Origin of the sequence: Streptomyces sp. NBC_00328 (assembly GCF_036139655.1) — a bacterium.
Taxonomy (GTDB): Bacteria; Actinomycetota; Actinomycetes; order Streptomycetales; family Streptomycetaceae; genus Streptomyces.
In genome coordinates this window covers 4,766,879-4,882,221 of sequence record NZ_CP108013.1, presented here as the reverse complement: position 1 = coordinate 4,882,221, position 115,343 = coordinate 4,766,879, and the positions used below count along the sequence as shown (strand labels likewise).

General features: G+C 69.7%; 95 protein-coding genes, 2 tRNA genes, 6 rRNA genes, 1 pseudogene and 1 riboswitch (1 of these 105 cut by a window edge). Of the genes and pseudogenes, 58 read left to right on the top strand and 46 right to left on the bottom strand.

Translation table 11 applies throughout. The annotated features are described in order from the left end of the window. The 3 genes from OG485_RS21315 to OG485_RS21305 form a co-directional block, all read left to right on the top strand. A protein-coding gene (locus OG485_RS21315; RefSeq protein WP_328669962.1) for an FG-GAP repeat domain-containing protein crosses the window boundary here: on the top strand, positions 1–1,764 show its 3' portion. Its footprint begins 1,365 nt before the window's first position; the window shows 1,764 of its 3,129 coding nt (coding positions 1,366–3,129); its start codon lies off the left edge, out of view; its stop codon occupies positions 1,762–1,764. A gap of 58 nt (positions 1,765–1,822) precedes the next feature. Next, positions 1,823–3,358, top strand: a complete 1,536-nt coding sequence (locus OG485_RS21310) for an amino acid permease (RefSeq protein ID WP_328669960.1) — start codon at positions 1,823–1,825, stop codon at positions 3,356–3,358. 122 nt (positions 3,359–3,480) lie between these two features. Beyond that, positions 3,481–3,553 (top strand) — tRNA-Lys (locus OG485_RS21305). A 58-nt stretch (positions 3,554–3,611) separates the two neighbouring features. Here the strand turns inward: OG485_RS21305 and OG485_RS21300 are convergent. Both OG485_RS21300 and OG485_RS21295 read right to left on the bottom strand, forming a co-directional pair. Beyond that, positions 3,612–4,265, bottom strand: a complete 654-nt coding sequence (locus OG485_RS21300; protein ID WP_328669958.1) for a GTP cyclohydrolase II — start codon at positions 4,263–4,265, stop codon at positions 3,612–3,614. Positions 4,266–4,397: 132 nt separating this feature from the next. After that, entirely contained in the window at positions 4,398–4,907 is a 510-nt protein-coding gene (locus OG485_RS21295; protein WP_328669956.1) for a MarR family winged helix-turn-helix transcriptional regulator, read from the bottom strand. Between the two features lie 81 nt (positions 4,908–4,988). Here OG485_RS21295 and OG485_RS21290 point away from each other — a divergent pair, with 81 nt between their 5' ends. The 5 genes from OG485_RS21290 to OG485_RS21270 all read left to right on the top strand — a co-directional run bounded on the left by OG485_RS21290 (position 4,989) and on the right by OG485_RS21270 (position 10,386). After that, positions 4,989–6,131: a dihydrofolate reductase family protein gene (locus OG485_RS21290; RefSeq protein WP_328669955.1), complete on the top strand. Its 1,143-nt coding sequence runs from the start codon at positions 4,989–4,991 to the stop codon at positions 6,129–6,131. A 106-nt stretch (positions 6,132–6,237) separates the two neighbouring features. Further along, positions 6,238–6,311: transfer RNA gene (locus OG485_RS21285), tRNA-Met, on the top strand. Positions 6,312–6,733: 422 nt separating this feature from the next. Then, positions 6,734–7,795 carry a PP2C family protein-serine/threonine phosphatase gene (locus OG485_RS21280; protein ID WP_328669952.1) on the top strand — a complete coding sequence of 354 codons (1,062 nt, stop codon included), beginning with the start codon at positions 6,734–6,736 and terminating at the stop codon, positions 7,793–7,795. A 306-nt stretch (positions 7,796–8,101) separates the two neighbouring features. Next, positions 8,102–8,258: riboswitch (cyclic di-AMP (ydaO/yuaA leader) on the top strand. Between the two features lie 10 nt (positions 8,259–8,268). After that, positions 8,269–9,303: a M23 family metallopeptidase gene (locus tag OG485_RS21275; protein WP_328669950.1), complete on the top strand. Its 1,035-nt coding sequence runs from the start codon at positions 8,269–8,271 to the stop codon at positions 9,301–9,303. A gap of 138 nt (positions 9,304–9,441) precedes the next feature. After that, entirely contained in the window at positions 9,442–10,386 is a 945-nt protein-coding gene (locus tag OG485_RS21270) for an aldo/keto reductase (protein ID WP_328669947.1), read from the top strand. Between the two features lie 108 nt (positions 10,387–10,494). Here the strand turns inward: OG485_RS21270 and OG485_RS21265 are convergent, their stop codons facing one another. The 4 genes from OG485_RS21265 to OG485_RS21250 all read right to left on the bottom strand — a co-directional run bounded on the left by OG485_RS21265 (position 10,495) and on the right by OG485_RS21250 (position 15,755). Next, on the bottom strand, positions 10,495–11,841 hold the full coding sequence (locus OG485_RS21265; protein WP_328669945.1) for a PrsW family intramembrane metalloprotease: 1,347 nt from the start codon (positions 11,839–11,841) through the stop codon (positions 10,495–10,497). Positions 11,842–11,928: 87 nt separating this feature from the next. Then, positions 11,929–12,765 carry a tRNA (guanosine(46)-N7)-methyltransferase TrmB gene (trmB, locus tag OG485_RS21260; protein ID WP_328669943.1) on the bottom strand — a complete coding sequence of 279 codons (837 nt, stop codon included), beginning with the start codon at positions 12,763–12,765 and terminating at the stop codon, positions 11,929–11,931. A gap of 201 nt (positions 12,766–12,966) precedes the next feature. Then, positions 12,967–14,172, bottom strand: coding sequence for an L-2-hydroxyglutarate oxidase (gene lhgO / locus OG485_RS21255; protein WP_328669941.1), 1,206 nt, complete (start codon positions 14,170–14,172; stop codon positions 12,967–12,969). Between the two features lie 161 nt (positions 14,173–14,333). After that, on the bottom strand, positions 14,334–15,755 hold the full coding sequence (locus tag OG485_RS21250) for an MFS transporter (RefSeq protein ID WP_328669939.1): 1,422 nt from the start codon (positions 15,753–15,755) through the stop codon (positions 14,334–14,336). A gap of 845 nt (positions 15,756–16,600) precedes the next feature. On the opposite strand from OG485_RS21250, the gene OG485_RS21245 reads away from it, so the two are divergent. After that, positions 16,601–18,694 (top strand): asparagine synthase-related protein, encoded by a 2,094-nt coding sequence (locus OG485_RS21245; RefSeq protein ID WP_328669937.1) that lies wholly within the window; start codon positions 16,601–16,603, stop codon positions 18,692–18,694. A gap of 474 nt (positions 18,695–19,168) precedes the next feature. Beyond that, the gene (locus OG485_RS21240) at positions 19,169–22,660 is read left to right on the top strand and encodes a BTAD domain-containing putative transcriptional regulator (protein WP_328669936.1); all 3,492 of its coding nucleotides are present in this window, start codon (positions 19,169–19,171) and stop codon (positions 22,658–22,660) included. A gap of 24 nt (positions 22,661–22,684) precedes the next feature. Here OG485_RS21240 and OG485_RS21235 read toward each other — a convergent pair whose 3' ends face one another. Both OG485_RS21235 and OG485_RS21230 read right to left on the bottom strand, forming a co-directional pair. Beyond that, a complete protein-coding gene (locus OG485_RS21235; protein WP_328669934.1) occupies positions 22,685–24,739 on the bottom strand; it encodes a sigma-70 family RNA polymerase sigma factor in 2,055 nt (684 codons plus the stop codon). Between the two features lie 425 nt (positions 24,740–25,164). Beyond that, the gene (locus OG485_RS21230) at positions 25,165–25,944 is read right to left on the bottom strand and encodes a TetR/AcrR family transcriptional regulator (RefSeq protein WP_328669933.1); all 780 of its coding nucleotides are present in this window, start codon (positions 25,942–25,944) and stop codon (positions 25,165–25,167) included. A 374-nt stretch (positions 25,945–26,318) separates the two neighbouring features. Between OG485_RS21230 and OG485_RS21225 the strand changes: the two genes are divergently transcribed. From OG485_RS21225 to OG485_RS21215, 3 genes are all read left to right on the top strand, one after another. Next, a complete protein-coding gene (locus tag OG485_RS21225) occupies positions 26,319–27,683 on the top strand; it encodes an NAD(P)/FAD-dependent oxidoreductase (RefSeq protein ID WP_328669931.1) in 1,365 nt (454 codons plus the stop codon). A gap of 130 nt (positions 27,684–27,813) precedes the next feature. Beyond that, complete coding sequence (locus tag OG485_RS21220) at positions 27,814–29,505, top strand: ATP-binding SpoIIE family protein phosphatase (protein ID WP_328669929.1); 1,692 nt, start codon at positions 27,814–27,816, stop codon at positions 29,503–29,505. 151 nt (positions 29,506–29,656) lie between these two features. Then, a complete protein-coding gene (locus tag OG485_RS21215; RefSeq protein WP_328669927.1) occupies positions 29,657–30,472 on the top strand; it encodes a class I SAM-dependent methyltransferase in 816 nt (271 codons plus the stop codon). Positions 30,473–30,561: 89 nt separating this feature from the next. On the opposite strand, the gene OG485_RS21210 is transcribed toward OG485_RS21215, so the two are convergent. Further along, positions 30,562–31,836: an MFS transporter gene (locus OG485_RS21210; RefSeq protein ID WP_328669925.1), complete on the bottom strand. Its 1,275-nt coding sequence runs from the start codon at positions 31,834–31,836 to the stop codon at positions 30,562–30,564. A gap of 183 nt (positions 31,837–32,019) precedes the next feature. Between OG485_RS21210 and OG485_RS21205 the strand changes: the two genes are divergently transcribed. The 7 genes from OG485_RS21205 to OG485_RS21175 all read left to right on the top strand — a co-directional run bounded on the left by OG485_RS21205 (position 32,020) and on the right by OG485_RS21175 (position 40,958). Further along, on the top strand, positions 32,020–32,568 hold the full coding sequence (locus OG485_RS21205; protein WP_328669924.1) for a MarR family winged helix-turn-helix transcriptional regulator: 549 nt from the start codon (positions 32,020–32,022) through the stop codon (positions 32,566–32,568). Between the two features lie 574 nt (positions 32,569–33,142). Then, positions 33,143–34,668 (top strand): 16S ribosomal RNA (locus OG485_RS21200). A gap of 313 nt (positions 34,669–34,981) precedes the next feature. Further along, positions 34,982–38,104 (top strand): 23S ribosomal RNA (locus OG485_RS21195). Positions 38,105–38,193: 89 nt separating this feature from the next. Then, positions 38,194–38,310: ribosomal RNA gene (gene rrf, locus OG485_RS21190) — 5S ribosomal RNA — on the top strand. Together the 16S, 23S and 5S rRNA genes form the textbook arrangement of a ribosomal RNA operon. A gap of 349 nt (positions 38,311–38,659) precedes the next feature. Next, entirely contained in the window at positions 38,660–39,013 is a 354-nt protein-coding gene (locus OG485_RS21185; protein ID WP_328669922.1) for a hypothetical protein, read from the top strand. Between the two features lie 267 nt (positions 39,014–39,280). After that, positions 39,281–40,147 (top strand): helix-turn-helix domain-containing protein, encoded by an 867-nt coding sequence (locus OG485_RS21180; protein WP_328669920.1) that lies wholly within the window; start codon positions 39,281–39,283, stop codon positions 40,145–40,147. Between the two features lie 274 nt (positions 40,148–40,421). Then, entirely contained in the window at positions 40,422–40,958 is a 537-nt protein-coding gene (locus OG485_RS21175) for a tetratricopeptide repeat protein (RefSeq protein WP_328669918.1), read from the top strand. An 85-nt stretch (positions 40,959–41,043) separates the two neighbouring features. Here OG485_RS21175 and OG485_RS21170 read toward each other — a convergent pair. Together OG485_RS21170 and OG485_RS21160 are read right to left on the bottom strand one after the other, a co-directional pair. Next, a pseudogene (locus OG485_RS21170) lies at positions 41,044–41,211 on the bottom strand (IS5/IS1182 family transposase); the annotation flags it as partial. Positions 41,212–41,347: 136 nt separating this feature from the next. Beyond that, positions 41,348–41,884 carry a GNAT family N-acetyltransferase gene (locus OG485_RS21160; RefSeq protein ID WP_328669917.1) on the bottom strand — a complete coding sequence of 179 codons (537 nt, stop codon included), beginning with the start codon at positions 41,882–41,884 and terminating at the stop codon, positions 41,348–41,350. A gap of 395 nt (positions 41,885–42,279) precedes the next feature. Here OG485_RS21160 and OG485_RS21155 point away from each other — a divergent pair, with 395 nt between their 5' ends. The 4 genes from OG485_RS21155 to rrf (OG485_RS21140) all read left to right on the top strand — a co-directional run bounded on the left by OG485_RS21155 (position 42,280) and on the right by rrf (OG485_RS21140) (position 48,486). Beyond that, entirely contained in the window at positions 42,280–42,525 is a 246-nt protein-coding gene (locus OG485_RS21155; protein ID WP_328669916.1) for a hypothetical protein, read from the top strand. Positions 42,526–43,323: 798 nt separating this feature from the next. After that, positions 43,324–44,849: ribosomal RNA gene (locus OG485_RS21150) — 16S ribosomal RNA — on the top strand. Positions 44,850–45,157: 308 nt separating this feature from the next. Further along, a 23S ribosomal RNA gene (locus OG485_RS21145) occupies positions 45,158–48,280 on the top strand. 89 nt (positions 48,281–48,369) lie between these two features. Continuing rightward, a 5S ribosomal RNA gene (gene rrf, locus OG485_RS21140) occupies positions 48,370–48,486 on the top strand. A gap of 205 nt (positions 48,487–48,691) precedes the next feature. Here the strand turns inward: rrf (OG485_RS21140) and OG485_RS21135 are convergent. Next, entirely contained in the window at positions 48,692–49,453 is a 762-nt protein-coding gene (locus OG485_RS21135; RefSeq protein ID WP_328669915.1) for a CDP-alcohol phosphatidyltransferase family protein, read from the bottom strand. A gap of 149 nt (positions 49,454–49,602) precedes the next feature. Here OG485_RS21135 and OG485_RS21130 point away from each other — a divergent pair, with 149 nt between their 5' ends. Then, a complete protein-coding gene (locus OG485_RS21130; RefSeq protein WP_328669914.1) occupies positions 49,603–50,163 on the top strand; it encodes a GNAT family N-acetyltransferase in 561 nt (186 codons plus the stop codon). Between the two features lie 48 nt (positions 50,164–50,211). Here the strand turns inward: OG485_RS21130 and OG485_RS21125 are convergent, their stop codons facing one another. The 10 genes from OG485_RS21125 to OG485_RS21080 form a co-directional block, all read right to left on the bottom strand. Continuing rightward, on the bottom strand, positions 50,212–51,930 hold the full coding sequence (locus OG485_RS21125; RefSeq protein WP_328669913.1) for a type IV secretory system conjugative DNA transfer family protein: 1,719 nt from the start codon (positions 51,928–51,930) through the stop codon (positions 50,212–50,214). A gap of 1 nt (position 51,931) precedes the next feature. Then, positions 51,932–53,356 (bottom strand): ATP-binding protein, encoded by a 1,425-nt coding sequence (locus OG485_RS21120; RefSeq protein WP_328669911.1) that lies wholly within the window; start codon positions 53,354–53,356, stop codon positions 51,932–51,934. A 14-nt stretch (positions 53,357–53,370) separates the two neighbouring features. After that, the gene (locus OG485_RS21115; protein WP_328669910.1) at positions 53,371–54,930 is read right to left on the bottom strand and encodes an SCO6880 family protein; all 1,560 of its coding nucleotides are present in this window, start codon (positions 54,928–54,930) and stop codon (positions 53,371–53,373) included. Continuing rightward, positions 54,927–56,246 carry a hypothetical protein gene (locus OG485_RS21110; protein ID WP_328669908.1) on the bottom strand — a complete coding sequence of 440 codons (1,320 nt, stop codon included), beginning with the start codon at positions 56,244–56,246 and terminating at the stop codon, positions 54,927–54,929. The genes OG485_RS21115 and OG485_RS21110 overlap by 4 nt, the downstream gene beginning before the upstream one ends. Further along, on the bottom strand, positions 56,236–57,090 hold the full coding sequence (locus OG485_RS21105) for a hypothetical protein (protein WP_328669906.1): 855 nt from the start codon (positions 57,088–57,090) through the stop codon (positions 56,236–56,238). Before OG485_RS21105 ends, OG485_RS21110 begins: the two co-directional genes overlap by 11 nt. Positions 57,091–57,303: 213 nt before the next feature. After that, positions 57,304–57,612 (bottom strand): hypothetical protein, encoded by a 309-nt coding sequence (locus OG485_RS21100; protein WP_037622434.1) that lies wholly within the window; start codon positions 57,610–57,612, stop codon positions 57,304–57,306. Between the two features lie 478 nt (positions 57,613–58,090). Next, positions 58,091–59,410, bottom strand: coding sequence for a S53 family peptidase (locus OG485_RS21095; protein WP_328669904.1), 1,320 nt, complete (start codon positions 59,408–59,410; stop codon positions 58,091–58,093). A 312-nt stretch (positions 59,411–59,722) separates the two neighbouring features. Then, positions 59,723–59,983, bottom strand: a complete 261-nt coding sequence (locus OG485_RS21090; protein ID WP_328669903.1) for a DUF397 domain-containing protein — start codon at positions 59,981–59,983, stop codon at positions 59,723–59,725. Further along, positions 59,976–60,170, bottom strand: coding sequence for a DUF397 domain-containing protein (locus OG485_RS21085; RefSeq protein ID WP_328669901.1), 195 nt, complete (start codon positions 60,168–60,170; stop codon positions 59,976–59,978). Before OG485_RS21085 ends, OG485_RS21090 begins: the two co-directional genes overlap by 8 nt. Before the next feature lie 11 nt (positions 60,171–60,181). After that, positions 60,182–61,027 (bottom strand): helix-turn-helix domain-containing protein, encoded by an 846-nt coding sequence (locus OG485_RS21080; protein WP_328669900.1) that lies wholly within the window; start codon positions 61,025–61,027, stop codon positions 60,182–60,184. Between the two features lie 208 nt (positions 61,028–61,235). Here OG485_RS21080 and OG485_RS21075 point away from each other — a divergent pair, with 208 nt between their 5' ends. From OG485_RS21075 to OG485_RS21060, 4 genes are all read left to right on the top strand, one after another. Continuing rightward, positions 61,236–61,682 carry an ATP-binding protein gene (locus OG485_RS21075; protein WP_328669898.1) on the top strand — a complete coding sequence of 149 codons (447 nt, stop codon included), beginning with the start codon at positions 61,236–61,238 and terminating at the stop codon, positions 61,680–61,682. 139 nt (positions 61,683–61,821) lie between these two features. Further along, the gene (locus OG485_RS21070) at positions 61,822–62,601 is read left to right on the top strand and encodes a trypsin-like serine peptidase (protein WP_328669896.1); all 780 of its coding nucleotides are present in this window, start codon (positions 61,822–61,824) and stop codon (positions 62,599–62,601) included. Positions 62,602–62,712: 111 nt separating this feature from the next. Next, positions 62,713–63,714 (top strand): C40 family peptidase, encoded by a 1,002-nt coding sequence (locus OG485_RS21065; protein WP_328669894.1) that lies wholly within the window; start codon positions 62,713–62,715, stop codon positions 63,712–63,714. Between the two features lie 192 nt (positions 63,715–63,906). Next, positions 63,907–64,608, top strand: a complete 702-nt coding sequence (locus OG485_RS21060; RefSeq protein ID WP_328669893.1) for a phosphatase PAP2 family protein — start codon at positions 63,907–63,909, stop codon at positions 64,606–64,608. 45 nt (positions 64,609–64,653) lie between these two features. On the opposite strand, the gene OG485_RS21055 is transcribed toward OG485_RS21060, so the two are convergent. The 3 genes from OG485_RS21055 to OG485_RS21045 all read right to left on the bottom strand — a co-directional run bounded on the left by OG485_RS21055 (position 64,654) and on the right by OG485_RS21045 (position 67,218). Next, on the bottom strand, positions 64,654–66,240 hold the full coding sequence (locus OG485_RS21055; protein WP_328669891.1) for an FAD-binding oxidoreductase: 1,587 nt from the start codon (positions 66,238–66,240) through the stop codon (positions 64,654–64,656). A gap of 206 nt (positions 66,241–66,446) precedes the next feature. Next, the gene (locus OG485_RS21050; RefSeq protein WP_328669890.1) at positions 66,447–66,821 is read right to left on the bottom strand and encodes a hypothetical protein; all 375 of its coding nucleotides are present in this window, start codon (positions 66,819–66,821) and stop codon (positions 66,447–66,449) included. 235 nt (positions 66,822–67,056) lie between these two features. Further along, entirely contained in the window at positions 67,057–67,218 is a 162-nt protein-coding gene (locus OG485_RS21045) for a hypothetical protein (protein ID WP_328669888.1), read from the bottom strand. Positions 67,219–67,336: 118 nt separating this feature from the next. Between OG485_RS21045 and OG485_RS21040 the strand changes: the two genes are divergently transcribed. Both OG485_RS21040 and OG485_RS21035 read left to right on the top strand, forming a co-directional pair. After that, positions 67,337–68,167: a hypothetical protein gene (locus OG485_RS21040; protein WP_328669886.1), complete on the top strand. Its 831-nt coding sequence runs from the start codon at positions 67,337–67,339 to the stop codon at positions 68,165–68,167. Positions 68,168–68,300: 133 nt separating this feature from the next. Next, the gene (locus tag OG485_RS21035) at positions 68,301–68,489 is read left to right on the top strand and encodes a hypothetical protein (protein WP_328669884.1); all 189 of its coding nucleotides are present in this window, start codon (positions 68,301–68,303) and stop codon (positions 68,487–68,489) included. A gap of 120 nt (positions 68,490–68,609) precedes the next feature. Here OG485_RS21035 and OG485_RS21030 read toward each other — a convergent pair whose 3' ends face one another. Then, a complete protein-coding gene (locus OG485_RS21030; protein ID WP_326786949.1) occupies positions 68,610–68,966 on the bottom strand; it encodes a metal-sensitive transcriptional regulator in 357 nt (118 codons plus the stop codon). A gap of 236 nt (positions 68,967–69,202) precedes the next feature. Here OG485_RS21030 and OG485_RS21025 point away from each other — a divergent pair, with 236 nt between their 5' ends. Both OG485_RS21025 and OG485_RS21020 read left to right on the top strand, forming a co-directional pair. After that, a complete protein-coding gene (locus OG485_RS21025; protein WP_326786950.1) occupies positions 69,203–69,823 on the top strand; it encodes a DUF47 domain-containing protein in 621 nt (206 codons plus the stop codon). Positions 69,824–69,830: 7 nt separating this feature from the next. Next, positions 69,831–70,829 (top strand): inorganic phosphate transporter, encoded by a 999-nt coding sequence (locus tag OG485_RS21020; protein WP_328669880.1) that lies wholly within the window; start codon positions 69,831–69,833, stop codon positions 70,827–70,829. A gap of 436 nt (positions 70,830–71,265) precedes the next feature. On the opposite strand, the gene pstB is transcribed toward OG485_RS21020, so the two are convergent. The 11 genes from pstB to OG485_RS20965 form a co-directional block, all read right to left on the bottom strand. Next, a complete protein-coding gene (gene pstB, locus OG485_RS21015) occupies positions 71,266–72,042 on the bottom strand; it encodes a phosphate ABC transporter ATP-binding protein PstB (protein WP_328669878.1) in 777 nt (258 codons plus the stop codon). A 47-nt stretch (positions 72,043–72,089) separates the two neighbouring features. Beyond that, a complete protein-coding gene (pstA, locus tag OG485_RS21010; RefSeq protein WP_328669876.1) occupies positions 72,090–73,148 on the bottom strand; it encodes a phosphate ABC transporter permease PstA in 1,059 nt (352 codons plus the stop codon). Further along, positions 73,145–74,152, bottom strand: coding sequence for a phosphate ABC transporter permease subunit PstC (pstC, locus tag OG485_RS21005; RefSeq protein WP_328674577.1), 1,008 nt, complete (start codon positions 74,150–74,152; stop codon positions 73,145–73,147). The genes pstA and pstC overlap by 4 nt, the downstream gene beginning before the upstream one ends. A 100-nt stretch (positions 74,153–74,252) precedes the next feature. Beyond that, entirely contained in the window at positions 74,253–75,383 is a 1,131-nt protein-coding gene (gene pstS / locus OG485_RS21000) for a phosphate ABC transporter substrate-binding protein PstS (protein WP_328669874.1), read from the bottom strand. A 457-nt stretch (positions 75,384–75,840) separates the two neighbouring features. Continuing rightward, the gene (locus OG485_RS20995; RefSeq protein ID WP_328669872.1) at positions 75,841–76,254 is read right to left on the bottom strand and encodes an NUDIX hydrolase; all 414 of its coding nucleotides are present in this window, start codon (positions 76,252–76,254) and stop codon (positions 75,841–75,843) included. A 10-nt stretch (positions 76,255–76,264) separates the two neighbouring features. Beyond that, positions 76,265–77,323 (bottom strand): CHAD domain-containing protein, encoded by a 1,059-nt coding sequence (locus tag OG485_RS20990; protein ID WP_328669870.1) that lies wholly within the window; start codon positions 77,321–77,323, stop codon positions 76,265–76,267. Next, complete coding sequence (locus OG485_RS20985; protein WP_328669869.1) at positions 77,304–79,535, bottom strand: RNA degradosome polyphosphate kinase; 2,232 nt, start codon at positions 79,533–79,535, stop codon at positions 77,304–77,306. Before OG485_RS20985 ends, OG485_RS20990 begins: the two co-directional genes overlap by 20 nt. Positions 79,536–79,872: 337 nt before the next feature. Further along, positions 79,873–80,895, bottom strand: coding sequence for a hypothetical protein (locus tag OG485_RS20980; RefSeq protein WP_328669868.1), 1,023 nt, complete (start codon positions 80,893–80,895; stop codon positions 79,873–79,875). Beyond that, on the bottom strand, positions 80,892–81,845 hold the full coding sequence (locus OG485_RS20975; RefSeq protein ID WP_328669866.1) for a hypothetical protein: 954 nt from the start codon (positions 81,843–81,845) through the stop codon (positions 80,892–80,894). Before OG485_RS20975 ends, OG485_RS20980 begins: the two co-directional genes overlap by 4 nt. Next, positions 81,842–82,765, bottom strand: coding sequence for an ABC transporter ATP-binding protein (locus OG485_RS20970; RefSeq protein ID WP_328669864.1), 924 nt, complete (start codon positions 82,763–82,765; stop codon positions 81,842–81,844). The genes OG485_RS20975 and OG485_RS20970 overlap by 4 nt, the downstream gene beginning before the upstream one ends. Continuing rightward, the gene (locus OG485_RS20965) at positions 82,762–83,148 is read right to left on the bottom strand and encodes a GntR family transcriptional regulator (RefSeq protein WP_328669863.1); all 387 of its coding nucleotides are present in this window, start codon (positions 83,146–83,148) and stop codon (positions 82,762–82,764) included. The genes OG485_RS20970 and OG485_RS20965 overlap by 4 nt, the downstream gene beginning before the upstream one ends. Positions 83,149–83,405: 257 nt before the next feature. On the opposite strand from OG485_RS20965, the gene OG485_RS20960 reads away from it, so the two are divergent. The 5 genes from OG485_RS20960 to OG485_RS20940 are packed head-to-tail and all read left to right on the top strand — an operon-like array spanning position 83,406 to position 87,988. Then, positions 83,406–83,948, top strand: a complete 543-nt coding sequence (locus OG485_RS20960; protein WP_326786961.1) for an RNA polymerase sigma factor — start codon at positions 83,406–83,408, stop codon at positions 83,946–83,948. Beyond that, positions 83,945–84,856, top strand: coding sequence for a zf-HC2 domain-containing protein (locus tag OG485_RS20955; protein ID WP_443048735.1), 912 nt, complete (start codon positions 83,945–83,947; stop codon positions 84,854–84,856). Before OG485_RS20960 ends, OG485_RS20955 begins: the two co-directional genes overlap by 4 nt. After that, complete coding sequence (locus OG485_RS20950) at positions 84,853–85,713, top strand: ABC transporter ATP-binding protein (RefSeq protein WP_328669861.1); 861 nt, start codon at positions 84,853–84,855, stop codon at positions 85,711–85,713. The genes OG485_RS20955 and OG485_RS20950 overlap by 4 nt, the downstream gene beginning before the upstream one ends. Beyond that, positions 85,710–87,281 carry an ABC transporter permease gene (locus OG485_RS20945; protein ID WP_328669859.1) on the top strand — a complete coding sequence of 524 codons (1,572 nt, stop codon included), beginning with the start codon at positions 85,710–85,712 and terminating at the stop codon, positions 87,279–87,281. The genes OG485_RS20950 and OG485_RS20945 overlap by 4 nt, the downstream gene beginning before the upstream one ends. 5 nt (positions 87,282–87,286) lie before the next feature. After that, entirely contained in the window at positions 87,287–87,988 is a 702-nt protein-coding gene (locus OG485_RS20940; RefSeq protein ID WP_328669857.1) for an ABC transporter, read from the top strand. A 35-nt stretch (positions 87,989–88,023) separates the two neighbouring features. Here OG485_RS20940 and mshD read toward each other — a convergent pair whose 3' ends face one another. Then, the gene (gene mshD, locus OG485_RS20935; protein WP_328669855.1) at positions 88,024–88,950 is read right to left on the bottom strand and encodes a mycothiol synthase; all 927 of its coding nucleotides are present in this window, start codon (positions 88,948–88,950) and stop codon (positions 88,024–88,026) included. A 395-nt stretch (positions 88,951–89,345) separates the two neighbouring features. Here mshD and OG485_RS20930 point away from each other — a divergent pair, with 395 nt between their 5' ends. Then, positions 89,346–91,142, top strand: a complete 1,797-nt coding sequence (locus tag OG485_RS20930) for a bifunctional metallophosphatase/5'-nucleotidase (RefSeq protein ID WP_328669853.1) — start codon at positions 89,346–89,348, stop codon at positions 91,140–91,142. Between the two features lie 124 nt (positions 91,143–91,266). Here the strand turns inward: OG485_RS20930 and OG485_RS20925 are convergent, their stop codons facing one another. The 4 genes from OG485_RS20925 to OG485_RS20910 form a co-directional block, all read right to left on the bottom strand. Next, a complete protein-coding gene (locus OG485_RS20925; RefSeq protein ID WP_328669851.1) occupies positions 91,267–92,736 on the bottom strand; it encodes a HAMP domain-containing sensor histidine kinase in 1,470 nt (489 codons plus the stop codon). Beyond that, complete coding sequence (locus OG485_RS20920) at positions 92,736–93,467, bottom strand: response regulator transcription factor (RefSeq protein ID WP_328669849.1); 732 nt, start codon at positions 93,465–93,467, stop codon at positions 92,736–92,738. The genes OG485_RS20925 and OG485_RS20920 overlap by 1 nt, the downstream gene beginning before the upstream one ends. 79 nt (positions 93,468–93,546) lie before the next feature. Next, entirely contained in the window at positions 93,547–93,726 is a 180-nt protein-coding gene (locus tag OG485_RS20915) for a hypothetical protein (protein ID WP_328674863.1), read from the bottom strand. A gap of 13 nt (positions 93,727–93,739) precedes the next feature. Next, positions 93,740–94,951 (bottom strand): S1C family serine protease, encoded by a 1,212-nt coding sequence (locus OG485_RS20910; protein ID WP_328669846.1) that lies wholly within the window; start codon positions 94,949–94,951, stop codon positions 93,740–93,742. Positions 94,952–95,430: 479 nt separating this feature from the next. Here OG485_RS20910 and OG485_RS20905 point away from each other — a divergent pair, with 479 nt between their 5' ends. Next, positions 95,431–97,188, top strand: a complete 1,758-nt coding sequence (locus OG485_RS20905) for a trypsin-like serine protease (RefSeq protein ID WP_328669844.1) — start codon at positions 95,431–95,433, stop codon at positions 97,186–97,188. Positions 97,189–97,342: 154 nt separating this feature from the next. Here OG485_RS20905 and OG485_RS20900 read toward each other — a convergent pair whose 3' ends face one another. Together OG485_RS20900 and OG485_RS20895 are read right to left on the bottom strand one after the other, a co-directional pair. Beyond that, complete coding sequence (locus tag OG485_RS20900) at positions 97,343–98,365, bottom strand: LacI family DNA-binding transcriptional regulator (RefSeq protein WP_328669842.1); 1,023 nt, start codon at positions 98,363–98,365, stop codon at positions 97,343–97,345. 23 nt (positions 98,366–98,388) lie between these two features. Then, positions 98,389–99,207, bottom strand: coding sequence for a winged helix-turn-helix transcriptional regulator (locus tag OG485_RS20895; RefSeq protein ID WP_326786971.1), 819 nt, complete (start codon positions 99,205–99,207; stop codon positions 98,389–98,391). A gap of 252 nt (positions 99,208–99,459) precedes the next feature. Between OG485_RS20895 and OG485_RS20890 the strand changes: the two genes are divergently transcribed. The 9 genes from OG485_RS20890 (at position 99,460) to OG485_RS20855 (ending at position 105,537) form a co-directional block, all read left to right on the top strand. Beyond that, positions 99,460–100,338 (top strand): alpha/beta hydrolase family protein, encoded by an 879-nt coding sequence (locus OG485_RS20890; RefSeq protein WP_328669839.1) that lies wholly within the window; start codon positions 99,460–99,462, stop codon positions 100,336–100,338. An 88-nt stretch (positions 100,339–100,426) separates the two neighbouring features. Then, the gene (locus tag OG485_RS20885; RefSeq protein ID WP_037622382.1) at positions 100,427–100,681 is read left to right on the top strand and encodes a MoaD/ThiS family protein; all 255 of its coding nucleotides are present in this window, start codon (positions 100,427–100,429) and stop codon (positions 100,679–100,681) included. Positions 100,682–100,689: 8 nt separating this feature from the next. Further along, positions 100,690–101,865 (top strand): hypothetical protein, encoded by a 1,176-nt coding sequence (locus tag OG485_RS20880; RefSeq protein ID WP_328669837.1) that lies wholly within the window; start codon positions 100,690–100,692, stop codon positions 101,863–101,865. A gap of 170 nt (positions 101,866–102,035) precedes the next feature. Then, positions 102,036–102,779, top strand: a complete 744-nt coding sequence (locus OG485_RS20875) for an LmeA family phospholipid-binding protein (RefSeq protein WP_328669835.1) — start codon at positions 102,036–102,038, stop codon at positions 102,777–102,779. 436 nt (positions 102,780–103,215) lie between these two features. Beyond that, entirely contained in the window at positions 103,216–103,296 is an 81-nt protein-coding gene (locus OG485_RS44040; protein ID WP_350310325.1) for a putative leader peptide, read from the top strand. 154 nt (positions 103,297–103,450) lie between these two features. Next, positions 103,451–104,296 carry a sulfurtransferase gene (locus OG485_RS20870; RefSeq protein ID WP_328669834.1) on the top strand — a complete coding sequence of 282 codons (846 nt, stop codon included), beginning with the start codon at positions 103,451–103,453 and terminating at the stop codon, positions 104,294–104,296. Positions 104,297–104,326: 30 nt separating this feature from the next. After that, positions 104,327–104,614, top strand: a complete 288-nt coding sequence (locus OG485_RS20865) for a DUF1416 domain-containing protein (RefSeq protein WP_054232391.1) — start codon at positions 104,327–104,329, stop codon at positions 104,612–104,614. Positions 104,615–104,862: 248 nt separating this feature from the next. Beyond that, on the top strand, positions 104,863–105,126 hold the full coding sequence (locus OG485_RS20860; RefSeq protein WP_328450930.1) for a DUF3099 domain-containing protein: 264 nt from the start codon (positions 104,863–104,865) through the stop codon (positions 105,124–105,126). A gap of 15 nt (positions 105,127–105,141) precedes the next feature. Continuing rightward, positions 105,142–105,537, top strand: coding sequence for a VOC family protein (locus OG485_RS20855; RefSeq protein WP_328669833.1), 396 nt, complete (start codon positions 105,142–105,144; stop codon positions 105,535–105,537). Positions 105,538–105,590: 53 nt separating this feature from the next. On the opposite strand, the gene OG485_RS20850 is transcribed toward OG485_RS20855, so the two are convergent. Next, on the bottom strand, positions 105,591–105,953 hold the full coding sequence (locus tag OG485_RS20850) for a DsrE family protein (RefSeq protein ID WP_328669832.1): 363 nt from the start codon (positions 105,951–105,953) through the stop codon (positions 105,591–105,593). Positions 105,954–106,078: 125 nt separating this feature from the next. On the opposite strand from OG485_RS20850, the gene OG485_RS20845 reads away from it, so the two are divergent. The 6 genes from OG485_RS20845 (at position 106,079) to ygfZ (ending at position 111,210) form a co-directional block, all read left to right on the top strand. Continuing rightward, positions 106,079–106,888 carry a hypothetical protein gene (locus OG485_RS20845; protein ID WP_328669831.1) on the top strand — a complete coding sequence of 270 codons (810 nt, stop codon included), beginning with the start codon at positions 106,079–106,081 and terminating at the stop codon, positions 106,886–106,888. Next, entirely contained in the window at positions 106,885–107,835 is a 951-nt protein-coding gene (locus OG485_RS20840) for a hypothetical protein (protein ID WP_328669830.1), read from the top strand. The genes OG485_RS20845 and OG485_RS20840 overlap by 4 nt, the downstream gene beginning before the upstream one ends. Positions 107,836–107,933: 98 nt before the next feature. Beyond that, complete coding sequence (locus tag OG485_RS20835; protein ID WP_443048930.1) at positions 107,934–108,815, top strand: hypothetical protein; 882 nt, start codon at positions 107,934–107,936, stop codon at positions 108,813–108,815. A 263-nt stretch (positions 108,816–109,078) separates the two neighbouring features. After that, on the top strand, positions 109,079–109,654 hold the full coding sequence (locus OG485_RS20830) for an FABP family protein (protein WP_328669828.1): 576 nt from the start codon (positions 109,079–109,081) through the stop codon (positions 109,652–109,654). A 76-nt stretch (positions 109,655–109,730) separates the two neighbouring features. Then, complete coding sequence (locus tag OG485_RS20825; RefSeq protein WP_328669827.1) at positions 109,731–110,183, top strand: Fur family transcriptional regulator; 453 nt, start codon at positions 109,731–109,733, stop codon at positions 110,181–110,183. Between the two features lie 61 nt (positions 110,184–110,244). Further along, entirely contained in the window at positions 110,245–111,210 is a 966-nt protein-coding gene (gene ygfZ, locus OG485_RS20820; RefSeq protein WP_328669826.1) for a CAF17-like 4Fe-4S cluster assembly/insertion protein YgfZ, read from the top strand. Between the two features lie 3 nt (positions 111,211–111,213). On the opposite strand, the gene dtd is transcribed toward ygfZ, so the two are convergent. Next, positions 111,214–111,639, bottom strand: a complete 426-nt coding sequence (gene dtd, locus OG485_RS20815; protein ID WP_328669825.1) for a D-aminoacyl-tRNA deacylase — start codon at positions 111,637–111,639, stop codon at positions 111,214–111,216. 194 nt (positions 111,640–111,833) lie between these two features. On the opposite strand from dtd, the gene OG485_RS20810 reads away from it, so the two are divergent. From OG485_RS20810 to OG485_RS20800, 3 genes are all read left to right on the top strand, one after another. Then, the gene (locus tag OG485_RS20810; RefSeq protein WP_328669824.1) at positions 111,834–112,490 is read left to right on the top strand and encodes an RsiG family protein; all 657 of its coding nucleotides are present in this window, start codon (positions 111,834–111,836) and stop codon (positions 112,488–112,490) included. A gap of 274 nt (positions 112,491–112,764) precedes the next feature. Continuing rightward, positions 112,765–113,739 carry an asparaginase gene (locus tag OG485_RS20805; RefSeq protein WP_328669823.1) on the top strand — a complete coding sequence of 325 codons (975 nt, stop codon included), beginning with the start codon at positions 112,765–112,767 and terminating at the stop codon, positions 113,737–113,739. A 308-nt stretch (positions 113,740–114,047) separates the two neighbouring features. Then, complete coding sequence (locus OG485_RS20800; RefSeq protein WP_328669822.1) at positions 114,048–115,334, top strand: GNAT family N-acetyltransferase; 1,287 nt, start codon at positions 114,048–114,050, stop codon at positions 115,332–115,334. The last annotated feature ends 9 nt before the right edge of the window (positions 115,335–115,343 follow it).

Below are 115,343 nucleotides of genomic sequence, written 5' to 3'. Positions count from 1 at the left end.
GCGGCGAACGACCTGATCCGGGTCAACGGGCCGCAGAACAACGACCTCTGGGAGCGGAGTGTGCCCGCCGGCGGGCACATCACCGACGTCTCGGGCCGGTACGTCCTCTACACCGCCGCCGACAAGCAGTACGTGTACGCGATCGGCAACGACGGCGCCCCTGCCCTCACCCGTACCCCCGGCGCGGCCGCCCTCTCCGGTGACGTGCTCTGGACGGCGGGACCGACGCCGGGCACTCTCACGGCGTACGACCTCACCGCGAAGAAGACCACCGAGACCCTCACCATCGACGCCGGCTGCACGCCCACCGAGCTGCAGGCCCTCGGCCGCTGGATCTACTGGACCTGCGACGGCAGGGCCGGTGTCTTCGACCGTACGGCGAAGAAGTCCGTGACCGTGCCCGCCGACGAGGCGAAGCTCGGCGACGGATACGTCGTCACCCACGACAAGGCGGCCGGGAAGCTGACGCTCACGGTGGTGGCGGGCGGCAGCCCCGAGAGCCGGGTCATCGGCGACCTGCCCGACACCGGGACCTCGCAGCGGGACGTGCGCTGGACGGTCGACGAGTCCGGCGCGAACGCCGCCTACGTGGACGGTCAGGAGCGCGTGCACCTCGTACCGTCCGGAGTGGACCAGCAGCCGCTGCGGCTGCTGGCTCCCGCCGAGAACGTGCCGTCCGTCCGTCCACACGCGATCGACACCACCCCGGACACCCTGGCCACCCTGCTGCTGTCGAAGCCGGCCGCGAACTGGACGGTGACCGCGCGCAACCGCGCCACCGGCAAGACCTACAGCGACGGCCGCGACAGCGGTCCCGAGCGCGGTGAGCTGAACGTCGGCTGGTTCGGCCTCGATCGGGCGCTCCCCGGCGACGCCTTCGCGCCGGACGGCTCCTACGACTGGACCGTGTCCGTCACCCCCGCGGACGGTGTCGGCGCGCCGCTCCAGGTGCGCGGCACGGTCCGGCTGAAGGGCGGCAGCCCGGTGCGCCACGACCACGTGGGATCCGAGGGGGACCCGGACGGCACCGGCGACCTGCTCACCCTCAACTCCTCGGGCGGGCTGACCTTCCAGCAGGGCGACGGGAAGGGCGCGTTCGCCGGAAAGGTCACCGGCAGCGGCTGGTCGACCAAGGCGGTCGCGGTGCCGTTCGGCGATCTGAACGGCGACCGCTGCAACGACGTCCTGGTGCGGATGAGCGACGGGTCCCTGCGCGGCTACAAGCCCGCGTGCGGCACGGCGCCGACCCCCTCGACCTCGTACAAGGCGCTCGGCACCGGCTGGAACGCGTACGACGTCCTGACCTCGCCCGGCGACCTGACCGGTGACCGGCGGCCGGATCTGCTCGCGCGGAAGGCCTCGACCGGCGACCTCTACCTGTTCGCCGCGAAGAGCGACGGAACGCTCGCCGCGGGCAAGAAGATCCGTACGGCGTGGACGGGCTACACGAAGATCGTCGGTGCCGGGGACCTGAACGGTGACGGGATCGGGGACGTGCTCGCGCGGGACAAGGCGGGAACGCTGTACCGCTACAACGGCACCGGGACAGGCCTGTTGAAGGACCGGGTCAAGGTGTTCTCCGCCTGGGGCGCGTCGTACAACGCGATCGTCGGGGTCGGCGACATCACCGGCGACGGCAAGAACGACCTGGTCGAGCGCGACACCTCGGGGAACGTCTACCGCAGCGCCGGCACGGGGACGGGCTCGTTCGGCTCCCGGGTGAAGATCACCGGCGGCTGGCAGAGCTACAAGGGCCTTTTCTAGCCAACTTGCCCTCCCCTGCAGCGCATGTCATGCCCCCGGCGAGGGAATCGCTGGGGGCATGACAGATGACGCCAGAGCGACTGGGCTGTCGGACGAAGAGCGGCTTGCCCAGCTCGGCTACACACAGGTACTCGCCCGCCGCATGTCGGCGTTCTCCAACTACGCGGTCTCCTTCACGATCATCTCGGTCCTGTCGGGCTGCCTGACGCTGTATCTGTTCGGCATGAACACCGGCGGTCCCGCCGTGATCACCTGGGGCTGGGTCGCGGTCGGACTGATGACGCTGTTCGTCGGGCTCGCGATGGCCGAGATCTGTTCGGCCTACCCGACCTCCGCCGGGCTGTACTTCTGGGCGCACCGGCTCGCCCCGGAGCGCAGCGCCGCCGCCTGGGCGTGGTTCACCGGCTGGTTCAACGTCCTCGGCCAGGTCGCCGTGACCGCGGGCATCGACTTCGGCGCCGCGTCCTTCCTCGGCGCCTATCTGAACCTCCAGTTCGACTTCGAGGTGACACCGGGCCGCACGGTCCTGCTGTTCGCCGGAATCCTGGTCCTGCACGGCCTCCTCAACACCTTCGGCGTGGGGATCGTCGCCCTCCTGAACAGCATCAGCGTCTGGTGGCACGTCATCGGCGTCGCCGTCATCGTCGGCGCGCTGACCTTCGTGCCGGACCACCACCAGTCGGCCGGCTTCGTGTTCACGGAGTTCGTGAACAACACGGGCTGGGGCAGCGGGGTCTACGTCGTCCTCATAGGACTCCTCATGGCCCAGTACACGTTCACCGGGTACGACGCCTCCGCCCATATGACGGAGGAGACCCACGACGCCTCCACGGCCGGCCCGAAGGGCATCGTGCGGTCCATCTGGACCTCGTGGATCGCCGGGTTCGTCCTGCTCCTCGGCTTCACCTTCGCCATCCAGTCGTACGACAAGGAGCTGGGCTCGGCGACCGGCGCGCCCCCGGCGCAGATCCTGCTGGACGCGCTCGGCGCGACCTCCGGGAAGCTCCTGCTGCTCGTCGTGATCGGCGCGCAGCTGTTCTGCGGCATGGCGTCGGTGACGGCCAACAGCCGCATGATCTACGCCTTTTCGCGGGACGGCGCCCTGCCGTTCTCCTCGGTGTGGCACACGGTGCATCCGCGCACCCGGACCCCCGTGGCGGCGGTCTGGCTGGCCGCGCTGGGCGCTCTGGTGCTCGGCCTGCCGTACCTCATCAACTACGCGGCCTACGCCGCCGTGACGTCGATCGCGGTGATCGGCCTCTACGTCGCGTACGTCATCCCGACGCTGCTGCGGGTGCGCAAGGGCGACGCCTTCGAGCGCGGGCCCTGGCACCTGGGCCGCTGGTCCCGACCCGTGGGGGTGATCGCGGTCGGCTGGGTGGCCGTCATCACGGTCCTGTTCATGCTGCCCCAGGTCTCCCCGGTCACCTGGGAGACGTTCAACTACGCCCCGATCGCCGTCCTGGCCGTCCTCGGCTTCGCCGCGGCCTGGTGGCTGGCCTCGGCCCGTCACTGGTTCCTCAACCCCGAGCATCACCGCACGATCGCCCGTGAGGCCGCCCGCAAGGGTGCACCCGAACCGGTCGATCCCTGACCTTGTGGGCCTTCGGCGTGGCCGGGGCACCGATACCCGATCGGAGTCCCGGCCGCGTCCCGCTATGCTCGGGGATGCGTCGGCGCGAGCCGGTGCGCCGTGTCGGTGTTTTCCCGGTGCGGGGACCCTTAGCTCAATTGGCAGAGCAGTGGACTTTTAATCCATTGGTTGTGGGTTCGAGTCCCACAGGGTCTACGGAAGAGCCCCCGGCTCAGAGCGATCTGAGCCGGGGGCTTGTTTCGTTCGAGGGCTGTCAGCCGGCCGTGAGTCCCGTGAGTTCCGTGCGCTCCGTGAGTTCCTGCAGCGGCAGCGTGTGCTGGGTCTGGAGGACCTTGGCGCGCAGGTAGCGGACGTTGTGGGCGGTGGTGAAGACGCCCGTCGGGACACGGTGGGAGACCGTGATGCCGAGCTCGCGGAGCTGTTCGGCCTTGTCCGGGTTGTTGGAGAGCAGGTCCAGGGAGTCGATGCCGAGGGCCCGGAGCATCTGGGCGGCCGCCGTGTAGTCGCGGTCGTCCTCGGGCAGACCGAGGGCCGCGTTGGCGGCGTAGGTGTCCAGGCCCTGGTCCTGGAGGGCGTACGCGTCGAGCTTGTTGTAGAGGCCGATGCCGCGGCCCTCCTGGCGCAGGTACAGCAGGACGCCGCCGCGGTCCGCGATCTGTTCCACCGCCTCGCGCAGCTGGGGTCCGCAGTCGCAGCGGGCCGAGCCGAACACGTCGCCGGTCAGGCACTCGGAGTGCAGTCGCACCAGCGGGTTCGGGCCGGGCTCGCCGAGGACGACGGCCAGGTGTTCCTTGCCGTCGAGGAGGCCGTGGAAGGTCACGAGCTGGGCGTCGACGGAGTAGCCGTCGCCGAAGCGCAGGGGTACGCGGACGCGGGTGCGCACGGTGGCGGTGGGGTGGTCGCGCATGGGGTCTCTCCGTCCGGCGGGTTCGTACGGGACTGTGCTTCAGATTTGAAGCACAGCCACGGAACGAGACACTACATCTGCTTCAAACTTCAAGCAATGGGGTTCACGCCCCCCTCGACTGCATCGAGCGCCTCACGAGGAGCAGGAACGCCGCCGCCAGGGCAGATCTTCCCCGGACGAACCGGAGTTCCCGCCCTGGATCGCCCGGGTGATGGTTCCGCAGATCTCGTCCAGCTGCCGCACCTGCTCGGGGGTCAGATGGTCGAAGATCGCCGTCCGCACCGTCTCGACGTGCCCCGGTGCGACCCGCTCCAGGAGGGCCGTGCCCTCGTCGGTGAGGACGGCCATGTGCCCGCGCCTGTCGGTGGGGCAGCCCTCCCGGCGTACGGTGCCGTCCTTCTCCAGCCGGGTCACGGCGTATGTCAGACGGCTGCGGGTGATCTTCTGGGCCTCGGCGAGGTCGGTCATCCGCAGCCTCCGCTCCGGCGCCTCGGACAACTTGGCCAGGATGGAGTAGTAAAGGTGGGGCATCCCCGCCTCCGCCTGGAGCCGGCGGTCGATGGCGTCCTCCAGGAGGGAGCTCGCGGAGAGGTACGAGCGCCAGGCGTGCTGTTCGGCGGCGGTCAGCCAGCGGGTCGTCATGAGACCAGTCTAGGTATTGTTTAAAACTTGAACCACTGCGCTCGAACTCACCGCGCGCGTGCGACCGGAGGAAGCGTTCCGATGCCCCGTCCCTACGTCCTGCTGTCCGCCGCCGTCTCCCTCGACGGCTTCCTGGACGACACCGGCCCCGAGCGGCTGCTGCTCTCGGGCCCGGCCGACTTCGACCGGGTCGACGAGGTGCGGGCCTCCAGCGACGCGATCCTGGTGGGCGCCGGCACCCTGCGCACGGACAATCCGCGGCTCCTGGTCAACTCCGCCGAACGGCGTGCGGCCCGTGTCGCCGGCGGCCGTCCCGAATACCCCCTGAAGGTCACCGTCAGCGGTTCCGGTGAGCTCGACCCGGGGGCCCAGTTCTGGCACACGGGCGGCGAGAAGATCGTCTACACGACGGACGAGGGCGCGCTGCGGGCGTCCGCCCTGCTGAAGGGGATCGTCGGCGTGGACGTCGTCCCGACCGGACCCGCACTCGACTGGCGTGTGCTCCTGGAACACCTTCACGACGTACGGGGGGTGCGCCGCCTCATGGTCGAAGGGGGCGGCAAGGTCCACACCCAGCTCGTGCGCGAGGAACTCGCCGACGAGCTCCAGCTCGCCGTCGCCCCGCTCTTCGTCGGGCAGCCGGACGCGCCGCGGCTGTTCGGGACCGGGGAGTACCCCGTGGGCCGGATGCGGCTGGTGGAGACGCGGCCCGTCGGCGACGTCGTGCTCATCCGCTACGTCCCCACCGCGCCCGGCACCGGCTCGCTCGCCTCCGCCGCGGACCGGCGGTGGCTGGAGCTCGCCTGTGAGCTGGCGGAGCTGTGCCCGCCCTCGAAGACCGCCTTCAGCGTGGGCGCCGTCGTGGTCGCGGCCGACGGGACCGAGCTGGCCCGGGGCCACTCCCGCGAGGGCGGCGATCCCGTCGTGCACGCCGAGGAGGCCGCCCTCGCCAAGATCGACCCGGCCGATCCCCGGCTGGCCGCCGCCACCGTCTACAGCAGCCTGGAACCGTGCGCCCACCGTGCCTCCCGGCCCGCTCCGTGCGCCCGGCTCATCCTGGACGCCGGTGTGCGACGGGTCGTCACCGCCTGGCGCGAGCCCGACACGTTCGTCAGGGACGCCGACGGGAACGGGCTCCTCGCCGCCGCGGGCGCCCAGGTCGCCGTCCTGCCCGAGTACGCGGACCGCGCCAAGGCCCCCAACCGGCATCTGGCGGCCGGGTAGAAGCCGGAGAGGAGCCGGGGAGAAGCCGGGTGCCGGCGCCGCTGGAGGGGCGCGTTTAAACGGGTGTGCTTCGGGTCCCGCGGATGGCGTACACTGGTTTCAACGACGCGGGGTGGAGCAGCTCGGTAGCTCGCTGGGCTCATAACCCAGAGGTCGCAGGTTCAAATCCTGTCCCCGCTACTGAAGGCCAAGGGCCGGAACTCGGATTCACGAGTTCCGGCCCTTGGTGTTTGCCCCCACCGGTTCCGCCGGCCGCTCCGGGCTCCTTTCCGGCCTTCTTCCGGCTTCTTCCGCCTCCTTCCGCTGCCTTTCGGCCGCTTTCGCCTTCTTCCGGCCGTGGTTCCCCGGAGCCGGTCCCGGTTCGCGCGGTGCTTCGGGCCGGTCCAGGTCCGCTCCGGCAGGCGGTGTCCTCCCCCGGTCGGGCCACACCGGTCGCCCGCCGCCCCCGTACCGGGTCTTCTGGACGGGTGGCGGGGCAGCCGGCAGGTGAGTGGCGGACCGGACGGCCCCGTGACCGGGCCGACCGGCTGTCCCGCGGTGTCCGCGGGTCCGGGAGCGTCCCACCGCCCGGTCCGGCGGCGGGAGCGCAGCCGCGCGGGATCGTGTACGCACGCGCCTTCGTCCGGATCCTGCCCGTGCTGTTCGTCGCCGCCGGGGTCGTCTACGACTACCTCACCCCGTCGGAATTCACCGCGACCCCCCTGTTCGCGGCCGCGCCCCTGGTCGCCGCACCTCTCCATTCGCTGCGCGGAACCGTTCTCACCGGCGTCCTCGCCGTCGGCGCCGTGCTCATCACCCACTTTGTCCTCGGCATCGTCCTTCAGGTCGACGCGGTCACCGAGGTGGTCACCGTGGCGATGGCCGCGGTACTCGCCGTCCTCATCAACACGGTCGTCCGGCGCGGCGACGAACGGCTCGCCTCCGTCCGGGAGATCGCCGAGTTCGCGCAGCGTGCCGTGCTGCCCGAGCCCGAGGCGCGGATCGCCGGACTGGAGGTCGCGGCCCGGTACGAGGCAGCGCAGGAGGACGCGTTCATCGGCGGGGATCTGTACGCCGTGCAGGACTCCCCGCACGGTGTACGGCTGGTCGTCGGGGACGTACGGGGGAAGGGGATGACCGCGGTGGCCACCGTCGCGACGGTGGTCGGGGCGTTCCGGGAGGCGGCCGAGCAGGAGGCGACCCTGGAGGGCGTCGCGGAGCGCCTGGAGCGGGCGCTGACGCGCGCGGGCACCCGGCGCGACAGCGTCGACGCGGCCGAGGGGTTCACGACCGCGGTCCTCGCCGAGATCCCGCACGGCGAGGACGTCGTACGCGTCGTCAACCGCGGCCACCCGCCGCCCCTGTTGCTGCATCCCGACGGCACGCTCCGCACCCTCACCGCCGAGTCCTTCGCGCTGCCGCTCGGGATGAGTGAACTGGGAAGCCTGCCCGCCCCGACGGTGCGGGAGGGATTTCCGCGCGGGACGACGCTGCTGCTGCACACCGACGGACTGTCCGAGGCCCGTGACGCGCGGGGGGAGTTCTTCGACCCGGCCGCCTGGCTGGCCGGACGGGTCTTTCCCTGCCCCGACACGCTGCTGACCGCCCTCTTCGAGGCGGCCCGCCTGCACACGGGCGGCGCGCTGACGGACGACATGGCGCTGCTCGCCGTCCGGCGCCCGTGACGGGTGCTCGCCGAGGGGAGCCGCGCGTTGTCCGGGAGGTCTTTCACCCCCTGGGCGACGGCTTTTCCGGGCTCGGTCACGAGCGGTGACCGGGCGGTGCCCCTCCGCGTAGCATCTGACTTACCGTCAGGAAAACCCGTGTCGACACCATGCGGTCAACTCGCCCGTTTTTCATCGCTCATGACCCCAAAGTCCTGGCCAAGAGCCGTTAATGATCAGTCGGAACGGCTTGGAATTCGGTGCCTGGGTCTATTAACGTTCGATAACGCAGCGCGGTCGTCACAACCGTCACAAGAGGCGGCTCCGTGCGCGCACGCGCCGAATCCCGTAAGGGAACCGGGGAACCAACTCGTGGGGTGAATCGAGCGTATTCCGCCGTGGAAGCACGGTGGCCGTACGCGCGTAGGAGACCTTCCTGCTCCGAACCCGTCAGCTAACCCGGTAGGCGGCAAGGAAGGAAAGGAGTGCGCCAGGTGGCGTCCAACCGGCCCGCTCAGCCAACCTCGTTCGCGCCGAACGAAACACACACCTTCGGCTACGGCAAGGACGAGGGACCCTGGGAGGAGTGGAATCCCACCGCGGATTCCGTCGCTCCCGTCCGCGGCCGGCACCGCACGGGCAAGCAGCGCGGCGGAGGACTCGCCCGCAGCTCCACGGTTCTCGGCGTCGGCGTCATAGCCGCCGTCGGCGCGGGTGGTATCGCCAGCGCCGCTCCGGGCAAGCCGCCCGTCTCGATCTCGCTGCCCGACCTGTCGTCGGTCACCGATTCGGCCAAGGCCCTGATCTCGGACGGCGGATCCAGCACTCCCAAGGGCTCCACGACCCCGCTCACCAGCGCCGGTCTGACCACCGCCGACGAGGCCCAGGGCACCACCGACGCCGGTGAGGCACTGCGCGACCGCATCATGCAGCAGGCCCAGTCGCAGCAGAACCAGGCCGACACCGCCACGCAGCAGGCCGCCCAGACGGCCGCCGCGAAGAAGGCCGTCGACCTCGCCGCCAAGCAGCAGAACGAAGCCGAGGCCAAGGCCGACGCCGTGAAGGAGAAGGCGGAGGAGGCGGCCAAGGCGAAGGCCGAGCAGGAGCGCCTCGCCGAGCTCGCCAAGAGCTACTCGCTGCCGACGTCCTCGTACACGCTGACCTCGACCTTCGGCGAGGCCGGTGCCCTGTGGTCCTCCGGCTACCACACCGGACTCGACTTCGCGGCGCCCACCGGCACGCTCATCAAGGCGGTCCACAGCGGCACCATCACGGAGGCCGGCTGGGCCGGAGCGTACGGCTACCGCACGATCCTCACCCTCGACGACGGTACGGAGCTGTGGTTCTGCCACCAGTCGTCCATCAGCGTCAGCGTGGGCCAGAAGGTCGCCACCGGTGATGTCATCGGGCGCGTGGGTGCGACGGGCAATGTCACCGGGGCGCACCTGCACCTCGAAGTGCACCCCGGCGGCGCCGCCACCGGCATCGACCCGATGGCGTGGCTCCAGAGCAAGGGCCTCAACCCCTAACCCCTGATTTCCGATCTCCGGCAGCCCTGACGTCAACCCCCCCGACGTCAGGGCTGTCGGTCGTCCGGGCGCGGACGACGGCCCCCGGCCCAGGTGATTGCGGAATACATCCGTCCGGGACGGGTGTTGAGCCCGTACATGACTTCTCTTCGCAAGCTCGGTTCGTCCGACCTCGAGGTCTTCCCGCTCTCCCTCGGGGGCAACGTCTTCGGCTGGACGGCCGACGAGACCCGGTCCTTCGCCGTGCTCGACGCCTACGCGGCAGCCGGCGGCAACTTCCTCGACACGGCCGACTCCTACTCCGCCTGGATCGAGGGCAACGAGGGCGGCGAGTCCGAGACCATCATCGGCAAGTGGCTGAGGACCCGCGGCAACCGCGAGGACATCGTGGTCGCCACCAAGGTCAGCCAGCACCCCGCGTACCAGGGTCTGTCCGGTGCCAACATCAAGGCCGCGGCCGACGCGTCGCTGCGCCGCCTGGGCACCGACCACATCGACCTCTACTACACGCACTTCGACAAGCCGGACGTGCCGGTCGAAGAGATCATCGGTGCCCTCGACGAGCTGGTGACGGCCGGCAAGGTGCGGCACATAGCCGCCTCCAATATCTCTCCGGAGCGGCTGCGGGAGTCCCTGGAGTTCTCCGACCGCGAGGGCCTCGCGCGGTATGTCGCGCTCCAGCCGCACTACAACCTCGTCTCGCGCGACACCTACGAGGGCTCCCTGCTGGAGGTCGCCTCCCAGGCAGGTCTGGCCGCCGTCCCGTACTTCGCGCTCGCCTCCGGTTTCCTCACCGGCAAGTACCGCCCCGGCACGACGGTCGACTCGGCCCGGGCCGCGGGCGCGGCCAAGCACCTCGACACGGAACGCGGGCCGCTGGTCCTCGCCGCCCTCGACGAGATCGCCGCGGCCCACGGCGTCGCCGTCCCGACGGTCGCCCTCGCCTGGCTGGCCGCACAGCCGACGGTCGCCGCGCCCATCGCCTCCGCCCGCACCGTGGAGCAGCTCCCGGCCCTGCTGGGGGTCGCGGACCTGGTGCTGACGGACGAGGAACTCACGCGCTTGACGCAGGCGTCGGCGTAACGGCCGTAGCGCGGGCGCGCGGACCCGGGTACCCACCGGCCCGTGGCCCAGGTGCGGGGGACCGGACCGGTGGTGTCCACCGGCCGGTCCCGGGCCGGGCGTCGGGCCCTAGGAGCGGTACGGGTTGTACGCGGGATACGGGGCCGGCGCGGATGCCTGTGCCGGTGGGCCGTAGGGCCGGGCCGGCGGGGCGATGTAGCCGTACCCGGGGGCCGGCCAGGGCGGCGGCGCGGGCAGCGGTGCCGTGGCGCGGGCCGCGTAGGCGAGGGCCGGACGGGCGATCTCCCGGCGGCGCCACAGCTGGTCGAGCAACTCGCGCTCCCGCACGACGAAGTCGGCGCCCGCACGGCCCCGGCGCCCCCGGTGGCGCAGGAACGCCAGCGAGGTCGCGTACGCCTCGTACTCCGCCACCGAACGTGCCGCGCTCTTCCCGAAGTGGTGGCCGGCCCACTCGCGCGCGAGCTGCCGCGCCCGCATCGAGCCGAGGACCCACGGTTCGGCCGCGCCCAGCCAGCCGGCGGCGGTGTACACGGGCAGTTCGGCGCGCACGGTCCGCAGCTCGCGCTGCCGGGTCCAGACGACCAGCCAGGTCAGCAGCCCGAACGCGGGCACCATGAACGCCGCGTACACACCGAAGAACCCGAACCGGCCGAAGCCCGCCGAGCTGTTCCAGATCGCGTGCATGCCCATCGCGAGCAGCAGTCCGGTGAGGGGCAGCAGCACCCGGCGCGCGTGCTGGCGTTCGGCGGACAGCGCCGCGACGCCGAAGCCGAGGCCCGTCAGCACGGTGAACAGCGGATGCGCGAAGGGCGACATGACCACGCGGACGAAGAACGTCGCCGCGGTGACCGAGGCGAGCCCGCTCTCCCCGCTGAGCTGGTCGGTGCCGAACGCGGTGCCGAGATAGAGGATGTTCTCGGTGAAGGCGAAGCCGGTGGCGGTGACCCCGGCGATGACGACACCGTCGACGATCCCCGTGAAGTCCCGTCTGCGGAAGAGGAAGACGAGCAGGACGGCCGCCGCCTTCGCCGACTCCTCGACCACGGGCGCTATGACGGTCGCGCCGAGCGTGTCGGCGCCGGAGGGATCCGCGGTCGTCATGGCTATCCAGCGGGTCGCGAAGCTGTTGGCGACGATCGCGATGAGCGCGGCCGCGCAGGCGCCCCAGGCGAAGGAGAAGAACAGGTTGCGCCAGGGGCCCGGCTCGACCCGGTCCAGCCACCGGAAGGCGGCTATGAGCAGCGGCACGGGGAACACGGCCAGTCCGAGGCCGACCAGGAAGCCCTCGGTCCCGGTCTGTTCGCGGACGAGGGCGAGGATCACCAGACCCGACATCGCGAGCAGCGTGATCAGTGCTCCGTACCGCACCCAACCGCGCTGCCACCAATGTGGATGTCGCAGCGCGGGTCCGGCGGGGGCGCCGGGCCGGTTCGGGTACGACGGATGGATGGCCACGGCATTGACCCTAACGAGGGAGGGCGCGGCCCGCGACGGTAACCGGCGTCCCCGGGATCTCCCGGCGGACGCTGGCGGGTGTGCGGGTCAGTCGCCCGGGGTGTGCTGGTCTCGATGCTGTACGCGCCGGAAGAGGAGGTCGTTCACCACATGACCCTTGTCCAGTCCCTGGCCCTCGAAACGGGTCAGCGGCCGGAACTCGGGACGAGGCGCGAAACCGCCGTCCGGCCGGGTGTTCTCGAAGGCGGGGTGCGCGCTCAGCACTTCGAGCATCTGCTCGGCGTACGGCTCCCAGTCCGTCGCGCAGTGCACGAGCGCGCCCGGCGCGAGGCGGGTCGCGGCGAGATCCAGGAACTCGGGCTGGATCAGCCGCCGCTTGTGGTGCCGCTTCTTGGGCCAGGGGTCGGGGAAATAGACGCGCAGGCCGTTGAGGGAGGCGGGCGGCAGCATCTCGCGCAGCAGGATGATCGCGTCCCCGTTGGCGACGCGGATGTTGGTCAGGCTGTTCCGCTCGGCGAGATTGAGCAGGTTGCCCTGCCCCGGTGTGTGCACGTCCACGGCGAGGATCCCGGTCCCCTGGTCCTCGGCCGCCATCTGCGCGGTGGCCTCGCCCATGCCGAAGCCGATCTCCAGCACGACGGGCAGGTCCGCCCCGAACAGCTCCGCGAGGTCGAGCGTCCGCCGTCCGTCGATGTCCAGACCCCACTTGGGCCACAGCCGCTGCAACGCGTCGGCCTGTCCGGTCGTCACCCGGCTCCGGCGCGGCTGGAAACTCCGGATCCGCCGCTCGAAGTGCGAGCCGGCGGGATCCGCCTGCGGACCGTCGGGGAAGCGGGGTCCGCCCTTGGCGCGGTGGTGACGCGGCGAGCCGTCCTCGGCGGAGGCGGGCCGGGTCTCTTCGGTGGAGTCGAGGAATTCAGACACAGTGGGGTCGATTTTACGGGCGTCGTGCTGCGGGGCGGTCCGTCCGGCGGCGGGCGTCGTGCTGTGGGGCGGTCCGTCCGGCGGCGGGCGTCGTGCTGTGGGGCGGTCCGTCCGGCGGCGGGCGTCGTGCTGTGGGGCGGTCCGTTCCGGTGGCGGGTGCCGTGCAGTGGGGTGGTCCCGTCCCGGTGGCGGGTGGAGCGCTCAGACCGCCGCCAGCGCCGCCAGTGCCCGGCGGGCGACCTCGCGGCCGATCGGGAGGGAGGCGGTGGCCGCCGGGGACGGCGCGTTCAGTACGTGCACGGTCCTCGGGCCCTCCTTGATCAGGAAGTCGTCCACCAGGGTGCCGTCCCGCAGGACCGCCTGGGCGCGGACACCGGCGGGGGCGGGGACCAGATCCTCCGGGGTCACCGCGGGCAGCAGCCTCCGCACGGCCTCCGTGAACGCCGACTTCGACACCGAGCGGCGCAGCTCCCCGGCTCCGTAGCGCCAGTGCCGCCGCGCTATCCGCCAGGAACCCGGCCAGGACAGGGTCCCGCCCAGTTCACGGGGGCGGACCACCTTCCATCCGTATCCCTCACGGGCGAGCGCGGGCACCGCGTTGGGGCCGATGTGGACACCGCCGTCGATGCCCCGGGTGAGATGGACACCGAGGAACGGGAACGCGGGGTCCGGAACCGGGTACACCAGGCCCCGCACCAGCTCCGGCCGCGCCAGCGTGTAGTACTCGCCGCGGAAGGGGACGATCCGCATCCCGGGGTCGTCGCCCGTGAGCCGGGCCGTCTCGTCGCAGTGCAGCCCCGCGCAGTTGACCAGCACGCGGCCGCGGACGATCGTCCCGTCGGCCGTGCCCACGGCGACGCCGAGGTGGGGCCGGCGGTCGGCGCGCACGACCTGCGCCCCGTACCGGATCTCCGCCCCGGAGGCCTCCGCGAGCCGGCGGGCCACGGCCACGTAGTCGCAGATGCCCGTGGTGCCGACGTGGATGGCGGCGAGGCCACGGACCTCGGGTTCGTAGTCGGTGAGCTGGGTCGGGCCCAGTTCCTTGACCGGGATGCCGTTCTCCCGGCCGCGCTGCACCAGACCGTGCAGGCGGGGGAGCTCCGACTTCTCCGTCGCGACGATCAGCTTGCCGGTGACGGCGTGCGCGATGTCGTACTCCGCGCAGAACTTGACCATCTCGGCGGCACCCTGGACCGCGTACCGCGCCTTCAGGGAGCCGGGGCGGTAGTAGATCCCGCTGTGGATCACCCCGCTGTTGCGCCCGGTCTGGTGCCGGGCGGGTCCCTGCTCCTTCTCCAGCACCGTCACACGGGTGCCCGGTGCCGCCCGTGTGACGGCATACGCCGTCGACAGACCGACGATCCCCCCGCCGATCACCAGAACATCGCAGTCGTAGGCGCTCCGCATCCGCACCACCTCCCGGCCTCGATAGTGCACTGCGCCACTGACAATGCCCTCAAACCCGAGGACCGCGCCCCGCGTTTCCTTCCCGCCGCGGGACCGCGGGACCGCGGGACCGCGGCGCCCTGTCCGTCCCGAGTCGTCGGGCGTCCCCTCCGGAACCGGCCCTACGCCGGAGCCATCAGCAGAGGACGGGCCCGCTCCCGCAGCTCCACCACGCGCGGTTCGTCGCCGTAGGGCTCCAGCCGGTGCAGCAGGTCCTTCACGTACTCGGTGGTGCGAGCGGAGGAGATGCGCCCCGCGACCTCCACCGCTCGCACGCCCTGCTCGCACGCCGCGTCCAGGTTGCCGGACTCCAGTTCGGCGACCGCCGACACGACCAGGCGCAGTCCGTGCGAACGCACGAACTCCTCCGTCGGCTTCGACAGCGCCTGTTCGGTGAACCGGCGTACCTGGCGCGGTGCCTTCAGGTCGCGGTAGCACTCGGCGGCGTCGGCCGCGAAGCGGTCGTACCCGTAGAAGCCGAGCCAGGACGGGTCGTTGTCGCCGTCACGGGCCCGTTCCAGCCAGCCCTCGGCCGCCTTCAGCGCCGCGCCGGCCGCCTGGGCGTCACTCGCGCGCGCGTGGGCACGTGCCTCGACGAGCCGGAAGAAGCTCATGGTGCGGGCGGTGGCGAGACCGCGGTTGCGTTCCAGGGCGGCCTGGGCGAGGTCGACGCCCTCGTCGCCGAAGCCGCGGTAGGTCGCCTGGAGGGACATGGACGCCAGGACGTAGCCCCCGAGGGGTACGTCGGCGGCCGCGCGGGCCAGCCGCAGCGCCTGGATGTAGTAGCGCTGCGCGGCCTCCTGCTGGCCCGTGTCGAAGGCCATCCAGCCCGCGAGACGGGTGAGCTCCGCCGACGCGCCGAACAGCGCTCTGCCGACCTCGTCGGAGTACGAGCCGAGCAGCAGGGGTGCCGCCTCGACCCGCAGGCACTCCGGCACCATGGACGAACGCCAGTCACCGCCCCCGTACTTGGAGTCCCAGCGCCTGGCGTCCTCGGCCGCCTCGCGGAGCTTCAGCACATCGCTGTGGCCGACCTTCAGCGGCGCCCCGGAGCTGTCGCCCGGATTCACCTCGCGCGCCACCGAACTGTCGGCCGGGGTTATCAGCCAGCGTGAGGCGGGCGTCGCGTAGGCGCTCACGGCGAAGGAGCCCGCCAGCGACTGCCAGATGCCGCCGCCGGCCCGGCGCCCGGCGAGGTCGAGGCGGTACAGCTCCGTGGCCGACCGCACCGCCTGCCCGACGTCACGGGGGAAGGCGAGGCCCACCTCCGGCGCCGGATCCGCGTCCGCCAGGCCGATCTCGTGGAGCGGCACCGGACGGCCGAGCTTCTGGCCGATGGCGGCCGCGATGAGGTGCGGCGCGGCGCCCTGCGGCACCATGCCCTTCGACACCCAGCGCGCCACCGACGTCTTGTCGTAGCGAAGAGTCAACCCGCGTTGAGCGCCAAGATCGTTGACGCGACGCGCGAGTCCTGCGTTGCTGATTCCCGCGAGGGCGAGAACGGCGCCGAGTTTTTCGTTCGGCCCGCGTTGCTCCCTGGACATGCGCCACCCCTCGACACAGACGGCTGCCGCACTGGCATAACCACGCGGCATTCGTAAACCCAGCGTAGTTCGCCCGATCCCCAGCGTTAAGGGGCGTACGTCCGGTTGGCGGGATTGTGGTCCGTACGACTGTACGGACTGTCGCGGCGTGCTCCTGTTGTGTGGCTGTGCGCCCGTCCGTGCGCTCTTCTCCGGCCACGGTGGGGAGCGCTTCCATGGAACATGCGTGGGTCGGCCCGCTGTACTGGATCCAGTGGGCTGGGGGACACCGCCGCCTACATCCCCGCGGGCGGCGGACCGGTCCGGGGGGCGAACTCCGCCTCCCGGACTGTGCGTTGCCGAACCGCTGCGCAAGGCCTGTACGGAGCGTGTCCGCGACCGTCCGCCTCTCACCGATTTGGCCGAAAACCGATGACCTCCCCTGAGGGCAATCAGGGCTCCCACCACGTGAGTTGAGGGCGCGAAGGGCGTCCTGAGGGAGCGTATCGGGGGCGCATTCACGTCGACCCTTCGGGGGTGGGGTCCGGGCGACTGCCGGACGGGGGCGCCTCGTTGGCCGGGGTCGTGACCGGGGCTGTTGGCCGGGGTCGTTCGGTGGCGGTCCCGTGGCGATCCGGAGCGGGTTTTCCCGCGGTGCGGGGTGGCGACTGCCGATGACCTCAACAGGCTTTGTGTAAAGGGTATTTGCCGGTAGCGCGCCCCTGCGTGACGGCGCGGACGTTCGGGTGGGGGCGCACTTCGGGGAGTGCAAGCCGCCGCAGGGGCCCTCCCGTACGCCTCCTTCGTGGCAGCATGGTGCCGAGTTCGTACGGTGCACTGGTTGTCCACAGCCTGTGGAGGCGGCGATGCGATGGTTGGTGGGGTGGAGCAGCACCGTCGCCAGAGCGTCCGCGATCGGCTCGGCGGGCGCCACGGGCAACGACGGCGAGACCGTGCACCCCGTCGGTTCCCAGCTCCTCTGGGGCGACCCGGATCCGCTGTGGGCCGTCGGCGACTGGCGCCCCGACGAGGTGCGCGTCGTCAAGGCCGACGCGGCGAACCGCATCGCCGTCCTCGGCACCTGCGGGGCGACCGACGACGAGCTGCGGGTCGGACTGTTCGCCGCGCGCGGCGGAGCACTGCGCCACCTCACCAACTGGTCCGGCAGCTACACCGCAGTCGTCCAGGTCGGCCGCCGCGTGACCGTCTGCGGCGACCTCGCCGGCGCCCGGCCCGTGTTCTACACCCCGTGGGCCGGCGGCACGGCCTACGCCACCGCCGCGCTGCCGCTCGCCGACCTCATCGAGGCCAACCTCGACTTCGGACACCTGGCCGCGATGCTCGCCGCCCCCGACGTACCGGCCGCGGTGCACGACTCCACCCCGTACGAAGGCGTGCGCCGCATCCCGCCGGGGCACACACTCATCCTGCGGGCCGGAGCACGCGAGATCGCCGGGTACGAACCCGTCGCCTCCCTCGCCGTCGCCGCGCCCATCGCCGATCCCGCGATCGCCGTGGACGCCGTACGGGACGCCCTCGTGGAAGCCGTCCGCGCCCGCCTCTCCGCTCCCCGCCATGTGCCCGGCGCCGACGTGGACCCCGGGCCCGTGCCCGGCATGGGGCCCGCCGAACGGCGCGCCGCGCGCGGGACACCCGTACCGGGCATCGGGGCCGACCTCTCCGGAGGGCCCGCCTCGGGAACCCTCGCGCTGCTCGCCGCCGGCCTTCCCGGGGCGCCCGGCACGGTCCTCGGACACGGCACCGGTGCCGGGGAACGGCTCCTCGCCGTCACCTTCAACGACCTCGCCGTACGGGGGCGCGAGGCCGAGCTGGAGCGGGCCGGGACGCTGGCCGCGAACCCCAGGCTGCACCACGTGGTCGTCGCCGGGGGCGAGGAGACGCTCCCCTACGCGGACCTGGAGGGCCCGCTGACCGACGAGCCGGGACCCTCCCTGGTGACCGCGGCACGCCACCGCGCGCGGCTCGCCTCCGGCAGCGCGGACCACTTCACCGGCTACGGCGCGCGGCAGGTGCTCGACGCGCATCCGGCCCGGCTCGCCGACCTGCTCATGGACCGCAAACGACGCCATCTGGTGCGACCCGTCGCCGCGCTGACGAAGGCCGACGGTTCGGTGATGGTCCCCGCGCGCGTGTACGGCGCGGCGCGCAAGCTCGCCCGCACCCCGTACCGCACCGGGGTCGACGTCCTCGCCGAGCAGTTGCTGCACCGGCGGTTCGAGGAACCCGGAGGCGCGGTGGGCGCGTCGCTCGCCGCGCTCAGCTGGGCGAGACCCGGGCCGGCGGCGCGCTGGCTGACCGGGGAGGCACTGGCTGAAGTATCGGTTCGCCTCCAAGCCGGCGGGGGGCGGCCGAACGTCGGTCCCGGACAGCGGCCGGGGGATTTCCGCGCCCGGGCCGCGCTGGCCCGCCACGCGGCCGACGTCCGCGTATTGGAGCAGGCCGCCGAGATCCGCTTCCAGCGGCTGCACACGCCGTTCCTGGACAACCAGGTCGTCCGGGCGTGCCGTGAACTGCCGGAGGCGCTGCGGGTGCAGCCGGGAGCGCGGGCGGCGATCCTGCGTACGGTGCTGGAGGGGGCCGGCGTGGCCGATCTGCCCCCCGGGTGGGGTGCTCCGTCTCACGCGTCCTCCACGGCGGCGGCCCGTACGGGGGTGCGGGTGGCGGCGGATTCCCTGGTCTCCCTGTTCGACACGCCGTTGCTCGCGCAGGCCGGGCTGGTCGAGGCCCGCGTCGTCCGCAAGGCGCTGCGCTCGGCCGCGGAGGGGGCGCCGCTGCCCCTCGACGGGCTGGCCGACCTCGTCTCGCTCGAACTGTGGCTGCGGCGGTTGCTGGCCCGGCGCGGAACGTGCTGGACGGGGACGCCGGCGCGCCAGCGTGCCGTTCCCGCGGGGATCGTTCCGCAGGGGCGGGCGCTGGGGGCGGGGGCGCGGCGCGGCTGAACCTGCCGGTGCCGGTGCCGGTGCCGGTGCCGGTGCGGGTGCCGGTGCCGGTTCCGGTGCGTTGTGGGTCGGGGCCGTGCCGGTACATCCGCCCGTCGCCGTTGGATCAGACGTGAGTTCCCTGGGGAGCCGCTGCTCGATCCGGGCGTAAGCGACGGGCATGTGATGTACCGGCACGGCCCCTTCCGCCGAATTCCGGCTGCGGGTGCGTCGTGCTTCCGGCCATTCACTGCGGGTGCGGGTGCGAGATCCAGTCCGTCCGGGCCGCTTTTTTTGGCTGCGGGGGCAACTTTCAGCCTCTCCGGCGTTTGAGGAGCGGGGTCCGGGGCGGAGCCCCGGGTACGGGTTGGGTAGGGGCGGAGGGGGCGAAAGAAGGTTTTCGTCGTGCCGGGGACCTGGTGAGTGAGGGGTAATGGGGGCGGCTCGTCGGGGTCAGGCGGTGACCCCGGGCGGGCGGGCGGTGAGAATGGGGGCGTGCGGTACAGGATTCTGGGGGTTGCCCAGGCGGAGGACGACCGGGGGACCCTCGTCGCGGTGGGCGGCCCCCGGGTACGCGCGCTCCTCACAGCCCTGGCCTGCCACCCCGCCCGAACGCTCTCCCCGGACACCCTCATCGACGAGGTATGGGCGGACGACCCGCCCCAGGACGCCCCCGCGGCCCTCCAGGCACTGGTGGGCCGCCTCCGCCGCGCCATCGGAAAGGACGCGGTCACCTCCGAGACCGGCGGCTACCGCCTCCGCGCCGCCCGCGACGACGTGGACCTGTTCGTGTTCGAGCGGCTCGTCACGGAGGGCAGGACCGCGCTCGACACGGGCGACGCCCGTACCGCCGCCGCCCGGCTGGGCGAAGCCCTCGCCCTGTGGCGCGGCCCCGCCCTCGCGGACCTCCCCGACCGCACCGCGGCGACCCGCCCGGAGGCCCTGCGCCTGGAGGCGACGCGCAGCCGCGTCGAGGCGGACCTGAGGCTCGGCCGCGCCGCCGACGTCGTACCGGAGCTGAAGGGGCTGACGACGGCTCACCCGTACGACGAGGCGCTGCACGTCCTGCTCATCCGCGCCCTGCGCGAGACCGGCCGGGGTGCCGACGCGCTGGCCGCGTACGAGGACGTGCGCCGAGCGCTGATGGACGGTCTCGGCGCCGACCCCGGGCCGGAGCTCCGGGACCTGCACGCCGCACTGCTCGACCCGCGGGACGCCCGCGGAGCGCGGGAACCCGGATCCGCGGCGGGTGGTGCCGCACCGGACGCCGGACCGCGCTCCGGGGACCCCTCCCGTGCCCAGCGGACCGGGAACATACGTCCTCGTCTGAACTCGTTCGTCGGGCGGGAACGCGAGGTCGGGGCCATCCGTTCGGATGTGCGGAGGGCACGACTGGTCACGCTGACCGGACCGGGCGGTTCGGGCAAGACCCGCCTCGCCGAGGAGGCCGCCGCCGGGCTCCCGCAGGCGTGGCTGGCCGAACTGGCCCCGCTCGACCGGCCCGAGGCGGTCCCGGGTGCCGTGGTCAGCGCCCTCGGTCTGCGCGAGACAGCACTGATCACCAGCGAGATGGCGGTCGCGCAGGACGACCCGGTCGCCCTGCTCGTCGAGTACTGCGCCCGGCGCAGCCAGCTCCTGATCCTCGACAACTGCGAGCACGTGATCGACGCGGCGGCCGAGCTCGCCGAGACACTGCTGACCCGCTGCCCGGGGCTCACGATCCTCGCCACCAGCCGCGAACCCCTGGGAGTTCCCGGTGAGTTGGTGCGCCCGGTCGAGCCGCTCCCGCCCGATCCCGCGCGCCGCCTCTTCATGGAGCGGGCCTCCGTGGTGCGCCCCGAAGCGGCCACCGCCCTCCACGACTCCGCCGCCGTGGACGAGATCTGCCGGCGGCTCGACGGCCTGCCCCTGGCCATCGAACTGGCCGCGGCCCGTCTGCGGCTGCTCACCCCGCGGCAGATCGCCGACCGGCTCGACGACCGCTTCCGGCTGCTCACCTCCGGCAGCCGTACGGTGCTGCCCCGCCAGCAGACCCTGCGCGCCGTCGTCGACTGGTCCTGGGATCTGCTCGACGAACGGGAGCGGACCGTGCTGCGCGAGGCCTCCGTGTTCGCGGGCGGCTGGGACCTGGCCGCCGCGGAAGCCGTCTGCACCGGCCCCGCCGCCGACCTCATCGGGGCGCTCGTCGACAAGTCCCTCCTCGTCGCCACCCCGGACCCCACGGGCGGCGACGGCCATCCGTACGGACCGGGTGACCACGGCGGACCCGGCGGACAGGGCTACGGGCCCCGGGACGCCGGGGGCGATGCGGGTGGCGGGATGCGCTACCGCATGCTGGAGACCATCCACGAGTACGCCACCGAGCGCGCCGCCGAGGTTCCCGAGCTGCGTGCCGCCGCCGAGCGGCGCCACCGTGCGTGGGCGCGCGCCCTGGCCGCGGAGGCCGAGCCCCAGCTGCGCTCGGCCGGCCAACTCCCCTGGATCCGGCGTCTGGAGACCGAGCTCGACAACATCCGGGCCGCTCTCCAGCGCGCGCTCGCCGCCCATGACGAGGAAGAGGCGGGCGCTCTCGTCCTCGACATGGGCTGGTTCTGGTGGCTGCGCAACTTCCGGTACGAGGGCATCACGTGGACGGAACTCGTCCTGAAACTGGGCGCGTTGCTCGACATGCCGGCCGGTGACCGTCCGGCGGCGGCCGTCGGTGCCGTGTGCGCCGCCGGTGACGGCCTCCTCTCCGAGCTCGAGGACGTCGATCCGGTGGACGCCTTTCTCGACCATCCGGAGCGTGACGGGCGCCACCCGCTGCACGCCATGCGGATGCGGGTGCGCATGCTCCACCTGTTCATGAAGGTGGACGTCGTCCCGCTGGACGACTGGGGCGACAAGCGGCTGCGGGAGTACGTGGGGCGGGTGCGGGGCGCCTTCGAGCGGGGCGGCCCGGACGCGGCGCGCATGCCGGGGATCGTCTGGCCGATGGCCGCGCACTTCCTGGACGATCCGGACGACGTGGGGCCCGCGATGAACTCGGCGGTCGCCAACTGCCGTGAGTTCGGCGGTGAATGGGAGATCGGCGTCGCCCTGATGTTCCGTACGCACATGGTCGTCGACGCTCCGGGCGGCATGCCGGGAGTGGACGAGGACCTGGTGGAACTGCGCGGACTCAGCCGACGGGTCGGGGACCGCTGGATGCGCGCCCAGGTGTGCAGCGCGGCCGGTGAGGCGGCCATGGCGCGCAGCCGGTTCGACGAGGCGAAGGGCGAGTACGCGGAGGCGCTGCGGCTCGCCTACGAGGTGGGGGCGTACGCGGAGGTGCCGTTCCTCATGGCACGGCTGGCCGAGATCGCCCTCCGCGCCGGCGAGCGTTCGCTGGCCCTGGCGACGCTGGACGAGGCGAGCGTCGCCGCCGACCAGTACGGGGTGACGGACTCCCGGGCGTTCGTCCATCTGCTGCGCGCCCAGGTGGTCCTGGACGACGGGGAGGTCGCCCTCGCACGCGAACTGTGCGAGAAGTCCCGAGAGGAGAGCCTCCGGGGCACCCCGCCGCCCCAGTTCTCGGCGGGTCTGAACTGGATGGACGCCCTGGTCACGGCCGCCGAGTCCGGCCCTGTTCCGGGACTGCGGAAGCTGAGCGCCGCACTGCGGCAAGCGATGGACGCGCGGTGCGCCGACGTGGTGGCCTCGGGCTTCGTCGAGAGCGCCGCGCGTCTGCTCACCGAGCTGGGGGAACACCCGGTGGCGGCGCGGCTGCTGGCCGCGGGCACCGGTTGGCGCGGCGGGGATCTGCCGCCCGCCCGTGAGAGCGCCGACGTGCGGCGCACCGCAGCCGCGGCTCTCGCCGCACTCGGCCCGGAGCACTACGAGTCCGAGCGCGTCCGAGGCTCCGGCTACACCCAGGAAGAAGCCCTCGGCGACCTGGTCGAAGCGCTTGAGGCGTACCCCGGTGCGTACCCCGGGGTGCATCCAGGGGAGGCGTACTCCGCGGACTAGGTCGGACTAGGTCGGACTAGGTGTTCACCGGCACAGGAACTTCGATTCCGCCCAGTCGCCCAGTGATGTCGAGTCGAACGGGCCCCGGGGTTCGACGACGAGCCGGACCGTCCGGTGTCCGGTGAGGTTCACATGGACCGGGACCGCCGGGTCGCCGCCCTCGATCAGCGGTGACCGCCACAGCCGCGACCCGTCCGCGTAGACGGAGAAGCGCAGACTGCCCAGGCCCGGCATCAGATCGTCCACACCGGCCATGGCGTCGTACGAGCCGCAGTCGCGGTTCAGGTCGATCGTGACCGAGGAGCGGCCGTGGACGGTCACACCGTGCGCGTACCGGGTGTTCGCGATGCTCATCGAGTGGCGCTGCCACACCCAGTTGCTCGCACCGATCCGCATCTCCGGCCCGGTGTGGTCGCCGATGACGTCGTAGTCCAGGTCGCTCCACCGGTAGACGGTGGAGGCGGGCGGGGGAGGCGTCGGCGTGGGCTCCGGGGCGGGTTCCGGCGGGGGTGGCGTCGGCAGCGGGGCCGGAGTGGGGGCCGGGGCCGGCGAGGGGAGCGGACTCGGGGTCGCCTTCGGCGCCGGCTTCGGGGCGGGCTTCGGCTCCGGCGAGGGGGGCGGGGCGGGGGCCGGCCCGCGTACCACCGGCGCAGGCTTCGGCGCGGGGGACTTCCTGGGCGGTGCCGACGACGGGACCGGCGCCTCGACGGCGGGAGAGGCGGCCGGTTCCGCCTCGGGCCGCCGGGCGGGGCTGCCGTTGCCGACCAGGGACAGCGCCACCGCCGCCGCGGCCGCCGCGACGACACCCGCGGCGATACCGGCCTTGACCGACGCGCCCAGCCCCTCGGAGACCGCGGCGCCGCCCCCGGCGCCTCCCGAGCCGCCGCCCGCCACGGCTGCCGCGCCCGCGGCTCCGGCCGCACCCGCACCGGCGCCACCGGCGATGAGCGCCACGGCCTTCGCGTACCCGGCGGCACCGAACCAGCCGATGACCGCGACCGGCACGACCGCGGGGATCCCGCCGGCCACTTCCTTGATCTGGCCCGCGGCCAGCCGGCACCTGACGCACTCCTCCAGGTGCTTGCGCAGGCCCCGTTCGGCACGGGTGCGCAGGCCCCCGCGGGCATAGGCGCCGAGCCGGTCGGCGTAGCGCGCGCACTCCTCGTCCATGGTGAGCGTGGTGCTCACGTGCGCCTGGAGGTAGGCCTGCCGGAGTCCCTCGCGGGCGCGGCTGGCGAGCACACGGGTGCCGTTCGCGTCGAGACCGAAGAGCGTGGCGACCTCGCTCGGGGACTCGTCCTCGACCTCGGTGTGCCACAGCACGGCCTGCCAGCGCTCCGGCAGCGAGCGGAAGGCCCGCATGGCCATGGACTGTTCGGCCTCGTGCATCGCGCGTACGTCCGCGCCGAGGTCGAGCGTGTCGTCGTTGGAGACCTCGGATCCGCGGGCGGCCTGCGCGGCGAACACGGCGAAATCGTCGACCAGTTGCTCGCGTCTGGCCGTCTTCGTCCAGTTCGCGGCGACCCGGCGGACGGTGGTCAGGAGATACGGGCGCACGGCGTGCTCGGGGCCGCTGCCGCCGCGTACGGCCTGGAGCATGCGGGCGAACACCTCGGCCGTGAGGTCGTCGGCGGTGTGCGTGTCGCGACAGCAGGTGCGGGCGTAGCGACGGACGGCTTCGGCGTGCCGGCGGTACAGCTCCTCGTACGCCGTGTCGTCGCCGCCGCGCATCCGCTCGATCAGACCGGCGTCCGGGGGCGGCGCGTCCACCGGGGTCCCGGGTTCGCGCAGGGGCGGCAGAACGCCGTCGTCGCGCGCGTCCCAGCGGTCGCGCTGCGAAGGCATGCCGAGGTCGGCCGTTCCGGTGTCCGGGCCGGCATGGTGCCGGCCGTCGCTGTCCAGGCTTCGGCCGTCCGAGTCGTCGCCTTCCTGGCTTCCGCGGTCCGAGTTGCCGCTGTCCCGGTTCCCGCTGTGCGGGCCGCCCTGGCTCGGTACCCGCCGTGACGGTGAGCCGCCGGTTTCCGTGCCGCCGTCGGCGCCACCGTCACCGAGTGACTCGTCCCGCCCGTCAACGCTCATCGCGGAAAGCCCCCGCCTGCACACTCTCGGACCGAATACCGGGCCAGAGTGCCACAGGCTCCCCGTGCGGAACGTGCTCGTACGGCCCAACCACTCGTCCGGGGGGACTTGTCGCTCTGGAGTACTAACTGTCACCCGTTCGGGGAATGTTCAACAGCCGTCATGCGCGCGGAAGCGGTCGTTCCGGACCGGCAGTGCGGCCGGGAGGCGCGGCGGGGAAGCGCGATGCTCCCGGGGCGAGTGACGTCACTCGCCCCGGGAGCATCGGGGTGTCCAGGCGCGACCGTGTGCTCGGCGCCCGCCGCGTACGACGGCGCCCGCGCACGCGCTTGCCTTCGTGCCCCGCGGTGTCCACGTGCTTCGGTGTGCTCCGGTACGCCTCCGCGTCCGGAACCCGCCCACACCGCGGGTGCCTTCGGTCCTGCTCACGCGGGACGCGAGCGCAGGCCCTCCAGCAGGATGTCCAGGAGCCGGGTCGAGGCCGCCGCCTGCTGGGCCGCGTCCGGCAGCGAGGGTGCCGCCGTCGCGATGACCAGCAGGACGTCCGCCACGGTGACGTCGGCGCGCAACTCGCCCGCCGCACGCGCCCGGTCGACGAGCCGCCCGACCACCTCGAGGAGCGCCGCCGCCCCGGCGTCGTCCACCGCGGCGATCACCTGCTCGTCCTCGGGGGCGGTCCGCTGCTCGACGAGCCGCAACTCGGGCGCGGGCTGCGACCGCTGCTGCGGCACCCGTGCCTCGTCGTGCTCGGGACCGTCCTCGGCCACGCCGACCCGCAGCACCTGCGGCGGCAGCAGCCGTCCGGCGCCCGAGGCCACCGACGTCCGCAGGAAGCGCGAGAGCGCCGACCACGGCTCGTCCTCCTGGCCGAGCGCGGAACGGGCCTGGTCCGTCAGCCGGGAGGTCTCCTCCTCGGCTATCCGGCGCACCAGGACGTCCTTGCTCGGGAAGCGCCGGTACACCGTGCCGACACCGACCCTCGCCCGTCGGGCGACATCCTCCATCGGCGCGCCGTACCCCAGCTCGCCGAAGACCTCGCGCGCCGCCCGCAGTACATGTTCCAGATTGCGCTGTGCGTCCACCCGCAGCGGCGTCGTGCGCGGTCCGTCCGTCGGACCGCGGCCGTTGCCGCTCGTCGTCGCGCCCATCGCACCACCAGGTGCGATGGCTGACGCGGAAGACCAATGAGAGTCCTGAATATGCATAAGCGTTCCCCCGGTAATGACGTCTCCCCCCGGAGACTCTCCCCGCCATCGACAGACCGGAGCGTGTGGAACAAGCCGGTGCGCGAGTCCGTCGTGCGGAATCGCCGAGCGCATCCCCCTACACTCCGTCGACACACGAACATAGTTGAGAGGGGGTCAATTCAGAAGGGGCAGGTTCCGCACGGAGCGCCCCCCGATCGGAGTACGGACCCCGTACGTCCCGATTACACCCCGTCCGAATACCCCCCTCACCCACCTTGAGCTGCGGGTTTTCCCTAGACTCCGACAAATCGGCCAACTCCGCACGTTGTCGGCGACCGGTCACACAAATTGTCGGGGCTGTGGACAAACTCCGAAGAGGGGTGCGTCATGGGATGGTGAAGGAACGTGCGCGCATTCTCATCGTCGGCGGCGGCTACGTCGGGATGTACACCGCCCTGCGCCTCCAGCGGCAGCTCAAGCCCGAACTGAAGCGGGGCGAGGTCGAGATCACGGTCGTGTCGCCCGACCCGTACATGACCTATCAGCCGTTCCTTCCCGAAGCCGCCGCGGGTTCCATCTCGCCGCGTCACGTGGTCGTTCCGCTGCGCCGGGTCCTTCACCGGTGCCGGATCGTCATCGGTGAGGTCCGGTCGGTCGACCACGCCAAACGCACCGTCACGCTCACCACGCTCGCCACCGAGGAGGAGGGCGCGGGCGCCGAGCAGATCGCGTACGACGAACTCGTGCTCGCCCCGGGCTCGGTCTCGCGCACCCTGCCGATCCCCGGACTCGCCGACTACGCCATCGGCTTCAAGACGGTCGAAGAGGCCATCGGCCTGCGTAACCACGTCATCGAACAGATGGACATCGCCTCCTCCACCCGCGACCCCGCGATCCGCGACGCGGCCCTGACCTTCGTCTTCGTAGGGGGCGGTTACGCCGGAGTCGAGGCGCTCGGCGAACTGGAGGACATGGCCCGCTACACCGCGCGGTACTACCACAACCTCAAGCCCGAGGACATGAAGTGGATCCTCGTCGAGGCCTCCGACCGCATCCTGCCCGAGGTCGGCGAGGAGATGGGCAGGTACACGGTCAGCCAGCTGCGGCGGCGCAACATCGAGGTACGCCTGGAGACCCGCCTCAACAGCTGTGCGGACCGGGTCGCCGTCCTCAGTGACGGCGCGCGCTTCCCGACGCGCACCGTCGTGTGGACGGCCGGCGTGAAACCGCACCCCGTCCTCGCCGCGACCGACCTCCCCCTGAACGAGCGCGGCCGGCTCAGGTGCACCCCCCAGCTCACCGTCGACGGCGCCTCGCACGCCTGGGCCGCCGGAGACGCCGCCGCCGTCCCCGACGTGACCGCCGAGCCCGGCAAGGAGACCGCGCCCAACGCCCAGCACGCCGTGCGCCAGGCGAAGGTCCTCGGCGACAACCTCGCGCACACCCTGCGCGGCGAACCCCTGGAGACGTACTCCCACAAGTACGTCGGCTCGGTCGCGTCCCTCGGACTGCACAAGGGGGTCGCGTACGTCTACGGGCGCAAGCTGAGGGGCTATCCTGCCTGGTTCATGCACCGCGTCTACCACCTCAGCAGGGTGCCCACCTTCAACCGCAAGGCCCGTGTACTCGCCGAATGGACCCTGGCGGGTCTTTTCAAGCGGGAGATCGTGTCCCTCGGTTCGCTCGAACACCCCCGTGCGGAGTTCGAACTGGCGGCCGGGGGAAAGCCTCCGACCGACCCGAAGGGGTCGTCCTGACCGGACCGAGGAACTCCACCGGCGGGGACGGCGTCTGACGGATGGAGACCCGGTCGGTCAGACTGCCAGACAGGTCCACGACTTTGGGCGGGTGAACCGCTCGCCCTTCTAACACGAGGCTTTCCCCACTGTGAACTTCACGCGCTGGAGCGCCCGGCTCCCCGGAACGCAGCGCCGCGCCGCAGCGCGGACCGAGCACACGGCCGCGCACACGACTGCGCATACGACTGCGCATACGGCCGCCCCGGACCGGTGCGGGGAAGGCTCCGTGCCGGCGGCCCGCGTCGAGCAGCTGACCGATGACGCCCCTCCCGGGCTCGCCGTCGACGAACTCCCGGTGCGCGCGGTCCTCGACCGTGTTCCCGCCCTCGTCGCCCTCGTGCACGGCCCCGAACACCGCGTCTCGTACGTCAACGACGCCTACACGGCGGCCTTCGGCACCCGCCCCGCCGGCGCACCCGCGCGCGAGGCCCTGCCCGAGCTGGACGAACTCGGGCTGCTGCCACTCCTGGACCAGGTCCTGCGCAGCGCCAAACCCCGTACGGTCAAGTCCCGCAAGGTGTCGACCGGCCGCTCCTACACGTTCACCTGCACCCCCGTCGACACCTCCCCGGAGGCCGACGGCCGCGGCGTCCTCGTCTTCGCCACCGACGTCACCGATCACGCCGAGGCGGCCGAGCGGCTGCGCGCCAGCGAGCGCCGTCAGCGCGAGACCGCCGTCACCCTCCAGCGTTCCCTGCTCCCGCAGGAACTGGAGGAGCCCGACGACCTGCGCATCGCCGCCACCTACCTGCCCGGCGGCACGGAGGCGGCGGTCGGCGGGGACTGGTACGACGTCATCACCCTCGGCGGCGGGCGCACCGCGCTCGTCATCGGCGACGTCATGGGCCGCGGTGTCCGCGCGGCCGCCGTCATGGGCCAGCTCCGCACGGCCGTGCGCGCGTACGCCCGTCTCGACCTGCCGCCGCACGAGGTCCTGCAACTCCTCGACGGCCTCGCCACCGAGATCGACGCCAACCAGATCGCCACCTGCGTGTACGCCATCCACGACCCGAACGAGGGCCGCCTGGTGTACGCCTCCGCCGGCCACCTGCCCATCCTGGTCCGCGACGAGAACGGCACCATCCACCGCGCCGACGAGCCGACCGGACCGCCGCTCGGCACCGGCGGCTGGCTGCACGCCTCGGGCTCGGTGCCCCTGGGCCCCGGCTCGACCGCCGTCCTGTACACGGACGGCCTGGTCGAGCGCCGCGACGAGGACCTCGACGAGGGCATCGCCTCCCTGGAACGCGCCCTGGCCGGTGCCACCGGCAGCCCCCAGGTGGTCTGCGACCGCCTGGTCCGCGCGGCCGGCGTCACCGCCGACCACGACGACGACGTCGCCGTCATGGTCATCCAGCACCCTTCCCGTACGGGCTCCGACGGCGAGCTCTTCCGCAACGCCGCCCTGGAACTGCTCGGCGGCATGGAAGCGGCCCCACGCGCGCGTGCCTTCGCCTCCGGCGTGCTGGCCAGCTGGCGCTTCCCCGGCGATCTGCACGACCTCGGCGTCCTGGCCGCCAGCGAACTCGTCGCCAACTCGCTCCAGCACGGCACCCCGCCGATGCGGCTGCGGCTGCGCCGTACCGACCGTCGCCTGATCATCGAGGTCACCGACGGAGACGACCACCTCCCGCGCCGCCGCCGCGCGGAGCCCGGCGACGAAGCGGGCCGCGGCATCGCGATCGTGGCCACGATCGCCTCGAACTGGGGCTCCCGCCGCACACCGGGCGGCGGCAAGGCGGTGTGGTGCGAGTTCGCACTCCCGCGCGCCGCAAAGTGAAACCGCGCGCCGGAAACTGAAATCGCGCCCGGGAGCTGAAACAGCCCGCCGGGCCGGCCCCGTGCGTCCTCCCGGACACCCAGGGGCGGCCACCCGGACACGTTCCGCGCGTCCCCTGGCCGAGAGGGACGCCCGGTGCTAAGAGCTCCCCATGGCAGACGAATCGGGCTTTCAGCTCAGAGGAAGTGGCCCCGAGCGCTACGAGCGGTACGCGGCGCCGTTCATGGCGCCCTTCGTGGAAGCGATCCTGGACGCGGTCGACCTGTACCCCGGAGCCAAGGTGCTCGACCTCGCCTGCGGCACCGGCTTCGCGGCCCGCGCGGCGGCGGCCCGGGTCGGCCCCGCCGGCCGGGTCTCGGGGTCGGACATCAACACGGGCATGATCGGCGTGGCCGTGGAGCACGCGCCCCGCATGTACCCGGACATCGAGTTCACCGTCGCCCCCGCCGAAAGGCTCCCCTATGAGGACGCGGCCTTCGACGCGGTCGTGTGCCAGCAGGGCGTCCAGTTCTTCCCCGACCTGGACGCGGCCTTCGCGGAGACGGCCCGCGTGACGCGCCCCGACGGCCGCTTCGCCGCCACCGCGTGGGTCGCCAGAGAACTCATCCCGTACTTCGTCGCCCAGTACGAGGCGGTCGAGGAACACGGCGGCAAGGAACTCGCGGCGGACTACGAGGGCGCGTTCTCCGGCACCCCCGAACGGCTCTCCGCCGCCCTGCGAGGCGCCGGCTTCCACGACGTCGCCGTCCGCCAGGTCACCTTCGGCATCCCGTTCCCGCCCCTCGACGCGTACGCCCCCGGCCAGCTCTCGTCCACATCCTGGGGACAGGCGATCGTCGACACCGCGGGCGAGGACGCACTCCTGCGCGCGGGGCGGGCCGTCCACACCCGGCTCGCCGGCCACACCGCCCCCGACGGCACCGCCACCCTCCCCTTCACCGCCAACCTGCTGACCGGCATCCGCTGAGACCCGCCCCGCGCACACGAAACGGCCGCCATCACGTCCCTTCGTGATGGCGGCCGTCGTGGTCCGCGCCCGTCCCGCAGCCCCGGTGGTCAGGCGCTCGCGGGCACCGGCTCGGCCGGAACCCCGCCCTGCGCGACCACCCGGCTCCGCGCGAGCGACGGCTGATTCTGTACGGGCGTGAGCTGCCTCCCGAGCCGTACGGCCAGGAAGGTGATCCCGAGCGAGAAGAGCAGGAACGTCACGACGTACGGGCCGTGCAGCGAGGCCCCCATCGGGCCGCCCACCGCGGGGCCGATCGCCAGCGCGAGCTGCTTCACCAGGGCGAAGGCGGAGTTGTACTGACCCGCCATGCCCGCCGGCGCCAGATCGGCGACCAGCGGAGCGACCGTCGGCGACAGCATCGCCTCACCGAGCCCGAAGAGCGCGTACGTCGAGACGAAGGCCGCCGTCGCCATGGTCCGGCTGCCGTGCCCGAGGCCCGCGTATCCGGCCGCCAGCCAGGCGACGGCCCAGATGAGCCCGACCGCGGCGATCACCCGGGACCGCTTGCGGCGCTCGACGAACTTCAGCACCGCGAACTGCGCGACCACGATCATCGCCGTGTTCGCCGCCATCGCCGTACCGAGCGCGGACGTGGAGATCCCGGCCGCCTCCACGCCGTACGCCGAAAGCCCCGACTCGAACTGTCCGTAGCAGGCGAAGAACAGCACGAAGCCCAGCACGGACAGCTGCACCATGGCCCGGTTGCCGAGCAGCTGCTTCCAGCTGCCGCCCCTGGCCTGCGGCCTGTCCCCCTCGATGTGCGGCGCGTGCGGCATCCGCACGGTCGCCATCAGCACGACCAGCACCAGGAACATCGCCGCCTCGATCGCGAACAGCAGCGTGAACGAGCTTGCGCGGTCAGGATCGACGATGTGCCCGCCGATGAGACCGCCGACACCGAGGCCCAGGTTCTGCAGGAAGAACTGCTTCGCGAAGGCGCGCGACCGGGTGTCCGCCGTGGAACAGTCCACGATCATCGTCGCGAGCGACGGCTGCATCACGGCCTGCCCGGCACCGAGCGCCGCGGCCGACAGCACCACGGTCGTCGCGCCGTTCGCCAGTCCGAGGCTCAGCGCACCCAGGGCGGCGGTGACCAGGGCCACGAGGAGCACCGGCAGCGGACCGCGCCGGACGATCGCCCGCCCGGCGAACGGCAGCACGACGAGAGCGGCCACGGCGAAGACGGCGAGCACGACGCCCGCCGTCATGGAGCCGAGTCCCCGCACCTGCGCCACATAGACGTAGAGGAAGGGGACGGTAAAGCCGAGCCCGAACGCGCTGAGCGCGTTGCCCACGTGGATCCGGCGCATCGCTGCGCCCATCGCCCTGGTCACTTTCACCTGCCTTGGTCGTGAAGTCGTACCGGCCCCCTGCCGGGGCACCGTGTCGGTGACACGTTCCCTACGCATGGATGCAAGCCTGAAGACTTCAAAGCTAAAGTTTGAGCTTGAACTCTACACGTTGAAGGACTTCGACACCAAGCAGCATCGTGCGATACTCGGGCCATGGGTGACACCCCCGGCGTCAGCGAGCCGACACTCGAAGAACAGATCGCCGCCTACCAGCGCGAGTTCCAGGACCTCGACCCCCAGGTCGAGAAGATCGTCTCGGCGCTGTCCCGCCTCAACCGGCGGATGAACGTCGCCTACGGCCGCCAGACCGCAGCGCTCGGCATCAGCAACGCCGAGTGGGAGGTCCTGAAGGCGCTCGTCCTCGCCGGCGCCCCGTACCGCCTGGGCCCGAGCGAGCTCGCCAAGCGTCTCGGACTCACTCCGGCCGCCATGACCCACCGCATCGACCGCATGGTCGCGGAGGGGCTGGTCACCCGGGAGCGCGACGAGTCGAACCGTGTGCGGGTCATCGTCGAGCTGACCGACGAGGGCCGCGAGAAGTGGCTGGAGGCCATGCGCCTCGCCACGGTCTTCGAGGAGGACCTGCTCCAGGACCTCTCCACCCAGGACAGAGGCGTCCTGGGCGAGGTCCTGACGCGTCTGTTGCGACGGGTGGAGGACGCCCAGCCGGACGCGGGCGGCCGGCTCAGCGACCTCGATTAAAAGATCTTGACAGGGGAGGTTGACACCGTCCCGGCGGATCCGTAAAGTTCTTCGAGTTGTCACGGAGCCGGAACGGTTCCGCGACGGCGCCTCCGCCGCTGATGCGGCAATCAAACCACCAGCACGATCTCCCAGCCGGGGTGAATTCGGCGTGTCCGAATTCAATTCGATTGGGGCCCGGCGGCCCGATTAGGAACTGCCGGGAAGATCCGCTAAAGTTTGAGACGTCGGAACGGCCCAACGGCCGGGAAGACAAACCCCGCTGACTGGGAATCAGGCCCGAAAGGATCTGATAGAGTCGGAAACGCAAGACCGAAGGGAAGCGCCCGGAGGAAAGCCCGAGAGGGTGAGTACAAAGGAAGCGTCCGTTCCTTGAGAACTCAACAGCGTGCCAAAAATCAACGCCAGATTTGTTGATACCCCGTCTCCGGCCGTTCGGTCGGGACGAGGTTCCTTTGAAAAAGTCCTGCCGGGCATTGTTCCGGCAGGCGCATCAGCGAGGACGCTGTGAACGCCGGTCCTATTCCGACCGGTTGTTCCGCTCTCGTGATGTAAACCGGATTACCGGTAAACATTCACGGAGAGTTTGATCCTGGCTCAGGACGAACGCTGGCGGCGTGCTTAACACATGCAAGTCGAACGATGAAGCCCTTCGGGGTGGATTAGTGGCGAACGGGTGAGTAACACGTGGGCAATCTGCCCTTCACTCTGGGACAAGCCCTGGAAACGGGGTCTAATACCGGATAACACTCCTGCCCGCATGGGTGGGGGTTAAAAGCTCCGGCGGTGAAGGATGAGCCCGCGGCCTATCAGCTTGTTGGTGAGGTAGTGGCTCACCAAGGCGACGACGGGTAGCCGGCCTGAGAGGGCGACCGGCCACACTGGGACTGAGACACGGCCCAGACTCCTACGGGAGGCAGCAGTGGGGAATATTGCACAATGGGCGAAAGCCTGATGCAGCGACGCCGCGTGAGGGATGACGGCCTTCGGGTTGTAAACCTCTTTCAGCAGGGAAGAAGCGAGAGTGACGGTACCTGCAGAAGAAGCGCCGGCTAACTACGTGCCAGCAGCCGCGGTAATACGTAGGGCGCAAGCGTTGTCCGGAATTATTGGGCGTAAAGAGCTCGTAGGCGGCTTGTCACGTCGGGTGTGAAAGCCCGGGGCTTAACCCCGGGTCTGCATTCGATACGGGCTAGCTAGAGTGTGGTAGGGGAGATCGGAATTCCTGGTGTAGCGGTGAAATGCGCAGATATCAGGAGGAACACCGGTGGCGAAGGCGGATCTCTGGGCCATTACTGACGCTGAGGAGCGAAAGCGTGGGGAGCGAACAGGATTAGATACCCTGGTAGTCCACGCCGTAAACGGTGGGAACTAGGTGTTGGCGACATTCCACGTCGTCGGTGCCGCAGCTAACGCATTAAGTTCCCCGCCTGGGGAGTACGGCCGCAAGGCTAAAACTCAAAGGAATTGACGGGGGCCCGCACAAGCAGCGGAGCATGTGGCTTAATTCGACGCAACGCGAAGAACCTTACCAAGGCTTGACATACACCGGAAAGCATTAGAGATAGTGCCCCCCTTGTGGTCGGTGTACAGGTGGTGCATGGCTGTCGTCAGCTCGTGTCGTGAGATGTTGGGTTAAGTCCCGCAACGAGCGCAACCCTTGTTCTGTGTTGCCAGCATGCCCTTCGGGGTGATGGGGACTCACAGGAGACTGCCGGGGTCAACTCGGAGGAAGGTGGGGACGACGTCAAGTCATCATGCCCCTTATGTCTTGGGCTGCACACGTGCTACAATGGCAGGTACAAAGAGCTGCGAAGCCGTGAGGCGGAGCGAATCTCAAAAAGCCTGTCTCAGTTCGGATTGGGGTCTGCAACTCGACCCCATGAAGTCGGAGTTGCTAGTAATCGCAGATCAGCATTGCTGCGGTGAATACGTTCCCGGGCCTTGTACACACCGCCCGTCACGTCACGAAAGTCGGTAACACCCGAAGCCGGTGGCCCAACCCCTTGTGGGAGGGAGCTGTCGAAGGTGGGACTGGCGATTGGGACGAAGTCGTAACAAGGTAGCCGTACCGGAAGGTGCGGCTGGATCACCTCCTTTCTAAGGAGCATCTAGGCCGCCGGGCTTGCCCGGTGGTCCAGGGCCATTACGTCGGCAAATGTTCGACGGTGGTTGCTCATGGGTGGAACGTTGATTATTCGGCACTCTTGACTGTCTTCTCCTTCCGGTACTGCCCTTCGGGGCGTGGAAAGAATGAGGGAAGCGGTAAGAGTGTCGGGCACGCTGTTGGGTGTCTGAAGGTACGGCCCGTGTGGCTGCCTTCAGTGCCGGCCCCAGTGCACTCCGGTGGAAACCGGGGGTGATGGGTGGTTGGTCGTTGTTTGAGAACTGCACAGTGGACGCGAGCATCTGTGGCCAAGTTTTTAAGGGCGCACGGTGGATGCCTTGGCACCAGGAACCGATGAAGGACGTGGGAGGCCACGATAGTCCCCGGGGAGCCGTCAACCAGGCTTTGATCCGGGGGTTTCCGAATGGGGAAACCCGGCAGTCGTCATGGGCTGTCACCCATACCTGAACACATAGGGTATGTGGAGGGAACGCGGGGAAGTGAAACATCTCAGTACCCGCAGGAAGAGAAAACAACCGTGATTCCGGGAGTAGTGGCGAGCGAAACCGGATGAGGCCAAACCTCAAGCGTGTGAGACCCGGCAGGGGTTGCGCTTGGGGGGTTGTGGGATCTCTCTTTCACAGTCTGCCGGCTGTGAGACGAGTCAGAAACCGTTGATGTAGGCGAAGGACATGCGAAAGGTCCGGCGTAGAGGGTAAGACCCCCGTAGTCGAAACATCAACGGCTCGTTTGAGAGACACCCAAGTAGCACGGGGCCCGAGAAATCCCGTGTGAATCTGGCGGGACCACCCGCTAAGCCTAAATATTCCCTGGTGACCGATAGCGGATAGTACCGTGAGGGAATGGTGAAAAGTACCGCGGGAGCGGAGTGAAATAGTACCTGAAACCGTGTGCCTACAAGCCGTGGGAGCGTCGCGCATTGAGTTTACTCAATGCGTCGTGACTGCGTGCCTTTTGAAGAATGAGCCTGCGAGTTTGCGGTGCGTTGCGAGGTTAACCCGTGTGGGGAAGCCGTAGCGAAAGCGAGTCCGAATAGGGCGATTCAGTAGCGCGCTCAAGACCCGAAGCGGAGTGATCTAGCCATGGGCAGGTTGAAGCGGCTGTAAGAGGTCGTGGAGGACCGAACCCACCAGGGTTGAAAACCTGGGGGATGACCTGTGGTTAGGGGTGAAAGGCCAATCAAACTCCGTGATAGCTGGTTCTCCCCGAAATGCATTTAGGTGCAGCGTCGTGTGTTTCTTGCCGGAGGTAGAGCACTGGATAGGCGATGGGCCCTACCGGGTTACTGACCTTAGCCAAACTCCGAATGCCGGTAAGTGAGAGCGCGGCAGTGAGACTGTGGGGGATAAGCTCCATGGTCGAGAGGGAAACAGCCCAGAGCATCGACTAAGGCCCCTAAGCGTACGCTAAGTGGGAAAGGATGTGGAGTCGCACAGACAACCAGGAGGTTGGCTTAGAAGCAGCCACCCTTGAAAGAGTGCGTAATAGCTCACTGGTCTAGTGATTCCGCGCCGACAATGTAGCGGGGCTCAAGCGTACCGCCGAAGTCGTGTCATTGCAGCAATAGGGCCAACGCCCGCTGTGATGGGTAGGGGAGCGTCGTGTGCCGGGTGAAGCCGCGCCGGAAGGCAGTGGTGGACGGTTCACGAGTGAGAATGCAGGCATGAGTAGCGATACACACGTGAGAAACGTGTGCGCCGATTGACTAAGGGTTCCTGGGTCAAGCTGATCTGCCCAGGGTAAGTCGGGACCTAAGGCGAGGCCGACAGGCGTAGTCGATGGATAACCGGTTGATATTCCGGTACCCGCTGTGAAGCGTCAAACATCGAACCAGGCGATGCTAAGTCCGTGAAGCCGCCCCGGAGCCTTCGGGCAAAGGGGAGTGGTGGAGCCGACGGACCAGACCTGTAGTAGGTGAGTGATGGGGTGACGCAGGAAGGTAGTCCATCCCGGGCGGTGGTTGTCCCGGGGTAAGGGTGTAGGCCGTGTGATAGGCAAATCCGTCACACATTAAGGCTGAGACCTGATGCCGAGCCGATTGTGGTGAAGTGGATGATCCTATGCTGTCGAGAAAAGCCTCTAGCGAGTTTCATGGCGGCCCGTACCCTAAACCGACTCAGGTGGTCAGGTAGAGAATACCGAGGCGTTCGGGTGAACTATGGTTAAGGAACTCGGCAAAATGCCCCCGTAACTTCGGGAGAAGGGGGGCCATCACTGGTGATCCGATTTACTCGGTGAGCTGGGGGTGGCCGCAGAGACCAGCGAGAAGCGACTGTTTACTAAAAACACAGGTCCGTGCGAAGCCGTAAGGCGATGTATACGGACTGACGCCTGCCCGGTGCTGGAACGTTAAGGGGACCGGTTAGTCACAATTCGTTGTGGCGAAGCTGAGAACTTAAGCGCCAGTAAACGGCGGTGGTAACTATAACCATCCTAAGGTAGCGAAATTCCTTGTCGGGTAAGTTCCGACCTGCACGAATGGCGTAACGACTTCTCGACTGTCTCAACCATAGGCCCGGTGAAATTGCACTACGAGTAAAGATGCTCGTTTCGCGCAGCAGGACGGAAAGACCCCGGGACCTTTACTACAGTTTGATATTGGTGTTCGGTTCGGCTTGTGTAGGATAGCTGGGAGACTGTGAAGCTTGGACGCCAGTTCAGGTGGAGTCGTCGTTGAAATACCAGTCTGGTCGTGCTGGATGTCTAACCTGGGTCCGTGATCCGGATCAGGGACAGTGTCTGATGGGTAGTTTAACTGGGGCGGTTGCCTCCTAAAGAGTAACGGAGGCGCCCAAAGGTTCCCTCAGCCTGGTTGGCAATCAGGTGTTGAGTGTAAGTGCACAAGGGAGCTTGACTGTGAGACCGACGGGTCGAGCAGGGACGAAAGTCGGGACTAGTGATCCGGCGGTGGCTTGTGGAAGCGCCGTCGCTCAACGGATAAAAGGTACCCCGGGGATAACAGGCTGATCTTCCCCAAGAGTCCATATCGACGGGATGGTTTGGCACCTCGATGTCGGCTCGTCGCATCCTGGGGCTGGAGTCGGTCCCAAGGGTTGGGCTGTTCGCCCATTAAAGCGGTACGCGAGCTGGGTTTAGAACGTCGTGAGACAGTTCGGTCCCTATCCGCTGTGCGCGTAGGAATATTGAGAAGGGCTGTCCCTAGTACGAGAGGACCGGGACGGACGAACCTCTGGTGTGCCAGTTGTCCTGCCAAGGGCATGGCTGGTTGGCTACGTTCGGGAGGGATAACCGCTGAAAGCATCTAAGCGGGAAGCCTGCTTCGAGATGAGTATTCCCACCCCCTCGAGGGGTTAAGGCTCCCAGTAGACGACTGGGTTGATAGGCCAGATCTGGAAGCCCGGCAACGGGTGGAGGTGACTGGTACTAATAGGCCGAGGGCTTGTCCTCAGTTGCTCGCGTCCACTGTGTTGGTTCTGAAACCACGAACAACCCCACGTTTGTCACAGAGCGTGGTGCGGTTGACAGTTTCATAGTGTTTCGGTGGTCATAGCGTGAGGGAAACGCCCGGTTACATTCCGAACCCGGAAGCTAAGCCTCACAGCGCCGATGGTACTGCAGGGGGGACCCTGTGGGAGAGTAGGACGCCGCCGAACAAATTTTGAAGAAAACCCCCGGACCGGGGATACCGGTCCGGGGGTTTTCTGCGTTCAGGACCTATCCGAAGAACGGCGGGACCGACGCCGCTTACGACGAGCCGGCCCTGCTTCTGGAAGCCCCGAACTTGTTTCTTCAGAGAGCTGTCACGGTCCACGAGCCGAGTCATCGGCCGATCGTCCCACGCCGCAGATCTCAGCCGCGGTCAAGCCAAAGGGGTATCCCGTAAGTGCTGGTCACGAAGCTGACCAGGGCGCGGGAAATGCGTAGCTGCTGAGGTGCTGGTGTCGGTATCGTCCGGTCTCCCGGCCCGCTGTACCGGCGGCCTACGTCCAGAGAGTGATGCAGATGACCAGCCGGCAATCCACGACGACCCTGTGGCGCCCCACCGGCCCCAAGGAGCTGGATCTGGTCCGGGAGCTGAACTGGCGCGCCTGGCCGCCGCGACTGCCCGAGCAGCCGATCTTCTACCCGGTCCTCAACGAGGACTACGCGGTAAGGATCGCGCGAGACTGGAACGTGAAGCACGATGGCGCCGGCTTCGTCACTCGTTTCGAGGTCGAGTCGGAGTTCTTGAGCCGGTATCCCATCCAGCAGGCCGGCGGGCAGACGATCCTCGAGCTCTGGGTTCCGGCCGAGGAACTGGACGACTTCAACGCCCACATTGTCGGCGAGATCCAGGTGGTCCATGAGTTCCGCTGAGGCGGGGAGGCCTGCTGTCGGTGGGTCGTACACGCGGTCTGGGGACTCGAGCCGTATCCAGAGCGGTGGTGCCCGAGGCTCGCCCTGGTCGAAGACAGCGGCCAGTTACTGGCCAAGCGGCACACCGCGGCCATCTGGCGCTGCGTGATCAGGACACGCGGGATGAGCAGGCGGCGAGCTGACCCGACCGGACCGGGCACAGGATGTCGGGTCCGGCCCAGTGGGACTTCCCTAGCGTGGGGATCAGTAAGGGAAGGACGGCCAGGAGTGCTGGAGCGGCTGAATGAGGCCATGGACTACATCGAGGACCACCTCGATGAGCCCATCGACGCGGCCGAGCTGGCCCGTATCGCCATGACGTCGGAGTACCACTTCCGGCGGATGTTCTCCGCGCTGGCGGGCATCCCGCTCTCCGAGTACGTCCGCCGCAGGCGGCTGACGCTCTCCGGGGCCGAAGTGCTCGCCGGGGAGCGGACGTTGCTCGATGTCGCGGTGCGGTACGGGTACAGCTCGGGCGAGGCGTTCGCGCGTGCCTTTCGCGCCGTGCACGGGGTCGGTCCCGGCGAGGCGCGGCGGACAGGAGCGGCGCTGCAGTCCCAGCCGCGGATGTCCTTCCGGCTGATCGTGGAAGGGAGCACCAGCATGCGGTACCGGGTAGTGGAGAAGGACGGGTTCAGGCTCGTGGGCAGGGGGACACAGGTCCCGCTGGTCTACGAGGGGATGAACCCGGCCATCGTGGAGTTCGTCAAGAGCATCGGCAGGGAGACGCTGGGGCGCTGGGAGGAGTGCGCGGACGGGGAGCCCGGCGGTGTCGTGGCCGCTGTCAGCAACCACTCCGCGGACGACGCGGAGGGCACCGAAATCGGCTACTTCCAAGGGGTGGTGAGCGATGCGGAAGTGCCCGGCGCTTCGGACAGCCTCGACGTCGAACCGGGGACGTGGGCGGTGTTCGAGTCCTCGGGCCAGTTCCCGCTGGCGGTGCAGTACCTCTGGCGAGACGTGTACACGCAGTGGTTCCCGTCGAACCCGTACCGGAGCCGGCCAGGTCCGTCGCTCTCGCGCACGCGGGTGTCCGAGGACGGTACGCACGCGGACGCGGAGGTATGGATTCCGGTGGAGCGGGTCGGCGGCTGAACCCCGACGCCGACTACGGCTTGCAGAGCAGCCCGCCATATGCGTACAGCTGCTTGCTCTGCTTACGGCTTCGCGATTGATCGCGGTTCGGCTGTGACAGGAGGCGGCCGGACCGGACCATCAGAACGAGTCCTACGAGGAGCAGTTGATCCAGCTGATCTGTGACCACCTGGGGTTGCCCCCGCTGGGATCGCGACACCATGACGGTGGACCGCGACCTGGTGGCCTCCTGTTTCCAGGAGATCTTTAACGGACGGTGTCAGCGTGGGGTGCCATGAGCGGTGATCACGAGAGGGATGCGGCGCTGGCGCGAGCCGTGCAGCTGCGGGAGCAGGGCCGGATTGGGCAGGCCCGGGAACAATTGATGGAGCTGGCCGAGCGGTATCCGAAGGATGCCGAAATCGCCTATCAGACCGCCTGGGCGCACGATGTCCTCGGCCTGGAGACCGAGGCCGTTCCGTTCTACGAGCGGGCCCTGGGTGGTGCGGGACTGTCTCCAGAAGATCGGCACGGGGCTTTCCTCGGGCTGGGAAGCACTCATCGGGTCCTGGGCTCCTACGGGGCGGCCGTGCAGACCCTGCGGCATGCACTTGAGGAGTTCCCGGATGATCCGGCGCTGCAGGCTTTCCTGGCCATGGCGCTGTACAACGACGGTGAACACCGCGAGGCGGTGCGGCTACTGCTGAAGACGGTGGCCGCCACCAGTAGCGACCGCCGGGTGCAGGACTACCGGCGCGCGATCGAGCACTACGCCGACGATCTGGACGCCGGGCAGCAGACAGACGAAGGGCCGCGGGAAGGGGAGCGATGAGTCATCGGCGGTGGCGTGGGCGGTCGTCCCAGCGGTGAGTGGTCCAGTTCTGCACGGGTGCCGGCGGAGTCGTAGCCGGCATCGAGAGACCGACGATGCGGGCGTAGGCCTCCAGCGCGATCTGCTTCAGCCGGGCGAAAAAGCCCAGGCGTATCCACTCGTCGCGGCGCCTTCGGACCGTGTGGCCGGAACAGGTCGTGTCCGCGATCGCCCCGTAGGAGCAGCCGAAGCGCAGGATCTGCAGCAGCTTGTCGCTGCTATTCCGTCGGCGACGACCGATTGTGGGGCGTCAACCGTCGGCGCAAGGGCACCGCCAACAGCTTGGCCGCGCTGAAGTCGATCTGCGCCGCCCGACCGGACGGCGCACCGACCTGCATCATCCTGGACCATCAGCTCGTTGCACTACGGGCGATGCGGTAGAGCACGTTCGGACGCAGTGGTCCGGACGCGGTCGGGTCGTCGAAGTCGTCGGCCGGGTCCCGGGTCATGCCGATCCGGTGCATCACCGCTTGTGAACGGACGTTGGTGGCTGTTGTGACCGCGAGGATCTCGGGAAGCTCAAGAGTGTCGAAGCCGTGGGCCAGGACTGTCAGCGCAGCCTCGGTAGCGTAGCCCCGGCCCCAGGCCGAGCGGGTGAGCCGCCAGCCGATCTCCACTCCCGTGAAGGGCACGTCGTCGTCCACTTCGTCCAAGCCTGCGAAGCCGATGAACTCGCCCGTGACCTGCACCTCAACCGCCCACCACCCGAAGCCCCGCTGGTCGAACTCGGCCTGGAACTGTGCCACGGACGCATCGCTCTGTTCGCGGGTAAGCAGGTCGCCCAAGTGCTCCCGAACCTCGGGATCGGCATTCATCGCCGCCCACGGGGCAAGGTCGGAGTCACGCCATCGGCGCAGGACAAGGCGATCGGTACGCAGTTCAGCCATACTGCCCAGCCAACGTGAGCTCTGGCCCCGAGGCAATCTCATTTCTTCTGGGTGGCACCGCCACCCAGAAGCACGGATCGCTCCCAGGGCGAACAAACGACCACCGACCCGGCGAACCCATGCGGTCACAGCACTAGCGGGTTTGCGGACCGGTAAGCGGCAGGCCCGCAGCCTCTGCCGAGGCCTATCTCGGTCGCCCGGACGGATTCGGCATGAGAGCCTCGCGCCCGTGGCTACTGACACCCAGGTGGGAGAGCTGTTGCACCAGCGCGGCTGGCGAACGGCTTTCACGGTCGCTGAACGGGTGAACGCGTGGGCCGCCCTGGTGAACGGCATCGAGTGCGGCTACGGCGACGACATCTACGAGTACACCAGACCTCTACTGCCGAAACTGGTTGCACGAGGCGTGGCTCCTGCTGGACGAACACATCGTCCAGATCTGGACTCCGCAGATCAAAGCCCTGGACGACCGGTACAAGGCCGCGACCGTCGATGACGACGGCCAAGCACTCGACCAGTTCCACGGACTGCCCGGACCCGAGCTGTGGTGGTGGCGGCGACACCCCCGCATCCTCACCGGAGACCTCGGGCGTTCGCTTCGCTCGGCCGGCGCCATCGGTACCGACCCTGATACAGCATGACCCTCAGCCTCGTGGGTCACGGGACAGTCGGCGCCGAGGTGCGCCGTCGGCACGCGTCCGCGAACCGCGACGGGATCCGCCGGCTTCCTGATCCGGTGGGCCGAGCTGTCACCGCTGGCCCGCGGCTTCCGGAGCGCCCTAAAAGATCTTGACAGGGGAGGTTGACACCACCCTGGCGGATCCGTAGAGTCCTTCGAGTTGTCACGGAGCCGGAACGGTTCCGCGACGGCGCCTCCGCCGCTGATGCGGCAATCAAACCACCAGCACGATCTCCCAGCCGGGGTGAATTCGGCGTGTCCGAATTCAATTCGATTGGGGCCCGGCGGCCCGATTAGGAACTGCCGGGAAGATCCGCTAAAGTTTGAGACGTCGGAACGGCCCAACGGCCGGGAAGACAAGCCCCGCTGACTGGGGGTCAGGCCCGAAAGGTTCTGATAGAGTCGGACCCGCCGGAAAGGGAAACGCGCAAGCGGAAACCTGGAAAGCGCCGAGGAAATCGGATACGGAAACGGTCTGATAGAGTCGGAAACGCAAGACCGAAGGGAAGCGCCCGGAGGAAAGCCCGAGAGGGTGAGTACAAAGGAAGCGTCCGTTCCTTGAGAACTCAACAGCGTGCCAAAAATCAACGCCAGATTTGTTGATACCCCGTCTCCGGCCGTTCGGTCGGGACGAGGTTCCTTTGAAAAAGTCCTGCCGGGCATTGTTCCGGCAGGCGCATCAGCGAGGACGCTGTGAACGCCGGTCCTATTCCGACCGGTTGTTCCGCTCTCGTGGTGTCGTCCCGATTACGGGAAAACATTCACGGAGAGTTTGATCCTGGCTCAGGACGAACGCTGGCGGCGTGCTTAACACATGCAAGTCGAACGATGAAGCCCTTCGGGGTGGATTAGTGGCGAACGGGTGAGTAACACGTGGGCAATCTGCCCTTCACTCTGGGACAAGCCCTGGAAACGGGGTCTAATACCGGATAACACTCCTGCCCGCATGGGTGGGGGTTAAAAGCTCCGGCGGTGAAGGATGAGCCCGCGGCCTATCAGCTTGTTGGTGAGGTAGTGGCTCACCAAGGCGACGACGGGTAGCCGGCCTGAGAGGGCGACCGGCCACACTGGGACTGAGACACGGCCCAGACTCCTACGGGAGGCAGCAGTGGGGAATATTGCACAATGGGCGAAAGCCTGATGCAGCGACGCCGCGTGAGGGATGACGGCCTTCGGGTTGTAAACCTCTTTCAGCAGGGAAGAAGCGAGAGTGACGGTACCTGCAGAAGAAGCGCCGGCTAACTACGTGCCAGCAGCCGCGGTAATACGTAGGGCGCAAGCGTTGTCCGGAATTATTGGGCGTAAAGAGCTCGTAGGCGGCTTGTCACGTCGGGTGTGAAAGCCCGGGGCTTAACCCCGGGTCTGCATTCGATACGGGCTAGCTAGAGTGTGGTAGGGGAGATCGGAATTCCTGGTGTAGCGGTGAAATGCGCAGATATCAGGAGGAACACCGGTGGCGAAGGCGGATCTCTGGGCCATTACTGACGCTGAGGAGCGAAAGCGTGGGGAGCGAACAGGATTAGATACCCTGGTAGTCCACGCCGTAAACGGTGGGAACTAGGTGTTGGCGACATTCCACGTCGTCGGTGCCGCAGCTAACGCATTAAGTTCCCCGCCTGGGGAGTACGGCCGCAAGGCTAAAACTCAAAGGAATTGACGGGGGCCCGCACAAGCAGCGGAGCATGTGGCTTAATTCGACGCAACGCGAAGAACCTTACCAAGGCTTGACATACACCGGAAAGCATTAGAGATAGTGCCCCCCTTGTGGTCGGTGTACAGGTGGTGCATGGCTGTCGTCAGCTCGTGTCGTGAGATGTTGGGTTAAGTCCCGCAACGAGCGCAACCCTTGTTCTGTGTTGCCAGCATGCCCTTCGGGGTGATGGGGACTCACAGGAGACTGCCGGGGTCAACTCGGAGGAAGGTGGGGACGACGTCAAGTCATCATGCCCCTTATGTCTTGGGCTGCACACGTGCTACAATGGCAGGTACAAAGAGCTGCGAAGCCGTGAGGCGGAGCGAATCTCAAAAAGCCTGTCTCAGTTCGGATTGGGGTCTGCAACTCGACCCCATGAAGTCGGAGTTGCTAGTAATCGCAGATCAGCATTGCTGCGGTGAATACGTTCCCGGGCCTTGTACACACCGCCCGTCACGTCACGAAAGTCGGTAACACCCGAAGCCGGTGGCCCAACCCCTTGTGGGAGGGAGCTGTCGAAGGTGGGACTGGCGATTGGGACGAAGTCGTAACAAGGTAGCCGTACCGGAAGGTGCGGCTGGATCACCTCCTTTCTAAGGAGCACTTCTTACTCGGTCCGCCGAGTCAGAGGCCAGTACATCGGCGAATGTCCGATGCTGGTTGCTCATGGGTGGAACGTTGATTATTCGGCACTCTTGACTGTCTTCTCCTTCCGGTACTGCCCTTCGGGGCGTGGAAAGAATGAGGGAAGCGGTAAGAGTGTCGGGCACGCTGTTGGGTGTCTGAAGGTACGGCCCGTGTGGCTGCCTTCAGTGCCGGCCCCGGTGAAGCATCGCGTAAGTGGTGTGTGACGGGTGGTTGGTCGTTGTTTGAGAACTGCACAGTGGACGCGAGCATCTGTGGCCAAGTTTTTAAGGGCGCACGGTGGATGCCTTGGCACCAGGAACCGATGAAGGACGTGGGAGGCCACGATAGTCCCCGGGGAGCCGTCAACCAGGCTTTGATCCGGGGGTTTCCGAATGGGGAAACCCGGCAGTCGTCATGGGCTGTCACCCATACCTGAACACATAGGGTATGTGGAGGGAACGCGGGGAAGTGAAACATCTCAGTACCCGCAGGAAGAGAAAACAACCGTGATTCCGGGAGTAGTGGCGAGCGAAACCGGATGAGGCCAAACCTCAAGCGTGTGAGACCCGGCAGGGGTTGCGCTTGGGGGGTTGTGGGATCTCTCTTTCACAGTCTGCCGGCTGTGAGACGAGTCAGAAACCGTTGATGTAGGCGAAGGACATGCGAAAGGTCCGGCGTAGAGGGTAAGACCCCCGTAGTCGAAACATCAACGGCTCGTTTGAGAGACACCCAAGTAGCACGGGGCCCGAGAAATCCCGTGTGAATCTGGCGGGACCACCCGCTAAGCCTAAATATTCCCTGGTGACCGATAGCGGATAGTACCGTGAGGGAATGGTGAAAAGTACCGCGGGAGCGGAGTGAAATAGTACCTGAAACCGTGTGCCTACAAGCCGTGGGAGCGTCGCGCATTGAGTTTACTCAATGCGTCGTGACTGCGTGCCTTTTGAAGAATGAGCCTGCGAGTTTGCGGTGCGTTGCGAGGTTAACCCGTGTGGGGAAGCCGTAGCGAAAGCGAGTCCGAATAGGGCGATTCAGTAGCGCGCTCAAGACCCGAAGCGGAGTGATCTAGCCATGGGCAGGTTGAAGCGGCTGTAAGAGGTCGTGGAGGACCGAACCCACCAGGGTTGAAAACCTGGGGGATGACCTGTGGTTAGGGGTGAAAGGCCAATCAAACTCCGTGATAGCTGGTTCTCCCCGAAATGCATTTAGGTGCAGCGTCGTGTGTTTCTTGCCGGAGGTAGAGCACTGGATAGGCGATGGGCCCTACCGGGTTACTGACCTTAGCCAAACTCCGAATGCCGGTAAGTGAGAGCGCGGCAGTGAGACTGTGGGGGATAAGCTCCATGGTCGAGAGGGAAACAGCCCAGAGCATCGACTAAGGCCCCTAAGCGTACGCTAAGTGGGAAAGGATGTGGAGTCGCACAGACAACCAGGAGGTTGGCTTAGAAGCAGCCACCCTTGAAAGAGTGCGTAATAGCTCACTGGTCTAGTGATTCCGCGCCGACAATGTAGCGGGGCTCAAGCGTACCGCCGAAGTCGTGTCATTGCAGCGTATAGCCCCAACGGGTGTTGTGATGGGTAGGGGAGCGTCGTGTGCCGGGTGAAGCCGCGCCGGAAGGCAGTGGTGGACGGTTCACGAGTGAGAATGCAGGCATGAGTAGCGATACACACGTGAGAAACGTGTGCGCCGATTGACTAAGGGTTCCTGGGTCAAGCTGATCTGCCCAGGGTAAGTCGGGACCTAAGGCGAGGCCGACAGGCGTAGTCGATGGATAACCGGTTGATATTCCGGTACCCGCTGTGAAGCGTCAAACATCGAACCAGGCGATGCTAAGTCCGTGAAGCCGCCCCGGAGCCTTCGGGCAAAGGGGAGTGGTGGAGCCGACGGACCAGACCTGTAGTAGGTGAGTGATGGGGTGACGCAGGAAGGTAGTCCATCCCGGGCGGTGGTTGTCCCGGGGTAAGGGTGTAGGCCGTGTGATAGGCAAATCCGTCACACATTAAGGCTGAGACCTGATGCCGAGCCGATTGTGGTGAAGTGGATGATCCTATGCTGTCGAGAAAAGCCTCTAGCGAGTTTCATGGCGGCCCGTACCCTAAACCGACTCAGGTGGTCAGGTAGAGAATACCGAGGCGTTCGGGTGAACTATGGTTAAGGAACTCGGCAAAATGCCCCCGTAACTTCGGGAGAAGGGGGGCCATCACTGGTGATCCGATTTACTCGGTGAGCTGGGGGTGGCCGCAGAGACCAGCGAGAAGCGACTGTTTACTAAAAACACAGGTCCGTGCGAAGCCGTAAGGCGATGTATACGGACTGACGCCTGCCCGGTGCTGGAACGTTAAGGGGACCGGTTAGTCACTCTTCGGGGTGGCGAAGCTGAGAACTTAAGCGCCAGTAAACGGCGGTGGTAACTATAACCATCCTAAGGTAGCGAAATTCCTTGTCGGGTAAGTTCCGACCTGCACGAATGGCGTAACGACTTCTCGACTGTCTCAACCATAGGCCCGGTGAAATTGCACTACGAGTAAAGATGCTCGTTTCGCGCAGCAGGACGGAAAGACCCCGGGACCTTTACTACAGTTTGATATTGGTGTTCGGTTCGGCTTGTGTAGGATAGCTGGGAGACTGTGAAGCTTGGACGCCAGTTCAGGTGGAGTCGTCGTTGAAATACCAGTCTGGTCGTGCTGGATGTCTAACCTGGGTCCGTGATCCGGATCAGGGACAGTGTCTGATGGGTAGTTTAACTGGGGCGGTTGCCTCCTAAAGAGTAACGGAGGCGCCCAAAGGTTCCCTCAGCCTGGTTGGCAATCAGGTGTTGAGTGTAAGTGCACAAGGGAGCTTGACTGTGAGACCGACGGGTCGAGCAGGGACGAAAGTCGGGACTAGTGATCCGGCGGTGGCTTGTGGAAGCGCCGTCGCTCAACGGATAAAAGGTACCCCGGGGATAACAGGCTGATCTTCCCCAAGAGTCCATATCGACGGGATGGTTTGGCACCTCGATGTCGGCTCGTCGCATCCTGGGGCTGGAGTCGGTCCCAAGGGTTGGGCTGTTCGCCCATTAAAGCGGTACGCGAGCTGGGTTTAGAACGTCGTGAGACAGTTCGGTCCCTATCCGCTGTGCGCGTAGGAATATTGAGAAGGGCTGTCCCTAGTACGAGAGGACCGGGACGGACGAACCTCTGGTGTGCCAGTTGTCCTGCCAAGGGCATGGCTGGTTGGCTACGTTCGGGAGGGATAACCGCTGAAAGCATCTAAGCGGGAAGCCTGCTTCGAGATGAGTATTCCCACCCCTTGAGGGGTTAAGGCTCCCAGTAGACGACTGGGTTGATAGGCCAGATCTGGAAGCCCGGCAACGGGTGGAGGTGACTGGTACTAATAGGCCGAGGGCTTGTCCTCAGTTGCTCGCGTCCACTGTGTTGGTTCTGAAACCACGAACAACCCCACGTTTGTCACAGAGCGTGGTGCGGTTGACAGTTTCATAGTGTTTCGGTGGTCATAGCGTGAGGGAAACGCCCGGTTACATTCCGAACCCGGAAGCTAAGCCTCACAGCGCCGATGGTACTGCAGGGGGGACCCTGTGGGAGAGTAGGACGCCGCCGAACAAATTTTGAAGAAAACCCCCGGACCGGGGATACCGGTCCGGGGGTTTTCTGCGTTCCCAGGGCATTTCCCGCGAAGGCATTTCTCCGCGAGGGCATTTCCCACGAGGGTGTGTCCCGCGAGGGTGTGTCCCGTGCGTGAGAAAGGGGGCGGTCTCCTCAGGAGACCGCCCCCTTTCTCGTTTCCCGTGATGCGGCTGCTTCGCGGTTACTTCAGGCGGGACGACGCGACGATCGAGACGATGTGCGCCGGCACGAGCAGCCACACGATCGCCGTCACGGCGACGGTCGCGATCCGCGTGGCCGTCAGGTCGCCGAGCGCCAGGTCGACGACCGCGGTGACGAGCAGCAGGATGCTGCACTCGATGCCGTTGACCAGACGGTGGAGACCCACGGCCGAGGCCAGCCGGCGGACCTGCGCGAGACCGCTGGAGCGCGGGACGACGGAAGCGTCGGTCGCCTTCTCCATGCCGCTGTCCGAGCGGGCCACGTGCACGAGGTCGGAGGACGACTTCAGGAGCAGGACGCCGATCGCCGCGGCCAGACCGGCCACCAGGTAGAGGTCGAGGCCGAGTTGGGCGGCGCGGATACCCATGCCCACCATCACGGCGGCATCGGCGAGGTAGGCGCCGAGGCGGTCCAGGTAGACCCCGAGCGGGCTGAACTGGCGGCGCCAGCGGGCCACTTCGCCGTCCACACAGTCGAGCAGCAGATACAGCTGCATGAAGACGACGGAGAGAACGGCGCCACCGAGGCCCGGCAGGATCAGGGCGACTCCGGAGAGCATCCCCGCGAAGACCATGATCACGGTGATCTGGTTCGGCGAGATGCGGGTGTCGACGAGATGGCGGGTCACACGCAGGGAGAGGGACCTCATGTAGAGGCGTCCGGCCCAGTGCTCCGCCCGGCTGTCCAACTTGCCCGTGGGGTGGATGACGTTGCGGAGTTCCTCTAGTTGGACTTTGGCCATGCGGTGTTCTCCCTGGCGAGCTTGCGCGTGATCGGATCGGTCGGCTCACAATGCCGTACAGGGAAGAGCATGACGGTGGCCTGGCCGACGGTGATCGGCAGGGTGGATATCAGATGAGCCCGGCCGTACGCGCGTACTACGGTGACGGCATGAACTCCCATGCCTTCGTGATCCGTTCCATACGTTCCGATGAGTGGCGGCAGGTGAAGGAGCTCAGGCTCGATGCCCTGCGGGACCCCGTCGCGCACCTCGCGTTCCTGGAGACCTACGAGGACGCGGTGTCCAAGTCGGACGGCTTCTGGCAGGAGCGGGCGTCCGGGGCGGCCGTCGATGCCACCGGGAGGCAGCAGATCGTGGCCGTGGGCGAGGACGGGGTCTGGGCCGGGTCCGTGACCGTGCTGGTCGAAGAGGCCGGCGTGCCGGACGTGTTCGGGGAGGTGCCCGAGCGGAGCCAGGGACATCTGGTGGGGGTGTACGTGCGGCCCGAGTACCGGGGGAGTCGGGCCGGGGTGACCCGGGGGCTCTTCGACGCCGCTCTCGCGTGGTCCTGGAAGGCCGGGCTCGAGCGCGTGCGGCTGTTCGTGCACGAGAAGAACGGCCGTGCCGAGGCGTTCTACCGGAAGGCGGGTTTCCTGCCGACCGGGGAGACGACGCCGATGCCGGGTGACACCGGTGAGCTGGAGCTCGAGTTCGTCATCACCCGGGGGTAGCGCGGCCGGCGGGGATCAGGCCGATATCGGGGCAGGTCCGTTTCCGGGTCAGACCGGAAGCTCGTACTGAGGCCAGCGTGAGCGGAGCTGTTCGCGGGAGCGGAGGAGAGCCAGCGTCGGCAGGCCGCGAGCCGGGCCCGTGGCCAGGAGATCGGGGAGCTGGGGGAGCGGGGCCACGGCCGCGATGTCGTCCAGGACGAGCGTGAGTGGTGGGTCGAGCCGACCGGAGGATGACCGTTCGGCCATGCGCCGGCCACGCTCGACCACGCTTGAGGCGAGGGCCGTCAGCAGAGGCATGGCGCCGGGGCCGGCCTTGGGGTCCTCGATGGGTTCACCGATCAGATAAAGCGTGCCCCCTTCGTTGACGAAGGAATCCAAGGCGAGGCTGTCACTTCGGTTCGGAGTGCAGGATTCTCGGATGTTGACCGTGGCAAGCGCCGACAGCGCCCGCGCCGTCAGCTCCTGTGCGATGTCCCGGCGTTCGGGGTGCGAGACCAGCGCGGCCTCCAGCTCACCCGCGGCGCCGGACGCGGCCCTCGGATGCGTGCGCAGAGCTCGTACGGCGTCCTGCACCTGCGAGCCCTGGGCCCAGCGGTGGACGTGGCGGAAGGCCTTGCCCTCCACCGCGGCGGCGTGCAGATAGCTGCGCATGAGTGTCTCCGCGACATCGGCCATCGCCTGGTCCGCCTTGGCGGAGGGGCGCACCGGGGCGAGGAGGGCGACCGCTCTGGCCGCCGCTGTCTCCTTGTCCTCGCAGCCTGTCGCGGGGGACCAGTGCAGCCGGGCCGGGGTGTCGCAGAGGTGGGCCGGGTCGTACAGGAGGACCGGGCCCAGCTTGGCGCGGGCGTCCTTGGTCTCCGACCAGGTGCGGGGGTCGGAGGTGATGACGAGCGCCGGGCCCTCCGCGTCGCGCACGGCCTGGGCGGCGGTGGGGTGGCGGGTCTCCGCGGAGGCGAGGACGACCGCGTGCGGGGACGTCCACGCGGGCTGCCGCTGGGGTGCCGTGACGGGACGGGATGCCGTGGCGGGACGGGCCGGTGCGGCCTCGGAGGCGACGGCGTCCCAGCCGCTTTCGGTTCCGTGTGCCTGCGCGGCCACTTGTCCCTGTGCTTGTGCCTGCGCGGCCGCGAGTCCCTGTGCTTGCGCTTGTGCCTGCGCGGCCAGTTGGCCATTCCCTTGCTGGGCCAGATGCCCGTTTCCCTGATGGGCCGGATGATCGGCCGACCGTTCCCGTGGCGGGGTGCCCGCTCGATCGCCCTCGGCTGTCCTGTGGGCCGTCTCCAGGGGCCCTGCCGGCAGCGGCCGCTGTTCCGTCCTGGCCGGCGGCACCACCGGATCACGCGTGTCCGCGAACTCCTCGGCGGCCCTGGCCTGCGCTCGTCTTCGCGCTCGTCCCGCCCGCCACCGCGCCATCGTCCCCATCACGAACACGGCGAGGACCAGCAGCACCATCAACTGGCCGATGAACAGGCCCCAGAAGAGGCCGTAGCCCGACAACTGGGAGGCCGGGGTGTCGGGCCAGGCGCCGGCGATGTCGTGCGGCTCGCCGATCAGGTGACGCATGGCCAGGGGTGTACGGGTGAAGGTGATCGCGTCCGGCCAGGCGCCGCGGGAGAACCATCCCGCGAGGCCCGTCGCCGACCACACCATCAAGGTCATGCCGAGGAGGAAGCCCAGCACCCCGATCAGCAGGCCGTCCGGAATGCCGCCCGTCCCCTCGGGCCGGGGGGCGTGGCGGTCGCCGTGCCGGTCGGGGTACTGGCTCATCTCACGCCACCGTGGACTCGGCGGAGCCGTCGAGATCGCTGAGGTGTTCCTCCATGAAGGCGGCAGCCCGTTCCTCGGCCTCCAGCTCGGCGGCGCGCATCGCGTCGTCGGAGATGAGGTCGGCGGACGACTGCGTCATCGCGCGGTCGGTGAAGACCAGCGGGCGTTCCGTCTCGGTGATGAGGTGTTTGACCACCTGGACGTTGCCGTTGACGTCCCAGACGGCGATGCCCGGGGTCAGCGTCGGGATGATCTCGACCGCCCAGCGGGGCAGGCCGAGGACCCGGCCCGTCGAACGGGCCTCGTCCGCCTTCTGCGCGTAGATGGTCCGCGTCGAGGCCATCTTCAGGATCGCGGCCGCCTCCTTGGCCGCCGCTCCGTCGACGACGTCCGACAGATGGTGGACCACCGCCACGAAGGACAGACCGAGGCGGCGCCCGAACTTCAGCAGCCGCTGGAAGAGCTGGGCGACGAAGGGGCTGTTGATGATGTGCCACGCCTCCTCCACCAGGAAGATGCGCTTCTTGCGGTCGGGCCGGATCCAGGTGTGCTCCAGCCACACACCGACGATCGCCATCAGGATCGGCATGGCGATGGAGTTCCGGTCGATGTGCGACAGGTCGAAGACGATGAGCGGGGCGTCCAGGTCGATGCCGACCGTCGTCGGGCCGTCGAACATGCCCCTCAGGTCACCGTCGACCAGCCGGTCCAGGACCAGCGCCACGTCCAGGCCCCAGGCCCGTACGTCGTCTATGGCGACGTTCATCGCCTCGGCCGACTCCGGTTCGGGGTGGCGCAGCTGCTCGACGATGTCGGTGAGCACCGGCTGGCGCTCGACGATGGTCTCGTTGACGTAGGCGTGCGCGACCTTCAGGGCGAAGCCGGACCGCTCGTCGAGGCTGTGCCCCATCGCGACCTCGATGATGGTGCGCAGCAGTGCCAGCTGGCCCGTCGTCGTGATCGTCGGGTCGAGCGGGTTGAGCCGGATGCCCATGTCCAGGGCGGCCGTCGGGTCGAGCCGGATGGGAGTTATCCCCAGCTCCTGCGCGATGAGGTTCCATTCGCCGACGCCGTCCTCGCCCTGGGCGTCGAGGACGACGACCTGGCGGTCGCGGAAGCGCAGCTGCCGCAGGACGTACGTCTTCTCCAGGGCCGACTTGCCGTTGCCGGACTCGCCGAGGACCAGCCAGTGCGGGGCCGGGAGCTGCTGCCCGTAGAGCTGGAAGGGGTCGTAGATGTACCCCTTGCCGGAGTACACCTCGCGGCCGATGATGACGCCCGAGTCGCCGAGACCCGGTGCGGCGGTGGGCAGGTAGACCGCCTGCGCCTGGCCCGTGGACGTGCGCACGGGAAGGCGGGTCGTCTCGACCTTGCCGAAGAGGAAGGACGTGAAGGCGTCCGTCGCGGCGGACAGCGGATCCCGCATCAGTGCATCAGCCCCTACCTGCGGATTCCGGTGGCGAACGGGAGGGTGTTGACGAAGGCGCGGTGGTGCTCGCGGTCGCACCACTCCAGCTTCAGATACGACTTGCCGGCCGAGGCGCGGATGGTGCGCTTGTCGCGCGCGAGGGCCTCGGGGTTACGGGAGGACACGGTGATGTAGCCGACGAGGTTGACGCCCGCGGCGCCGCTCGCCAGGTCCTCGCCGCGCTGGTCGAGGCGGTTGTGCGAGGCGATGTCGCGCGGGTCGACGGTGCGGTTCATCTTGGCGGCGCGGCTGGCCTCGGCCTCGTCGTTCGTCTTCTCGGTCAGCATGCGTTCGATGGCGATCTCGGTGGGTTCGAGGTCCATGGTCACGGCGACCGTGCGGATGACGTCGGGGGTGTGGACGAGGAGCGGGGCGAGGAAGTTGACGCCCACGGGGGTCATCGGCCACTCCTTCACCCAGGCCGTGGCGTGGCACCAGGGCGCGCGGGTGGAGGACTCGCGGGTCTTCGCCTGGAGGTACGTCGGCTCCATGGCGTCCAGCTCGGCCGGCCAGGCGTTGCGCTTGGTCATCGCCTGGATGTGGTCGATCGGGTGGTCCGGGTCGTACATCGAGTGCACGAGGGAGGCCAGCCGTCCCTGGCCGAGCGGCTGCCGTACGCGGATGTCGGCTTCCTGGAGCCGGGAGCAGATGTCGGTCAGCTCGCGTGCCATGACGACGGCGAGTCCGGCGTCCCGGTCGACCTTGCGTCCGCCCTGCGGCCGTGCCGCCCGTGCCATGGCCTGGCCCTCGGCGGCCAGTTCACGCGAGTAGTGCATGCAGGCGACGAGATAGGCCCGGTGCTGCTCGCTGCTCGTGGACACCATCGACTGGAGCTGGTCGTAGGACTGCTGGAGCCATCCGGGGGCCCGCTCGTCGCCGCGTTGGGAGACGTCCTTGGCGTGGGCGTCGGGGTCGGCGGGGAGGGTGCGGGCGAGCATCTGGAGGCGGGTGACGAAGCCGTCGCCGTTGGCCACGTGCTTGAGCAGCGTGCCGAAGCGGTCGACGAGGGCCTCCTGGTCCTCGCTGTCGCGCAGACCGACGCCCGGTCCCTCGATCTCGATGGCGGCCGTGACGGTCCGGCGGTCGGCGTGCAGCAGTACGGCGATCTCGTCGGGGCCGAACGGGGCGGCGAGCCAGGAGATGCGCCCGATACCGGGCGGCGGCCCGATCTCGATCTCTCTGCCGTCGAGGCGGGTGCCGGCCTCCATCACCCGGTTGCGGTACGCCGTTCCCTGGCGCAGAGTCCGCTTGTAGCTGCGGTTGATCTCGAACCACTTGTAGAAGGTGCGCCGTTTGTACGGGATGTACACCGCCGCGAGCGCGAGCAGCGGGAAGCCCATCAGCAGCACGATCCGCAGGGACAGCACCGGGACGAGCAGGCCGCACATCATGCCCAGGAACGCGCCTCCGATGATGAGCGCGATCTCGCCGGACTCGCGGTTCCGGCCGACGATCGCGTTCGGCCGGGCGCGGCCGATCAGATATGTACGGCGGGGCGTGATCGGATGGGACAGGTGGGACTCGGTCGTCAACGCCCTTCACCTCCCGTGCGGTTGCTGTTGCGGGTGTTGCTTGCGTGCGGGGTGTTGACCGGGCTGCTGCGCGGCGGCGGTGCGGCGGAGGGGACGGATCCGCCGCCTCCGTTCGGCGTACGGCTGCCGTGCGCGGCCACACCGCCGGACGCGGGGTTGGCGGGGCGGGGCTGGCTGTTGCCGCCTCCGCCGCCGTTGTTGTCGGCGCGCGAGCTGTGCGTCTTGATGCCCTGCGCGACCAGGGTGGCCGGCGAGCTGATCACGGCGGCGGCCTTGCTCTCGGCGCCCTGCATGATGCGGTTGTTGCGGGAGCCGGAGATCTCGTCGCCGAAGCCCGGTACGAAGCGGTAGATCATCGCGCTGGCGAAGATGGCGAGCAGGATGATGGCGAGCCCGGAGACGACGGCGGAGAACGCGTCGGGTCCGTTGTCGGAGCTGAGGGCTCCGGCGAGGCCGAGCACTATCACGATGACCGGCTTCACCAGGATCACCGCGATCATGATGCCCGCCCAGCGGCGGACGTGGCCCCACAGGTTCTTGTCGACGAGGCCCGCGTAGACGACGGTGCCGAGCAGGGCGCCCACGTAGAGCAGGGCGGCCCGGATGACCAGCTCCAGCCAGAGGATTCCGGCGGCCAGGATCGAGACCATCGAGACGACGATGAGCATGATGGGGCCGCCGCCGATGTTGCCGCCCTTGTCCAGGGCGCCGGAGAACGTCCCGAAGAACGCGTCCGTCTGGTTGCCCGTCGTCTTGGCGAGCACCTCCGTCACGCCGTCCGTCGCGGAGACGACCGTGTAGAGGATCAGCGGGGTGAACGCCGAGGCCAGCACGGTCAGCCAGAGGAAGCCGATCGCCTCGGACAGGGCCGTGCCGAGGGGGACACCTCGTACGGCCCGCTTCGTGACGGCCAGCAGCCACAGCAGCAGGGTGAGGATCGTGGACGCCGCGAAGACGACGGCGTACTGCTGGAGGAACTTGGGGTTCGTGAAGTCGACGTTGGCGGTGTCGTTCACGGCGGCGGAGAGTTTGTCGATGGTCCAGGAGGCGGCGTCGGCGCAGCCGTTGGCCAGGGAGGACAGGGGGTCCAGCGTGGACCCGACACCAGGATCGGTGGTGAGACCTGATTTGCCGGATCCCTTGGTGCCGCTTTCGCAGTACTTCTTGGCGGGGCCACGGACGAGTTCACAAGGGTTGCGGCTGGGAGTCGGGCTGGGGGCGGCGACCGCTCTGGTGGCCAGCAGGACGGCAGCCGACTGCATCGCTGCCACCGTGGCGGCGAGCGAGAGGATACGGCGCGGCTTGTTAGCGGGCATACGTGAACCCTCCGTACTCCTCGACGGCCTTGGTCATGTCGTCCGCGGTGGAGGCCTTCTGATCCCGTCCGACAGGGACGGGCCCGTCCTTCTGCGTGAAGTCGGTGACCTTCCAGTCCCCGTTGGCCCACTTCAGCTGGTAGGTCGTCGTGTACCAGCTCTCCGACACAGGGTTGGTGGAGCCGTCGCCGGACAGGCCGAAGAGCGAGGTGTACCAGAGCTCGACCGTGGCGCTGTCCTCGCTGGAAGCCTTGATCTTGGTGCCGACCGGGATGATGCGCGAGATGAAGGTCTGGCCGGCCGGCGCGGCGCCGTTCTTGTCCAGGCCGATGTTCGTCAGGAACGTCTCGCTCGTGTAGGCCGAGTCCAGGTCGGGCTGCCGTGCGGCTGCCACCTCGGGCGTGTACACGGCGTCGACGATCGCGTGCCGCTGGTCGGCGTTGAACATGCCGGTGGAGCCCAGCGAGACCCCATAGTTCGCGGCAGCGCTCTGTGCTCCCTCGGGCGTGTGGGCGAAGCCCGATGGGATTCCGGCCGTTTTCGAGGTCACCGGGTGGTTGCCGGAGGCCGCCGTGGGGGATGTCTTCGCCTTGTCACCGCTGCTGTCGCCGGGCGAGGCCGCGTCGTCCCCGCGGTTCGCGAAGGCGATGGCGGCGATGAGCAGGACGACGACGCCGACGACCGTGACCAGGCTCCGCGAGGAGGATCCGCGTCCGCGCCGCGCGCCGCCGTAGACGTCGCCCGGACGGTCGGGCAGGCGGGTGCGGGTCTGGCCGGAGCCGCCGTACCCCCCGTCCTCGCCGCGCGGGCCGTCGCCGTACCCGGGTTCGTCACCGAGACTCATGCCGCGTACGCCCCCTCAATCTCTCGCTGAACCACGTAGTACGACGGTAGCCGTGCTGGTTCCCTTGCGGGCGCGGTGTGGTGACTGGACATCAGGGAGTTGCAACCTCAGCCGGTGGGCACGACGGACGGACGGATGGATCGGAGGAGCGAGAATCCGGGCGCGCCCGGCCGGGTACTGGCGGCGCGCCGGGTGTGGCGCGGCCCGGCCGGGCTACACGGCCATGCCGTACACGATGGTGAAGAGCGTGCCGAGGGATCCGATGATGAAGACCCCCGTGAGCCCGGCGATGATGAGCCCCTTGCCCTGTTCGGCGCTGAAGGTGTCTCTGAGCGCGGTAGCGCCGATGCGCTGTTTGGCCGCACCCCAGATCGCGATGCCGAGGCAGAGCAGGATGGCGACCGCCATCACCACCTCGACCATCACCTTGGCTTCGTTGCCCAGGCTGCCGAAGGGGCCCCAGTCCGGGGCGATTCCACCGATGATTGTGTTGATGTCGCCCTTGTCGGCTGCGAAAAGCATGTAAGTCACCGCCCCTAGTGGGTAGTTCTGCACCCCCTGCCACTGTGCGCAGAGGTCGGGCCCATTCTCGCCGACAATGACGCCTTCGTATGTCGACTTGACGTCATTGGTTGGCGGGATTCGTGCGAATTCCTTGGCACCGGCGTACGCGGGACCCTTGAGGGAGGCGTATGGCGGTGTACGAAGAGTCGTATCGTCACTCTGTGTATCACGGGTGGTCACGACGGGCAATGAAGTGGAAGCGGAACCGGCACGTGGTTCTGTCGTTGTCCCCTTCTACGGTTCGGGCGCGGGGTGAATTCGAACGGACACGGCCGCGCCGGAAGGCTTCTGACGGTGCGTCGCGCCGGTGTTCCCCGGGTCGCCGGGTGCGCGTGGGGTGGACACGCGGAACGGGCCGCGGCTGGTTGCCGCGGCCCGTTCGCGGGGTGGTGCCGGGGAACCCCACGTCTCCCGGCGGCCGCCCGCACTCCGGAGGTCAGCCGGTGAAGGCGGTGACACCCTCCGGGGTGCCCCAGCCGGTCGGGCCGTCGTAGCCCGTGGTGGCGGTGCAGAGGTAGCTGGTGGTGCAGGTGCCGTTGTTGCCCGAGGTCACGTCGTTGAGCGCCGAGGTGCCGGCCTTCGTGTACGGGAACTTCGCCGGGTAGGAGCCGCTGGACGGGGTGCCGCCGAGGGCGTAGACGCCCGCGATGACGGGCGCGGAGGCGCTGGTGCCGCCGAACGTGTACCAGCCCGCGGTGATGCCGTACGAGTCGTACACCGCGACACCGGTGGCCGGGTCGGCGACGGCCGCGACGTCGGAGACGGTGCGCTTGGAGCAGCCGGTGTCGGTCTGCCAGCTCGGCTTGGTGTCGTACGAGGAGCAGCCGGAGCCGGTGCCCTCGGTGCTGCTGGTCTTCCAGACCGACTCGGTCCAGCCGCGGGTGGTGGAGGCCGCCTTGGTCAGCGCGGTGCCGCCGACGGAGGTGACGTACTGCGAGGCGGCCGGGTACTCGGCGCCGTAGCCCGAGTCGCCCGCACTGACGGTGATGGCGACGCCGGTGTGCTTGAAGTACGAGGTGTCGTAGGAGGTGTCGGAGGACGACTCGGAGCCGCCGTAGCTGTTGGAGACGTACTTCGCGCCCAGGGTGACCGCCTCGTTGACGGCGGTGCCGAGGTTGGCCATGGTCGCGGACTTGGCCTCGACGAGGAGGATGTCGCACTTCGGGCAGACGGCGCTCGCCATGTCGAGGTCGAGGGATATCTCCTCGGCCCAGCCGGTGTCGCTCGACGGCAGCGAGGTGGTCGAGCCGGTCTGGCCGACCTTCTTGAAGCAGCCGTTGGCGGTGGTGCACGCGCTGAGGCCGTAGTAGGAGCGGTAGGTCGCGAGGTCGGCCTCGGCGTTGGGGTCGTTGTAGGCGTCGACGATGGCGATGGTCTCGCCGGAGCCGTTGGAGGCGGCCGCGGAGGTCAGGCCGTACGCGGCCTGGAGGTCCGTCGGTCCGAAGCCGGACGGTGTGGAGGCGTCGGCGGCCTTGGGGGTGACGCCCTTGGCGAAGGCCTTCTCCGCCATGTACTCGGTGACGCCGCCGGTGACGCGTTTGGCGTTGCAGGCGGCGACGCCGGCCCTGGTGGGCGTCGCGCACGCCCTGGTCCAGCTGACGTGGGGGGTGACCTTCGCGGCGCCGGTACGGGCGTCCGCGGTCCCGGCGGCGCCGAGGCCCGCGAGGACGAGGGCGGCGACGCCGAGGACGGCCGCGCCGGTCCGGCGCCAGGTGCCGCGGGCGGGGGAAGGTCTCTGGGGGAGTGTGGTGCGCAACGGACAGCCTCCTGGGAGCGGTTGACAGGGGCGGTGCGGGTGCGCCGCCGGTGCGGTGTCCCCGGCGGTGGGCCGAGCCGGCCCGCGGACGACCATCCCTTGTTGAGTACGCGACAACAAGAGGCTTACGGAAGCCTTACTTCCGCCTTACCGAACGCGGCAGGCGCGTGACCTTCCCATGGCTCCCGGATGGCTGGAGGCTGACGGCCGCTTGACTCAACTCACAGCTCTTTCAGGGCAATTGCACTGGTGGCGGCGACGCGCGCTTCCGTGGCAGCCGCGCTCACGTCAGGACCTCATGGCCTTATGGCTTCATGAGCGGCCTTCGGTGGGAGCCGGGGGCCGTTCGTCCTCCAGGCCCTCGACGAAGTGGTCGAACTCGCCCGCCTGGACCCCCAGGACGAACGCGTCCCACTTCCTGCGGGTGGTGGTGACGACGTTCTCCGGGTCGCCGGTCTCCCGGATGTAGACCAGGTCGTCCTCACCGAAGGCGATTTCGATCCAGGGGCCGGGACCGGTCGCGTCCTCCGGGGCGGCGCGCACCCAGTCGAGGTCCGAGGGGATGTCAGTCACGGGGGCGTTCCTCCTTGAGAGCACCCAGAAGAGAGCGGAAGGCCGCGGGCGCGGCGGTGAGTATCGCTCCGCTCGGGTCGCCGGATTCGGTGAGACGGATCGCGCCGGATGCGCGCTCTCCGGTCACGTGGACGCAGGAGTTGCCTTCCGGGCAGTACGACGACTTCTGCCACGCGGGCGTGGGCATCACGGACTCCTTCACAGGTCCTTGAGGATGTTGCGGATGAACGTCTGCGACTCCTCTGGCGGGAGGGCGGCCGCCTCCATGCGGTCGAGCAGTACGCGGTACTTGCGCAGTTGGGCCTCGGCGTCGAGGAACACAGGGCCGTGCGACTGGTCGAGGTTCACGGTGTCGAGCTGCGGCACGGGGCCTTCGGCGTAGTAGATCGACTGTCCTGAACCGGGGAAGACGGGCGACTGGAACGGGAGGACGTGGATCGCGATGTGCTCCCGCTCGTTCATGTCCGTCAGGTAGGTCAGCTGATCCCGAGTCACCCGGGAGCCGGCGAACATCATGCGCAGGGCGGCCTCGTGAATGATCACCTGGTGCGGGGTCGGGGGGTTGCGGAAGAGGACGGCTTGCCGCTTCACCCGGAACGACACCCGGTGCTCGATGTCGGGCGGCGGTAGTTCGGGTACTGCCTGGCGGAAGATCTCGCGGGCGTAGTCCGTGGTCTGGAACAGGCCAGGGATGTGCGCCGTGACGGCGGTGCGCAGTCGTCCGGCGTGGTGTTCGAGCTCGGCGAGGTCCAGCAGCCCGGCCGGCAGGATCTCGCGGTACTCCTCCCACCAGCCGCGGACGCGCTCGGTCGCCATGTGGCTGAGCGCGTCGACGAGAGCCTTGTCCCCGCAGTCGTAGTGGCAGGCCAGGGTGCGTACCCGCGTGGGGCTCACCCCCGCTCGTCCGGCCTCCACATTGCTGATCTGGTTCTGCTGGACGCCGAGCAGCCTTCCGGCCTGGGTGGAGGTCAGGCCCGCGCGCTCCCGGAGCTTGCGCAGCTCGGCACCCAATCGGAGTTGACGACCCGTCGGGTTGCTTCGCACGGGTCAGGCCCGCCTTCCTCACGCAGCAGATCACCCACTCGGGTGATAGATCATCACTTTCACGGAAACTGTGTAAGACCTTTTATTTGTGCCGCTACCTTATTTCTGGGACCCCGCCCAGAAGTACCCCGCTCGACGGAGCGGCCGCGGTCACTGGGCACCTAGCGACACGAGACCATTCAACTCCCCTCCGTGATCGGAGACTTTCATGGCCACCGTATCCCCGCCCTGGTCCTACACCCTCCAACTCCCGCACGATCCCCGCTCCCCGGGGATCGCCCGTGCCACCCTGCGTGCCGTGCTCGCGGCCCGCGGGCTCACCGAACTGGCGCCGACCGCCGAGCTGTTGGCCTCCGAACTGCTGACCAACGCCCATCTGTACGCGCCCGGTCCGTACGCCCTGCGCGTTCTCTCGGCGCAACCGGACCGACTGCGGGTCGCCGTCTGGGACTCGGATCCGGCCGTCCCGTCGGGATTCCGGGAGGGTCCCTCCGGCGGCCCGCCCACGCACGACGACGAACGCGGCCGGGGGCTGCACCTCGTACGGGCCTGCGCCGACGCGTGGGGGGTCTCCGTGCTGCGCGAGCTGGGGGCGTCGCGGGGCGGGAAGCTGCTGTGGGCGGAGTGCCGCCACTCCGGGGAAGCACGGGACTGAAGCGGCGCCCGGTGGCTCCGGGGCGGGTAGGGCCGGTGGGCCCGGCCGGGCCCGGGTGGCCGGGCGGGGTCGGCCTTCACAGGTGATACTCGGACTGGTCCGAGGTTTGTCTCACCCGCTCGCGGCAAGGTGAGGGGCGATGAAGAGCATCCGCATCACCCGTCTCCCGGGAATCCGGCGGTCCGCCCTGCTCGGTGCGGCCCTCGTGCTGCTGGCGGTGACGTCCTCCTCCATCGCCGCCGCGGACGACGGCCCCGGGCCGTTCGGCGTGACCGTCCGGGCGGCCGAGAACGGCCGGAGCGTCCGGGTGGGCGCGCTGTTCCACGGGAGCGCCGCGAGCGGTGGTGCCGGCGGACACTTCTGCACCGCCTCCGTCGTGCACAGCAAGGGACGGGACCTCCTCCTCACGGTCGCCCACTGTCTGGACGGCGAGGCGGAACTGTCCTTCGCGCCCGGCTACCGGGACGGCAGGGCGCCGTACGGGTTCTGGGACGTCCAGGGCGTGTTCCTCCCCGAGGGGTGGAGGCAGGACCAGGACGAGGACAGCGACGTCGCCTTCGCCGTCCTCGGCACCCGCGACGGCGAGGAGGTCGAGGACGTCGTCGGCGGCGCGAACGCCTTCGCCGCGCACCGCGCCACCGGGGCCACCGCCGTCACCGTCACCGGATACCCCGGCTCCCTCGACAGCCCCATCACCTGCACCGACAAGCCCAGCGCGCAGAGCCGCACGCAGCAGCGCGTCGCCTGCCCCGACTTCGCCGGCGGGACCAGCGGCAGTCCCTGGGTGAACGGGGACGGGGCGGTCGTCGGCGTCATCGGCGGCCACGAACAGGGCGGGGACACCGACGACGTCTCGTACAGCGTCGTGTTCGGCACCGAGGCCGAGGAGCTCTACCGCGTGGCCGCCCTGGCCGGATAGCACCCCTGCGCAGGGACATCCCGCTCCGTCCCCGCGCGCGACGACCCTCGCACAGAGGCCCGCCTCTACACTGGCCGCGGCGGACTCCTGTGCGGCGAGGGGCGGTTGACGGTGCGTAAGGCCTGGATCGTGGCGACCGCGGCCGTGGGCGCGGGGACGGGCTTCGTGATGGTGCTCGTCGTCGGGGTCTACCTGGTCGCCGGGAACCTCGCGGGCGGCATCGGCGGCGGTTCGGTCGGGCTCGCCAAGGGCGCCGTGCCCGCCGCGTACCAGAGCCTCGTACAGAAGTGGGGCAACCTCTGCGCCGCGATCAATCCCGCCCTGCTCGCCGCCCAGCTCTATCAGGAGAGCGGATTCAATCCGAACGCGAAGAGTCCGGCGCAGGCGCAGGGGATAGCGCAATTCATTCCGGGGACCTGGGCCACACACGGGGTCGACGGCGACGGGGACGGCGTCCGCGACGTATGGAACCCGAATGACGCGATTCCGTCGGCCGCCTCGTACGACTGCGAGCTCGCCTCCTATGTGAAGAACGCTCCGGGAAACCCCACGGAGAACATGCTCGCCGCCTACAACGCGGGCGCCTACGCGGTCATCAAGTACCGGGGTGTGCCGCCGTACGCGGAGACCCGGAACTACGTGAAGACGATCACCACGCTGGCGAAGAGCTTCGCGGCCCCGGTGACCCGCGTGGACCCCTCGAAGCAGGCCGCGGCGGCCATCACGTACGCGCAGAAGAAGCTGGGCACACCGTACCTGTGGGGTGGTAACGGCACGGCTGACCAGGGCGGACGGTTCGACTGCTCGGGTCTGACCAAGGCCTCGTACGACAGTGTCGGGGTGAGCCTGCCACGGGTGGCCAACGACCAGTACAACGCGGGGCCGCACCCCAAGCGGGAGGAACTGCTGCCGGGGGACCTGGTCTTCTTCTCGGACGACCTCACCAACTCGCGCGCCATCCGGCACGTGGGTATCTATGTGGGCGGCGGATACATGATCGACGCCCCCCGGCCCGGTGCCGTCATCCGGTTCGACCCCATCGACACGCCTGACTACTTCGGGGCCACCCGGGTGACGGAAGATGGCGCGAAAGCATTGCCCACTTCGGTATGAATCCACCCTCTGATCTGCGGCGATATCTCTCTTCGATAACGTGTGCGTGATCATTCGGTGGAGGGTGGAACGTATGAGAGGGGACCGTGCGTTCCTTTTGACGTAGAGAACTGATCTACAACCACGGGGGTGGATCGAGCGGCGCGCGAAAGGGCGCGGTCGCGGGAAAGACGACGAAGGGGCCGCAGCGCCATGGCGCAACTCGCCGAATCCGGTTCGAACCCCGACGTCGACCTGCTCTACGACATCAATGGCCTGGCCAAGCACGCGCCGCACTGGCTCGACCGGGTCATGGAATCCGTCGGCGAGTGGGGTCTGCTGCTCGCGATGGTCCTGCTGGTCCTGTGGTGCTGGTCGTCCGTGCGGCGGCGGGGCGGAGCCGACGCGGCGGCGACCGTGGCCGCACTCGTCTGGGCACCGCTCGCGGCCGGGATCGCGCTCCTGGTGAACGTCCCGATAAGAGGTTTCGTGGAGCGTCCGCGCCCCTTCGCGGACCACCAGGGCCTGGCCGTCCTCGTGAGCGGCAAGACCGGCTTCTCCTTCGTCAGCGACCACGCGACGATCACCATGGCGGTGGGCGTCGGACTCTTCGTCGCCCACCGGAAGTTCGGACTCGCCGGGATCGCGCTGGCGCTGCTCGAAGGGTTCTGCCGGGTCTTCATGGGCGTGCACTACCCGACGGACGTCATCGGCGGATTCGCGCTCGGCACAGCCGTCGTCCTGCTGCTGTCGCCACTCGCCACGGCCCTGCTGACCCCGGTCATGAAGGCCGTGGAGGGGGCTCCGCGCGCGGGCCTGCTGATCCGGGCGCGCGGCACCGCACCCGCCGGGCAGGAGGCCCTGATCCCGGGGGCGCGGACCGAGCACACCGAGGAACGGGACCTCGCCGCGTAACTCCCGGGCCCGGTCACGGCGCCCGCACGGCACCCCCGGTCACCCTCACAGGGCCTGGGGGAAGGAGAAGAAGCGGTGCGGGTCGTACTGGTGCTTCAGGGCCGTCAGCCGGGTGGCCGCGTCGCCGTAGTAGGCCTTGCGCCAGTCGGTCAGCGTCGCGTCGGTGTAGTTCTGGTAGGCCGCGCCCGAGGCGTACCGGGCCATCGCGTTGTGGGCGCCCGTCAGCCAGGACTGGGCGGTGGTGCCGGAGGTGCCCGCCCGCCAGGAGACGATGTACTGGGCGAGCATGCGCGAACGGCGGTGCACGAACGCCGTGGACGTGGGCGCCACGCGGTTGACGGCGCCGCCGAGCGCGGTGAGCGCGATGCTGCCCGCGCCGCCGCGGACGGCGGAGATCTGGTTCAGGAGCGTCTGGACACCGGCCGCCGAGATCGACCGGTCGAAGAAGTCCGAACGGGCCGCGTACGTCTCGCGGCCGAGGGCGCCCTGCGGGCTGCGGCCCGGCGTCGACCCCGGCAGGTGGCACTGGGCGTCGGCCGAGAACGACGAGCAGCCCGCGTACACCTCCATCGACTCCTCGTACGAACGCCTCTTGAGGGAGACGCTGCGCGCGGGGGAGCCGATCCGGTCCGCCAGCCGGTCCACCGCGTTCTGGAGTTCGCCGTAGGTGCCGAGGGAGAAGGCGGCTATGGAGACGGTGGGTGTGCCGCCGGCCGCGTCGGCCAGGTGGCAGGACGACCAGATCTCGTCCGGCTGGCTCGGACCCCACTCCTGCCAGGCCTTCACCACGGCGGCGGCCTTGGCCCACGGCCAGGTCATGTACGCCGAGACGCCCTGCGGCGCGGGATGCGTCCTGAAGCGGAGCTCGGTGACGACTCCGAAGTTGCCGTTTCCGGCGCCGCGCAGGGCCCAGAAGAGGTCCTTGTTCTCGGTCGCGTTCGCGGTGAGCTGCTTGCCGTCGGCGGTGATCAGCGTCGCCTGGGTGAGGCTGTCGCAGGTCAGTCCGTACGCCCGTGACACGACGCCGTGGCCGCCGCCCAGGGTCAGTCCGGAGACGCCCACGGTGGGGCAGGAGCCGGCGGGGATGGTGACGCCCTTGGCGGCCAGCGTGCGGTAGACGTCGATCAGCTTGGAACCGGCGCCGACGACCGCCTCGTTCGCCGACGCGCGGATTTTGTTCAGCTTGGAGACGTCGATGATCAGACGGCCGTCGCCGGAGGACCAACCCGCGTAGGAGTGGCCGCCGTTGCGGATCGAGACCTTCACGCCGTGGGCGCGGGCGTAGTCCATGGTGGTGCGGATGTCGTCGGCGTGCGCGACATAGGCGACGGCGGCGGGCCTCAGGTTGTCGAAGCGCGTGTTGTAGAGCTGGTGGGCGGCGGGCCAGCTCCGGTCGCCGGGGCGGATCAGGGCGCCGTCGAGCTGGTGGGACAGCGCGGTCCAGCTGGCGGCCGCGCGGTTCGCCGCGGTCTCCGTGCGGATGCCTGTGCTCTCGGCGGCGGTGCCCGTGGCGCTCGTGCTCCCGGCCTTGCCGTCGGCGCCCGCTCCGCCCTGGTCGCTGCCGTTGCAGGCGGACGTCGTCGCCGCCGCGAGGACGGCGGTGGCTCCGCCGATGAACGAACGCCGTTGCATGTGTGCCTCCCGTGGGTTCCGTGGAACGAGACGGGTCCCCGGGTCCCGGGGTTCCGCGCGGCTGTGTCGCAGAACGGCTACAGCACTCGGCATCCCAGCACGCCCGCCCGGGGGCGGGAGCGGCGGGGTGGGAGCGGGGGTGGGCGGAGCGGCCGACGCTTCGTGACGTCGGCCGCTCGCGGAAGTCCGGTGGACGCCCGCATCGGTCAGCCGGAGCCGACGGCCCAGTCGGTGCAGGAGTTCAGGTATTCGCTTCCCTCGTACCTGGCGACCTGAACTCCGATGTCGATGACCCCCGCGCTGTTCTGAGCGGGCCCGCCGAAGGAGTCCTCGGAGCCGAAGCCGCCGGTTACGCTGTGCCACTTCCAGTTCACGCGGGTCGCGCCGATCGTCTTGCCCACCAGCCGGATCTGCACGTGGTGGTCGTCGGCCTTGGTGTCCGTGACCGACATCGTGACATCGAACTCGCCCGTGGTGCCGGACCGCCAGTTCGTCGAACTCAGCTGGCCGAAGGCTCCCGTGGTGCTGCACGAGAGTGTGGTCAGGGTGTCCGCGTGAGCCGACGTGGTCAGCGTCGTCATGAGGAGTCCGGACGATATCGCCGCGGCCGCCGCAATGGTTCGCCTGCGCAAGATGTTCCCCCTTGTATGAAGTTGATGTGATCTTCGGATCAAGGGGAACCTAGGTCGACGTTGTTCGAACCGTCAACCGAATAGGGGTGGATGCGGCCAACGCCCGGAGGTGGCTGTGACGGCGACCCCCGTGGTTCGCGGGGTCCGCGGCGGCTGACGGCATCGCCGCCGCCCGCACGCCGGTTCAGCCCGTGGTGTGCTTGTCGGCGTCCGTGCGGGCCTGGCTTCTGGCGCGGCGGGACGGGCCTCGCCAGCCGCAGGTGCAGCGGGCCAGGCAGAAGGCGCCTTGCTCGACCGTGGTCGTCCGGTGACCGGAGGGAGGGTCCGGCTCGTCGAGATGCTGCACACGCACAACGTTACCCAAGCCCGGTGAACGGACTCCTGCCGCGTGACGGGTGCCCTCACCTGTCGTTAACCGGAACGACGGGAAGGCCCGGGACGGACCGGCTGGGGGTCGGTGGACGATGGCGCAGCAGCAGGAACGGGCGGCGGCCCTGGTCGCGTTCGTCGCGACGGGGCTGATCGTCTGCGGCACCGGGTGCTCGGGCGGCGGGACGGCCGCGGAGGACGTCCGCACCGGGCCAGGCACGGCCGGGACGCTGCGCCAGGCGGTGGCCGTCCTGGAGCGCGCCGGCAGCGCGAAGGCCAGCACGTCGATGGAGATGGCCACCGGCGGGACCCGGGTCACCATCCGCGGGCAGGGCGTGTACGACTTCAGGAAGCAGACCGGGCGGCTGAAGGTGCTGCTGCCGCAGGACCCCGCGGGAACCGCCGAGCACCGTCCGATCACCGAACTCCTCTCCCCGGGCGCTCTGTTCATGAAGAACCGGGGTGCCGGGGTGCCCGCCGACAAATGGGTGCGCGTGGAGACGGCCGGACTCACGGACGGCAACCTGGTCACGGGTGGAGCCACCGACCCGTACGCCGCGGCCGAACTGCTGCGCGGCGCGCGGTCGGTGACCTACGTGGGGAAGACCGAGGTCGCCGGGATCTCCGTCCGGCACTACCGAGGGACCGCCGACCTCGGCACGGCCGCGCGGGGCGCCCCGGCGGGGCAGCGGCCGGCGCTGAGGGCGGCGGCGAAGGGGTTCGCCACCACCGAGGTCCCGTTCGACGCCTACCTCGACGACGAGGGGCGGCTGCGCAAGGTCCGGCACCGGTTCAGCTTCGTCAACGGACAGCGGACGGGCACGGTCGCGGTGGCCTCGACGCTCCTGCTGTACGACTTCGGCAGCCCCGTCGTCGTACGGCTGCCGGATTCCTCGGACATCTACGCCGGGAAGATCGCGGAGTAGTGGCTTCCGGAGAGATGGGCAAGAGCATCCGGAGCCGTAGCTTCAGAGGAGGGCTGGAAATGGCCCTTCCGTGCCATGCGCGGTGTGTAGGCCGCTCCCTACTCTAGGAAGTCGGTTACGGCAGGAAGAGGTGATGCGCGTGGCTCCGGTCGGCGGTGCGGCAGTTCAGGACCACGTGGCCCTCGCCGAGATCGACCTGTGCGCCGAGCTGATCATCGCGGCCTCGGCGGCGCACGAGGACCGCCTCAGCCTGGAGAGCATCGACGCGGTGCTGAAAGTGGCCGAAGAACGCGCTCCGGGGCAGCGGGGCGTGGAGGACTAGTCCTTTCCGGCCCCCACTCGGCCCCGTCCGGTGGCCGAGGCGCGCGCGTCGCGGATGTCACATGCGTCGTATCTCTCACGATTCGCGCACTTCTCGTGGCTTGCGCTGCCGGCGGGCGGCTCAGGTGCGCAGCAGGCGGCCGATCGCCTTCGTCGCTTCCTCGACCTTCGCGTCGATCTCGTCGCCGCCCTTGAGGGCCGCGTCCGCCACGCAGTGACGCAGGTGCTCCTCCAGGAGCTGGAGGGCGAAGGACTGGAGCGCCTTGGTGGAGGCGGACACCTGGGTGAGTATGTCGATGCAGTAGACGTCCTCGTCGACCATCCGCTGCAGGCCGCGGATCTGCCCCTCGATGCGGCGCAGCCGCTTCAGGTGCTCGTCCTTCTGCTGGTGGTAGCCGTGGATGCCGCGGTCGTGGTCGGTCACGATCTTCTGCGCGTCGCCGGAGGGCGTCGTCGCGCCGGCCTCGGTGGTCGTCATCGCGTCCTCCTGCTGGATCCGATCGGCGATCTTGTCTGAAACGCCGCTTACATATACCCCTGGTGGGTATATCGTACCGAACTTTGCTGGGTAAGGAGCCCTTGCCCGGCGCCGGTACCGGACCCCGTGCCGATCGCTGTGGCTGATGGGCGACACTGGGTGGCGGCCCATTAGCCGTGGCCGGATGATGCGCCTAGCATCAGCCTGACCGAATCGAAGCACCCGAGGACCCCAACGTGCGCTTTCGTCTGACCCCCAGGGAGACGAGCTTCTACGACATGTTCTCCGCATCCGCGGACAACATCGTCACGGGCTCGAAACTCCTGATGGAACTGCTCGGGGCGGACACTTCCGCTCGGGCCGAGATCGCAGAGCGTATGCGGGCCGCGGAGCACGCCGGTGACGACGCGACACACGCGATCTTCCACCAGCTGAACTCCTCCTTCATCACGCCGTTCGACCGCGAGGACATCTACAACCTCGCCTCGTCCCTCGACGACATCATGGACTTCATGGAGGAGGCCGTCGATCTGGTCGTCCTGTACCAGGTCGAGGAACTGCCCAAGGGCGTCGAGCAGCAGATCGAGGTGCTGGCGCGGGCCGCCGAGCTGACCGCCGAGGCCATGCCGAACCTGCGGACCATGGACAACCTCACCGAGTACTGGATCGAGGTCAACCGTCTGGAGAACCAGGCCGACCAGATCCACCGCAAGCTGCTCGCTCACCTCTTCAACGGCAAGTACGACGCCATGGAGGTGCTGAAGCTCAAGCAGATCGTGGACGTGCTGGAGGAAGCGGCCGACGCGTTCGAGCACGTGGCGAACACGGTGGAGACCATCGCCGTCAAGGAGTCCTGACCCGTTCATGGACACCTTCGCTTTGATCGTGACCATCGGGGTCGCGCTCGGATTCACGTACACGAACGGCTTCCACGACTCGGCGAACGCCATCGCCACGTCCGTGTCCACGCGCGCCCTGACGCCGCGGGCCGCGCTCGCCATGGCCGCGGTGATGAACCTCGCCGGCGCGTTCCTCGGCAGCGGGGTCGCCAAGACCGTCAGTGAGGGGCTGATCCAGACGCCCGAGGGCTCGAAGGGGATGGGCATCCTCTTCGCCGCGCTCGTCGGCGCGATCACCTGGAACCTGATCACCTGGTACTTCGGTCTGCCGTCCTCGTCCTCGCACGCGCTGTTCGGCGGCATGGTCGGCGCGGCGCTGGCCGGGGGGACGACGGTCTACTGGAGCGGACTGCTCGACAAGGTCATCATCCCGATGTTCCTGTCACCGGTCGTCGGTCTGCTCGTCGGCTATCTCGTGATGACCGCGATCATGTGGATGTTCCGGCGGTCCAACCCGCACAAGACCAAGCGCGGTTTCCGTATCGCGCAGACGGTGTCCGCGGCTGGCATGGCGCTCGGGCACGGTCTCCAGGACGCCCAGAAGACGATGGGCATCGTGGTGATGGCGCTGGTCATCGCCGGCGAACAGGGGCCGAACGACCCGATCCCGGTCTGGGTGAAGATCGTCTGCGCGACGATGCTGTCGCTGGGGACGTACGCGGGCGGCTGGCGCATCATGCGGACGCTCGGGCGGAAGATCATCGAGCTCGATCCGCCGCAGGGCTTCGCCGCCGAGACGACCGGTGCGTCGATCATGTTCATGTCGGCCTACCTCTTCAAGGCGCCGATCTCCACGACCCATGTCATCACCTCGGCGATCATGGGTGTCGGGGCGACGAAGCGGGTGAACGCCGTGCGGTGGGGTGTCGCCAAGAACATCGTCCTCGGCTGGTTCATCACCATGCCGGCCGCGGCGATCGTGGCGGCGTGCGCCTTCTGGGTCGTGAACCTGGCGTTCCTGTAGGGCGTGATCGCTGCCGGGGGTGTCCGGCAGAGCGCGGGCCGGTCCTTCGGGGCCGGCCTTTTGCGTTTCCGGGGCCAGGGGCCAGGGGCCAGGGTCCTGGGGCCAGGGGCCTGGGGGTTCGCGTGGGTGCTGGTCCGTCGTGGTCCGGCTCTGGGACCTCGCCCCCTCCGGCCCCTTCCCTTCCCGTCCCTGGGGGCTGCCGCCCCCGGACCCCCCGCGTCGGCCTGAACGGCCTCGTCCTCAAGCGCCGGACGGGCTGAAGATCCGGTGGCCGGGACGGGCGGAGTGACAGGCCACCGGGCGCGGGGCCGGAGAAGCGATCGGCCGGGGCCGGGAAAACGAACGGGCCCGCCCCTGGGAGCCAGGGGCGGGCCCTTCTCGTCCTCGCGGTGGCACCGCCATGCAGCACCGCGAGGGGTTCCAGGAGGCGGTCCGGTCAGCCGAAGCGACCGGAGATGTAGTCCTCCGTGGCCTGGACGGACGGGTTGGAGAAGATGCGCTCCGTGTCGTCGATCTCGATGAGACGGCCGGGCTGGCCCACCGCGGAGAGGTTGAAGAACGCGGTGCGGTCGGAGACGCGGGCGGCCTGCTGCATGTTGTGCGTCACGATGACGATCGTGAAGCGCTCCTTCAGCTCACCGATCAGGTCCTCGATGGCGAGGGTGGAGATCGGGTCCAGGGCCGAGCAGGGCTCGTCCATGAGAAGGACCTGAGGCTCCACCGCGATCGCCCGCGCGATGCACAGACGCTGCTGCTGACCGCCCGACAGACCGGACCCGGGCTTGTTCAGCCGGTCCTTGACCTCGTTCCAGAGGTTCGCGCCCTTGAGGGAGCGCTCCACGATGTCGGCGAGCTCGGACTTCTTGTAGCTGCCGTTCAGCTTCAGGCCCGCCGCCACGTTGTCGAAGATCGACATGGTGGGGAACGGGTTGGGGCGCTGGAAGACCATGCCGATGGTGCGGCGCACGGCGACCGGGTCTATGCCGTTGCCGTACAGGTCCTCGTCGTCCAGGAGCACCTTGCCCTCGACGCGGCCGCCGGGCGTGACCTCGTGCATGCGGTTCAGGGTGCGCAGGAAGGTCGACTTGCCGCAGCCGGACGGGCCGATGAAGGCCGTCACGGAGCGGGGCTCGACCGTCATGGAGATGTCTTCGATCGCCTTGTGGGCGCTGTAGTAGGCGGTCAGACCGCTTACGTCGATTCGCTTGGCCATGTCAGTCACTGCTTCTTTCGAAAGGATCGGGTCGCTGATCGGCCGCGTCAGCGGCCCGTCTTGGGTGCCTTCCAGCGCGCGATGGCGCGGGCTCCCATGTTGAGGATCATGACGAACAGGATGAGCGCCAGTGCGGCTGCCCAGGCCCTGTCCGTGGACGCCGGGGTTCCCGCCGAGTACTGCTGGTAGATGTACAGCGGTAGGGAGGCCTGCGGACCGTCGAACGGGTTGTTGTTGATGAAGCCCGTGCCCCACACCAGCAGCAGCACCGGAGCGGTCTCACCGGTGATACGCGCGACGGCGAGCATCACGCCCGTGGTGATGCCGCCGATGGACGTCGGCAGGACCACCTTGAGGATGGTGCGCCACTTCGGGATGCCGAGGGCGAGGGAGGCCTCGCGCAGCTCGTTCGGGACGAGCTTGAGCATCTCCTCGGTGGAGCGGACCACCACGGGCATCATCAGGATCGACAGGGCCATCGCGCCGGCGAAGCCGGAGTAGCCCATGCCCAGGATCAGGATCCAGAAGCTGAGGACGAACAGACCGGCGACGATCGACGGGATACCCGTCATGACGTCGACGAAGAAGGTGACGGCCTTGGCGAGACTGCCGCGGCCGTACTCCACGAGGTAGATCGCGGTGAGCACGCCGATCGGCACGGCGATGAGCGAGGCGATGCCCACCTGCTCCAGGGTGCCGATGATCGCGTGGTAGATGCCGCCACCGGGCTGGGCGTCGGCGACCACACCCATGGAGTGGCTCAGGAAATAGGTGTCGAAGACCTTCACACCGCGCTCGACGGTCTCCCAGATCAGGGAGACGAGCGGGATGAGGGCGACGATGAAGCAGACCCACACCAGGCTGGTGGCGACGCGGTCCTTGGCCTGGCGGCGGCCCTCGACGCGCGTGGCGACGACGTACGTACCGAGGACGAAGAGGATCGCGGCGATCAGGCCCGACTGGACCTTGCTGTCCAGGCCGGCGGCGAGACCGATGCCCGCTCCGACCGCGAGGGATCCCGCCGCGATGGCCCACGGGGACCACTTGGGGAGGCTGCCGCCGCGCAGCGTGCTGGCGTGCTTGCGGGTGACGGGTGCGTTGCTCATGCGTTGGCCCCCGAGTACTCCTTGCGGCGGTTGATGATGATGCGCGCCGCGCCGTTGACCACCAGGGTGATCACGAACAGGACGAGACCCGAGGCGATCAGGGCGTCCTGGCCGAACGTGTTGGCCTCGTTGAACTTGGCCGCGATGTTCTGCGCGAAGGTGCCGCCGCCGGGGTCGAGCAGGCTGGCCTGGATGTCGAAGCTCGGGGAGAGCACGGTGGCGACGGCCATCGTCTCGCCGAGCGCGCGGCCGAGGCCGAGCATCGAGGCGGAGATCACGCCGGAGCGGCCGAAGGGCAGCACCGACATGCGGATGACCTCCCAGCGCGTGGCGCCGAGGGCCAGTGCCGCTTCCTGGTGCATCTGCGGTGCCTGGCGGAAGACCTCACGGCTCACGTTCGTGATGATCGGGAGCACCATGATCGCGAGCAGGATGCCGACGGTGAGCATGGAGCGGGGCGCTCCGTCCTGCCAGGCGAAGATGCCGGTCCAGCCGAGGTAGGTGTCGAGCCAGCCGAACAGCCCGTTCATGTGCGGTACGAGGACGATGGCGCCCCAGAGGCCGTACACGATGGAGGGGACGGCGGCGAGCAGGTCGATCACGTACGCGATGGGTCCGCCGAGCTTGCGCGGCGCGTAGTGCGTGATGAACAGGGCGATGCCGACCGCGACCGGGACCGCGAGGGCCATGGCGATGATCGCGGAGACGACCGTGCCGAAGGCCAGCACCGCGATGCCGAAGACCGGCGGTACGAGGCTGGTGTTCCACTCGAAGGTGGTGAGGAAGTTGCCCTCGTTCTTGCTGAGCGCGAGGGAGGCGCGGTAGGTGAGGAAGACCGCGATGGCGGCCATGATCACCAGGAGGAGGATGCCGGAGCCGCGGGAGAGCGCGAGGAAGACGCGGTCTCCGGGGCGGGTGGCACCGCGGGCGGCGCGCTTGCGCGAGGCGCCCGAAGATCGTGGGGCGGGAGGAGGTGCTTCAGTGCTCTGCGTCGATATGTCCATCATGAGTCTCCGGTCTGCGGAGCCGTGTCGAGTGGCGGCTCCAGGCGGCGGTGCACCGGACGGTGCGGCCCGCCTCGGCGAGGCGGGCCGCACACTCGGGTCAGCTCAGGTTCGAGATGGTGGAACGAACCTTGGTGATGATCTCGTCGGGGATCGGGGCGTACTGGGCGGCGGTCAGCTGCTTCTGGCCGTCCTCGCTCGCGATGTAGGTGAGGAAGGACTTGGTGGCGGCCAGGGTGTCGGCCTTGTTGCCCTTCTCGCAGAGGATCTCGTAGGTGACCAGCGTCAGCGGGTAGGCGCCATCGGCGGTCGGCTTGTAGTTCATCTCGAGCGCCAGGTCGCTGCCGGTGCCGACGACCTTGGCGGAGGAGATGGCCTTGGTGGCGTTCTCGACGGTGGCCTTGGCCGGGGCGGCGGCGTCCGTCTTCAGGGCGACGGCCTTGACGTCACCGGTGGCGTAGGAGAGCTCGAAGTACGAGATCGCGCCGGGGGTCTGGTTCACCTGCTGGGCGAGGCCGGCGGAGCCCTGCGCGGACTGGCCGCCCTTCGCCTGCCACGCCTTGCCGCCGGAGTAGCTCCAGTCGGACGGGGCGACGGCCTTCAGGTACTTGGTGAAGTTGTCCGTGGTGCCGGACTCGTCCGAGCGGTGGAACGCCTGGATCTTGGTGGAGGGGAGCTTCGCGTCGGGGTTGAGCTTCTGGATGGCCTCGTCGTCCCACTTCGAGATCTTGCCGTCGAAGATCTTGGCGATCGTGGAGGCGTCCAGGACGAGGTCGTCGACACCGTCGAGGTTGTAGCCGATCGCGATGGGGCCGCCGACCATGGGCAGGTCGACCGCGGCGTTGCCGCCACAGGTCTTCTTGGCGGCCGTGGCCTCTTCGGGCTTGAGCGGCGAGTCCGAACCGGCGAACGCGGTCTGGCCCTGGATGAACGTGGTGACGCCGGCGCCCGAACCCGTCGGGTTGTAGTTGATCTGCACGTCCTTGCAGGCGGCCCTGAAGGTCGTCACCCAGGCGTCGATCGCGTTCTTCTGCGCGGAGGAGCCGGAAGCCTGGATCTGGCCCTTGGCGTCGTCACACTTGATGGCGCTGTTGTTGCTGGCCGAGGACGAGCTGCCGCCACCGCTGGTGTTGCCGGTGTCGTCAGAACCGCACGCCGTGAGGGCCAGGGCGCCGGAGACGGCGAGAGCACCGAGGGTGAGGGCACGCCGGTTCATGCGCTGAAGCTTCACTTCGGGAGTTCCTTCCAGGAGCCGCCGTCAGGTGGCGGCGTGCGATGTCTGTGAACTGCGTTCCGTAACGAGGTGAGGGGTTCGCACTGGGCGTCCCTCGCATCGCGTAAGGCCGAAATTAAGCAGATCAGGTGAAGGCGCCGAAGGCCGTAAGTGAACGCAGGGTGAACCCCTGACGGCGGTGCGGTGAGGTCACGGAACGCTCACGTCGAGGACACGGCCGTGTCCCGGCCGAGGGGGCCGGAAGGGAAACTCCAGGTAATCGAACGGGTGCGGACGTGACGGACAGTGCCCATGTTCCCGTCATAGCTCGTTCGCCCCGATTTCCTCATGAGCCACAGCGAAGGGCCCGCTCACTACGCTGAGTGCCCGTCGTCGGCTCCCAGGCTGGTTTCCGCGTGTGCCGAGGCGCCGCGCCGGATGCCGGGAGCGGCGCCCTCATATACAGGGGAACACGTCAGGCCGGACGCAGCGCGTTCAGCAGGGCGTCCACCAGATCACGGTCGCGCGGCTGGGTGAGGCGGTGGCGTGCGGCGGTGGGGGAGAGCCAGAGCACGCGGTCGACCTCGTCGTTCGGGACGAAGCGGCCGGCGGCGGCCTCGCCGGCCCAGTAACGGACCTCCTTGGGGCGTCCGCCGACGACGTAGCTGAGGGTGGGAAGCACGGCGCCGGGGACGGCGTCGTAGCCCGTCTCCTCCTCGACCTCGCGCAGCGCGCCGGTCAGGAACCCCTCGCCGCGCTTCAGCTTGCCCTTCGGGTGCGACCAGTCGTCGTACTTGGGCCGGTGGACGAGGCAGATCTCCAGCGCGGAGTCGACCGGGGAGCGGCGCCACAGGACGCAGCCCGCCGCGTGAATGGTGTCGTCGGCCATGGGGCCTCCCTCAGGGGATGCGTACGGCTTCCTTCTGCCAGGCCTGCTGGAAGGCGAACCGGGCCGCCTCCACCTCGTGCCGCTGGTCGGCGTGCAGCACACCGAGCGCGTACGCCGTCGCCGGCGCGATGCGCGGGGTGCGGGCCGCCGACGCCGCGGCGGACGCCGCCTCCGCCGCGTCCCGGTGCCGGTTGAGCGCCCTGCCCGCGCCGAGCAGGCGCACGTCGACGGGGCACTCCCCTCCGTGCAGCACCTCGCCGGCGTAGCGGTGCAGCCGCAGCAGCAGCCGGACCTGGTGCCAGGGCGCGTCCTGCGGCTGGGGAGCGGTGTCGGCGGAGAGCCCGTGCACCAGGGCTTCGGCGTTGTAGGGGCGGCCCGCGACGACCAGCGGCAGCGCGCTGACGGCGTCGGCCAGCCGGTCCTGGGCCGCGGCGGCCAGCGGACGCAGATCGGCGGTGTCCGCGGCCGGGGCCAGCGGAACCTCGCTGGCCAGCACGGCGACGTTGTCGGCGACGGCGTGGAAACGGGAGGAACCGAGCGCCTGGAGGGCCGCCGAGTGGGCGCGGGTACGGGCGAGCGTGAGCTGGCGGTCCAGAAGGGCGCCCGCTTTCGCGGCCCCGACGGTGAGACGGCCGGCCTTGGGGGCCGCGGCCGGGGCCCGCCCGGTCTGGCCGGGCAGGGCGGCCGTGCCGGACAGCCGGTTCAGCGCGCCGATCAGCCGCTCCAGGCGCGCGGCATAGGCGTGTTCGCGCGCCAGGGTGCCCGAGAGCCAGGCCAGTTCGGGGCGCATCCCCTCCGACCAGTCCGCGTCGAGGAGCGGCCGGAAGGTGTGCAGGCTGCCGCTGATACGGCGGGCGGAGTGGCGCAGGGAGCGCGCCGCGTCGCCGGGCTCCCCTCCTGCGCTCGCCGCACCACCGGTATCCCGGTGCTGGCGCAGCGAGCGGAGGAATTCCGTGGCCTGGGCCCGGAGATAGATCGCCAGGGCGTCACCGATCGGGATGTCTCCCTCGCCGAGGGGGGCCGCCCCGGTGACGGAGCCGGTGGGGGGATCAAGGTGCTGCTGTGCCACGCCGGCGCCTCCGGGCGTCTATGAGCATCTCCTGGACGTTCCGCAGGGGCTGGCCCTCCGCGTCGGTCGCGTGGCGGATCCACTCGCCGTCGGGGCCGAGGTGCCAGGAGGCCGTGGTGTCGGACATGCCGGTCTCCAGCAGCCGGTTGAGGGCTGCGCGGTGAGCCGGGTCGGTGACCCTGACCAGGGCCTCGATCCGCCGGTCGAGGTTGCGGTGCATCATGTCGGCGCTGCCGATCCACACCTCGGGTTCGCCTCCGTTGCCGAAGGTGAAGACCCGGGAGTGCTCCAGGAAGCGGCCGAGGACGGAGCGGACCCGTATGTTCTCGGACAGGTCCGCGACGCCGGGACGGACGGCGCATATCCCGCGCACCCACACGTCGACCGGCACACCGGCCTGGGAAGCGCGGTACAGCGAGTCGATGAGTGCCTCGTCCACCATCGAGTTGACCTTGATGCGGACGAAGGCGGGGCGCCCGGCCTTGTGGTGCTGCACTTCCTTGTTGATCCGGGCGATCAGCCCGTCGCGCAGCGACTTGGGTGCGACGAGCAGACGGCGGTAGGTCTCGCGGCGCGAGTAGCCCGAGAGCCGGTTGAAGAGGTCGGAGAGGTCCGCGCCGACCTGGGGATCGGCGGTGAGAAGTCCGAGGTCCTCGTACAGCCGGGCGGTCTTCGGGTGGTAGTTGCCGGTGCCGACGTGGCAGTAGCGGCGCAGGGTGTCGCCCTCCTGCCGGACCACGAGCGACAGCTTGCAGTGGGTCTTCAGACCGACGAGGCCGTACACGACGTGGCAGCCGGACTCCTCCAGCTTCCTGGCCCACTTGATGTTGGCCTGCTCGTCGAAGCGGGCCTTGATCTCGACCAGGACGAGGACCTGCTTGCCGGACTCGGCGGCGTCTATCAGCGCGTCCACGATCGGCGAGTCGCCGGAGGTCCGGTAGAGCGTCTGCTTGATGGCGAGGACGTCCGGGTCGGCCGCGGCCTGCTCCAGGAACGCCTGCACGGAGGTGGAGAAGGAGTCGTACGGGTGGTGCAGCAGGACGTCGCGTTCACGCAGCGCGGCGAAGATGTCGGGCGGGGACGCCGACTCGACCTCCGCGAGATCGCGGTGGGTGCCCGCGATGAACTTGGGGTACTTCAGCTCGGGCCGGTCCAGCGCTCCTATGCCGAAGAGGCCGGTGAGGTCCAGGGGGCCCGGCAGCGGGTACACCTCGGCCTCGGAGATCTTCAGTTCGCGTACGAGCAGGTCGAGGACGTAGCGGTCGATGGACTCCTCGACCTCCAGGCGCACCGGCGGACCGAAGCGCCGCCGCATGAGCTCCTTCTCCAGGGCCTGGAGAAGGTTCTCGGCGTCGTCCTCCTCGACCTCCAGGTCCTCGTTCCGGGTGAGCCGGAAGGTGTGGTGCTCCAACACCTCCATGCCCGGGAAGAGCTCCTCCAGGTGGGCCGCGATCACGTCCTCGATGGGGACGTAGCGGTTCGGGGAGGCCTCCAGGAAGCGGGAGAGCAGCGGCGGGACCTTGACGCGCGCGAAGTGGCGGTGGCCGCTGACCGGGTTCCGTACGACGACGGCGAGGTTCAGGGACAGCCCCGAGATGTACGGGAAGGGGTGCGCGGGGTCGACCGCCAGCGGGGTCAGGACCGGGAAGATCTGGTGGCGGAAGAGAGTGAACAGGCGGGCCTGCTCCTTCTCGGTCAGCTCGCTCCAGCGGACCAGGTGGACGCCCTCCTCCGCGAGCGCGGGGGCGACGTCCTCCTGGTAGCAGGCGGCGTGCCGGGCCATGAGCTCGCGGGAGCGGGCCCAGATCATCTCCAGGACCTCGCGGGGCTGGAGGCCCGACGCGGACTTGGTGGCGACACCGGTGGCGATGCGGCGCTTGAGGCCGGCCACCCGGACCATGAAGAACTCGTCCAGGTTGCTGGCGAAGATCGCCAGGAAGTTGGCGCGCTCCAGAAGGGGCGTGTTCGGATCCTCCGCGAGTTCCAGAACGCGCTCGTTGAAGGCGAGCCAGCTGCGCTCGCGGTCCAGGAAGCGGCCCTGCGGCAGCATGATCCCGTCCTGCTCCAGGTCCTCGTACTCGTCGAGGTCGGCGTCGAGATCGGGCTCCAGGTCGGACACGTTCGCCGCCACGGTGTGCGGGCGGTGGGCGGCGATGGAGCCGACGGAGGGCTGCGGGTGCTGAACGGGTGCCTGGGCGCTTCGCTGGGTCATGGACCCATTCTTCCGTGCCGAAGGCGAGACCGGCGCGTCGGAGAGAGCGGGTACCAGCGCGCCGATCCGGATGATCCCGTTCCGTTCGGCTGGCGTACGCTGACTCTCCGTGGGCGGTGAGGACTCGTTCTCCGGCGGGGGAGAAGGCTCGGGCACGGCGGGCTGCATTTCTTGAGCGTCGCAAGGTCACCTGAATCGATGGTTACAACGACATGACGTGCGGGATATCTGGGGGAGGCTCCCGGACGTCTGCATGTCCGGGAGCCGTGTAAACACCCGCCCGCGTCGCGTAAACACCCGCCCGCGTCGCGTGCGCGTCCTCCGGTACTGCCGCCGGTTACGAATGCCGTCGCCGCAGCAGGGCGAAGGCCGCGGCGGCCGCGAGCCCCGTGACGGCCAGCAGCAGGCCGCTCTCCACGAGCTGGAGAGGCCAGAAATGGGACTCCGGCTGATAAGTCGTCCAGAAATCGGTCAGACCCGTCTCCTTCATACACTTCCCGAGGGCGGCGGCGCTGTCGGTTCCGACGCAGGCCATGGTGTTGCTCAGCCGCTCGCCGTCGCCGGTGACGGCACCGTTTTCGAGGACCAGGGTGCCGCGCGGGAGCTGGAGCGCGGCCAGTCCGGTGGCCGTCTCGGCGGGCCACAGGCTCATCCGGAACCTGTCCAGCACCTCGTGCAGGACGTATGCCGCGGCGAGGGCGGCCGCGGCGGCGGGCAGGGCCCTGCGCAGGACCAGGCCGGCGAGCGCGCCGAGGGCGAGGCCCGAGAGGGCGTAGGCGACGGCCACTGGCCCGGAGGAGATGAAGACGTTCATGGTGAACCAGCCGCCGGACAGGTCCTCTCTCCCGGCGTGGCGGGTCCGGTTGCCGAGCAGGACCGCCAGGGTGGTGCCCGCCGTCAGCAGGACCGCGGGGACGGCGAGCCTGGTGGCGAGCCAGCGCGCCGGGGTGACGGACTGGGTCCACGCCAGCCGCGCCGTGCCGCTCTCCAGCTCGCGTCCGGTCAGCACGGCACCCGCCCAGACCGCGACCGCGTACATCTGGAACGTGACGCAGGCGGAGGCCAGGGCGAGGACGTAGTCGTACGTCCTGGCCGTCGCTGTCTGTTGGACGGTTCCGCAGTCCAACGGGAACGGGTCCGACGCGTCGCAGCCGCCGACGGCCGCGCGGGCCTCGGGGCCGGCGGCGAGCAGCCAGATCAGGGCCGCCACGACGGTGAGCAGGGCGGCGCCCCAGACGTACAGGGCCGTGCGGTGCAGGCGCAGCACGGTCCAGGTCAGGCCGGACGGGCGGTACCGGGCCGGGCCGGACGGGCGGTACGGGGCCTGGCCGGACGGGTGTTTGCCGGTCAGGGTGCTCATGAGGTCGACCTCTTCCGCAGGACGGCGAAGGCGGCGGCGACCAGGATCGCGGTGGCGGCGAGCATGACGCCCGTCTCCAGGAGCTGGCGGGGCCAGTAGTCGGGGGAGGGGAGGTACTGGCGGGTGAAGCGGACGACGTCGTGCCGGGCGAGGCAGGCCTGGCTGTCGTAGCAGCCCGGGTCGGGGATCTCCGCGCCCGTGGAGGTGATCGCCCGGCTCCGGACGGACAGGTCGGGCTGCTGATAACTGCCCTGGAAGGGCCAGGAGTTGGCCCGGAACATGATGACCGCGTACTGGGCGAGACCGGCGACCGCGATGGCGGGCAGGGTGCGGCGCAGCGCGAGACCGGCGAAGGCGCCGACGGCCAGGCCGAGGAGCGGGGCGGCGACGGTGGCCGGGCCGATGGAGAAGTACAGGGCGCGCGGTCCGATGCCGGCCAGCAGGAGGTTGGCGTGGGCGTCCCACAGCATCCGGTAGAGGACGACCAGCAGACCCGTGCCGACGGTGACGAACAGCGCCGGCACCGCCAGTTTGGCGGCGAGCCAGCGGGCCGGGGTGACGGACTGGGTCCAGGCCAGGCGCGCGGTGCCGTTCTCCAGTTCGCGGGCGGTCAGCGAGCCGGCCGCGAAGACGGCGACGGCGAAGGAGGCGATGTTCAGCAGGGAGGCCGGGTCCTGGAAGAGGTCGTTGTAGACGCCCGAGAGGACCGAGCCGTTGGTGCCGTCGGCCCAGGCGTCCTGTTGCACTCCCGCGTAGCCGAACGTGTCGAGCAGGTGCTGGGTGTGGCCGGCGCCGGGTCCGTACAGCCACAGCAGCAGTCCGGCGGTGAGTACGACGAAGCCGGTCCAGATCCACAGCGCGGTGCGGTGCAGCCGCAGGACCGTCCAGACCAGGCCGCGCGGCGCGGGCAAGGTGCGGCGTACGGGGGCCGTCGGGGTGATGGCGCTCATCGGGTCACCGCCGCGGGGGCCGCGGTCGTGCCGGGGGTGAGCAGCGCGGGGGCTTCGGGGGAGCGCAGATGGGCGAGGACGAGTTCCTCCAGGGAGGGGCGTTCGGCGTCCCAGCGGTCGTCCACCGGTCCGTCGTTGCGTATCAGGGCCGTGAGACCGCGGCCGGCGGCGCGGGACTCGACGACGAGGTGCGGGGCGAGGTCGGCGGGGGTGCCGCGGCCGGTCACCAGGGTGTGCGCGAGGAGCAGGTCGTCCAGGCCGCCGCCGAGCCGGACGCGTCCGCCGCCCAGGAGCAGCAGGTGGTCGCAGGCGTCGGCCAGTTCGGTGACGATGTGCGAGGACATCAGGACGGTGGTGCCGTGTTCGGCGGCGTCCGCCATGAGGGTGCCCAGCAGTTCGTGGCGGGCCAGCGGGTCCAGGTCGGCCATCGGTTCGTCCAGCAGCATCAGTTCGGGCCGCTTGCCCAGCGCGAGGGCCAGTGCCACGCGGGTCCGCTGGCCGCCGGACAGCGTCCGGACCTTGGTGCCCGGGTCGAGCGATCCCTGCTCCACGATCGCGGCGGCGTGCGCGGCGTCCCAGCGGGCCGGGTTGAGCTCGGCGCCCAGGCGCAGGGTCTCGGCGATCGTGAGCTGAGGGTGCAGGGGCTTGTCCTGGGCCAGGTAGGCGATGGCCTCGCGGGCCTCGGCCGGGCCGGCGCCGAGCACGGTGAGGGTGCCGGCGGCGGGGCGCAGCAGCCCGGCCGCGGTCGCCAGCAGCGTCGACTTGCCCGCGCCGTTGGGGCCGACGAGGGCGCTGACCCGTCCGGCCGGGAGGCGGAAGGAGCAGTCGTCCAGGGCCGCGGCGGAGCGCCGGCCGTGGCGCACGGTGAGGCCGTGCGCCTCTACGGCGACGGTGGATCGGGTGGTGCTGGTGGAGCTCACTGGTCCCCCTTCGGGAAATGTGCGTCCAGTACGGAGGTGAACAGCGCCGCCACGTCCTCGTGGTCGAGGCCGGCGGCGCGGGCGCTTCGGGCCCAGGCGTCGAGCTCCTCGCGCAGGGGCGAGTCCGCCGGGGCGGCGCCGAGGGTCTTGCGGACGAACGTGCCGAGACCGCGCCTGGCCTCGACCAGTCCCTCGCGCTCCAGTTCCCGGTACGCCTTCAGGACGGTGTTCGGATTGATGGCGGTGGCTTCCACGACCTCGCGGGCCGTGGGGAGCTTGTCGCCCGGTTCGAGGAGGCCGAGGCGCAGCGCCTGCTTCGTCTGCTGGACGATCTGGACGTAGGTGGCGACGCCGCTGCGCCGGTCGATGCGGTACGCGAGCACCCGGACAACCACCCTTTCACTAATTGAGTAGTGAAAGGGTGGTGCAAGGTAGGGGTCGAGGTCAAGTCCCGGACGAGCGGACGGTGTTGCTCCGGTATCGCCCTGGTGGTGCGGGGCGGTGGACCCTGCGGTGAATCCGCTGGTCAGTCCCGTGATGGATCCTTCGGCGGATCAGGCTGTCCGGCGGGTGTGCGACGCGTTCGGAAATTCCCGGCCGATGTGTGAACCGATCGGCGGGGCTCGTCCGATGAGGGGGTGTGAGGGAAACGAGAAGCGACGGAGAGCTGCTGCGGGCCATCGCGGCGGACGGGGACCGTCGCGCCTTCGAAGAGCTGTACCGGCGGTACGCGCCATGGCTGACCGCGCGGCTGCGCGGCCGGTGCGCCGACGCCGGGATCGTCGACGACGTCGTCCAGGAGACCTTCCTCGCGGTCTGGCGCGGCACCGCCCGCTACCGCGAGGAGGGCGACCCGGCCGGCTGGCTGTGGCGCATCGGCTCACGGCGCCTCGTCGACACGATGCGCGGCGACGGCGCGCGCGGCCGGCTCCGCAACGCGCTGGCCCGGCTCAGGCACCGCGACGAAGCCTCGGCGGAGGAGCGCGTGCTGGCAGGCGTCGAACACGGAGACCTGGCGGGCGCGCTGACCAGACTCTCGCCCGAACTCCGGGCGGTGCTCCAGGCCACGGTGATCGACGGACTCACCACCAGGGAAGCGGCCGTCCTGCTCGGCATTCCGCCGGGCACGGTCAAGACGCGGGCACTGCGTGCGCGCAAGCAGTTGCGGGAGGCGTTGGCATGAGCGACGACCGTCACGGAAGCGATGGCGACGAGATGAACGGTCACAGCCGTACGACCTGGCACGTGCCGGAGGAAGACCTCCGGGCCTACGTCCGGGGCGAGTTGACGGCACCCCTCCTGTGGTCCGCCGACACCCACCTCGCCGCGTGCGCGCGGTGCCGGGAGACACTGGCCGCGATCAGCGACCCGGTCGCCCTGGACGCCGGGTGGGAGCGGCTCGACGCCGAACTCGACGCCCCGCGGCCGGGCCCCGCCGAATGGCTGCTCATCCGGCTCGGCGTCGCCGACCACACGGCACGGCTGCTGACCGCCTCCCCCGCCCTGCGCCGCTCCTGGCTGTGCGCGATCGGCGCCCTCCTGACCATGACCGTGGTCGCGGCCGACGCGGTGCGGGCCGGGACCACGCCCATCCTCTTCCTGGCCCTCGCGCCGCTGCTCCCGCTCGCCGGGGTCGCGGTGTCCTACGGCCCGGGGATCGACCCGACGTACGAGATGGCCGTGGTCTCACCCCTGCACGGCTTCCGGCTGCTGATGATCCGCACGGTCGCGGTACTGACCGTGTGCCTGGGGCTCAGCGGCCTCGCGACCCTAGCCCTCCCCTCCTACGGACTGCACGCTCTGGCCTGGCTGCTGCCCGCCCTCGCCCTCACCGCGACCGGACTCGCGCTCAGCTCCCGGCTCGGTCCCGTCCTCGCCCCCTCGCTGGTCGGCGGCGGCTGGGTCGGCCTGCTGGCCGTGGCCCGGGCGACCTCGGAGTCCGACACCACGCTCGCCCCGTTCACCGCGGCCGGGCAAGGCGTCTCCGGAGCCGTCGCGGCACTGGCCGCCGTACTCCTCTATCTCGCGCGGGACCGGTTCGACGCGTCGCGCCTCCCGTTCACCGACTTCACCGACAGGAACGCAGCATGATCCCCACCGTCTCCGCCTCCGGGCTGACACTCCGCTTCGGCGGCACGCTCGCGCTCGACGACATCTCCCTCCGCCTCGCGGAAGGAGTCACCGGACTCCTCGGGCCCAACGGCGCCGGAAAGACCACCCTGTTGCGGGTCCTCGCCACCGCCGTGCCCGCCGACCGGGGCTCCTTCACGGTCCTCGGCCACGACCCGGGCACCACCGCCGGACGCCTGCACGTGCGACGCGCGCTGGGCTACCTCCCGCAGACGCCCGGCTTCCACCAGGACTTCTCCGCCTTCGAGTTCGTCGACTACGTGGCGATCCTCAAGGAGCTGACCGACCGGACCGCCCGGCACCGCGAGGTGCGCCGCGTCCTGGACCGCGTCGGCCTGTCCGAGGTGCGGGGCAAGCGCATCAAGCGGCTGTCCGGCGGCATGCGCCAACGGGTCGCACTGGCCGCCGCCCTGATCGGCGACCCCGGCTTCCTCGTCCTCGACGAACCGACGGTCGGCCTCGACCCCGAACAGCGCATGCGCTTCCGGGAACTGATCGCACAGGCGGGAGAAGGCCGAACCGTCCTGCTCTCCACCCACCAGACCGAGGACGTCGCGATGCTCTGCCACCGCGTGATCGTCATGGACGCCGGCCGTATCCGCTTCGAGGGCACCCCCGCGGAGCTGACCGAGCGAGCGGCCGGCCGGGTGTGGAGCAGCACGGAACGCGATCCGTCCGCCCGAGCCGGATGGCGTACGGGCACGGGCGCCTTCCGCAATGTCGGCGATCCGCCCGAGGGCGCCGACCTCCTCGAACCGACCCTGGAGGACGGCTACTTGCTCACGCTCGACACCAAGGCCGCGGAGGTGGCCGCATGAGCACCACCGACACGGTCAGGCGGACGGCTCCCACGGGGGTGGAGCCGTCCGCCGAGGTCCAGGTGTCCCGGGCGGCCGCGGTCCTGGCACTCGCCCGCTTCGAAGCACGCGAACTGCTGCTCCAGATCCCGGTCCTGGTCTTCCTCGCGCTGTACGTCGGCTACACCGGCTGGAAGATGTTCTCCGGCCGTGAGGGCATGGACGACTTCCCGGTCCTCCACGAGGTCGACCGCTCCACCCAGTCGGCACCCCTGCTGCTCGCCATCGCCGTGTTCGTCTGCGTCAACCGCGCCGTGCTGCGGTCCCGCCGACAGCGCACCGACCAGCACTTCGACATCCTGCCCATGGAGCACTGGCGGCGTACGGCGGCGCACGCGCTGTCCGTCCTGCCCCTCGGCGCGATCACGGCGCTCGTCGTCGGCTTCCAGTACACCTGGGCGGCGCTGAAGCCGGGCGCCGTCGGCCACGGCTCACCCGCCGAACTGCTCGTGGGCCCGCTGCTGGTCCTTCTGGCCGGTGTCCTCGGTGTCCTGCTCGCCCGGGTGATACCGGTCGGGTTCGTCGCGCCGCCCTTCGTGATCGGCGCGTTCGTCCTCACCACCCTGGTCTCCGGGCTCACCCAGGGAACGCACTGGGTGCGCTGGCTCGGACCGGTCGTCGAGGACCAGGGGGCCGACCCCTTCCCCTCCGTCCTGCTGGGCCGCCCGGCCGCCTGGCACGCGCTCTATCTGACGGGCCTCGTGGTCCTGCTGTTCTGCGTCGCCCTGCTGGTGAGCGGCGGACGGACGAGGCTGATCACGTCGGTGACCGTTCTCGCCCTCGCCGCGACGGCCGTCGGTGTGGCCGGGCAGTCCCCGGACGAGCCGGCCTCGCTGATCGCGGCCCGCACCAAGGCGTCCGTGAGCCCGCAGAAGGAACAGACCTGTGTACGGCACGGACGGTCCACGTACTGCGCCTTCCCGGAGTGGACCGGCCGCACCGCCGACTGGGCCGAGGCGGTCGACCGCATCCAGTCCCGCGCGGGCGGCTCGGCCGGAGGCGAGCGGTTGACCGTGCGCCAGTGGATCGACGCCCGCTACGGCCTTCAGAGCGATGCCGCGATCACCCCCTCCACCACGCCGGGAACGGTGACCGTGGGCACGCGCTGGGGCGGCAACCGCCTTCCCGAGTTCGCGGTCGGTGTCGCCTCGGTCCTGGTCGCGGGCACCGAGGACGCCGCCGGCACCATGTGCGACGCCCGTGTGGTGACCACGATGTGGCTGGCTCTGAGCACACAACCGGACCCGATGAAGTCCCTCCGCGATGTCCGGCTCGACGACAGCATCAAGGGCTCCGCGGTCGCGCTGGCCCCCACGAACTCCCTCTCCATGTCCGCTCAGCAGACCACCGTCGTGCGCGAACTGCTCCAGAAGCCGCACTACAGCGTCGCCGCGAAGGTGAAGGCCCACTGGTCGGAACTGACGTCCGCGAAGACGTCCACGGCACGGGTGGCCGAACTGCTCGGCGTACCGGCCGGAGGCAAGGGGACCGCGGCGGACTCGGGGAGCGGCTCGTGCGAGGAGGAGTGAAGACGATGACAGCGGCTTCCACCGAGGGCCTCACGAAACCCGCCGGGCCCCCACCCACGCACGTCATGGCCCGCGCCCTGGTCCGCCCGGTGTGGCGCGGTCTGCCCCGGTCGGCCGTGATGACAGGCGCCGTCCTCGGGCTGATGCTGGCCGCATCCTCCCGGACGGTCTCCGAGGAACCGGACCCGTGGCTGTGTCTCAACCTGCTGCGGGCCGCCGCCCTCGCCTTCGGCCTGGGACTGGCGTTCCTGTTCGACGACCCGGCCCGGCACACCACGGCCACGGTGCCGACCAGACGCCCGGTGCGGACGGGGCTGCGGCTGGTGCTCGTCGTACCGTTCATGGCGGTGTGCTGGACGGCCGCGCTGTTCCTCATACCCGCCGAGGGACGGCCCCCGATGGGCGCGATCACCCTGGAAGCGGCCGCTGTCATGACCCTCGCGCTGACCTCCGGGCTCGTCGCCGTGCGGCACTCGGGGGCCACCGAACCGGGGATCGCGATATCCGCCGGACTGGTGGGCGCCTTCTTCGCCGCCGCGGTACTGCTTCCCGCGCGCTGGGAGCTCTTCGTCGGCCCGTCCGACCCGCACTGGGACGACGCGCACCGACGATGGGCGGCCGTCCTGGTCGTGGTCGTGCTGGCGGGGGCCCGCTCCCTGGGCGAACCCCTGCGGCGACGCCGGACAACCGTCCTCGCCCGCCGCTGACTTCGGCCTCCGGAGGGCGCTCGCGCGCCGGGGGCTCAGGACTCCGTGCGGTACATGAGGTCCGTCTCGTGGGTGACGAAGCCGAGACGCTCGTAGACGGAGACCGCCGCCTTGTTGTCGGCGTCGACGTAGAGCATCGCGGTGGGCAGGGTCTGCGCGGCGAGGTGGCGCAGTCCGATCGTGGTCAGGGCCTTGCCGAGCCCGCCGCCCTGGGCGCCGGGGCGCACACCGAGGACGTACACCTCGCCCAGCCCCTCCTCGGCGTGCACCTTGGTCCAGTGGAAGCCGACGAGCTCCTCGCCCCGGAAGGCGAGGAAGAAGCCGGCCGGGTCGAACCACGGTTCGGCCATCCGGTCGTCCAGGTCGCGCTGGGTGAGGGAGCCCTGCTCGGGGTGGTGGGCGAAGGCGGCGGCGTTCACGGCGAGCCAGGCGGTGTCGTCCTGGCCCGGCACGAAGGTCCGGGCGGTCACTCCCTCCGGCAGCTTCGGCTCGGGCAGGGCGAGGTTCTCCAACGGGCGCCGCATCTGGCGCAGTTCGCGGAAGAGGGTGAGGCCCAGGACCTGTGCGAGATGCCGGGCGGCGGAGTGACCGCCGTGCGCCCACACCCGCAGCCGCTTCCCGGACTCGTTGAGCATCGCCGAGCCGAGCGCCCGCCCGTGGCCGTGCCCCCGGTGTGCCGGGTGGACGACCAGTTCGGCGGCCGGGGCCTCGACCGGGTCGGTGTCCTCCAGCTGTGCGTAGCCGACCAGTTCGTCGCCGACGGTCAGCAGCAGATGCCGCACGCCCTCACGGCCCCCGCCCTTCAGCTGGAGGCGGCCCTGCTCGGACACGGCCTGCTGTCCATCGGCCCGAGCGGCCTGGGCGAGCAGCTGGAGCACGTCCTCGGCCTGGTCCGGGGAGAGCACGGAGTAGGTCTCGATGGAGCGGGAGAGGGCGAAGGGTGCCGCGTCGTCGCTGGTCATGGATACGAGGGTACGGCTCGGCGATGGGGGGACGAGGAGTTGGGCGACGCGGACACGGATCGTGGCGGGAGGGACGAGCCGGGGAGGGCGGAGCGGGTCTGGACCGAGGAGGCCGGAGCGGGCCTCAGCGGATCGCGGCAGGGGGTCGCGGGCAACGCCCCCCGACGAGCTGCGGTGACGCGGTTGTCGACTCTCGGTGTGCTGATGGCAACCAAGGTGTAACCCCTAACCCTCTTTCGCGCTACGCGCGTTGATCCTAAAGTGCGTGCAAAGCGACGGCTGTTCATCAGCCGGCACACGGTGCGCACAGCACCCGTGGCAGGCACCACCCGCACCACTCGCTCGGCTCACGCACGGCACACCGTTTCGGCCTTCACCGTTCTCCAGGGGGAACCATGCCGCCCACGATCCGGTACAGACGCACGCATCGACTCCTCGCGGCCGCCGCCGGTCTCGCCACCGTCGGGGCGCTGGCCGCCGCGGTCCCGGCGAGTGCGCACCAGGACAAGCCGGCACCGTCGCACCACCACGGCAGCGGCCGCTACCAGGACGTCCAGCTGCTGTCCTTCAACGACCTGCACGGCAATCTGGAGCCGCCGACCGGTTCCTCGGGCCGGGTCACGGAACTTCAGGCGGACGGCACGACGAAGACCCTCGACGCGGGTGGTGTCGAGTACCTGGCCACGCATCTGCGCAACGCCCGCAAGGGCAACACGTACTCGATCACGGCGGCCGCCGGTGACATGGTCGGCGCCTCCCCGCTGATCTCCGGCCTCTTCCACGACGAGCCGACGATCGAGGCGCTCAACGGCCTCGACCTCGACGTCACTTCGGTCGGCAACCACGAGTTCGACGAGGGCGCCAAGGAACTGGCCCGGCTCCAGAAGGGCGGCTGCCACCCGACGGACGGCTGCTACGGCGGCAAGAAGTTCACCGGCGCCGACTTCCCCTACCTCGCGGCGAACGTGACCGACGAGAAGAGCGGGAAGCCGATCCTCAAGCCCTACTGGGTGTGGAAGAAGAACGGCGTCAAGGTCGGCTTCATCGGCGTCACGCTGGAGGGCACACCGAACATCGTGTCCGCCGAGGGCGTCAAGGGCCTGAAGTTCGGCGACGAGGTCGAGACGATCAACAAGTACGCCAAGGTGCTCCAGCGCCAGGGCGTGAAGTCGATCGTCGCGCTGATCCACGAGGGCGGGGCGCCCGCGTCGACGGCGTACAACTACGACTGCGACAGCCCCGGTGCCGGGGACGGCATCTCCGGGCCGATCGTCGACATCGCCAAGAACGTCACGCCGGCCGTGGACGCGCTGGTCACCGGCCACACCCACCAGGCGTACGCGTGTACCATCCCCGACCCGGCGGGCCGGCCCCGCATGGTCACCTCGGCCTCCTCCTTCGGCCGGCTGTACACGGACACGACCCTGACGTACGACCGCTGGACCGGCGACATCGCCCGTACGGCGGTGAAGTCCGCGAACCACGTGGTCACCCGTGATGTCGCGAAGGCCGCCGACATGACGTCGCTGGTCACCAGGTGGAAGGCGCTCTCCGCGCCGGTCGCCTCGCGTCCCCTCGGCTACATCGCGGGCGACATCGCCAACACCGGCACCGAGTCCCAGGCCGGCGACCTGATCGCCGACGCGCAGCTCGCGTACGCCAAGTCCGTCGACCCCGAGGCCGACCTCGCGGTGATGAACCCGGGCGGCATCCGCGCCGGACTCACCTACACCGCGAGCAGTGGTGAGGGAGACGGTGTGGTGACCTACGGAGAGGCCTACACGGTCCAGCCGTTCGCCAACACCGTCAACCTGGTCGACCTCACCGGCGCCCAGGTGATCACCGCGCTCCAGCAGCAGGTCAGCGGCGCCAACGAGGCATCCCCGAAGATCCTCCAGATCTCCAAGGGCCTCACCTACACCCTCGACCTGACCAAGACCGGCGCGGCGCGGGTCGTCGCCGACTCGGTCGAGCTCGACGGCACCGCGATCGACCCGGCCGCCACCTACCGCGTCGCGATGAACTCCTTCCTCGCGGGCGGCGGCGACGGCTTCGCCGAGCTCGGCAAGGGCGGCAACGTCCGTGTCGGCGGCGACGACCTGGCGGCCCTGGGCGCCTACCTGACGGCCAACTCCTCGGCCGCGACGCCGTACCCGGTCCCCGCGGCGGACCGGATCACGATCGTCAAGTAGCCGCAACCGCCGACCGGTCCGGCGCTCGTCCGCCGGACCGGAGCGGCCCGGTCCGGACGTCGGCCGATGACGAGCGAGCCCCCACCCGTCAGCGGGTGGGGGCTCGCTCGCGCCGGAGAGCGGGTCAGGGCGTGTCGGGCGGGGCCGTCGAAGCCCCCGGAAGGCGTACGGCCGCGATCGTGCCGCCGCCCTCCGCGGGACTCAGCGTCACCTCGCCGCCGCACTGCTGGACCGTGCGGGCCACGATGGACAGGCCGAGGCCCGAACCGGGGAGGGCTCGCGCGTCCGGGGAACGCCAGAATCGGTCGAAGACGTGGGGGAGTTCCTCGCTGGGGATGCCGGGGCCGTGGTCGCGTACGGTCAGTTCGCCGCCCTTCAGCCGGACGTCGATCGTTCCGCCCACAGGGCTGAACTTCACCGCGTTGTCGAGGATGTTCACGATCGCCCGCTCCAGCGCGGAGGGCTCCGCCCGGACGTACCAGGGCTGAAGGTCGGCCGTGATCGTCAGCTCCGGTCCACGCAGCCGGGCCCTGCGCAGGGCCGCTTCCACGGTGTCCTGGAGTGCCACGACCTCCACCCGGTCGGTCGGATGTCCCGCGTCCGATCGCGACAGCGTCTGAAGGTCGCCGATCAGTGCCGCCAGCTCGGTCATCTGCGCGGTCACCGAGATGAGCAGCGCCTTGCGGTCCGCCGGAGGGATCGGCCGGCCGATCTCCTCGCTGCGGGTGAGGAGTTCGATGTTCGTGCGCAGGGAGGTGAGCGGCGTGCGCAGCTCGTGTCCGGCGTCGGCGATGAGCTGCCGCTGTACCTCGCGCGAGGTCGCGAGGGAGGCGGTCATCGAGTTGAAGGAACGGGAGAGCCGGGCGATCTCGTCGTCGCTCTCCTCGTCCACGGGGATGCGGATGGTGAGGTCCTCGGTGCGGGCGACGTGTTCGACGGCCTCGGTGAGTTCGTCGACCGGCCGAAGCCCGGCCCGCGCGACCCAGAGCCCGGCGGCCCCGGCGCCGACCACTCCGATGCCGCCGACGAGCAGCAGCACCAGGGCCAGTTCGTTGAGGGTGGCGTTGGTGCCCTTGAGCGGGACGCCGTACATCGTTGCCGCGTCCGGGTGGATCGTCGTCGTGCCGTCCGGCTTGACGTAGGTCAGGGGGACCGTCAGAACCCGTACCGGGTTGCCCTTGGTGTCGCTGCCGTCGCGGAAGGTGCCATGGTTCGCGACCGGGTTCTTGGCGAAGTCGGTGTCGGTGCCCGTGATCTCGATCTTGCCCGGTGAGAAGGGGGCGACGCAGGACTGACCGTCCGCCGTGATCAGCTGGAGGTAGGACTCGGACTGTGCCTGGAACCCCCTGGCGTCGGGCGGTGTCTGGCCGGACGGGTCGTCCGCGGAGTTGCCGCAGTTGGTGATGGTGCTGGCGATGTTCCTGCCCTGCGGGCGGGCCGCCGAGGACCGCAGCTGGACGTCCAGCTCGTCGTACAGCTTGCGCTGGACGATGAACCAGCACGTCACCGAGACCGCCGCCACCGCGAACGCCACCGCCGCCGCCACCAGGAGGGCCAGGCGTGAGCGCAGGGGCAGAGACCTGAAGCGTTGCATCACTCCGCGCCACCGGACCGCAGCACGTACCCCACGCCCCGCACCGTGTGGACCAGGCGCGGCTCGCCGCCCGCCTCCGTCTTGCGGCGCAGGTACATGACGTAGACGTCGAGGGAGTTCGACGACGGCTCGAAGTCGAAGCCCCAGACGGCCTTCAGGATCTGTTCGCGGGTGAGGACCTGGCGCGGGTGGGCCAGGAACATCTCCAGCAGGGTGAACTCGGTGCGGGTCAGCTCCACCGGGCGCCCCGCACGGGTGACCTCGCGCGTCGACAGGTCCATGCGCAGGTCGCCGAAGGTCAGCGCGTCGTCCTCGACCACCGCGCCCGCGGATGCCGCGTACGAGCTGCGCCGCAGCAACGCGCGGATGCGGGCGAAGAGTTCGTCGAGCTCGAAGGGCTTGACGAGATAGTCGTCCGCCCCGGCGTCCAGCCCGGTGACCCGGTCGCCGACCGTGTCCCGGGCCGTCAGCATGAGGATGGGCGTGGTGGTGCCCGCGCCACGCATCCGGCGGGCCGCGGTGAGGCCGTCCATGCGGGGCATCTGGATGTCGAGGACGACCAGGTCGGGCTGGTAGGCCGTCGCCTTCTCCAGGGCGTCCGCGCCGTCGACGGCGATCTCGGTGTCGTACCCCTCGAAGGCGAGGCTGCGCTTGAGTGCGTCGCGCACGGCCGGCTCGTCGTCGACGATCAGGATGCGCTGGGTGTCACGGTCGCCTTCGGCGGAGCTCATGGGCGTCGGGTTCCTCGGGTGGGATGGGGTGTGATCCGGTGTTTTCAGCCTCGCACGTTCCTGGCTGTCCCGGAATGGATCAGCTTCGTACGGTACGGCGGCGGCCGGACGTGCGGCGCTGGGCGGGCCTGGACACGGCGGGGGCCAGTTCGGGGGCGCGCCGGACGGGCGGGTGCAGTTCGCGGGCGACCGCCAGGGCGACGCCGAATCCGGCCGGGCCGGCGGCCGACGCGGTGTGCTGGAAGCTCTTGATCATCATGGCGACCTCCGGGTCAGCTGTCGGAACCGCCGGCCCGCAGCGTGGCCAGGTCGGACTTGACGGTGTTGATCGGGATGGCGAAGCCGAGGCCGACGCTGCCCGCGCTGGACGAGGACGACGAGGAGTCCGAAGCGGCCGAGTACATCGCGGAGTTGATGCCGACGATGTTGCCGTTCATGTCGATGAGGGCGCCGCCGGAGTTGCCCGGGTTGAGCGAGGCATCGGTCTGGAGGGCCTTGTACGTCGTCGTGGAGGAGCCGGTGTCGCCGTTGAACTGCCGGCCGCCGAACTCGAACGGCCACTGGCCGTTGCCGTCGCCCTGCTGTTGCTGCTGGCCCTGGCTCTCGTCGGTGGAGACGGTCACGTCCCGGTCGAGGGCGGAGACGATGCCGCTGGTGACGGTGCCGGTCAGGCCCTCGGGGGAGCCGATCGCGACGACCTGGTCGCCGACCTGGACGCCGTCGGAGTTGCCGAGTGTCGCGGGCTTCAGACCGGACGGCGCGTTGTCCAGCTTGATCAGCGCGAGGTCCTTCTTGCTGTCGGTGCCGACCACGCTCGCGGCGTACGACTTGCCGTTGTTCAGCTGCACCTTGATCGGGGAGGCGCCCGAGACGACGTGGTTGTTGGTGATGATCTCGCCGCCGGTCGTGATGATCACGCCCGAGCCGGTGGACGAGCCCGCGTTCGAGGTCGCGCTGATCTCGACGATGCTCGGGCTGACCGCCTTGGCGACGCCGGAGACCGTGCCGCGCTGGCTGGTGGGCACCACGTTGGCGCTGGTGGTGCTGGAGGTGGCGACGGTGTCGTTGCCGGTCAGCTCCTGGAAGGCGTACGCGGTACCGCCGCCGATCGCCGCCGCGACGATCGCCACTGCGGCGAGCAGGGCGAACGGACCCTTGGCGCGCCGCCGGGCGGTCGCGTCGGCGGGGGGCTCGGGGTGGCCGGCGCCCACCGTGGCGAACACGGCGGTGGTGCCGGCGGGGTCGGGCCCGGGGTGGCCGGCGTACGGGGTGTGGCCGCCGTGCCCGCCGCTGCCGCCGTGACCGGAGCCCGGCCACACGGTGGTGCCCGGCTCGACGTGGACGGGCGCGCCCGGGTCGTACGCCGGGGGCGGCGGCCACTCGGGGTTCACGGGGGAGGAGGCGTGCGACTGCTGCTCCGGGTACGCGGACCCGTGGTGGTCGCCCTGGGGGTACTCGCCGCTACGGCGGAAGCTCTCGGTCATGAAAAAAGCTTGTCCCCCGATCATGAGAGCTCCCTGAGTGGCCCCTGAGAAGCCCGACAGAACCTCGTATGCCCTATATAAAGGCGCTTTCCGTGAGCCTGCCGTGAGACTTCTGTGGGCACCGCCAGGGCTGCCTGTGACCCCTCGCCGTGACCCCTCGGGGTGTGCCTCCGCCGGGATTTTCGCCGCGCTTCGCCGCGTATCCGGCCGTGCACCGTGTGTGGTCTCGCCTCTCCCCGGCGAACGGCGGGTTGCGTTCGGGTGATGTCCCGGAACGCCGGGGGCGAACACTCTTCCGACCGTTGTGAAGACCGTGGCCCAGAGATCGGTGAGGCCTACGATTCCGGGGCCGGAGGGGGGCTCCGCGGTTACGCCCGATGTCGATGCAAGCGATTGCCGTCGACGGTCGGGCCGGTGCGTCGTACGCCCTTCTCGGGCCTCTGACGAGAAGCAACACGCACCCACACCAGGAGTCCTGAGTGATACCTGCCCTGCGCGACCGCTGGAGACGCCCCGCCACGGCGTTGCCGACGGCCGCTCTCGCGCTGGCGCTGACCTGCGCCGGCGCCCTCGCGGCACAGCCCGCCTCCGCGGCCGGTGACCCGGCCGGACTGCCCGACGCGAGCGTCGCCCAGTCCACCGCGGCGCCCGCGCCGACCGCCTCCGACAAGGAGCTGCGCCACCGCGTCGTCGAGGCCGCCAAGACCCAGGCGACCCCCGGAACGGCGCCCAAGAAGACGCCGTTCATCATCGGCGGCAGCGAGACGACGATCTCCTCCGCGCCGTGGATGGTCCAGCTCTCCTACTACGACAGCACGGCGGGGACCGGCTACTTCTGCGGCGGCACCCTCGTCGCCCCGAACAAGGTCCTCACCGCGGCCCACTGCGTCGCCGGTCTGGACTGGGCGGACAACGGCGCGGTCGTCGCCGGTGCCACCGGTCTGCTGGACGACACCAACGGCACCGTCGCGGGCGTCTACCGCCAGTGGAACCACCCGCACTTCGACGGCTCGACCCTGCAGAACGACGTCGCCGTCCTCACCCTGGACCGTCCGCTGGAGAATCAGTGGGCGAAGCTGGTGGCCGCGGGCGACAGCGCCTCGTACAAGGCCGGCAACTCCGCCACCGTCTACGGATGGGGCCTGACCTCGGGCGCCGCGGACGCCGACCTGTCGGCGAACCTGCGCAAGGTCACCCTGCCGCTGGTGTCGGACTCGACCTGCAACAGCGCGATGAACACCGTCCTCGGCGAGGACGACTTCATCGAGGGCTCGATGTTCTGCGCGGGCACCCCGGCGACCGGTGTCGACGAGGGCACCAAGAGCCCGTGCAACGGTGACTCCGGCGGCCCGGTGATGTTCGGCGGCAAGATCGTCGGCATCGTCTCGTGGGGCGTCTCCGGCTGCACCGCCAAGGGCGCCTACCCGGTGTTCACCAAGGTGTCCTCGTACACCTGGGCGGCCCAGCCCCGCATCGACGACGCGGACCTGACGTTCGACGGCCGCGCCGACCTGCTGGAGCGCACGCCCTCCGGCGGTCTGTTCGAGCAGGACAGCAAGGGCACCTCCCTCGCCGCCCGCGCCTACCAGGGCAACGGCTGGCAGAACGCGAGCTGGGTCCTCCAGGCCGATCTGGACCGGGACTTCTACCAGGACCTGATCATGCGGGACAAGGGCGACGGCAAGCTCTACCGCAGCTACCTGAACCACAGCTCGGGCGATTTCGAGTGGATGCAGATCAGCTCGGTGTGGGGCGGCTACAAGTCGTACGCCGTCCCCGGCGACCTGACCGGTGACGCCCGCCCCGACCTGGTCGCGGTGGACGCGGACGGGTCGGTCTACCTCTACCCCGGCAAGGGCACCGGCCAGTTCTACGGCCGCGTCAAGATCGTCGACAGGGCGTGGAAGAACGTCAAGATCTTCGGTCACGGCGACCTGTCCGGCGACGGCCGCGCCGACCTGCTGGTCCGCAACAGCTCGGGCGTCCTGTACCTCTACCGGGGCACGCAGGTCGAGAAGACCCCGTTCTCCGCGCGCATCCAGGCCCGTACGGGCTGGAACTTCACCTCGTACGTGGCCAACGGCGATGTGACCGGTGACGGGACCGCGGACGTCATCGCCCGCGACTCGGGCGGCACGCTCTGGCTCTACCCGGGCACCGGCAAGGCCTCCAGCAGCCTCTTCGGCACCCGTAAGAGCCTCGGCACCGGCTTCAACCAGTACAACCTGCTGTTCTAGGTCCCGCCAGACCTGTCGCGGCACACGGAGATCCCCGCGTCCCCTCAGGGGCGCGGGGATCTCCGCTGTCGTCCGTGTGTGGTGTCCGCACGTGGTGTCCGTTCGCGGGGTCCGCACGTGCGGTGCGCGGGGCGGCAGGCCGCCCCGGAGGGGCTTACTCGCAGCCGCAGGACTGGCGTGTCACCAGGCGCGAGGGGAACAGCTTCAACCGCTCGCGGCGGGAGCCGGGCACCCGCAGCCCGTCGTCCAGTACGAGATCCACGGCCGCGCGGGCCATCGCCGGCCGGTCCGATGCGATCGTTGTCAGAGGAGGATCGGTCAGGGCCGCTTCCTTGACGTCGTCGAACCCGGCGACCGCGAGCTGACCCGGCACGTCGATGCGCAGCTCGCGCGCGGCGCGCAGGACACCGATCGCCTGGTCGTCCGTGGAGCAGAAGATGGCCGGCGGCCGGTGCGGTCCGGCGAGCAGTTCGAGGCCGACCTTGTAGGCGTCGTACCGGTTGTACGGGGCCTCGAAGAGGCGTCCCTCGGTCGGCTTGCCGGCCTCCTGCATGGCACGGCGCCAGCCCTCGACGTGGTCGGAGACGGGGTCGCCGACGGCGGGGGTCTCGGCCGTACCGCCGAGACAGGCCACGTACTCGTACCCGTGCTCCAGAAGGTGCCGGGTGGCGAGCTGGGCGCCCCCTATGTCGTCGGTGACGACGGCGACGTCGTCGATCGCCTCGGGGCGCTCGTGGAGGAGCACCACGCGGGCGTCCCACGCGTCGATCTCGGCGGCCGCGTGGTCGTTCAGCGCGTGGCTGACGAGGATCAGTCCGGAGACCCGCATGCCGAGGAAGGCGCGCAGATAGTGGACCTCGCGCTCGGCGATGTAGTCGGAGTTGCCGACCAGGACCATTTTCCCGCGCTCGGCGGCGGCCTGTTCGACGGCGTGCGCCATCTCCCCGAAGAAGGGCTGGCGCGCGTCCGGCACGATCAGTCCTATGAGCTCGGTCTTCCGCGATGCCATGGCCTGGGCGACCCGGTCGGGCCGGTACCCCAGCTCCTTGATCGCGGCGAGAACGCGCTCGCGCGTGGCCGGGGCGACCGGCCGGGGTCCGTTGTTGATGACATAGCTGACGACGGCGGTGGACGTACCCGCCAGTCGCGCTACATCATCCCTAGTCACCTTGGCCACGCGCGGAGTCTACGCGGATTGACCTACCTCTGGGCAGGGCGTACGGCGGCTTCCTGCGGCTCCACGGCGGCCTGCGCCGGGGCGGCGGCGTCCGTGCGCGCCGTCTCGTCCGCATCCTCCGGCTTTGGCTGGGCCGCTTTGGCCTTCGCCCCGTCCGCGGCGCGCTCCACCTTCTCCGGGGTAACGAATCGGTAACCGACGTTCCGGACGGTTCCGATCAGCGACTCGTGCTCGGGTCCGAGCTTCGCGCGCAGCCGCCGTACGTGGACGTCGACCGTCCGCGTACCGCCGAAGTAGTCGTAGCCCCAGACCTCCTGGAGGAGCTGGGCGCGGGTGAAGACGCGGCCCGGGTGCTGCGCGAGGTACTTCAGGAGCTCGAACTCCTTGAAGGTCAGGTCGAGGACCCGGCCCTTGAGCTTGGCGCTGTAGGTCGCCTCGTCCACGGAGAGGTCGCCGTTGCGGATCTCCATCGGGGAGTCGTCGTTGACGATCTGCTGGCGGCCCATCGCGAGCCGCAGGCGTGCCTCGACCTCGGCGGGGCCCGCCGTGTCGAGGAGGACGTCGTCGATGCCCCAGTCGGCCGTGACGGCCGCGAGGCCGCCCTCGGTCACGACGAGGACGAGCGGACAGCCTGGTCCCGTGGAGCGCAGGAGCTGGCACAGGCTGCGCACCTGCGGGAGGTCACGGCGTCCGTCGATCAGGATGACGTCGGCACCGGGGGTGTCGACGAGAGCCGGGCCTTCGGCCGGCGCCACGCGCACGTTGTGCAGCAGCAGGCCGAGAGCGGGAAGCACCTCCGTCGACGGCTGAAGGGCGTTGGTCAGGAGCAGAAGAGAGCTCATCGAGCCTCACCCACTCGGGTCGTCCTGCCTTCGTGCACGGTTCGCTCGCCCATAACGTCTGGTTCCTCCTCGGTCCCTGCGAGGACGTTTGCGGCACTGCTCGGTACTCGCGGCTCCCGCGCCTCCAGGATCCGCTGCGCCTTGGCGGCCCGTACACCTGCGGTTTCCCGCTTCGTATACAACGCTTCCGAAAGCACAAAAGGACCCGGGGGCTACTCTGCCCGAGTCCTCATGCCCAGCAGAATAGCCCACATGAGCTCAGGTCCGGCAGGTCAAGTGACGCGATCTTTCAAAAGTCCACGCCTTGAGACAACGTCACGCGTCCCTTCGCGGACGTTTCTGCGCACGGTCGACGGTGTGACGATCGATGCGGCGTACGACCCCGGAGCGGAGTCTTCCGGTGACCTTGCGTTCATCGTCGCACACGGATTCACGGGCGGTCTGGACCGTCCGCACGTCCGCCGCGCGGCCGGCGTCCTCGCCCGGGAAGGGGCGGTGGTCACCTTCTCCTTCCGCGGTCACGGCGGATCGGGCGGCCGTTCCACGGTCGGTGACCGTGAGGTCCACGATCTGGCGGCGGCGGTCGCCTGGGCGCGTGAACTCGGGCACACCCGGATCGTGACGGTCGGCTTCTCGATGGGCGGCTCGGTGGTGCTGCGCCACGCGGCGCTCTACGGCGGGAAACCCGCGGGTGGTGAGCCGGTGCCCGGCCTGGAGCACGAGGGGCGCACGGAGGCGCGTACGGACGCGGTGGTGTCGGTGAGCGCGCCGGCCCGCTGGTACTACCGGGGTACGGCCCCCATGCGACGGGTGCACTGGCTGGTGACCCGTCCGGCGGGCCGGATCGTGGGCCGGGTCGGTCTGCGGACCCGTATCCACCACCGGGACTGGAACCCGGTGCCGGCGTCCCCGGTCGAGTGCGTCCCGCACATCGCGCCGACCCCGCTCCTCATCGTCCACGGCGACCGGGACGGCTACTTCCCGGTCGACCACCCGCGCATGCTGGCCGACGCCTCCGGCGGGCACGCCGAACTGTGGCTGGAGCACGGCATGGGGCACGCGGAGAACGCCGCCGCCGACGGCCTGCTCAGCCGTATCGCGGGCTGGGGCGCCGCCCATGCGGGAATTTGACGACAGGAACTAGCCTGGCGGGGTCCACGCGCACAGGTGCGCGGACACCACACACAAGAGCACACCAGATCGCTGATTGAGGAACGAGATGGCAAAGGGCACGGTGCGTTACTGGGCCGCCGCCAAGGCCGCGGCAGGCGTCGGCGACGAGCCGTACGACGCCGGCACGCTCGCCGAGGCGCTCGACGCGGCCCGCGAACGGCACCCCGGCGAATTCGTCCGCGTCCTGCGGCGATGCTCGTTCCTGATCGACGGTGATCCCGTGGGGACCCGCGGGCATGAGACGGTACGGCTGGCCGAGGGCGGCACGGTCGAGGTGCTCCCGCCGTTCGCAGGAGGGTGAGCGAGACGATGAGCAACCAGCCGTACGAGGGTCGCCGCGAGGGATACGACCCGTATCAGCAACCGCAGGGGCACCCCTCGCAGGAGCCCCAGCAGCACGCCGACTGGCCGCAGCACACCCAGCAGTGGGAGGGGCGGACCTGGGAGACCCAGGCGCAGGCACCGGTCCAGGAGGCCGACAGCTCGTACCTGCCTCCGCAGGGCTACCAGACCTACGGCGAGTCCCAGGGGTACGGCGGCGTCGCGGGGGCGGCCCTGCCGCCCGAGGCTCCGGCGCAGCCGTGGAACCCGGACCACGCTCCGGCCGCCGACGGACCGGCCGACCCGTCCCGCCCCGGCGGGACGCTCCGTGACGGCGGGACCCCGCCCGAGAGCGTGAGCGAGGCCGACGTCGCCTACGGACCCGCGACGGTCACCGGACAGAGCCGGATCACCGACGCGCAGCGCGCCCGCGCCGAGGGACGGTCGCCGGTCATCGAGCCGGGCCTCCAGCCGGCCGCGCTGACGGCGCTGCTCGCGCTGCTGCTCTCGGGGACGGCGGCGATCGGGGAGTACGCGCTCGTCGTGCCGCTCGTCCTGCTCCAGGCCGTCACCGCGGCCGGCTGGTTCCGGCTGAACGGGATGTGGCCCGCCCGGCAGGGCATCGCGCTGGCGTTCCTGGGCGCGGTGACCGCCGACGTGGCGCTGCTCGTCGCCGGCCGGGAGAACGCGCCCGCCGCGATCCTCGGCACCCTCGGCGTGTGGGTCCTGCTGACCCTCGTGCTCCAGCTCCGCAGCCACGCCGACCCGGACACCCGGATGTACGGCCTGATGGCGACCGTCGTCTCCGCGGCGCTGTCGATCATCGCGGCCGGTCATCTGGCGGCCGAGCCGGACGCCGTCACGGTGGGCGCGGCCGCGGTCGCCGCGGCGATCCTGGCCCGCGCGCTGCCGCTGCCCACGGCGGCCTCCGTGGTCGTCGCGCTGCTGGCCGCCGCGGGCGCCGGCATCGCGGTCGGCGGGATGACGGACCTGGGAACGCAGGGCGCCTTCCTCGGCCTCGGCGCGGGTGCCTGCGCGCTGATCGGGCACCGGGTGGCGAGCTACGACTACCCGTCCCGCTTCGTCCACTTCACCGCGGGTGTGGCGCTGCCGCTGGCCGCCGCCGCTCCGGCGGTCTACCTGCTCGGCCGGGCGCTGGGCTGACCGGCCGGTCGGGCGGCCGGTTGCGGTCGTGCGGCCGCTCGAATTTCGTCACAGGTGATCGACAACCACCTCGAAGGGCCCCCGATTCGGGGGCCCTTCGGGGTTAGGCTCGCGTTCGGTGGCCACTCGGCCGTCCAGACGGGGCCGTCCCATGTGGGGGAACAACGAGCATGCGCGCACTGCGAATATCCCTGATTCTGTTAGTCGTTCTCGGCGGACTGTTCGTGCTCGCCGACCGGGTGGCCGTCGGGTTCGCGGAGGACGAGGCGGCGGACCGGATCAAGAGCACGGAAGGCCTCACCGTCACCCCCGACGTGTCCATCGAGGGCTTCCCCTTCCTGACCCAGGTCCTCGGCGGCGAACTCGACGACGTGAAGATCGGCATCAACGACTACGAGGCGTCGACGGGCGGCACGGGCTCCGCCACGGGCACGATCCGCATCGACGACCTCGACGCCGAGATGCACGGTGTCGCCTTCAGCGGCGACTACAGCTCCGCCACCGCCGGCAGTGCCACCGGCACCGCGTCGATCTCGTACGCCGAGCTGCTCAAGGCGGCCAAGCCCGAGCCCGTGGAGGTGGCGCCTGGCGTCAAGGCCCAGATCATCGGCCTCTCCGACGGCGGCAACGGCAAGATCAAGGTGACCGTCTCGGCGACCGTCTTCGGCAAGAAGTTGTCCGAGCCGGTCTCGGTGCTCAGCTCCCTCAGCGTCTCCGGCGGCACCGTGAAGGTGCACGCCGATTCCCTGCCCAAGCTGGGCGTCCAGCTCGCCGAGGGCCGGATCCGCTCGATCACCGACTTCCAGCAGAAGATCGAACAACTGCCGGGCGGTATCAAGCTCGACAAGGTCGAGGCGGCTCCGGACGGTGTCGAGATCTCGGTGAAGGGTTCGGACGTCAGGCTCGTGGGGTAGAAGGCTCGACCGGACCGGCGGGGTCGCAGGCAGCGGTTCGAAGTCAGCGGTTCGAAGGTTCCGGCCGACCGGTCCCGTCCGGGGCGGAGTGACGGTCTGAGCGGCCCGGGCCGGCGTGGGTGTGCCGCAGGTCCGGGCCGGCGTGGGTGTGCCGCGGGGCAGATGGGCGAGTGTGCCGCCGGTCGGATGGCTGAGTGAGCGGCCGGTCAGGGCCGGTCCGGACCGGCGGGAGGCGCCTCCGGCGGGGTGTTGTCCGAAAGGCGAGACGGCCCCGTCCGTACCGCAGATGGACTGCCGAGACGGAGACCGGCCCGGGGCCCCGGAATCCGTGCGGGACGGGCTCCGGGGGCCTTCTCGTTCCACAGTGCGGACGATCGCGTCTCAGCATCCGACACACCGGTGACATGCCCGCCTGTCCGTCCCTACGATCGGACCCATGAAGCGACAGGCGGACCTCACGAAGCGGCGGGCAGTAGACCTGTGCCGCGTCGCCGCCATGCTCTGTCGCACCTTCTGAGCGGAAGCGTTTCCGTCTTCCGCGAGCCGGGCCCCTGGACCTCTCTTGTCCGGGCCACGATTGCGCCGCGCAGCCCTCACCGGCATGCAGCACCGCACCGCGCACCCTCTCCAAACGCACCACCCCGCCGCAACTGCCCCGGAGGAGAACGAGCATGAGCCGCAGCGACGTCCTGGTAGACGCCGATTGGGTCCAGGACCACCTGGACGACCCGAACGTGGCGGTCGTCGAGGTCGACGAGGACACCTCGGCGTACGAGAAGAACCACATCAAGAACGCCATCCGGATCGACTGGACCAAGGACCTCCAGGACCCGGTCCGCCGTGACTTCATCGACCAGGAGGGCTTCGAGAAGCTCCTCTCGTCGAAGGGCATCGGCAACGACACGCTGGTCGTCCTCTACGGCGGCAACAACAACTGGTTCGCGTCCTACGCCTACTGGTACTTCAAGCTCTACGGCCACGAGAACGTGAAGCTGCTCGACGGCGGCCGCAAGAAGTGGGAGCTCGACTCCCGCGACCTGGTCGACGGCTCGCAGATCCCCGAGCGCGCCGCCACCGCGTACGAGGCCAAGGCCCAGAACACCTCGATCCGCGCCTTCCGTGACGACGTCGTCGCCGCGATCGGCTCGCAGAACCTGGTCGACGTCCGGTCGCCCGACGAGTTCAGCGGCAAGCTGCTCGCCCCGGCGCACCTGCCGCAGGAGCAGTCGCAGCGTCCGGGCCACGTCCCGAGCGCCCGCAACATCCCGTGGTCGAAGAACGCCAACGACGACGGCACCTTCAAGTCGGACGACGAGCTCAAGGAGCTCTACGCCGCCGAGCAGGTCGACCTCGCCAAGGACACGATCGCCTACTGCCGCATCGGTGAGCGTTCCGCGCTCACCTGGTTCGTGCTGCACGAGCTCCTCGGTGTGCAGAACGTCAAGAACTACGACGGCTCCTGGACCGAGTACGGCTCCCTCGTCGGCGTGCCGATCGAGCTCGGCGCCAACAAGTAACCCCCAAGGCCTGAAGGACGGAATCGAAATATGTGTGGAGCGAAGGCCGGCGGCCCCGACGCCTCGACGATCAAGCCCGGTGAGACCACGATCCAGGGCCAGGTGACCCGCGACGGCGAGCCGGTGACGGGCTACGTCCGTCTGCTGGACTCGACCGGCGAGTTCACCGCGGAGGTCCCCACCTCCGCGACGGGTCAGTTCCGCTTCTACGCGGCCGAGGGCACCTGGACCGTCCGCGCGCTGGTCCCCGGTGGCACCGCCGACCGCACGGTCGTCGCCCAGACGGGCGGCCTCGCCGAGGTCGCGATCGCCGTCTGAACGGCGGACCGCCGTCGATGACGGCAGTCGACTGAACGGCCGAAGGGCCGCACCCCCGGGGGTTGGACGCTTACCGGATCGGGGTGCGGCCCTTCGGCTTGCCCGAGCGACACCCGCGTCGGCCGCCCGCCCGGCCGTGCCCTTGTGCCCCGGCCTGCGTTCCCGCCTGCGCTCCGCCCCGTGCCCGCAGGCCCTCCGGGGCCCGTCGGTACTGCGCCGGACGGGTTGTCCGGGCCTACGCTGGTGGTATGTACGCGCGCAGGCGTCATCTGTATTTCGCCATGATGGGGACGTGCGTCGTGCTGTTCGTCCTCGCCTGGGCAGTCGTACGGCTGTGGTCGGTCCCCGCGGCCGTCGCCATGTGCGTGGTGGCCATGCTGATTCCGCCGGTGGCCGCGATGGTGGCCAACCGGCGGGGGCCCGAGGACCGATGGTGGGACGACCCGTCCGGGGACCCGAAGTCCGACGAGTGGTGGGACGAGCTGGACGGCAAGAAACGGCGGCAGCAGTAGGAGCGGAAAGCGTCTATGTCGCGTACGAGGTTGTCCACCGTGGTGCTCGACGCGCCCGATGCCCATGAACTCGCCGGCTTCTACCGGAGGCTGCTCGGGTACGAGGTGCGGGCCGAGGAACCCGACTGGGTGCTCATCGGCCCGCCGTTCGGAGAGGTCGCGCTCGCCTTCGAGACCGAACCGCTCTACACACCGCCGGTGTGGCCCGCCGGTCCCGGCGACCAGCGGATGATGCTCCATCTCGACATCGAGGTCGACGACCTGGCCGAGGAGACCGTCCGTGCCGTGGAGCAGGGCGCCCGGCTCGCGGAGCATCAGCCCCAGGAGGACGTACGGGTGCTGTTCGACCCGGCGGGCCACCCCTTCTGTCTCTGGGTGGACACCCGCGGGCGGCGCAGACGGGGTCAGTAGCGGCGCGCGGACCGCGACGGCGACCAGGGCCGCCCCTGTCGGCGGAACGGCGGTCAGTAGACCAGCGCCTGTGTCCCGTCCGCCATCGCCTCCTGCACGAACACCTGCGCACCGGCGATCCGTACGCCCTCCAGGACGTCCTTCTCCGTGATGCCGCGCCGGGCCGCGCACTGGGTGCACAGGGTGATGCGTCCGGCCGCCAGGATCGAGTCGATCAGATCGGGCAGCGGTGCCGCGTGCGGCAGCTCGAACTCGCCGGCGCGGCCCGGCAGCGCGAACCAGGAGGACTCGCCGGTCAGCCAGAGGGAGACCTCCACACCACTGGCCACGGCCACCGCGGCGACGGTGAACGCCTGTGAGCACCGCTCCGGGGCATCGGCCCCCGCCGTCACCTTGATCACGAGCTTGTTCGCCATGGCCGCCATGGTAGTCCGAGGTAGTCCGAATCGTGATCAACGTCCGTACAACCTCATGTACCAGCCATGGGTCTCCTGTGCGCGCGGATACGGAATCCGCACTTCACGTTCTGTGGGGGGACGTCTTGGTAGTACCCGAAGCACCCGAAACACCGGAAAGACCGAGCGCGCCCGACGACGCGCCGGTCGTCGATCCCGGTACGGCGTCGGACGCTCCGTCAGGGCCCGGGCCCCGTCGGCGCGGTCGTACGACGCTGCTCATCGCCACGGCCGCCGTGCTCGGTCTCGTCGCCGGTACCTGCGCCGGATATCTGGTCCAGGCCGATCGCAAGCCCACGAAGCTGCCCTCGCTGTCGCAGCCGGTGGTGGCCCGGGCCAAGGGGCCCGGTCCCGAACCGATGTCCGCCGCCCAGGACCACCGGGTGAGGACGGACGGCGACCTGCGCAAGCTGCTGATCTCCCGGCCCAAGGGCGCGAAGGCGGGCGACTGGGCGGGCGACGACGGCTGGATGAACCTGACGGAGTACTCGGACTCCTTCAAGGAACCGGTCGACGCCTTCGCCGACCTCACCGCCGACCAGTTCCGCCGCGTGGCCGTCGTCACCTGGGATCAGGGCAGCACCTACTCCGTGGAGATCCGCCTGGTGCAGTTCCGCCAGGAGGAGACCCTCAAGGCCTCCGAGGAGGCCGAGAACGGGTACTACTGGGCGGAGAAGAAGTCCGGCACCAAGAGCTGGTCCGTCCCCGGCACCGGGGACGGCATGGCGTACGTCCACACCCGGCCCGAGACGAAGCCGGGCTACCTCCCGGTCTACTCGGCGGAGGCACACGCCTGGCGCGGAGACGTCGCCATGGAGGTCTGGATCTACGACACCAAGCCGATCCCCAAGGACAAGATCATGGATCTGGCCAAGCGGCAGGTGGGACGACTGTGAGCGAGAACCCTGCCGAGAAGCCCACCGAGAACCCTGCCGAGAACATCGGCGAGAACATCGGCGAGAAGCCCACCGAGAACATCGTTGAGAAGCCGGCCGGGAACCTCGCCGACGACCTCGCCGAGAAGCCGGCCGAGGACCCCCTCGCCGAGCTTCCTGGGGAGCCGGTCGGCGAGTCCGTCGCACCCAAGCGGCGGTTGCGCCTCGGTCGTGTCGCCGCCGTCTCCGGTGCTGTCCTGCTGGTCGCGGCGGTGCTTGGTGGTGCCGGCTGCACCGTCGTGACCGTGGACGGGGCGGACCGTGATCCTGGGAAGCCCACCTGGCGTTTTCCGAAGGCGACGAAGGCCACGAAGGACAAGGACGTGAACGCCGAGGCGGCCACCGGGCTCGCCGGCATGCTCCTGCCCTACGGCGACGCCTACATGCGCGGCCCCGACCTCGCCGAGTTCGGGACGGACGCGGAACTGAGCGGTGGTCAGGCCACCGCGCTGCGCAAGGAGTCGCTCCGTGACCTGCCGCGCACCCAGCGGCGGCAGCTGGAGAAGGAGATCGACAAGGAGCGCATCAAGGGCGTGGTGATGCGCAGTTACCTCAGCACGGAGGCTTACGGCGCCGACTACAAGAAGGCCTTCACCGCGAGCGTCACGCTGTCCCAGATGGCGAACCAGCGGACCGTGCGGGACATCTCGACGAAGCAGATCCAGCTGCTCGACGCGCTCGGTATCTTCCGCAAGGGCCCGAAGGTCGAGGGCCACAAGAACATCGGCTGCTTCCTGCCGCCCAAGGACAGTTCCGAGAAGCTCGACATGATGGTCTGCTCCGCGTACACGGGAGACGTCCTGGTGAGCGTGACCGTCTCCGGCGTCAAGCCGCTGGACGGCCCCGCCGTCACCCGCTTCCTGGCCGCCCAGCTCGACAGGATCACGGACCCGGGGGAAGCCGTATGACCGAGAACCTTGCTACGCCTGTCGCTTCGGAAGAACACCCCGAGGTGTCCGCCGAAGCAGCACCGGAAGCAGCTCCGGAAGCGGCTCCGCAAGCGCCCCTGTCGGAGCCGTCGGAAGCGGCAGCCGTCGTGTCCCCGGCCGAACCGCTCCAGGCGGAACCGGCCGAACCGGCGGGGTCGACAGAACAGGCGGATCAGGCAGGACCCCCGGTGAAGAAGGACCGTCGGGTCCTCCGGGCCGTGCTGCGCTGGACCGCGGCCACCGTGGTGTTCGCGACGGCCTGCGCGGCCGCCACGTACGGCATCACCGAGATGCGGCGCACCGACGTCCCGGGCCTCGCGACCGTGTCCGACGGCCGCTGGACCTACCCCGAGATCCAGCTGCCCCCGCTGCCCTCGGGCAGCCCGAGTCCCTTCGCCGAGGCCAACAAGGCCGGCGTGCACTACGCCGACCTGCGCAAGCTGTTGCTGCCCGCGCCCAAGGGCGCGAAGGCAGACAAGGCGCTGAGCGGTGCGGACGGCTGGCTGCCGAGGAAGGACTTCCTCGCCGCGTACGCCTCGAAGGACGACCGCGATCACATCGACCAGCTGCTGACCGACTACGCCCTGCGGCACATCGCCGCCCGCGGGTGGACCACCCCGGACGGCACGCACACCCGCATCTACCTGCTCCGGTTCGACACCGCGGTGGTCGTAGACGCGCTCCAGCGGGACGAGTTCACCAACTGGAACAGCCCGAGCTTCGCGCTGCGAGGCGCGGCCGACGTGCACAGCGACGATAGTTTCCCGGGCATCACCCAGCGCGACAACATCGTCCGCTACGCGTACACGGAGACCAAGCCGTACGGCGCCGAGCAGGTCAGGCAGGCGTACCTGGCGGCCGGGGACACCCTCGGCCTGGTCGTGCAGTCCCGCAAGGGTGCCGCACCCGAGATCCCCTTCCAGCAGACGGTGGTTCTGCAGAGCCAGCTGCTCGGCTGAGCGTGAAGGCCCCGACAGGGCCCACCTGGAAGAGAGCGCCGGGCCCCGGCCGCGTAAGCTGGGGCCCGGCTTTTGTGTACTCCCCCCATCTCGGCTGTGCCCGAGCGGGGACCCCGTTCCGCTCACCGAGGAGCACCGCGTGGAGATCTTCTTCGAAACCCTGCTGGCCCTGGTCTGCGTCGGCGTGCTCGCCTTCGCCGCGCTGACCGTGAAGAAGCTGTACCAGGGCCAGCGCTGACCCCCACCAAGGAACTGTTCAGCTCATGATCGAGATCCCGTCGGACCTCCACAAGGACCTGGTCCCCCTTGTCTTCCTGCTCGGCGAGTGGGCCGGAGTCGGTGTCCACGACTTCCCCGGCTCCGAGAAGTGCAACTTCGGGCAGGAGGTCAGCTTCACGCACGACGGGCGGGACTTCCTGGAGTACCGCTCGCACAGCTGGGTGCTCGACGAGAACGGTGAGAAGGTCCGGCCGCTGGAGACGGAGACCGGCTTCTGGCGCGTCGACGCCGAGCGCAAGGTCGAGGTCGTGATGACCCGCGACGACGGCGTCGTCGAGATCTGGTACGGCGCGCTGGCCGACAAGAAGCCGCAGATCGACCTGGTCACCGACGCCGTGGCCCGCACCGCCGCCTCCGGTCCCTACAGCGGCGGCAAGCGCCTGTACGGCTATGTGAACAGCGACCTCATGTGGGTCGGCGAGAAGCAGACCCCCGAGGTCGAGCTGCGTCCCTACATGTCCGGGCACCTGAAGAAGGTCGTCACGCCCGAGGACGTCGAGCGCTGGGCGAAGGACCTGCCCGACGACATGCCGGACGACGGGATCGCCTTCTTCAAGTAGGAGGCCGCCGCCCGGTCTCCGGCCGCCGTACCGTTCCCCAGGGCGGTGCCCACCGGAATGGTCCTAGACTTCCAGTGTGGTGAGCACCGACTGGAAGAGCGACCTCAGGCAGCGCGGCTACCGGCTGACGCCTCAGCGCCAGCTTGTCCTCGAGGCAGTGGACACCCTGGAGCACGCGACCCCCGACGACATCCTCGGCGAAGTGAGGAAGACGGCGTCGGGGGTCAACATTTCCACGGTCTACCGGACCCTGGAGCTCCTGGAGGAGCTCGGGCTCGTCAGCCATGCCCATCTGGGACACGGCGCGCCGACCTACCACCTGGCCGACCGGCACCATCACATCCACCTCGTCTGCCGCGACTGCACGAACGTCATCGAGGCCGATGTCTCCGTCGCCGCCGAGTTCACCGCGAAGCTCCGGGAATCCTTCGGCTTCGAGACCGAGATGAAGCACTTCGCCATCTTCGGCCGCTGCGCGGACTGCCAGGCCCAGCAGACCCAGCAGAACCGACAGAGCAGGCAGGACTGACAGAGCCGGCAGGACTGACAGAAATAAAATCGGTGACCGCGCGGTCGTAGTGTGTATGTCCATGAAGAGTTCCCTCCTGTCCCTGCCCGGCGCCGTTCCCGCCGAGGGCGTGGACGAAGGCGTCGCCGCCCACTACGGCGACCTGTTCCGTGAGCAGCGCGCGTTCGCCGACGGCGTCGGCTTCGTGGACCTCTCCCACCGCGGTGTCGTCACCGTCACCGGGGACGACCGGCTGGCCTGGCTGCACCTGCTGCTCACCCAGCACGTCACCGACCTCCCGGCCGGCCAGGCCACCGAGGCGCTGATCCTCTCCGCGAACGGCCACATCGAGCACGCGCTGTACCTCGTCGACGACGGCACGACGGTGTGGATGCACACGGAACCCGGCACCCAGGAGGCGCTGGTCGCCTACCTGGAGTCGATGATCTTCTTCTACCGGGTCGAAGTCGCCGACCGCACGGCCGACTTCGCGGTCGTCGAGCTTCCGGCCGGTTCGATCGCCGAGGCCCCCGAGAGCGTCGTCGTCCGCGAGACGCCGTACGGCCGTGATCTCTTCCTGCCGCGCGCGGACCTGGACTCCTGGGCGGAGAAGGCCGGACCGGCCGCCGGACTCCTCGCCCACGAGGCCCTGCGCGTCGAGCAGCACCGGCCCCGCCTCGGCTTCGAGACCGACCACCGCACCATCCCGCACGAGCTGGGCTGGATCGGTACCGCGGTGCACCTCCAGAAGGGCTGCTACCGCGGACAGGAGACGGTCGCCCGCGTCCAGAACCTGGGCAAGCCCCCGCGCCGCCTGGTCTTCCTGCACCTCGACGGCAGCGAGGTCGTCCTGCCCCCGCACGGCACCGAGCTGCGCGTCGCGGACGAGGCCCCCGACGGCCGGACGATCGGCTTCATCACCACATCCGTACGCCACCACGAACTCGGCCCGATCGCGCTGGCCCTCGTGAAGCGCAACGTGCCCGTGGACGCCCCGCTGATGGCGGACTCGACGGCGGCGGCCCAGGAGGTCGTCGTCGAGCCGTAGGGCTCACATCTCCAGGAGGACGGTGAACGGGCCGTCGTTCGTCAGCGAGACCCGCATCCGGGCGCCGAAACGGCCCGTGGCCACCGTGGCGCCCAGAGCGCGGAGCTGGGTGACGACCTCCTCGACGAGGGGCTCGGCCACATCGCCGGGGGCTGCCGCGTTCCAGGTGGGGCGGCGGCCCTTGCGCGCGTCGCCGTACAGCGTGAACTGGCTGATGACGAGCAGCGGCGCGTCGATGTCGGAGCAGGACCGCTCGTCGGCGAGCATCCGGACGGACCAGAGTTTGCGGGCCAGTTGGGCCGCCTTCTCCTTGGTGTCCTCGTGGGTGACCCCGACGAGGACGCACAGGCCCTCACCGCTGATCTCGCCGACCGTCTCGCCGTCCACGACGACGCTCGCGCCGTCCACTCTCTGCACCACCGCACGCATGCGGACCATGATGCCGTGTCGTGGTCCCGTCGCGCGGTGCGGGCCCTTCGCGTGATTTTCCGGGGTAACCAACCCGCCATCTGGGGCTGATCGGGTCACTCGGTCACATAGCGGCCATCTGGGGTGGCACCATGCGGGGTGTTGCGGTCCGGCCGTTGGGCGGACCGCGCCGGTCGAGGGGACGGTAGAGGTACATGAGCACATCGAGGACCGGGCAGCAGACCGGAGCCGTGTCATTGACCCGCACGAGCGCACGGGCGGAAGCGATGACCGCCCGGCCGCCGGTACAGCGCACCGACAGCGGCCCGCTGGCGGCGGATCCGGCCCCGACCGGCGTCACCGTGCTCCGGCTGCCCGAACTGCGGACGCTGCGCCGGGACGCCCAGCGGGACGAGGCCGACCTCAGCTATGTCCGGCGGCTGCTCCAGGGACGCATCGACATCCTGCGCGCGGAGCTCGCGCGCCGCGGGGAGCACCGGATGCCCGCCCCGGCCTCCGGACACCTCTCGCCCGTGGGCCGGGGGAAGCACTCCGTCGTCGAGCGGCTCTCGGAGATCCTCACGGACGCGCCGGCCCGGTACCGCTCCTCGGCCCGCCATGTGACCGTGGGCACGCCGCACGGCGAGGAGTACCGGGCGCTGGCCGCCGACATGCTCGCCGAGGTGGAGCTGTCGGACCTGGAGGCCCGTACGGACGAAGAGCTGGGCGCGGGACTCGGCCGACTCGTCCGTTACGAGCAGCAGGTCTCCCGGCGGCGCCAGCAGCTCCAGCGCACGGCCGACGATTGCAGTGCCGAGATCGCCCGCAGGTACCGTGAAGGGGAAGCACAAGTAGACGACCTGCTCATGTGACGTGGCGGCCCCGGTGATCCCGGGGCCGAGGGGCGCGCCGGGATCCAGGAGGCGCGCTTCCGCTCCGCGCGGGCGGGGGCGCGGTCCGGGACACGACCCGGTGCCCGCCTTCCGAGCGGGTCCCCGTTCCGGAAGGCCACCGCCGATGTCCGCAGCTCCCCGCACGCCCGAAGACCCGCCCATATCCGACGGCACCCCCGGTGCACCGGGTGAGGCCGGTACACCAGGCGCCTCCGGTGCCCCTGGCACGGCTCGTACGCCCGGCGCGGCTCCCGTGTCCGAGGGGACTCCCCGGTCCGGCACGTCCGGGGTGCTCCCGGTGCTCGCCGAGGTCGTTCGCTCTGGCTTCGTCGAGGGGCACCACCGCGGCAGCCTGGTGGTGCTGGCCGCCGACGGGACGGTCGAGCTGGCGCTCGGCGACGTCGCGGCGCCCGTCTTCCCGCGCTCGTCGAACAAGCCCATGCAGGCGGCCGGGGTCCTGCGCGCGGGCCTCGACCTGGCCGGGGAACGCCTCGCCCTGGCCGCCGCGAGCCACTCCGGCGAGACCTTCCACCGTGACCTGGTCCAGAAGATGCTCGTCGAGCACGGGCTGGACGCCGGGCAGCTCCAGTGCCCGCCGGACCTGCCGCTGGACCCCGTCGAGGCCGAGTCCTACCTCGCCTCCGGTGCCGTCCGTGACCGGGTCACCATGAACTGCTCCGGCAAGCACGCGGCGATGCTCGCGGTGTGCGCGCAGCGCGGCTGGTCCACCGAGTCCTACCTCGATCCCGGGCACCCCCTCCAGCAGCTCATCCACTCCGTGGTCGAGGAAGCCGCCGGGGAGCCCGTCGCGGCGGTCGGTACGGACGGCTGCGGGGCGCCCCTGATGGCGATCACCCTCACGGGTCTCGCCCGTGCCTTCCGCTCCTTCGTCCTCGCGGCCCCCGGTTCCGCCGAACGCCGGGTGGCCGACGCCATGCGCACCCACCCCGAGTACGTCGCCGGCACCCGGCGCCCCGACACCTGGCTGATGCGCGAGGTCCCGGGCGCCCTGTCCAAGATGGGCGCCGAAGCCGTCCAGGCGGTCGCGCTGCCCGACGGCCGTGCCCTCGCCTTCAAGATCGACGACGGCGGGGGCCGGGCACTGGGTCCCGTCCTGGCCCGCGTTCTGGGCCTGATGGGTGTGGAGGCGCCGGTGGTGACGAGGATCGGCAGCGCGCCCCTGCTGGGCGGCAGCCGCGAGGTGGGGGAGATCCGGGCGGCTTTCTGACCCGGGGGCGGGTGTGTCGGACCTCGGATCCGTAGGGACTACCGGCCCGGGACCGGGGTGTGTACGGCCGGGGATCCGGGTGGTCCTCCAAGCCCGGGGTCCGGGTGGTCCTCCAAGCCCGGGGTCCGGGTGTGTCCGACCTGGACTCCGTGCGGCCCTCCGGCCTGGGATCCCTGTGGCCCTCCGGCCCGTGATCCGTGCGGCCCTCCGGCCTGCCCGGGATCCGGGTGGGGAGAGGGAGGAGCGGCCGGGAGGGCCGTGCGGAAATCCGCGCGACACCCCGGCCGGGGTCCACCTAGCGTGGCTCCATGACCCCGCATGATGCCATCGACGCCACAGACGCCAGCGACACGATCGACGTACGGCCGATCACCGCCCCCGATCTCCCCGACTGGCTGCGCGCCGTGAAGACGGGGTTCCTGCAGGAGCCGGTCATCTCGGACGAGGACGTCGAGAACCGCAGATCGGCGTTCATCCTGGGCAGGACCCTGGGCGCGTTCGACGGCTCCCGCTGTGTGGCGACGTTCAGGTCGTTCCCGCAGGAGCTCACCGCGGTCGGCGGCGCTGCCGTCTCCGCGGACGCGATCTCCGGCGTGACCGTCTCTCCCACGCACCGCCGCCGGGGCCTGCTCACCCGCATGATGAAGGCCGACCTGGCGGCGGCGAGGGAGCGGGGCGATGTCGTCGCGACCCTCATCGCCGCCGAGTACCCGATCTACGGCCGCTACGGCTTCGGCCCCGCGACCACCACCACCGAGTGGACCGTCGACGTACCGCGCACCGGTCTCGACCCCCGCTGGGCGGGTCCGGCCGACGGCGGCCGTGTCGACCTCATGGACGCCGAGGACGTCCGCAAGGCGGGACCCGAGCTGCACGAACGGTTCCGGCGCGACCGGCCGGGCATGATCAGCCGCGACGCCCGCTGGTGGCAGATGAACACCGGCCTGCTGAGGTTCGGCGGCTTCCCCTGGAAGGAGCCGTTCTACGCCGAGTACCGCTCGGCGTCGGGCGAGATCGAGGGCCTTGTCTCCTACACCTCGGACGACAACTGGGGCGATTCCAACCAGCCTGGCAACACGGCGGAGGTGGACTGGCTGCTCGCGGTGACGCCGGCGGCCGAGCGCGCCCTGTGGAGCTACCTCTGCTCGATCGACTGGATCACCCGGGTCAAGTCCGGCCGGCGCGCCCCCGACGACCTGCTGCCGCTGTTCCTGCCGGACGCGCGTGCCGCCCGGATCACCACGCAGTCGGACTGGCTCTGGGTGCGGATCCTGGATGTCGTACGGGCTCTGGAGGCGCGGACGTACGGGACCGCCGGGACGCTCGTGCTCGATGTGACGGACGAGAGCGGGCCGGACGGGGGCCGCTATCGGCTCCGGGCCGCGTCGGACGGTACGGCGACCTGCGCGCCGACCACCGAGGAGGCGGACCTGTCGCTCTCCATCGCCGATCTGGCGACGCTGTGGCTCGGCGACGAGTCCGCGGTGCGGCTGGCGGCGCTGGGCCGGGTCCGGGAACGGCAAGAGGGCGCCGCCCGTCTGGCCGACGCCCTGCTGCGGACGTCCAGGCGACCGTGGTGCCCGGACATCTTCTGAACTGCGGCT

Excerpts from the sequence above, each read along its gene's own strand:
- OG485_RS21310 (WP_328669960.1), top strand. The coding sequence starts at position 1,823 with ATGACAGATGACGCCAGAGCGACTGGGCTGTCGGACGAAGAGCGGCTT.
- OG485_RS21300 (WP_328669958.1), bottom strand. The coding sequence starts at position 4,265 with ATGCGCGACCACCCCACCGCCACCGTGCGCACCCGCGTCCGCGTACCC.
- OG485_RS21295 (WP_328669956.1), bottom strand. The coding sequence starts at position 4,907 with ATGACGACCCGCTGGCTGACCGCCGCCGAACAGCACGCCTGGCGCTCG.
- OG485_RS21290 (WP_328669955.1), top strand. The coding sequence starts at position 4,989 with ATGCCCCGTCCCTACGTCCTGCTGTCCGCCGCCGTCTCCCTCGACGGC.
- OG485_RS21270 (WP_328669947.1), top strand. The coding sequence starts at position 9,442 with ATGACTTCTCTTCGCAAGCTCGGTTCGTCCGACCTCGAGGTCTTCCCG.
- lhgO (WP_328669941.1), bottom strand. The coding sequence starts at position 14,172 with ATGCGGAGCGCCTACGACTGCGATGTTCTGGTGATCGGCGGGGGGATC.
- OG485_RS21250 (WP_328669939.1), bottom strand. The coding sequence starts at position 15,755 with ATGTCCAGGGAGCAACGCGGGCCGAACGAAAAACTCGGCGCCGTTCTC.
- OG485_RS21245 (WP_328669937.1), top strand. The coding sequence starts at position 16,601 with ATGCGATGGTTGGTGGGGTGGAGCAGCACCGTCGCCAGAGCGTCCGCG.
- OG485_RS21235 (WP_328669934.1), bottom strand. The coding sequence starts at position 24,739 with ATGAGCGTTGACGGGCGGGACGAGTCACTCGGTGACGGTGGCGCCGAC.
- OG485_RS21230 (WP_328669933.1), bottom strand. The coding sequence starts at position 25,944 with ATGCATATTCAGGACTCTCATTGGTCTTCCGCGTCAGCCATCGCACCT.
- OG485_RS21225 (WP_328669931.1), top strand. The coding sequence starts at position 26,319 with ATGGTGAAGGAACGTGCGCGCATTCTCATCGTCGGCGGCGGCTACGTC.
- OG485_RS21215 (WP_328669927.1), top strand. The coding sequence starts at position 29,657 with ATGGCAGACGAATCGGGCTTTCAGCTCAGAGGAAGTGGCCCCGAGCGC.
- OG485_RS21210 (WP_328669925.1), bottom strand. The coding sequence starts at position 31,836 with ATGGGCGCAGCGATGCGCCGGATCCACGTGGGCAACGCGCTCAGCGCG.
- OG485_RS21205 (WP_328669924.1), top strand. The coding sequence starts at position 32,020 with ATGGGTGACACCCCCGGCGTCAGCGAGCCGACACTCGAAGAACAGATC.
- OG485_RS21185 (WP_328669922.1), top strand. The coding sequence starts at position 38,660 with ATGACCAGCCGGCAATCCACGACGACCCTGTGGCGCCCCACCGGCCCC.
- OG485_RS21175 (WP_328669918.1), top strand. The coding sequence starts at position 40,422 with ATGAGCGGTGATCACGAGAGGGATGCGGCGCTGGCGCGAGCCGTGCAG.
- OG485_RS21160 (WP_328669917.1), bottom strand. The coding sequence starts at position 41,884 with ATGGCTGAACTGCGTACCGATCGCCTTGTCCTGCGCCGATGGCGTGAC.
- OG485_RS21135 (WP_328669915.1), bottom strand. The coding sequence starts at position 49,453 with ATGGCCAAAGTCCAACTAGAGGAACTCCGCAACGTCATCCACCCCACG.
- OG485_RS21130 (WP_328669914.1), top strand. The coding sequence starts at position 49,603 with ATGAACTCCCATGCCTTCGTGATCCGTTCCATACGTTCCGATGAGTGG.
- OG485_RS21125 (WP_328669913.1), bottom strand. The coding sequence starts at position 51,930 with ATGAGCCAGTACCCCGACCGGCACGGCGACCGCCACGCCCCCCGGCCC.
- OG485_RS21120 (WP_328669911.1), bottom strand. The coding sequence starts at position 53,356 with ATGCGGGATCCGCTGTCCGCCGCGACGGACGCCTTCACGTCCTTCCTC.
- OG485_RS21110 (WP_328669908.1), bottom strand. The coding sequence starts at position 56,246 with ATGCCCGCTAACAAGCCGCGCCGTATCCTCTCGCTCGCCGCCACGGTG.
- OG485_RS21105 (WP_328669906.1), bottom strand. The coding sequence starts at position 57,090 with ATGAGTCTCGGTGACGAACCCGGGTACGGCGACGGCCCGCGCGGCGAG.
- OG485_RS21100 (WP_037622434.1), bottom strand. The coding sequence starts at position 57,612 with ATGCTTTTCGCAGCCGACAAGGGCGACATCAACACAATCATCGGTGGA.
- OG485_RS21085 (WP_328669901.1), bottom strand. The coding sequence starts at position 60,170 with ATGCCCACGCCCGCGTGGCAGAAGTCGTCGTACTGCCCGGAAGGCAAC.
- OG485_RS21075 (WP_328669898.1), top strand. The coding sequence starts at position 61,236 with ATGGCCACCGTATCCCCGCCCTGGTCCTACACCCTCCAACTCCCGCAC.
- OG485_RS21070 (WP_328669896.1), top strand. The coding sequence starts at position 61,822 with ATGAAGAGCATCCGCATCACCCGTCTCCCGGGAATCCGGCGGTCCGCC.
- OG485_RS21060 (WP_328669893.1), top strand. The coding sequence starts at position 63,907 with ATGGCGCAACTCGCCGAATCCGGTTCGAACCCCGACGTCGACCTGCTC.
- OG485_RS21055 (WP_328669891.1), bottom strand. The coding sequence starts at position 66,240 with ATGCAACGGCGTTCGTTCATCGGCGGAGCCACCGCCGTCCTCGCGGCG.
- OG485_RS21050 (WP_328669890.1), bottom strand. The coding sequence starts at position 66,821 with ATGACGACGCTGACCACGTCGGCTCACGCGGACACCCTGACCACACTC.
- OG485_RS21040 (WP_328669886.1), top strand. The coding sequence starts at position 67,337 with ATGGCGCAGCAGCAGGAACGGGCGGCGGCCCTGGTCGCGTTCGTCGCG.
- OG485_RS21035 (WP_328669884.1), top strand. The coding sequence starts at position 68,301 with ATGCGCGTGGCTCCGGTCGGCGGTGCGGCAGTTCAGGACCACGTGGCC.
- OG485_RS21030 (WP_326786949.1), bottom strand. The coding sequence starts at position 68,966 with ATGACGACCACCGAGGCCGGCGCGACGACGCCCTCCGGCGACGCGCAG.
- OG485_RS21020 (WP_328669880.1), top strand. The coding sequence starts at position 69,831 with ATGGACACCTTCGCTTTGATCGTGACCATCGGGGTCGCGCTCGGATTC.
- pstB (WP_328669878.1), bottom strand. The coding sequence starts at position 72,042 with ATGGCCAAGCGAATCGACGTAAGCGGTCTGACCGCCTACTACAGCGCC.
- pstA (WP_328669876.1), bottom strand. The coding sequence starts at position 73,148 with ATGAGCAACGCACCCGTCACCCGCAAGCACGCCAGCACGCTGCGCGGC.
- pstC (WP_328674577.1), bottom strand. The coding sequence starts at position 74,152 with ATGGACATATCGACGCAGAGCACTGAAGCACCTCCTCCCGCCCCACGA.
- OG485_RS20995 (WP_328669872.1), bottom strand. The coding sequence starts at position 76,254 with ATGGCCGACGACACCATTCACGCGGCGGGCTGCGTCCTGTGGCGCCGC.
- OG485_RS20985 (WP_328669869.1), bottom strand. The coding sequence starts at position 79,535 with ATGACCCAGCGAAGCGCCCAGGCACCCGTTCAGCACCCGCAGCCCTCC.
- OG485_RS20980 (WP_328669868.1), bottom strand. The coding sequence starts at position 80,895 with ATGAGCACCCTGACCGGCAAACACCCGTCCGGCCAGGCCCCGTACCGC.
- OG485_RS20975 (WP_328669866.1), bottom strand. The coding sequence starts at position 81,845 with ATGAGCGCCATCACCCCGACGGCCCCCGTACGCCGCACCTTGCCCGCG.
- OG485_RS20955 (WP_443048735.1), top strand. The coding sequence starts at position 83,945 with ATGAGCGACGACCGTCACGGAAGCGATGGCGACGAGATGAACGGTCAC.
- OG485_RS20950 (WP_328669861.1), top strand. The coding sequence starts at position 84,853 with ATGATCCCCACCGTCTCCGCCTCCGGGCTGACACTCCGCTTCGGCGGC.
- OG485_RS20945 (WP_328669859.1), top strand. The coding sequence starts at position 85,710 with ATGAGCACCACCGACACGGTCAGGCGGACGGCTCCCACGGGGGTGGAG.
- OG485_RS20940 (WP_328669857.1), top strand. The coding sequence starts at position 87,287 with ATGACAGCGGCTTCCACCGAGGGCCTCACGAAACCCGCCGGGCCCCCA.
- mshD (WP_328669855.1), bottom strand. The coding sequence starts at position 88,950 with ATGACCAGCGACGACGCGGCACCCTTCGCCCTCTCCCGCTCCATCGAG.
- OG485_RS20930 (WP_328669853.1), top strand. The coding sequence starts at position 89,346 with ATGCCGCCCACGATCCGGTACAGACGCACGCATCGACTCCTCGCGGCC.
- OG485_RS20925 (WP_328669851.1), bottom strand. The coding sequence starts at position 92,736 with ATGCAACGCTTCAGGTCTCTGCCCCTGCGCTCACGCCTGGCCCTCCTG.
- OG485_RS20920 (WP_328669849.1), bottom strand. The coding sequence starts at position 93,467 with ATGAGCTCCGCCGAAGGCGACCGTGACACCCAGCGCATCCTGATCGTC.
- OG485_RS20915 (WP_328674863.1), bottom strand. The coding sequence starts at position 93,726 with ATGATGATCAAGAGCTTCCAGCACACCGCGTCGGCCGCCGGCCCGGCC.
- OG485_RS20910 (WP_328669846.1), bottom strand. The coding sequence starts at position 94,951 with ATGACCGAGAGCTTCCGCCGTAGCGGCGAGTACCCCCAGGGCGACCAC.
- OG485_RS20895 (WP_326786971.1), bottom strand. The coding sequence starts at position 99,207 with ATGAGCTCTCTTCTGCTCCTGACCAACGCCCTTCAGCCGTCGACGGAG.
- OG485_RS20890 (WP_328669839.1), top strand. The coding sequence starts at position 99,460 with ATGAGCTCAGGTCCGGCAGGTCAAGTGACGCGATCTTTCAAAAGTCCA.
- OG485_RS20885 (WP_037622382.1), top strand. The coding sequence starts at position 100,427 with ATGGCAAAGGGCACGGTGCGTTACTGGGCCGCCGCCAAGGCCGCGGCA.
- OG485_RS20880 (WP_328669837.1), top strand. The coding sequence starts at position 100,690 with ATGAGCAACCAGCCGTACGAGGGTCGCCGCGAGGGATACGACCCGTAT.
- OG485_RS20875 (WP_328669835.1), top strand. The coding sequence starts at position 102,036 with ATGCGCGCACTGCGAATATCCCTGATTCTGTTAGTCGTTCTCGGCGGA.
- OG485_RS44040 (WP_350310325.1), top strand. The coding sequence starts at position 103,216 with ATGAAGCGACAGGCGGACCTCACGAAGCGGCGGGCAGTAGACCTGTGC.
- OG485_RS20870 (WP_328669834.1), top strand. The coding sequence starts at position 103,451 with ATGAGCCGCAGCGACGTCCTGGTAGACGCCGATTGGGTCCAGGACCAC.
- OG485_RS20865 (WP_054232391.1), top strand. The coding sequence starts at position 104,327 with ATGTGTGGAGCGAAGGCCGGCGGCCCCGACGCCTCGACGATCAAGCCC.
- OG485_RS20860 (WP_328450930.1), top strand. The coding sequence starts at position 104,863 with ATGTACGCGCGCAGGCGTCATCTGTATTTCGCCATGATGGGGACGTGC.
- OG485_RS20855 (WP_328669833.1), top strand. The coding sequence starts at position 105,142 with ATGTCGCGTACGAGGTTGTCCACCGTGGTGCTCGACGCGCCCGATGCC.
- OG485_RS20850 (WP_328669832.1), bottom strand. The coding sequence starts at position 105,953 with ATGGCGAACAAGCTCGTGATCAAGGTGACGGCGGGGGCCGATGCCCCG.
- OG485_RS20830 (WP_328669828.1), top strand. The coding sequence starts at position 109,079 with ATGATCGAGATCCCGTCGGACCTCCACAAGGACCTGGTCCCCCTTGTC.
- ygfZ (WP_328669826.1), top strand. The coding sequence starts at position 110,245 with ATGAAGAGTTCCCTCCTGTCCCTGCCCGGCGCCGTTCCCGCCGAGGGC.
- dtd (WP_328669825.1), bottom strand. The coding sequence starts at position 111,639 with ATGCGTGCGGTGGTGCAGAGAGTGGACGGCGCGAGCGTCGTCGTGGAC.
- OG485_RS20810 (WP_328669824.1), top strand. The coding sequence starts at position 111,834 with ATGAGCACATCGAGGACCGGGCAGCAGACCGGAGCCGTGTCATTGACC.
- OG485_RS20800 (WP_328669822.1), top strand. The coding sequence starts at position 114,048 with ATGACCCCGCATGATGCCATCGACGCCACAGACGCCAGCGACACGATC.